Annotated in this window: 106 protein-coding genes and 4 pseudogenes (3 of these 110 only partly in view); 50 read left to right on the forward strand and 60 right to left on the reverse strand. The window is 67.2% G+C overall.

Annotated features, from left to right (window positions below):
• A protein-coding gene (locus AC1D1G_RS00550) for a hypothetical protein (protein ID WP_174233816.1) crosses the window boundary here: on the forward strand, positions 1–10 show its end. The gene continues 167 nt to the left of window position 1, outside the view; 10 of the gene's 177 nt are visible here — the last part of the coding sequence; its start codon lies off the left edge, out of view; it ends in the stop codon at positions 8–10.
• Here AC1D1G_RS00550 and AC1D1G_RS00555 read toward each other — a convergent pair.
• From AC1D1G_RS00555 to AC1D1G_RS00565, 3 genes and pseudogenes are all read right to left on the reverse strand, one after another.
• A protein-coding gene (locus AC1D1G_RS00555; protein ID WP_280783040.1) for a Mut7-C RNAse domain-containing protein crosses the window boundary here: on the reverse strand, positions 1–780 show its 5' portion. 3 nt of this gene lie to the left of the window's left edge; the window shows 780 of its 783 coding nt (coding positions 1–780); it begins with the start codon at positions 778–780; its stop codon lies beyond the left edge, outside the window. The two genes, AC1D1G_RS00550 and AC1D1G_RS00555, sit on opposite strands and share 13 nt — an antisense overlap.
• 61 nt (positions 781–841) lie before the next feature.
• Positions 842–1092 (reverse strand): annotated as a pseudogene (locus tag AC1D1G_RS00560) (bile acid:sodium symporter); the annotation flags it as partial.
• A complete protein-coding gene (locus tag AC1D1G_RS00565; protein ID WP_477950490.1) occupies positions 1089–2372 on the reverse strand; it encodes an MFS transporter in 1284 nt (427 codons plus the stop codon). The gene AC1D1G_RS00565 and the pseudogene AC1D1G_RS00560, both read right to left, overlap by 4 nt.
• 68 nt (positions 2373–2440) lie before the next feature.
• Between AC1D1G_RS00565 and AC1D1G_RS00570 the strand changes: the two genes are divergently transcribed.
• Positions 2441–3118, forward strand: a complete 678-nt coding sequence (locus AC1D1G_RS00570) for a FadR/GntR family transcriptional regulator (protein ID WP_283334673.1) — start codon at positions 2441–2443, stop codon at positions 3116–3118.
• Positions 3119–3150: 32 nt separating this feature from the next.
• Here AC1D1G_RS00570 and AC1D1G_RS00575 read toward each other — a convergent pair whose 3' ends face one another.
• On the reverse strand, positions 3151–4122 hold the full coding sequence (locus AC1D1G_RS00575; RefSeq protein ID WP_477950492.1) for a DUF1648 domain-containing protein: 972 nt from the start codon (positions 4120–4122) through the stop codon (positions 3151–3153).
• Between the two features lie 22 nt (positions 4123–4144).
• The gene (locus tag AC1D1G_RS00580; protein WP_280783036.1) at positions 4145–4546 is read right to left on the reverse strand and encodes an SdpI family protein; all 402 of its coding nucleotides are present in this window, start codon (positions 4544–4546) and stop codon (positions 4145–4147) included.
• A 115-nt stretch (positions 4547–4661) separates the two neighbouring features.
• On the opposite strand from AC1D1G_RS00580, the gene leuS reads away from it, so the two are divergent.
• From leuS to AC1D1G_RS00600, 4 genes are all read left to right on the forward strand, one after another.
• Positions 4662–7499: a leucine--tRNA ligase gene (gene leuS / locus AC1D1G_RS00585; protein ID WP_283352348.1), complete on the forward strand. Its 2838-nt coding sequence runs from the start codon at positions 4662–4664 to the stop codon at positions 7497–7499.
• Positions 7500–7564: 65 nt separating this feature from the next.
• Complete coding sequence (locus AC1D1G_RS00590; protein ID WP_477950495.1) at positions 7565–8014, forward strand: DUF5990 family protein; 450 nt, start codon at positions 7565–7567, stop codon at positions 8012–8014.
• Positions 8015–8138: 124 nt separating this feature from the next.
• Positions 8139–8648 (forward strand): DUF5994 family protein, encoded by a 510-nt coding sequence (locus AC1D1G_RS00595; RefSeq protein WP_477950497.1) that lies wholly within the window; start codon positions 8139–8141, stop codon positions 8646–8648.
• Positions 8645–9100, forward strand: coding sequence for a DUF5994 family protein (locus AC1D1G_RS00600; protein WP_283334668.1), 456 nt, complete (start codon positions 8645–8647; stop codon positions 9098–9100). Before AC1D1G_RS00595 ends, AC1D1G_RS00600 begins: the two co-directional genes overlap by 4 nt.
• 3 nt (positions 9101–9103) lie before the next feature.
• Here AC1D1G_RS00600 and AC1D1G_RS00605 read toward each other — a convergent pair whose 3' ends face one another.
• Together AC1D1G_RS00605 and AC1D1G_RS00610 are read right to left on the reverse strand one after the other, a co-directional pair.
• Positions 9104–10039 (reverse strand): DMT family transporter, encoded by a 936-nt coding sequence (locus AC1D1G_RS00605; protein ID WP_280783031.1) that lies wholly within the window; start codon positions 10037–10039, stop codon positions 9104–9106.
• A gap of 36 nt (positions 10040–10075) precedes the next feature.
• Entirely contained in the window at positions 10076–10705 is a 630-nt protein-coding gene (locus tag AC1D1G_RS00610) for a TetR/AcrR family transcriptional regulator (protein ID WP_005249163.1), read from the reverse strand.
• Positions 10706–10958: 253 nt separating this feature from the next.
• On the opposite strand from AC1D1G_RS00610, the gene AC1D1G_RS00615 reads away from it, so the two are divergent.
• From AC1D1G_RS00615 to AC1D1G_RS00645, 7 genes are all read left to right on the forward strand, one after another.
• A complete protein-coding gene (locus AC1D1G_RS00615) occupies positions 10959–11792 on the forward strand; it encodes an SDR family NAD(P)-dependent oxidoreductase (RefSeq protein ID WP_011596223.1) in 834 nt (277 codons plus the stop codon).
• Positions 11789–13861: an acetate--CoA ligase family protein gene (locus AC1D1G_RS00620; protein ID WP_477950500.1), complete on the forward strand. Its 2073-nt coding sequence runs from the start codon at positions 11789–11791 to the stop codon at positions 13859–13861. The genes AC1D1G_RS00615 and AC1D1G_RS00620 overlap by 4 nt, the downstream gene beginning before the upstream one ends.
• A gap of 20 nt (positions 13862–13881) precedes the next feature.
• Positions 13882–15081, forward strand: a complete 1200-nt coding sequence (locus tag AC1D1G_RS00625; RefSeq protein WP_283334666.1) for an acyl-CoA dehydrogenase family protein — start codon at positions 13882–13884, stop codon at positions 15079–15081.
• A gap of 4 nt (positions 15082–15085) precedes the next feature.
• Positions 15086–15814, forward strand: coding sequence for an enoyl-CoA hydratase/isomerase family protein (locus tag AC1D1G_RS00630; protein WP_477950502.1), 729 nt, complete (start codon positions 15086–15088; stop codon positions 15812–15814).
• Between the two features lie 74 nt (positions 15815–15888).
• Entirely contained in the window at positions 15889–17298 is a 1410-nt protein-coding gene (locus AC1D1G_RS00635) for an MFS transporter (protein WP_280783027.1), read from the forward strand.
• Between the two features lie 158 nt (positions 17299–17456).
• A complete protein-coding gene (locus AC1D1G_RS00640) occupies positions 17457–17831 on the forward strand; it encodes a nuclear transport factor 2 family protein (RefSeq protein WP_005262400.1) in 375 nt (124 codons plus the stop codon).
• A 68-nt stretch (positions 17832–17899) separates the two neighbouring features.
• Entirely contained in the window at positions 17900–18997 is a 1098-nt protein-coding gene (locus AC1D1G_RS00645; protein ID WP_477950505.1) for a DUF6777 domain-containing protein, read from the forward strand.
• A gap of 22 nt (positions 18998–19019) precedes the next feature.
• Here the strand turns inward: AC1D1G_RS00645 and AC1D1G_RS00650 are convergent, their stop codons facing one another.
• Complete coding sequence (locus AC1D1G_RS00650; protein ID WP_283334662.1) at positions 19020–19829, reverse strand: CPBP family intramembrane glutamic endopeptidase; 810 nt, start codon at positions 19827–19829, stop codon at positions 19020–19022.
• A 187-nt stretch (positions 19830–20016) separates the two neighbouring features.
• Here AC1D1G_RS00650 and AC1D1G_RS00655 point away from each other — a divergent pair, with 187 nt between their 5' ends.
• Positions 20017–21162: a TIGR03364 family FAD-dependent oxidoreductase gene (locus tag AC1D1G_RS00655; RefSeq protein WP_477950507.1), complete on the forward strand. Its 1146-nt coding sequence runs from the start codon at positions 20017–20019 to the stop codon at positions 21160–21162.
• Between the two features lie 41 nt (positions 21163–21203).
• Positions 21204–21905, forward strand: coding sequence for a phosphonatase-like hydrolase (locus AC1D1G_RS00660; protein ID WP_477950509.1), 702 nt, complete (start codon positions 21204–21206; stop codon positions 21903–21905).
• Between the two features lie 7 nt (positions 21906–21912).
• On the opposite strand, the gene AC1D1G_RS00665 is transcribed toward AC1D1G_RS00660, so the two are convergent.
• A complete protein-coding gene (locus AC1D1G_RS00665) occupies positions 21913–22668 on the reverse strand; it encodes a GntR family transcriptional regulator (protein WP_105423050.1) in 756 nt (251 codons plus the stop codon).
• Between the two features lie 121 nt (positions 22669–22789).
• Here AC1D1G_RS00665 and AC1D1G_RS00670 point away from each other — a divergent pair, with 121 nt between their 5' ends.
• Positions 22790–23815, forward strand: a complete 1026-nt coding sequence (locus tag AC1D1G_RS00670; RefSeq protein WP_477950511.1) for an alpha/beta fold hydrolase — start codon at positions 22790–22792, stop codon at positions 23813–23815.
• Here AC1D1G_RS00670 and AC1D1G_RS00675 read toward each other — a convergent pair.
• Genes AC1D1G_RS00675 through AC1D1G_RS00685 form a run of 3 tightly spaced genes read right to left on the reverse strand, consistent with a single transcriptional unit; the run spans position 23733 to position 25770 of the window.
• Entirely contained in the window at positions 23733–24062 is a 330-nt protein-coding gene (locus AC1D1G_RS00675; RefSeq protein WP_477950513.1) for an SCO6045 C-terminal-like domain-containing protein, read from the reverse strand. The two genes, AC1D1G_RS00670 and AC1D1G_RS00675, sit on opposite strands and share 83 nt — an antisense overlap.
• Positions 24059–24904: an MbnB/TglH/ChrH family RiPP precursor modification enzyme gene (locus AC1D1G_RS00680; protein WP_477950515.1), complete on the reverse strand. Its 846-nt coding sequence runs from the start codon at positions 24902–24904 to the stop codon at positions 24059–24061. The genes AC1D1G_RS00675 and AC1D1G_RS00680 overlap by 4 nt, the downstream gene beginning before the upstream one ends.
• Entirely contained in the window at positions 24901–25770 is an 870-nt protein-coding gene (locus tag AC1D1G_RS00685; protein ID WP_477950517.1) for a TIGR04222 domain-containing membrane protein, read from the reverse strand. The genes AC1D1G_RS00680 and AC1D1G_RS00685 overlap by 4 nt, the downstream gene beginning before the upstream one ends.
• Before the next feature lie 159 nt (positions 25771–25929).
• On the opposite strand from AC1D1G_RS00685, the gene AC1D1G_RS00690 reads away from it, so the two are divergent.
• Positions 25930–26580, forward strand: a complete 651-nt coding sequence (locus tag AC1D1G_RS00690; RefSeq protein ID WP_477950519.1) for a maleylpyruvate isomerase family mycothiol-dependent enzyme — start codon at positions 25930–25932, stop codon at positions 26578–26580.
• A gap of 3 nt (positions 26581–26583) precedes the next feature.
• Here AC1D1G_RS00690 and AC1D1G_RS00695 read toward each other — a convergent pair whose 3' ends face one another.
• From AC1D1G_RS00695 to AC1D1G_RS00715, 5 genes are all read right to left on the reverse strand, one after another.
• Complete coding sequence (locus tag AC1D1G_RS00695) at positions 26584–26925, reverse strand: hypothetical protein (protein ID WP_280783016.1); 342 nt, start codon at positions 26923–26925, stop codon at positions 26584–26586.
• A 153-nt stretch (positions 26926–27078) separates the two neighbouring features.
• Positions 27079–27747 (reverse strand): SDR family oxidoreductase, encoded by a 669-nt coding sequence (locus tag AC1D1G_RS00700; RefSeq protein ID WP_477950521.1) that lies wholly within the window; start codon positions 27745–27747, stop codon positions 27079–27081.
• Positions 27748–27802: 55 nt separating this feature from the next.
• Positions 27803–28207, reverse strand: coding sequence for a TIGR03668 family PPOX class F420-dependent oxidoreductase (locus AC1D1G_RS00705; protein WP_280783014.1), 405 nt, complete (start codon positions 28205–28207; stop codon positions 27803–27805).
• A complete protein-coding gene (locus AC1D1G_RS00710; RefSeq protein ID WP_064080315.1) occupies positions 28207–28788 on the reverse strand; it encodes a hypothetical protein in 582 nt (193 codons plus the stop codon). Before AC1D1G_RS00710 ends, AC1D1G_RS00705 begins: the two co-directional genes overlap by 1 nt.
• 47 nt (positions 28789–28835) lie before the next feature.
• Positions 28836–29456 carry a LysE/ArgO family amino acid transporter gene (locus AC1D1G_RS00715; protein WP_283352333.1) on the reverse strand — a complete coding sequence of 207 codons (621 nt, stop codon included), beginning with the start codon at positions 29454–29456 and terminating at the stop codon, positions 28836–28838.
• A 72-nt stretch (positions 29457–29528) separates the two neighbouring features.
• Between AC1D1G_RS00715 and AC1D1G_RS00720 the strand changes: the two genes are divergently transcribed.
• A complete protein-coding gene (locus AC1D1G_RS00720) occupies positions 29529–30404 on the forward strand; it encodes a LysR family transcriptional regulator ArgP (protein ID WP_283352332.1) in 876 nt (291 codons plus the stop codon).
• 45 nt (positions 30405–30449) lie between these two features.
• The gene (locus tag AC1D1G_RS00725) at positions 30450–31448 is read left to right on the forward strand and encodes a PHP domain-containing protein (RefSeq protein WP_477950667.1); all 999 of its coding nucleotides are present in this window, start codon (positions 30450–30452) and stop codon (positions 31446–31448) included.
• A 56-nt stretch (positions 31449–31504) separates the two neighbouring features.
• Here the strand turns inward: AC1D1G_RS00725 and AC1D1G_RS00730 are convergent, their stop codons facing one another.
• Both AC1D1G_RS00730 and thiG read right to left on the reverse strand, forming a co-directional pair.
• Entirely contained in the window at positions 31505–32314 is an 810-nt protein-coding gene (locus AC1D1G_RS00730; RefSeq protein ID WP_477950524.1) for an MBL fold metallo-hydrolase, read from the reverse strand.
• 41 nt (positions 32315–32355) lie between these two features.
• Positions 32356–33123, reverse strand: a complete 768-nt coding sequence (thiG, locus tag AC1D1G_RS00735) for a thiazole synthase (protein ID WP_105423032.1) — start codon at positions 33121–33123, stop codon at positions 32356–32358.
• 203 nt (positions 33124–33326) lie between these two features.
• Between thiG and AC1D1G_RS00740 the strand changes: the two genes are divergently transcribed.
• Positions 33327–33542, forward strand: coding sequence for a hypothetical protein (locus AC1D1G_RS00740; RefSeq protein ID WP_105423030.1), 216 nt, complete (start codon positions 33327–33329; stop codon positions 33540–33542).
• A gap of 14 nt (positions 33543–33556) precedes the next feature.
• Here the strand turns inward: AC1D1G_RS00740 and AC1D1G_RS00745 are convergent, their stop codons facing one another.
• The 4 genes from AC1D1G_RS00745 to AC1D1G_RS00760 form a co-directional block, all read right to left on the reverse strand.
• Positions 33557–35725 carry a serine/threonine-protein kinase gene (locus tag AC1D1G_RS00745; protein ID WP_477950669.1) on the reverse strand — a complete coding sequence of 723 codons (2169 nt, stop codon included), beginning with the start codon at positions 35723–35725 and terminating at the stop codon, positions 33557–33559.
• Between the two features lie 39 nt (positions 35726–35764).
• Positions 35765–36772 (reverse strand): glutamate ABC transporter substrate-binding protein, encoded by a 1008-nt coding sequence (locus tag AC1D1G_RS00750; protein WP_477950527.1) that lies wholly within the window; start codon positions 36770–36772, stop codon positions 35765–35767.
• Positions 36772–38118 carry a hypothetical protein gene (locus AC1D1G_RS00755; protein WP_477950529.1) on the reverse strand — a complete coding sequence of 449 codons (1347 nt, stop codon included), beginning with the start codon at positions 38116–38118 and terminating at the stop codon, positions 36772–36774. The genes AC1D1G_RS00750 and AC1D1G_RS00755 overlap by 1 nt, the downstream gene beginning before the upstream one ends.
• Positions 38119–38259: 141 nt before the next feature.
• On the reverse strand, positions 38260–39663 hold the full coding sequence (locus AC1D1G_RS00760; protein ID WP_477950671.1) for an amino acid permease: 1404 nt from the start codon (positions 39661–39663) through the stop codon (positions 38260–38262).
• A gap of 647 nt (positions 39664–40310) precedes the next feature.
• Between AC1D1G_RS00760 and AC1D1G_RS00765 the strand changes: the two genes are divergently transcribed.
• Both AC1D1G_RS00765 and pdxS read left to right on the forward strand, forming a co-directional pair.
• Positions 40311–41858 (forward strand): amino acid permease, encoded by a 1548-nt coding sequence (locus tag AC1D1G_RS00765; RefSeq protein WP_283334651.1) that lies wholly within the window; start codon positions 40311–40313, stop codon positions 41856–41858.
• Positions 41855–42745, forward strand: coding sequence for a pyridoxal 5'-phosphate synthase lyase subunit PdxS (pdxS, locus tag AC1D1G_RS00770; RefSeq protein WP_005249195.1), 891 nt, complete (start codon positions 41855–41857; stop codon positions 42743–42745). The genes AC1D1G_RS00765 and pdxS overlap by 4 nt, the downstream gene beginning before the upstream one ends.
• Before the next feature lie 78 nt (positions 42746–42823).
• Here pdxS and AC1D1G_RS00775 read toward each other — a convergent pair whose 3' ends face one another.
• The 4 genes from AC1D1G_RS00775 to AC1D1G_RS00790 are packed head-to-tail and all read right to left on the reverse strand — an operon-like array spanning position 42824 to position 47081.
• Positions 42824–43507, reverse strand: coding sequence for a phosphonatase-like hydrolase (locus AC1D1G_RS00775; RefSeq protein ID WP_477950532.1), 684 nt, complete (start codon positions 43505–43507; stop codon positions 42824–42826).
• A 44-nt stretch (positions 43508–43551) separates the two neighbouring features.
• Positions 43552–45258, reverse strand: a complete 1707-nt coding sequence (locus AC1D1G_RS00780) for a cobaltochelatase CobT-related protein (RefSeq protein ID WP_477950534.1) — start codon at positions 45256–45258, stop codon at positions 43552–43554.
• Positions 45259–45268: 10 nt separating this feature from the next.
• Complete coding sequence (locus AC1D1G_RS00785; protein WP_477950536.1) at positions 45269–46237, reverse strand: AAA family ATPase; 969 nt, start codon at positions 46235–46237, stop codon at positions 45269–45271.
• 10 nt (positions 46238–46247) lie between these two features.
• Entirely contained in the window at positions 46248–47081 is an 834-nt protein-coding gene (locus AC1D1G_RS00790) for an IclR family transcriptional regulator (RefSeq protein ID WP_052033030.1), read from the reverse strand.
• Positions 47082–47280: 199 nt separating this feature from the next.
• Between AC1D1G_RS00790 and xsc the strand changes: the two genes are divergently transcribed.
• Both xsc and AC1D1G_RS00800 read left to right on the forward strand, forming a co-directional pair.
• Positions 47281–49089, forward strand: coding sequence for a sulfoacetaldehyde acetyltransferase (xsc, locus tag AC1D1G_RS00795; protein WP_280779192.1), 1809 nt, complete (start codon positions 47281–47283; stop codon positions 49087–49089).
• A gap of 163 nt (positions 49090–49252) precedes the next feature.
• Positions 49253–50008: a TSUP family transporter gene (locus tag AC1D1G_RS00800; RefSeq protein WP_317570552.1), complete on the forward strand. Its 756-nt coding sequence runs from the start codon at positions 49253–49255 to the stop codon at positions 50006–50008.
• A 51-nt stretch (positions 50009–50059) separates the two neighbouring features.
• Here AC1D1G_RS00800 and AC1D1G_RS00805 read toward each other — a convergent pair whose 3' ends face one another.
• From AC1D1G_RS00805 to AC1D1G_RS00820, 4 genes are all read right to left on the reverse strand, one after another.
• Entirely contained in the window at positions 50060–51427 is a 1368-nt protein-coding gene (locus AC1D1G_RS00805; RefSeq protein ID WP_477950539.1) for an MFS transporter, read from the reverse strand.
• The gene (locus AC1D1G_RS00810; protein WP_477950541.1) at positions 51424–52695 is read right to left on the reverse strand and encodes a hydroxyacid-oxoacid transhydrogenase; all 1272 of its coding nucleotides are present in this window, start codon (positions 52693–52695) and stop codon (positions 51424–51426) included. Before AC1D1G_RS00810 ends, AC1D1G_RS00805 begins: the two co-directional genes overlap by 4 nt.
• 183 nt (positions 52696–52878) lie before the next feature.
• On the reverse strand, positions 52879–53661 hold the full coding sequence (locus AC1D1G_RS00815; RefSeq protein ID WP_283352322.1) for an IclR family transcriptional regulator: 783 nt from the start codon (positions 53659–53661) through the stop codon (positions 52879–52881).
• Positions 53662–53761: 100 nt separating this feature from the next.
• Complete coding sequence (locus AC1D1G_RS00820) at positions 53762–54943, reverse strand: PucR family transcriptional regulator (RefSeq protein ID WP_477950544.1); 1182 nt, start codon at positions 54941–54943, stop codon at positions 53762–53764.
• Positions 54944–55122: 179 nt separating this feature from the next.
• Here AC1D1G_RS00820 and AC1D1G_RS00825 point away from each other — a divergent pair, with 179 nt between their 5' ends.
• From AC1D1G_RS00825 to AC1D1G_RS00840, 4 genes and pseudogenes are all read left to right on the forward strand, one after another.
• On the forward strand, positions 55123–55380 hold the full coding sequence (locus tag AC1D1G_RS00825) for a DUF3311 domain-containing protein (RefSeq protein ID WP_283352320.1): 258 nt from the start codon (positions 55123–55125) through the stop codon (positions 55378–55380).
• Positions 55377–56873 carry a sodium:solute symporter family protein gene (locus tag AC1D1G_RS00830; protein WP_283352319.1) on the forward strand — a complete coding sequence of 499 codons (1497 nt, stop codon included), beginning with the start codon at positions 55377–55379 and terminating at the stop codon, positions 56871–56873. Before AC1D1G_RS00825 ends, AC1D1G_RS00830 begins: the two co-directional genes overlap by 4 nt.
• On the forward strand, positions 56873–58477 hold the full coding sequence (locus tag AC1D1G_RS00835; RefSeq protein WP_477950547.1) for an amidohydrolase: 1605 nt from the start codon (positions 56873–56875) through the stop codon (positions 58475–58477). The genes AC1D1G_RS00830 and AC1D1G_RS00835 overlap by 1 nt, the downstream gene beginning before the upstream one ends.
• Before the next feature lie 100 nt (positions 58478–58577).
• Positions 58578–58779, forward strand: a pseudogene (locus AC1D1G_RS00840) (ATP-dependent DNA ligase); the annotation flags it as partial.
• A 543-nt stretch (positions 58780–59322) separates the two neighbouring features.
• On the opposite strand, the gene AC1D1G_RS00845 reads toward AC1D1G_RS00840, so the two are convergent.
• Positions 59323–59499 carry a hypothetical protein gene (locus AC1D1G_RS00845; RefSeq protein WP_477950676.1) on the reverse strand — a complete coding sequence of 59 codons (177 nt, stop codon included), beginning with the start codon at positions 59497–59499 and terminating at the stop codon, positions 59323–59325.
• Positions 59500–59508: 9 nt separating this feature from the next.
• On the opposite strand from AC1D1G_RS00845, the gene AC1D1G_RS00850 reads away from it, so the two are divergent.
• The 4 genes from AC1D1G_RS00850 (at position 59509) to AC1D1G_RS00865 (ending at position 63316) form a co-directional block, all read left to right on the forward strand.
• On the forward strand, positions 59509–60006 hold the full coding sequence (locus AC1D1G_RS00850) for a hypothetical protein (protein WP_477950678.1): 498 nt from the start codon (positions 59509–59511) through the stop codon (positions 60004–60006).
• Positions 60007–60907: 901 nt separating this feature from the next.
• On the forward strand, positions 60908–61534 hold the full coding sequence (locus AC1D1G_RS00855; RefSeq protein ID WP_477950549.1) for a hypothetical protein: 627 nt from the start codon (positions 60908–60910) through the stop codon (positions 61532–61534).
• A gap of 237 nt (positions 61535–61771) precedes the next feature.
• Positions 61772–62434: a hypothetical protein gene (locus AC1D1G_RS00860; protein WP_477950551.1), complete on the forward strand. Its 663-nt coding sequence runs from the start codon at positions 61772–61774 to the stop codon at positions 62432–62434.
• Positions 62435–62611: 177 nt separating this feature from the next.
• On the forward strand, positions 62612–63316 hold the full coding sequence (locus AC1D1G_RS00865; RefSeq protein ID WP_280779208.1) for a hypothetical protein: 705 nt from the start codon (positions 62612–62614) through the stop codon (positions 63314–63316).
• Between the two features lie 139 nt (positions 63317–63455).
• Here AC1D1G_RS00865 and AC1D1G_RS00870 read toward each other — a convergent pair whose 3' ends face one another.
• The 4 genes from AC1D1G_RS00870 to AC1D1G_RS00885 form a co-directional block, all read right to left on the reverse strand.
• Positions 63456–63944: a RidA family protein gene (locus AC1D1G_RS00870; RefSeq protein ID WP_477950553.1), complete on the reverse strand. Its 489-nt coding sequence runs from the start codon at positions 63942–63944 to the stop codon at positions 63456–63458.
• Positions 63945–64014: 70 nt separating this feature from the next.
• A complete protein-coding gene (locus tag AC1D1G_RS00875; RefSeq protein ID WP_280779210.1) occupies positions 64015–65391 on the reverse strand; it encodes an FAD-binding oxidoreductase in 1377 nt (458 codons plus the stop codon).
• On the reverse strand, positions 65388–66974 hold the full coding sequence (locus AC1D1G_RS00880) for an N-acyl-D-amino-acid deacylase family protein (protein WP_477950555.1): 1587 nt from the start codon (positions 66972–66974) through the stop codon (positions 65388–65390). The genes AC1D1G_RS00875 and AC1D1G_RS00880 overlap by 4 nt, the downstream gene beginning before the upstream one ends.
• Positions 66975–66986: 12 nt before the next feature.
• Positions 66987–68360: a Na+/H+ antiporter NhaC family protein gene (locus AC1D1G_RS00885; RefSeq protein ID WP_280779212.1), complete on the reverse strand. Its 1374-nt coding sequence runs from the start codon at positions 68358–68360 to the stop codon at positions 66987–66989.
• A 131-nt stretch (positions 68361–68491) separates the two neighbouring features.
• On the opposite strand from AC1D1G_RS00885, the gene AC1D1G_RS00890 reads away from it, so the two are divergent.
• Positions 68492–69490: a LysR family transcriptional regulator gene (locus AC1D1G_RS00890; protein ID WP_348539588.1), complete on the forward strand. Its 999-nt coding sequence runs from the start codon at positions 68492–68494 to the stop codon at positions 69488–69490.
• A 132-nt stretch (positions 69491–69622) separates the two neighbouring features.
• Here AC1D1G_RS00890 and AC1D1G_RS00895 read toward each other — a convergent pair whose 3' ends face one another.
• The 3 genes from AC1D1G_RS00895 to AC1D1G_RS00905 all read right to left on the reverse strand — a co-directional run bounded on the left by AC1D1G_RS00895 (position 69623) and on the right by AC1D1G_RS00905 (position 72263).
• A complete protein-coding gene (locus AC1D1G_RS00895) occupies positions 69623–69934 on the reverse strand; it encodes a hypothetical protein (RefSeq protein ID WP_280779213.1) in 312 nt (103 codons plus the stop codon).
• A gap of 529 nt (positions 69935–70463) precedes the next feature.
• A complete protein-coding gene (locus AC1D1G_RS00900) occupies positions 70464–71063 on the reverse strand; it encodes a recombinase family protein (RefSeq protein ID WP_012687005.1) in 600 nt (199 codons plus the stop codon).
• 195 nt (positions 71064–71258) lie between these two features.
• Positions 71259–72263: a hypothetical protein gene (locus AC1D1G_RS00905; protein WP_280779214.1), complete on the reverse strand. Its 1005-nt coding sequence runs from the start codon at positions 72261–72263 to the stop codon at positions 71259–71261.
• A gap of 305 nt (positions 72264–72568) precedes the next feature.
• Here AC1D1G_RS00905 and AC1D1G_RS00910 point away from each other — a divergent pair, with 305 nt between their 5' ends.
• Together AC1D1G_RS00910 and AC1D1G_RS00915 are read left to right on the forward strand one after the other, a co-directional pair.
• Positions 72569–72916, forward strand: coding sequence for a hypothetical protein (locus AC1D1G_RS00910; RefSeq protein ID WP_477950559.1), 348 nt, complete (start codon positions 72569–72571; stop codon positions 72914–72916).
• Between the two features lie 125 nt (positions 72917–73041).
• The gene (locus AC1D1G_RS00915) at positions 73042–73368 is read left to right on the forward strand and encodes a hypothetical protein (RefSeq protein ID WP_280779216.1); all 327 of its coding nucleotides are present in this window, start codon (positions 73042–73044) and stop codon (positions 73366–73368) included.
• 120 nt (positions 73369–73488) lie between these two features.
• Here AC1D1G_RS00915 and AC1D1G_RS00920 read toward each other — a convergent pair whose 3' ends face one another.
• Positions 73489–74298 (reverse strand): hypothetical protein, encoded by an 810-nt coding sequence (locus AC1D1G_RS00920; protein WP_477950561.1) that lies wholly within the window; start codon positions 74296–74298, stop codon positions 73489–73491.
• Positions 74299–75321: 1023 nt separating this feature from the next.
• On the opposite strand from AC1D1G_RS00920, the pseudogene AC1D1G_RS00925 reads away from it, so the two are divergent.
• A pseudogene (locus AC1D1G_RS00925) lies at positions 75322–75897 on the forward strand (ATP-dependent DNA ligase); the annotation flags it as partial.
• A 321-nt stretch (positions 75898–76218) separates the two neighbouring features.
• On the opposite strand, the gene AC1D1G_RS00930 reads toward AC1D1G_RS00925, so the two are convergent.
• From AC1D1G_RS00930 to AC1D1G_RS00945, 4 genes are all read right to left on the reverse strand, one after another.
• Positions 76219–76971 (reverse strand): SOS response-associated peptidase, encoded by a 753-nt coding sequence (locus AC1D1G_RS00930; RefSeq protein WP_477950563.1) that lies wholly within the window; start codon positions 76969–76971, stop codon positions 76219–76221.
• Between the two features lie 52 nt (positions 76972–77023).
• Positions 77024–77371, reverse strand: a complete 348-nt coding sequence (locus AC1D1G_RS00935; RefSeq protein WP_477950673.1) for a histone-like nucleoid-structuring protein Lsr2 — start codon at positions 77369–77371, stop codon at positions 77024–77026.
• A gap of 398 nt (positions 77372–77769) precedes the next feature.
• On the reverse strand, positions 77770–77967 hold the full coding sequence (locus AC1D1G_RS00940; RefSeq protein ID WP_477950565.1) for a hypothetical protein: 198 nt from the start codon (positions 77965–77967) through the stop codon (positions 77770–77772).
• Between the two features lie 22 nt (positions 77968–77989).
• Positions 77990–78592 (reverse strand): hypothetical protein, encoded by a 603-nt coding sequence (locus tag AC1D1G_RS00945; protein WP_317571039.1) that lies wholly within the window; start codon positions 78590–78592, stop codon positions 77990–77992.
• A gap of 283 nt (positions 78593–78875) precedes the next feature.
• On the opposite strand from AC1D1G_RS00945, the pseudogene AC1D1G_RS00950 reads away from it, so the two are divergent.
• Positions 78876–79061, forward strand: a pseudogene (locus tag AC1D1G_RS00950) (MerR family transcriptional regulator); the annotation flags it as partial.
• A gap of 143 nt (positions 79062–79204) precedes the next feature.
• On the opposite strand, the gene AC1D1G_RS00955 reads toward AC1D1G_RS00950, so the two are convergent.
• From AC1D1G_RS00955 to ald, 4 genes are all read right to left on the reverse strand, one after another.
• Positions 79205–79795, reverse strand: a complete 591-nt coding sequence (locus tag AC1D1G_RS00955; RefSeq protein ID WP_477950567.1) for a dihydrofolate reductase family protein — start codon at positions 79793–79795, stop codon at positions 79205–79207.
• Between the two features lie 104 nt (positions 79796–79899).
• On the reverse strand, positions 79900–81027 hold the full coding sequence (locus tag AC1D1G_RS00960; RefSeq protein WP_477950569.1) for a hypothetical protein: 1128 nt from the start codon (positions 81025–81027) through the stop codon (positions 79900–79902).
• Positions 81028–81172: 145 nt separating this feature from the next.
• Complete coding sequence (gene pdxR / locus AC1D1G_RS00965) at positions 81173–82642, reverse strand: MocR-like pyridoxine biosynthesis transcription factor PdxR (protein WP_105418015.1); 1470 nt, start codon at positions 82640–82642, stop codon at positions 81173–81175.
• Positions 82643–82745: 103 nt separating this feature from the next.
• Positions 82746–83867, reverse strand: a complete 1122-nt coding sequence (ald, locus tag AC1D1G_RS00970; RefSeq protein WP_477950572.1) for an alanine dehydrogenase — start codon at positions 83865–83867, stop codon at positions 82746–82748.
• Positions 83868–84092: 225 nt separating this feature from the next.
• Between ald and AC1D1G_RS00975 the strand changes: the two genes are divergently transcribed.
• The 3 genes from AC1D1G_RS00975 to AC1D1G_RS00985 all read left to right on the forward strand — a co-directional run bounded on the left by AC1D1G_RS00975 (position 84093) and on the right by AC1D1G_RS00985 (position 87362).
• Entirely contained in the window at positions 84093–85463 is a 1371-nt protein-coding gene (locus AC1D1G_RS00975) for an aspartate aminotransferase family protein (protein WP_283334633.1), read from the forward strand.
• Between the two features lie 89 nt (positions 85464–85552).
• Positions 85553–86581 (forward strand): phosphotransacetylase, encoded by a 1029-nt coding sequence (locus AC1D1G_RS00980; RefSeq protein WP_477950574.1) that lies wholly within the window; start codon positions 85553–85555, stop codon positions 86579–86581.
• Between the two features lie 49 nt (positions 86582–86630).
• Complete coding sequence (locus AC1D1G_RS00985) at positions 86631–87362, forward strand: sulfite exporter TauE/SafE family protein (RefSeq protein WP_283352279.1); 732 nt, start codon at positions 86631–86633, stop codon at positions 87360–87362.
• Between the two features lie 7 nt (positions 87363–87369).
• Here the strand turns inward: AC1D1G_RS00985 and AC1D1G_RS00990 are convergent, their stop codons facing one another.
• A complete protein-coding gene (locus AC1D1G_RS00990) occupies positions 87370–88275 on the reverse strand; it encodes a LysR family transcriptional regulator (protein WP_477950576.1) in 906 nt (301 codons plus the stop codon).
• 101 nt (positions 88276–88376) lie between these two features.
• Between AC1D1G_RS00990 and AC1D1G_RS00995 the strand changes: the two genes are divergently transcribed.
• From AC1D1G_RS00995 to AC1D1G_RS01005, 3 genes are all read left to right on the forward strand, one after another.
• Positions 88377–89429: a YeiH family protein gene (locus AC1D1G_RS00995; RefSeq protein WP_477950578.1), complete on the forward strand. Its 1053-nt coding sequence runs from the start codon at positions 88377–88379 to the stop codon at positions 89427–89429.
• Positions 89430–89637: 208 nt separating this feature from the next.
• Entirely contained in the window at positions 89638–90600 is a 963-nt protein-coding gene (locus tag AC1D1G_RS01000; RefSeq protein ID WP_065492745.1) for an MBL fold metallo-hydrolase, read from the forward strand.
• A gap of 62 nt (positions 90601–90662) precedes the next feature.
• Entirely contained in the window at positions 90663–92327 is a 1665-nt protein-coding gene (locus tag AC1D1G_RS01005) for an FAD-dependent monooxygenase (RefSeq protein WP_477950581.1), read from the forward strand.
• Here the strand turns inward: AC1D1G_RS01005 and AC1D1G_RS01010 are convergent.
• Genes AC1D1G_RS01010 through AC1D1G_RS01030 form a run of 5 tightly spaced genes read right to left on the reverse strand, consistent with a single transcriptional unit; the run spans position 92269 to position 98129 of the window.
• Positions 92269–94347 carry a heavy metal translocating P-type ATPase gene (locus AC1D1G_RS01010; protein ID WP_477950583.1) on the reverse strand — a complete coding sequence of 693 codons (2079 nt, stop codon included), beginning with the start codon at positions 94345–94347 and terminating at the stop codon, positions 92269–92271. The two genes, AC1D1G_RS01005 and AC1D1G_RS01010, sit on opposite strands and share 59 nt — an antisense overlap.
• A 36-nt stretch (positions 94348–94383) precedes the next feature.
• A complete protein-coding gene (locus tag AC1D1G_RS01015; RefSeq protein ID WP_317571046.1) occupies positions 94384–94710 on the reverse strand; it encodes a metal-sensitive transcriptional regulator in 327 nt (108 codons plus the stop codon).
• The gene (locus tag AC1D1G_RS01020; RefSeq protein ID WP_477950585.1) at positions 94707–96977 is read right to left on the reverse strand and encodes a heavy metal translocating P-type ATPase; all 2271 of its coding nucleotides are present in this window, start codon (positions 96975–96977) and stop codon (positions 94707–94709) included. The genes AC1D1G_RS01015 and AC1D1G_RS01020 overlap by 4 nt, the downstream gene beginning before the upstream one ends.
• The gene (locus AC1D1G_RS01025; protein ID WP_477950587.1) at positions 96977–97867 is read right to left on the reverse strand and encodes a hypothetical protein; all 891 of its coding nucleotides are present in this window, start codon (positions 97865–97867) and stop codon (positions 96977–96979) included. The genes AC1D1G_RS01020 and AC1D1G_RS01025 overlap by 1 nt, the downstream gene beginning before the upstream one ends.
• Before the next feature lie 55 nt (positions 97868–97922).
• A complete protein-coding gene (locus tag AC1D1G_RS01030; RefSeq protein WP_105418026.1) occupies positions 97923–98129 on the reverse strand; it encodes a heavy-metal-associated domain-containing protein in 207 nt (68 codons plus the stop codon).
• A 175-nt stretch (positions 98130–98304) separates the two neighbouring features.
• Here AC1D1G_RS01030 and AC1D1G_RS01035 point away from each other — a divergent pair, with 175 nt between their 5' ends.
• Genes AC1D1G_RS01035 through ggh form a run of 3 tightly spaced genes read left to right on the forward strand, consistent with a single transcriptional unit; the run spans position 98305 to position 101936 of the window.
• On the forward strand, positions 98305–99732 hold the full coding sequence (locus AC1D1G_RS01035; RefSeq protein WP_477950589.1) for an amino acid permease: 1428 nt from the start codon (positions 98305–98307) through the stop codon (positions 99730–99732).
• Entirely contained in the window at positions 99725–100552 is an 828-nt protein-coding gene (locus AC1D1G_RS01040) for a class I SAM-dependent methyltransferase (RefSeq protein ID WP_477950591.1), read from the forward strand. Before AC1D1G_RS01035 ends, AC1D1G_RS01040 begins: the two co-directional genes overlap by 8 nt.
• A gap of 46 nt (positions 100553–100598) precedes the next feature.
• Positions 100599–101936 (forward strand): glucosylglycerate hydrolase, encoded by a 1338-nt coding sequence (gene ggh, locus AC1D1G_RS01045; protein WP_005249245.1) that lies wholly within the window; start codon positions 100599–100601, stop codon positions 101934–101936.
• 52 nt (positions 101937–101988) lie between these two features.
• Here the strand turns inward: ggh and AC1D1G_RS01050 are convergent, their stop codons facing one another.
• The 4 genes from AC1D1G_RS01050 to AC1D1G_RS01065 all read right to left on the reverse strand — a co-directional run bounded on the left by AC1D1G_RS01050 (position 101989) and on the right by AC1D1G_RS01065 (position 106642).
• Positions 101989–103677 (reverse strand): flavin monoamine oxidase family protein, encoded by a 1689-nt coding sequence (locus tag AC1D1G_RS01050; protein WP_477950593.1) that lies wholly within the window; start codon positions 103675–103677, stop codon positions 101989–101991.
• The gene (locus tag AC1D1G_RS01055) at positions 103674–104474 is read right to left on the reverse strand and encodes a carbon-nitrogen hydrolase family protein (RefSeq protein ID WP_477950595.1); all 801 of its coding nucleotides are present in this window, start codon (positions 104472–104474) and stop codon (positions 103674–103676) included. Before AC1D1G_RS01055 ends, AC1D1G_RS01050 begins: the two co-directional genes overlap by 4 nt.
• Positions 104471–105928, reverse strand: a complete 1458-nt coding sequence (locus AC1D1G_RS01060) for an amino acid permease (RefSeq protein ID WP_280779245.1) — start codon at positions 105926–105928, stop codon at positions 104471–104473. Before AC1D1G_RS01060 ends, AC1D1G_RS01055 begins: the two co-directional genes overlap by 4 nt.
• 93 nt (positions 105929–106021) lie before the next feature.
• A complete protein-coding gene (locus AC1D1G_RS01065; protein WP_005249249.1) occupies positions 106022–106642 on the reverse strand; it encodes a helix-turn-helix domain-containing protein in 621 nt (206 codons plus the stop codon).
• Between the two features lie 108 nt (positions 106643–106750).
• On the opposite strand from AC1D1G_RS01065, the gene speB reads away from it, so the two are divergent.
• The gene (speB, locus tag AC1D1G_RS01070; RefSeq protein WP_095868612.1) at positions 106751–107761 is read left to right on the forward strand and encodes an agmatinase; all 1011 of its coding nucleotides are present in this window, start codon (positions 106751–106753) and stop codon (positions 107759–107761) included.
• Between the two features lie 47 nt (positions 107762–107808).
• Positions 107809–108555 carry a glycoside hydrolase family 25 protein gene (locus AC1D1G_RS01075; protein WP_105418037.1) on the forward strand — a complete coding sequence of 249 codons (747 nt, stop codon included), beginning with the start codon at positions 107809–107811 and terminating at the stop codon, positions 108553–108555.
• 16 nt (positions 108556–108571) lie between these two features.
• On the opposite strand, the gene AC1D1G_RS01080 is transcribed toward AC1D1G_RS01075, so the two are convergent.
• Entirely contained in the window at positions 108572–109837 is a 1266-nt protein-coding gene (locus AC1D1G_RS01080; protein ID WP_477950598.1) for a hypothetical protein, read from the reverse strand.
• A gap of 106 nt (positions 109838–109943) precedes the next feature.
• Complete coding sequence (locus AC1D1G_RS01085) at positions 109944–110594, reverse strand: DUF1345 domain-containing protein (RefSeq protein WP_105418040.1); 651 nt, start codon at positions 110592–110594, stop codon at positions 109944–109946.
• Positions 110595–111055: 461 nt separating this feature from the next.
• On the opposite strand from AC1D1G_RS01085, the gene AC1D1G_RS01090 reads away from it, so the two are divergent.
• Positions 111056–112285, forward strand: a complete 1230-nt coding sequence (locus AC1D1G_RS01090) for a glycosyltransferase (protein ID WP_477950600.1) — start codon at positions 111056–111058, stop codon at positions 112283–112285.
• A gap of 4 nt (positions 112286–112289) precedes the next feature.
• Positions 112290–114165, forward strand: partial view of an RNA polymerase recycling motor ATPase HelR gene (helR, locus tag AC1D1G_RS01095; protein ID WP_477950602.1) — the 5' portion only. The gene runs 269 nt beyond the window's last position; 1876 of the gene's 2145 nt are visible here — the first part of the coding sequence; its start codon is at positions 112290–112292; its stop codon lies beyond the right edge, outside the window.

A 114165-nucleotide genomic window follows, 5' to 3' on the forward strand; every position in this document is an offset into this window, starting at 1 on the left:
CGCATCCTGAGAATCCACCTCGAGCGTCACCCCGACCTCCGACAGGCGTCGGCGCAGCTTCGGAAGATGGCTGCCCGGCCAGTACAGCTGCGCACAGTCCCGGCACCGACTGAACTCGTGTTCGTTGCCCGCGACGCCCGGTGGTGCCTCGGCGAGCGCCTCGGCACGGGGAACGGGCGCGAGAAGGCCGTTGCACCGCGCGCACCGCGTGAACGGTGAGATTCGCGACCGAAGGTCGAAGCGGTCCAGCACTTCCCGCAACTGCCTGCGTGGGTCCGTTTCGTGCAGGAACGCGCCGTGGGTGAGCGCCGACCTCTTGAGTAGGCCGGTGTCCCGGGTCAGGACGATGCGATGCTCGGACAGGGAGATGTCCACCAGTTCCGGGTCGGCGAAGTCGTTGCGGTAGCGGGTGTCGAATCCCAGCAGGCGGAGGTAGCGGGCGAGTCGGCCGAGATGCACGTCGAGCACGAACGTCGGGTCGCGCAGCGGTCGGGGACGCAGTTTCGTGACTCCGGTCAGCTCGAGTCGTTCGAACATCGGGTACACGGCGACCCGTTCGCCGCCGCGCAGCAGGTGCGCGAAATCGACCGACACTTCGTCGACGAGGATCAGATCCACCTCGGTGTGCGGGACGCCCAGCGCCTCGATCCGGTCCTTCACCGACGGGGTGCCGTCGAATTCGTGCTCGAACGTGTGCTTGCGCCGTACCGGCGGCAGAAAGTCGTTCAGCTCCTCGTAGAAGCGGAACTCGCAGTGACGAAGTGGCTCGGGCATCGGCATTTCACATCTCTCATGCCACAGTACTGGCCGACTCCTCGCGGCTGCGCCTCGAATACTTCTGGATCAGCGGGAAGAGCACGAACGTCGCGGCGAACACGACGGAATGCAGCCGCCAGTGCTTCAGTCCCTTCAGCGCCTCCTGCGGCGACAGCCGCGCGCCGTACAGCAGGAACAGGACGCCGATCGCGATCCGGGTGGCCCACTCGAGCACGGTCTGACCGGTCCCCGACACGGGAAAACACTCCCCAGGATCGCCACGGCGACGATGCCGAGGACGAACTCGTCGAGGTGGAACCGGCTGAGAAATTTCAAGCCGTCAAGGGTAGAACGGCGTGGTCACGACCCTTCGTGCGGACGCTCAGCACCGCGAGGACGCCGCACAGGACGGCGCCGATGATCGCCAGTTCGATGATGGCCACGTGCATGCCCTGGACGGTGATGGCGATGCCCGCGCAGATGGACGGCACGGCGAGACCGATGTAGCCGACGGTGAAGAACGCGGCGAGCGTCCCGCCCTGGGCGTCGGGGGCGTGCTCCGCGGCGGCGGCACCCACCGCGCGCATCGCTCCGGCGAACGAGAGTCCGTGCCCCACACCGACGATGACGGTCACGACGCACAGCAGGGTTTTGGACGGCACGAAGTCGACGACGAGCAACCCGATCATGCCTGCACCGACGGCACCGATGCCCAGGGTTCGGCAGAGCACGGTTCCGAGCCGGTTGGCCACGAGTTGCGCTGTCACCGAGCAGATCATGACCAGTGCGGCGGCACCGCCGGCGACCACGAGGTTGTCCACGCCGAGCAGGCCGATGATCCACGTCGGGACCACCGACTGGAACAGGCCGACGGCGCCCCACGCCAGTGCGACACCGAGGGAGGACAGCCAGAACACCTGGCGGATGGGTGCGGGGACGTGCGGGACCTGGAACAACTGGGTGGGGTGGGACTGCCCGCCGGTGGGTGCGGGGAGCAGCAGCACCATGATCAGCGCGGGCAGCAGCGCCAGCGCGAACAGCACGTACGGCAGGACCAGGGCGTGCGGGAGATACTGCGCGGCGGCCCCGCCGAACAGCGGGCCCAGCGACGCACCGAGCGCGGTGGTGAGGGTGGCGGCGAGACCTGCGCGGCGGAGGTTCCGGGCCGGTTCGTGCTCGATGAGGGCGGCGGACCCGGCGGCCGAACACGCACCGACGGCGATGCCCTGGGCGATTCGGCCGAAGAACAGCCAGATGGTCGAGTCGGCGAACGCGAGGACCACGGCGCCCAGCAGGCTGAAGGAGATGGCGGCCAGCAACACGAAACGGCGTCCGAGTGCGTCGGACAGCGGGCCGAAGAACAGCAGCGAGGGAAGCAGTCCGGCGACGTAGACGGCGAATATCAGCGTTTGGACCAGCGGAGTGAATCCGAACTCGTGGCGGTAGAGCGAGTACAGCGCCGTGGGGATGTTGGCGCCGAGGAGCAGCACGACGAGGAGGTAGTTCAGGCCGTGGAAGTGGCGGCTGGTGGTGCGGGCGGTGGAGGTCGGGACGGTGTCGGCGTGAGCGGTTGACGTGGACGTGTGGGGTCGCCTCCTCGGGCTGTCCGAATACATAGGACGTCCTACGTAGTTTAGGCGGGCCGGTCGTGAGTCGCGAGCCGGCGAGGTGTGAGGATGAGTACATGACAGTGGTTCGGCGCGAATCCGCGTATCAGCAGTCCCTGGACTGGATGCGTGGCCGGATCGCCCAGGGCGACTGGACGGTGGGCGAGCGCATCCCGACGGAACCCGAGCTGATGACGCTGCTCGGGGTCGGGCGCAACACCGTGCGCGAGGCCATCAAGACCCTGACGTCGACGGGCATCCTCGAGATCCGGCGCGGGTCCGGGACGTTCGTGCGGGCCCGCACCGACATCGGCGGGCTGCTCGGGCGGCAGGTCGCGGTCGCCGAGATGCTGAACGTCTTCGAGGTCCGGCGGGCGCTCGAGACGGAGGCCGTCCGGCTCGCGTGCGGTCGCCGCACCGACGACGACCTGCGGTCCCTGTCCGCGCTACTGGACGAGCGGCAGCGAACGACGGATCAGCCGTCCCGATTCGCGGACGCCGACCTCGCGTTCCACCTCGGGGTCGTGGAGGCCGCGCACAATCCGGTGCTGTCCGACCTGTTCGCCGGGATCCTCGAACCCACCCGCGCCACCTACGACTTCACCGAAGGCGTCCACCCCCCGTCGCTGACCACCGACGACCATCGCGCCGTCATCGACGCGATCGCCGCCCGCGACGAGGACGCCGCGGTCCGGGCCGCCCTCGGCTACCTCGACCGCGTGCTCGACGCGGTGCACCAGGCCTCCCGCCCGTGAGTGGTTAGCGAGTCCCTGCACTCCCGGGCCACTCACGGGTGGCGGAGCCGCCTGTCGGCGAACGTGTTGAGCGCACCGGCCAGCTCTTCGGCCCGTGCGCTGGTGACGGTCAGCCGGTCGCCGCACGCGGTCGTGACGATCACGGCGGGACCGGTCCTCGTCACGACGCCGTAGTTCCGTCGGCCCTTCACCTTGAGTCCCCAGCCGCCGAAGTCGTCGAACGGCTTGATCACGTCGACGCGGGCGCCCTCGATCTCGTCGACGCCGTACTGCAGGGCGGTCATGCCCATGTTCACCACCCGGATGCCGGACGGATCGACGATCACCCGGAAGCGGAGCAGGCTCACGATCAGCAGCCCGACGGGAAAGAACACCGCGAGCGGCCACCACCCGTCGACGAGCAGGCAGACGGCGACAGCGGGCGCGACACCGAGCAGCAGGAGCAGCACCAGCGAGCCGACGGTGCCGAAACCGACCGTGTCCGCGACCGTCGCCGGGTCGTCGGCGCGCGGCAACCGGGGGTCGGGAGGACTGGTGGCGGACACCCGGGGCCGATAGTCGCGCAGCAGGGCGGCGCCGAGCAGGCCGACAATCGCGCCGATCACGACGCCGACGCCGAGCGACCACAACGGAAGTTCGGTACTCGAGACGTCGGTGACATCGAGTTGGACGTAGAGCAGCACCACCTGCACGGTCAGGATCAGGCCGACCACGGACAGTCCGACGACGAGCATCGTGCGGCGCATCATCAGCATCGCCTGGGCCAGTGCGGCGATCGCGGCACATCCGCCACCGAACAGGACTGCCACCAGGGCAAAGGTCCAGGCACTGGACATCGGGGTGGAGAAGCCGTCGGGCGAGGTGGTGGTCCAGTGGGTGGCGATCTCCACCGGAAGCCGCGGTTCCCAGACCTTCGTCAGGATCACCCCGAACAGGGCGGCGACGACCGGCAGCAGGAGACCGAACACTGCGCCTGCGGGGTCGACGACGCGCGAGGACTTCAATGGACGGGCCGTCGGCAGCCGGTCAGGACGGCTGGCAGGCGCCCTTCAGCGAGCACGCACCGCAGGAACTGCCGCACCCGCCGGTGTCGGCGGCGGGCACCGCCGCGGCGGCACGGGCACCGAGCGATCCGCCCGTCGCCGCGGTGAGAGCGGCGGCCACGACGCTGACGAGGACGGCACCGATTCCGAAGACTCCGCCGATCAGGATTGCGGCGATTCCGCCGATGACGAGGAGCCCGGCCGCGGCGAGCAGGGTGGGCCCTGCGACCTTGTTGGCCAGCGCAAACGTCTGATCGTCGCGCATCGTCTCGGGGGTGCGGACACCCGCCCACCGGTTGCGCGGAAGGCGCTCGGCGAGGCCTGCAACGGCGACACCGGAGACAGCGACGGCGAGCACGAACAGCACGGCGGAGGCAATCAACACGAGACCAGGATACGGCGGACCCGGACGCGCAGGTGAGCCCGGGTGGGGTGAGGCTCTACCCTGGTTGACGGTATCCCCCTAATTCAGAATGTCAGCCAAGTAGATAGCGACCACAGTGACCGAGCACGTGCAGCCCGCCAACCCGTCCGACGCGACCCCGCAGCACCGCTACACCGCGGAGCTCGCCGGCCAGATCGAGCAGCGCTGGCAGGACCGGTGGAGCGAGGAGGGCACGTTCAACGCGCCCAACCCGGTCGGTCCCCTCGCCGGCGACGTTCCCGCGGACAAGTTGTTCGTGCAGGACATGTTCCCGTACCCGTCGGGGACGGGTCTGCACGTGGGTCACCCGCTCGGCTACATCGCCACCGACGTGTTCGCCCGCTATCACCGCATGCAGGGCCACAACGTGCTGCACACCCTCGGCTACGACGCGTTCGGTCTGCCTGCCGAGCAGTACGCGGTGCAGACGGGTACGCACCCGCGGACCACCACCGAGGCCAACATCGTCAACATGAAGCGGCAGCTGCGCCGCCTCGGGCTCGGCCACGACGAACGCCGCACATTCGCGACCACCGACACCGACTTCTACCACTGGACGCAGTGGATCTTCCTGCAGATCCACGACGCGTGGTTCGACAAGGAGGCGGGCAAGGCCCGGCGGATCTCGGAGCTCGAGGCCGAGTTCGTGTCGGGCGTGCGGTCGCTGGAGGACGGACGGGACTGGGCGTCGCTGTCCGTGTCCGAGAAGGAGGCCGTCCTCGACTCCTACCGCCTCGTCTACCACTCCGATTCGATGGTCAACTGGTGCCCCGGTCTGGGCACGGTGCTGGCGAACGAAGAGGTCACCGCGGACGGTCGCAGCGACCGCGGCAACTTCCCCGTGTTCCGTAAGCACCTGCAGCAGTGGATGATGCGCATCACCGCGTACTCGGACCGTCTGGTGGACGACCTGGAGTACCTGGACTGGCCCGAGAAGGTCAAGACCATGCAGCGCAACTGGATCGGGCGCTCGCACGGTGCGCAGGTGAAGTTCCAGGCGGACGGTCATGAGATCGAGGTGTTCACGACGCGTCCGGACACGCTGTTCGGCGCGACGTACGTGACGCTGGCGCCGGAACACGAACTGGTGGACGACATCGTTGCGGCCCAGTGGCCCGAGGGCGTCGATTCGCGCTGGACCGGCGGTGCCGCGACTCCCGCCGAAGCGGTTGCGGCGTACCGGAAGTCGATCGCGTCGAAGTCGGATCTCGAGCGTCAGGAGTACAAGGAGAAGACGGGTGTCTTCCTCGGCACCTACGCCGTGAACCCGGTGAACGGGCTCGAGCTGCCGGTGTTCATCGCCGACTACGTCCTCACCGGCTACGGCACGGGCGCCATCATGGCTGTCCCGGGTCACGACCACCGCGACTACGAGTTCGCGACCGAGTTCGGTCTCGACATCGTCGAGGTGATCTCCGGCGGCGACCTCACCAAGGACGCGTACACCGGCGACGGCACGATCGTGAACTCCGATTTCCTGAACGGGATGAGCGTCGCCGACGCCAAGAAGGCGATCACCGACCGTCTGGAAGCGGACGGCACCGGCAAGGGCACCATCCAGTACAAACTGCGCGACTGGCTGTTCGCCCGCCAGCGGTACTGGGGCGAGCCGTTCCCGATCGTGTACGACGCCGAGGGCAACGCGCACGCCCTGCCGGAATCGTCTCTGCCGGTGGAGCTCCCGGAGGTCGAGGACTACGCACCCGTGTCGTTCGATCCGGACGACGCGTCCTCGGAGCCCTCTCCCCCGCTGGCCAAGGCCGTCGACTGGGTCAACGTCGAACTCGACCTCGGTGACGGACTGCAGACGTACCGCCGCGACACCAACGTGATGCCGCAGTGGGCCGGCAGCTCCTGGTACCAGCTGCGGTACATCGATCCCACCAACCCGGACGTGTTCTGCGACAAGGAGAACGAGCGGTACTGGACGGGTCCGCGCCCGGAGCTCCACGGACCCAACGATCCCGGCGGCGTCGACCTGTACGTCGGCGGTGTCGAGCATGCGGTGCTGCACCTGCTGTACTCGCGGTTCTGGCACAAGGTGCTGTTCGACCTCGGCTACGTCACCTCGAGCGAGCCGTACCGCCGCCTGTACAACCAGGGCTACATCCAGGCGTACGCGTACACCGATGCGCGCGGCGTGTACGTACCCGCGGACGAGGTGGAGGAGAAGGACGGCAAGTTCTTCCACCAGGGCATCGAGGTCAACCGCGAGTACGGGAAGATGGGCAAGAGCCTCAAGAACTCCGTGTCGCCGGACGAGATCTGCGAGGAGTACGGCGCCGACACGCTCCGCGTGTACGAGATGTCGATGGGTCCGCTGGACACGTCCCGCCCGTGGGCGACCAAGGACGTCGTCGGTGCGCAGCGCTTCCTGCAGCGTGCGTGGCGTGTGGTCGTCGACGAGGAGTCCGGTGCAGTGCGCGTCACCGACGACGCCCCGACGGAGGACACGCTGCGCGCGCTGAACAAGGCGATCGCCGGTGTGAGCGAGGACTACACGGCGCTGCGCGACAACACGGCGGCAGCCAAGCTGATCGAGTACACCAACCACCTCACCAAGGCGTACCCCGGCGGTGCCCCCCGCTCGGTGGTGGAGCCGCTTGTGCTGATGCTGGCACCGCTGGCCCCGCACCTCGCGGAGGAGTTGTGGTCGCGGCTCGGGCACGAGAAGTCCCTGGCCCACGGACCGTTCCCGGTGGCCGAGGAGAAGTGGCTGGTGGAAGACACCGTCGAGTACCCGATCCAGGTCAACGGCAAGGTCCGCAGCCGCGTGACCGTCGCCGCCGACGCCCCGCGCGAGGAGATCGAGAAGATCGCGCTGGCCGACGACAAGATCGTGGCGCTCCTCGACGGCCAGGATCCCCGCAAGGTGATCGTCGTTCCCGGCAAGATGGTCAACATAGTGCGCTGACGCACCCGTGAGTACTTATTAACCACCGGCGGTTAACAAGTACTCACGGGTGGTTTGATACATGGGTGCAACTCGTGATCGAGGCAACCGACCTTCCCGGATCGGCGTGCCCGCCGGGAGCCAATTTCCCCGGCTACGACAACATCCACGTGGCGGTGCAACGCCGCGGTGCACACGACGACCTACTCGGTCTGCAGTCGGGAGACGCGACCGCGGCGCGCTGGGTTCTCGACTGCACGGCGACCCCGACGCCGACGGGTCTCGACATCACCGGACCGTACGTGCAGGGCCGGCCGGGCGCGCGGTTCGTCTACCTGTCGTGGGGGACGCTCGATGCCGACGGCCGATTCGACATGTTCCGCCGGGCGAAGTTGATGTGGGACGCGGTGGATCCGGCGACTGCGGACGCGGCGTCGGCTGCCGGTCGCATCACGGCGCGTCTCGGGCTCACCGACGCCCGGGGAAATCCGCTGTGCGCGGCGGTGCGTCCGCCGTTGGTCGAGTGGTCGGCGTAGCCGATCGCCGTACCCCCTGCGCGTAGGGTGAGGGTATCGGCGGCACTTCGTACGCGAACGCCCGAGATCGCGTCGCCGCCGACAGAGATATCGGCCGCTTTGCGGCCGAGGCGGGAGCGTCGTCATGACGCTACAACAGGATCGCAACTTTCCCGGTCGTCTTCACGGCGCCCATAGTCGTGGCGGCCCGGCGCAGTCGCCGCGGCTTCGGTTGAAGCCGGAGGCGCCCGGTGCCGGCACGGTGGACGGCGCCTGGTGGCCCCGGTCCCGTGACCTGACCGTGGAGATTGCGGATCTGGTTGCGCTGGTGGCGGTTCGGATGGGTGTGGTCGATCGAGTCGTGTACGACCTCAAGGCCTGGCTTCCTGCGCCGCGCCGGGTCATGGTCGCGGGACGATCGGTGCATCTCGACGGTTACGAGTACCAGCCGCTCAACACCCTGTACGTGAGCGGTCTGAAGCGGACGAGGTTGACGCTCCTGGTGGTGCCTCCCGAGGCCGATGCCCGCTATGCCGACTCGACGATGCATACGGCCGCCAACCCCAACAGTGCCCTGACCGCCGACGAGTTGCTGATGTCGGGCATCAGGGATGGCTTCGACCGCACTGCGAGCGCGAAGGGACGTGAACGATGACGCACGACGACAACATCACGCATTCCGGTCGTGGGCTGGGACTTTCTCGGCCGGCCGACGGTGGGCAGCCTTTCGACGCACCCACCCGGACCCCGAGGCTGCTCCTGCGCGCTCGCGGCGAGGTGTCGGAGGGCGTCGACGGGGCGTGGTGGCCCCGAACCACCAATCTGACCACCGAACTGCACGACCTGATCAGCGCGTTGACGGATCGAGTGGGAACGACCGAACGCGTCGCCTTCGATTGGAACTCGCTGAGCATCTCGCAACGCGGCATCGACCGGCGGGACGGCATCGAGGTGTCCGGCCCGGATCCGGATCAGCCGACCGACATCATGTACGTCTTCGGTACCGACGGACGTCGCCTCGACATCTTGATCGTCGGGCCCAATACCGACGCCGACAACGCTTTCGAGGCGATGAAGAGGGCTGTGGGTCTCGCTCCGGACCAGTAGTCGCTATCGACTCTCGGCGTCGTGGAGGGCCGGTGACCGATCGACGTGACGGGGACGCTTCTCCCGCATCCACGGCAGTGCTGCGGACGCGATCAGGACGACGGCCATTCCCGCCCACTGCACCGGCGACAGTTGCTCGCCCAGCAGAATCTGTGCGGCCAGCACCCCGACCACCGGTTCGAGCAGTCCGAGGAGGCTGACCGAGGCCGAGCCGAGCGCGCGCACCGCGATGAAGGAGCAGCCGATCCCGATGGGCATCAGCAGGAGCCCCTGGAACAGAATGGACCCCCACCCGCTGGGTGCGAACGTCCAGGACTGTCCGTCGACGACGGCGATCGTGCCGGTGGCGATTCCGGCGCCGAGTGACGCCAGTCCGCCGGCGGCGACGGGGCTGACCTGGTGCACCCATCGTTCCCCGACCACCAGATACACGGCGTACCCGGCGGCGCTGAGGAGGGCGAGTATCGCCCCGTTCAGGGCGACGGCGGAGCCGCCCGCGCCTGCGACGAGCGCGATGCCGCCGGACATCGCGAGGGCCAGCACCAACTGACCGCGGTGGATCCTGTTCCGGGTGAGCACCCAGACCAGTGCCATCACGAACAGTGGGTAGATGTGGACGATCACGACCGCGATCTGGGCACCGGTAACCCGCACTGCCGCAAAGAAACACAGAAGCTGGATTCCGAACAGTGGGCCGCAGACGACGCACAGCCCGACAGCGGACTTCCAGGTCACGCCCGTCAGTCTTCCGGTGGACCAGGCCAGGAGTAGCAGGAGTGCGGCACCGACGAGGCTGCGGAGGCAGACGAGGACGGCCGGCGACACTCCACCGGCGTAGCCGATCGCGGCGAACGTCGGGGTGAGTCCGTAGGCGACCGCGGAGGCCGCACCGCATCCCCAGGCGACGGCACTGCGGCCGCGGGTGGTGCTATCGCCCATGGACTCGAACGCGTCGAGCGGTCCGCGGTGGTCGGGTCACCATGTCCGCGGCGCGACGAGTTCGTCGTGAACGAACTGCACGAGAACCTCTTTCATGGCGGCGACGGTCATGTTCGGTGCGCCGGTGAGCACCTGGATGGCGGTCCCGTCGGTGAGCGCGGTCAGCCGCTGCGCGATGGTCTCCGGGTCGACGTCGGTGCGGAAGATCTCCTGGCGTTGTCCGCGCCGGACGATCTTGACGACGGTTTCGTGCCAGCGCGCGTAGTAGGTGTTGTGGAACGGGCGGAGTTCGGGTCGCAGCGTGGCCTCGGCCCAGAACTGCAGCCAGATGGACCACTCGTCGCGCAGCGGCCCGACGCGGGGCAACTGCATGTCGATCAGGCGGAGCAGCCGCTCGTGGGCGTTGTCGATCGCTTTGAGTTCGCGGCTCTGCCGGTCGAATGCGTTGTCGATGGCGTGGCGGAGGGCCGCCGTCAGGACGTCGCTCTTGCCGGGGAAGTAGTAGTGCACCGCTCCGGTGCTGGTGCCGACGACCTGTGCGATGTCGGAGATACGGACCGAGTGGTATCCGCGCTCGGCGATCAGCTGAGCCGCGGCGTCGAGTATCGCCGTTCGGCGCGCGTCCTCGGTGAGTTGAGCGGTCACTGTCCCTCCTTCGATAGTCATCTGACTGATCCATCAAATCATACGCCTAAAACTGACGCATCAGTCAGACGCCGCGCTGCTTGGGCGGAAGGGGCCGGAGTCGGACGTTCTCAGGCATAACCGCAGCTAAAATAGCCTCAACAAGCACGGGGAACATTCGGACGTCGCGTCAGTTTTCGGCAAACTCTTGACATCTGTGGGCTGCGTCACGGTATAACTGATGCATCAGTCAGACCCCCGGGTCGGAACGGCAGCGACGAGAGGCGAACGCTCGATGGAATGTGAGAACCCAGGTGGAGGCGCCGGGCAGGTGCTGCGCCCCGACGTCCATCGCGGGCGGGTGGCACTGATCACCGGTGGAGGCACCGGGATCGGACGCGCGATCGCACTGGACATGGCGAGGTGTGGAGCCGACGTCGTCATCAGCGGCCGCCGGTCCGAGCCCCTCGAAAAGACCGCCGCCGAGATCGAGGCGCTGGGCGCCCGGGTGCTCGCAGTGCCCGCCGACATTCGCGAGGAAGAGCAGGTGACCGACCTGGTCGACCGCGCGCTCGACACGTTCGGCCGGATCGACATCCTCGTCAACAACGCCGGCGGCCAGTTCGCGGCGCCGGCCGAGGACATCACCAGCAAGGGATGGCGCGCCGTGCACCGCCTCGCCGTCGACGCCACCTGGGCGGTCACCCGGGAGGTCGCCGTTCGCGCGATGATTCCGCAGCGGTCGGGATGCATCTTCTTCATGGCGTTCTCCCCGCGTCGCGGAATCGCATCGATGGTCCATGCCACCTCCGCCCGCGCCGCCCTCGAGAACCTCGCCTCCGGACTGTCGCTGGAGTGGAGCCGGTACGGAATCCGGTCGATCTGCATCGCCCCCGGCACCATCGCGACGGAGGGCATGGAGGGCAACTACACCGAAGAGGCCCGCGCGCAGTGGACGTCCGCGGTTCCGCTCGGTCGCCTGGGTACGGCCGAGGACGTCTCCGGAGTGGTCACATTCCTCGCCTCCCCCGCTGGCAGTTACGTCACCGGCACCACGCTGGTGATCGACGGCGGCGCCGACGCCTGGGGTACGGGCCATCCCGCTCCGAAGGTCGAGGAGACGCGATGAGCACGATCACCGACCGCGACCTCACGGCACTGTTCGACCCCCGGTCGGTCGCCGTCCTCGGTGCCAGCAACGACGAGACGAAGTACGGCAACTGGATCAGCGTTCAGGCCCTCCGCATGAAGGGCAGCCGGTCGGTCCACCTCGTCAACCGGCGCGGTGAGCGCATCCTGGGACACCCCTCGCTCCGCAGCCTGTCGGAACTCGACGAACGAGTCGATCTCGTCGTCATCACCGTTCCGGCACAGGGTTTCGAGGAGGCCGTGGACGACGCCCTCGCGGCGGGCGCCACCGCGATCGTCGGTGTCACCGCCGGTTTCGCCGAACTCGGTGCTGCCGGAAAGGCTGTGCAGGATCGGGTCGTGGAGCGGGTGCGGGCGGCCGGAGCCGTCCTGCTCGGGCCGAACTGCCTGGGTGTGCTGGACTCGAGCACCGCGCTGACGCTGGCCTCGAACCCGCTTCCGGCCGGACGGGTCGCGCTGCTCTCCCAGAGCGGCAACATGGCACTCGAACTCAGCCAATTCCTCGAGGCCCGCGGGCACGGGTTCTCCCGGTTCGCCTCGCTCGGGAACCAGGCAGACCTCGGCGCCGCCGACCTCATCCGCTCCTGCGTGGAGCACGATGACACCGATCTCATCGCCGTGTACTGCGAGGACTTCGGTGACGGGCGGGCGTTCGTCGACGCCGCCGCCCAGGCATCCCGGGCCGGGAAGCCGGTCTTATTGCTGACGGTGGGTGGCAGCGAGGCATCCATCCGCGGGGCACAGTCGCACACGGGATCGCTGACATCCGACAGCGCGGTCATCGACGCGGCCTGCCGGGCCGCCGGGGTGTACCGGGTATCGAGTCCACGGCAGTTGGCGGACGTGGCGGCCACACTCCTCGGGTACGGACCTGCGGAGGTGCACCGGGTCGGCGTCATCGCGGACGGCGGCGGGCACGCGGGTGTCGCATCCGACGTCGTCGAGGCAGCCGGACTCGCCGTGCCGGAGTTCACCGCCGACATCAGCAGCGCACTGCGCGCTCTGTTGCCGCCGTCCGCCGGGGTGACGAACCCAGTCGACCTCGCCGGCGCCGGGGAACAGGACATCACCTCGTTCGTCTCGGTCCTCGACACCATCCTGCAGAGTCCGGCCGTCGACTCCGTCCTGCTGACCGGATACTTCGGCGGCTACGGAAGTTACGGCGAGAACCTCGCGCGAGCGGAGGTCGACACCGCCCGTGCGATGGCCGAGACGGCGCGCACCCACGGCAAGCCGGTCGTCGTACACACGATGCATCCCGACAGCGCCGCGGCCCGGGTCCTGGCCGACAGCGGAGTCCCGGTCTTCCGGGCGGTGGAGGATGCCGCGGGTGCGCTCGGGGTCATCGCGGAAACCGCTGCGCCGCAGCATCCTGCGGGCGGGGAGAGTGAGCCGGCCGCGCCGGTCACCAGCGACGCGTACTGGGACGCCCGCGAACTCTTCCGCGGTGCGGGCGTCGAGTTCCCGGACGCGCAACTGGTGTGGACGTGCGCCGAGGCGGTGGCAGCGGCCGACACCGTGGGGTACCCCGTGGTCCTGAAGGCGATGGGGTTGCTGCACAAGTCCGACTCCGGCGGGGTGGCACTGGGTTTGGAAACCGCGCAGCAACTCACCGACGCGTTCACGCGGATGGACGACTCGCTCGCCGCGCCCGCCTACTGCGTGGAGAGCATGGCGGACCTCAGTGAGGGAGTCGAACTCATCGTGGGCGTCCAGACCGACCCGCGGTTCGGTCCCGTGGCGATGGTGGGTCTCGGCGGCATCTTCACCGAGGTCCTCGCCGACGTCGCCTTCGCGCTGGCGCCGGTCGATGCGGAGACCGCCCGTGGTCTGCTCGACAATCTGCGGGCGTCCGCTCTGCTCCGAGGGGTTCGCGGCAGGCCCCCGATCAACCTCGACGCGGCCGCGGACGCCATTGCCGCCGTCACGGCCGTGGCCACCGCGCACCCCGAGATCGCGGAACTCGAGATCAACCCGCTGTTCGTCACTCCGAAGCACGCCCTCGGACTCGACGCACGCATCGTCCTCAGCTCATCGAACATCAACTGACACAAGGAAGTTCTTTCATCATGGAATTCGCATACAGCCCCCGCCTCGCCGACCTCAAGGAGCGCGCACGCGCCCTGACCGACACGATCATGCAGTTCGAGGACGAGTGCGAAAGAAACAACGGAATTTCCGACGAATCCCACGCCACCATCAAGGCGGCCGTCCTCGCATCGGGTCTGCAGGCGATCAACACCCCCGTCGAGTACGGCGGTGCCGGACTGACGGTGCTCGAGCAGGCCGTCGTGCAGGACGAGCTCGGTAAGCTCACCAACGCGCTGTGGGACACGGTGTGGCGGCCCGCGAACCCGCTGACCCACGCGACCCCCGAACAGCGGGAGCGCTACCTGATTCCCGGTGCCCGGGGCGACCGTCGCGACGCCGTCGCGATCTCCGAGGCCAACGCGGGCTCGGACTTCTCCGCGGCGAGCACGACCGCGACACCCGACGGCAACGGCGGGTACATCATCAACGGCGAGAAGTGGTTCGTCACGGTCGGTGACGTCGCCGATTACCTCATCGTGCTGGCCAACGTCGAACCCGAGCACGCCGCAACGATCTTCCTGATCGACGTCGACACCCCGGGTGTGAAGATCAAGCACATCCCCCGCTACACGCACACCTTCGTCTACGAGCACCCCGAGTTCACGTTCGAGAATGTGCGCGTCGGAGCCGACGCCGTGCTCGGCGGCATCGGGCAGGGCCACGACCTCACCCGCGACTGGTTCACGGAGGAGCGGCTGATGATCGGCGCACGCACGATCGGTGCCGCCGAGCGGGCGCTGACCCTGGCCGTCGACTGGGCGCGGGAGCGGGTGCAGGGCGGCGAGCCGCTGATCAACCGTCAGCTGATCCAGGGCATGATCGCCGACTCCGTCGTGGACATCACCACCAACCGGGCGCTCACCCACCAGGTGGCGTGGGAATTCGACCAGGCCGATCCTGATGATGCCGACCTGCGAAAGACGCTGCATGCCAAGGCCGCGACCGTGAAGCTGGCCGCCTCCGAGGCGTCGAACCGGGTGGTCGACCGGGCCGTCCAGATCTTCGGTGGGCGCGGCTACATCCGCGACTACCCCGTCGAGCGGCTGTGGCGCGAACTGCGCGTCGACCGCATCTGGGAGGGCACGTCGGAGATCCAGCGCCTGGTCATCGCGAACGAGGCCAACAAGCGGGGTCTCGACAACCTGCTGTCCTTCCGCTACGAGGCCGGGGAGAAGTAGCACGATGTCGACCGAGAACGCCGGGACCGTCGATGTGCGCCGCGACGGCGACGTCGCCGTCGTCACCCTGAGGCGCGAACAGAAGCGGAACGCGCTGTCCACGCACATGGAAGCCGAACTGCTCAGCGCACTGGGGTCATCCGAGGTGAAGTCCAGCCGTGCGGTGGTCCTCACCGGGGGCGACTCGGTGTTCTCGGCCGGCGCGGACGTCACCGAACTGCGGGAGATGACGCCGGAGGCGATCGCCGAGTACTACCGGACCTCCGGGTCGGTGTACGAGGCGCTCGCGGCTCTCCCGCAACCCACCGTGTCCGCGATCACCGGCTACTGCCTCGGCGGCGGGCTCGAACTGGCTCTCGCCACCGACATCCGCGTCGCCGATCCGGCCGCGGTCTTCGGGTTCCCGGAGATCGGAATCGGGATCCTCCCCAGTTCCGGTGGGGTCACCCGCATCACCCGCATCGTCGGGGCGGGCCGTGCCCGCGACCTCGTCCTGCGCGGACGGCGCTTCGATCACACCGACGCCGAACGCTGGGGCGTCGTCAGTGAGATCGCCCCTCCCGCGGAGCACGTGAAGCAGGCGCTGAGCATCGCGCACGAACTCGCGGCGTATTCGCCACTGGCGCTGAGCATCACCAAGCAGGTGCTGGACGTCAGCGCCGACTCCCCGCATCATGCTTCGCTGCTGCTCGAGCAGCTCGCCTACTCGGCGCTGAACAAGACAACCCCTTAGCGGTACCGGCCGAGTGCGGCCGACTCGCCCGCCACCCCCAGGGTGACGGCACCAATCTACGTAGTGGAGACGACATGAGTTCCTTCGACGTGATGGACAGACCCGCCAAACGCGGGTTTCACACCAAGCTCCTGATCGCGTGCTGTGGCGGACCATTCCTGGACGGGTACGTCATGAGCATCATCGGCGTGGCCCTGCTCGGGGTGACCGAGCAACTTCACCCGACGACAGCCGAGGCAGGGTTGATCGGTGCCGCCTCGCTGATCGGTATCTTCTTCGGCGCCACAGTGTTCGGCTTCCTCACCGACCGGATCGGCCGGGAGAAGATGTACGCCCTCGACCTGGTGGTACTGGTCGTCGCGTGCGCGTTGTCGGTGTTCGTCCAATTGCCGTGGCAGCTCATCGTTCTGCGCTTCGTCATCGGCGCGGCCATCGGTGCCGACTACCCCATCGCCACCTCGCTGCTCACCGAGTTCACCCCCACCAAGAAGCGCGGCGCCATGGTCGGGATGTCGGCTGTCGCGTGGTCGGCGGGCGCGGTTTCCGCGTACGTGGTCGGTGCGCTCGTCGTCGGCATCTCCGGTGGCAACGACCATTGGCGCCTGCTCCTCGCGTCCAGTGCGGTGCTGGGTCTGATCGTGATCCTGGTGCGTCGCGGAATCCCGGAGTCGCCACGCTGGCTCCTGAAGAACGGCCGGGTGGCCGACGCCGAGGCCGTGGTCGAGAAGATCTACGGGGAGAAACTCGACCTGAGCAAGGTCACCGTCGAGGACACGGCGGACAAGCCGAAGGCCGACATCCGGATCTACTTCCGCGGCCAGTACCTGGCCCGGCTGATCATGTGCAGCGCTTTGTATCTGGCGGTCGTCACCCCGCTCTACGCGTTGCTGACCTTCCTGCCCACGATCCTGTCGGGCTTCTCGATCTCCGGTGACGGTTCCGCGGGGCTCATCGTCGAAACCGTCATCATCGGGCTCATCGTCGCCGGATCCATCCCCGCACTGTTCCTGGTCGAGAAGTGGGGCCGGCGTCCGATCGCAGTGGTCCCGCTGGCCCTGATGGTGATTCCGCTGGCAGGGCTGTGGTTGTGGGCGGACGGTCCCCTCTGGTTCATCGTCGCCGCCTTCTGCGCGTACGCGTTCATCTCCGGCGGTCCGAGCATCCTGGTGTGGATCTACCCCAACGAGCTCTTCCCCACCGAGTTCCGGGCGACTGCGGTGGGAATCGCCACCGCGGTGAGCCGGTTCGGCGCCGCGACGGGCACGTACCTGCTGCCGCTGAGCATCTCGGCGCTGGGAACCGGCACCACGATGCTCTTCGGTGCGGTGCTGACGGCGGTGGCGTTCGTGATCTGCTTCTTCATGTCTCCGGAGACGAAGGGGAAGTCGCTGGAAGAGGTGTCCTCCGTGTCCGCTGCCCCGGTAATGGGGACGAGCGCTCCCCGGCTGGAGAAGTTGGAGGAGGCGTCCGCGCCGCGAACCTGAGGATCGTTCCCTCCCGCCCCTGCCGGCTTCCGATGTCGGCAGGGGCGGGCCCCTGTGCGAACATGTCCCGCTGCCTGGGAGAAGGGGCTCCCCACCGGGCCGGTGCTGCGTTACTCTCACCACTAGAACACGTTCTATTCGACTGAGGAGTTCGCATCATGGCACCGTCCGCAGAAGACATCCGCAAGACCGTCGAGAGGTACATCGAGGCGGTGGCCACCGGGACCGCCGACGACGTCGTCGCACTGTACGCCGAGGGCGCCACCGTGGAGGATCCGGTGGGAACCGAGCCGCGAACCACGGTGGAATCGCTGCGGGAGTTCTACGGGGTGATCGAACCGCTGAAGCAGACCGGCGAGCTCCTGACGCTGAAGATCGCCGGCAACTCGGCCGCGTTTCACTTCTCCCTCGTCACCGACCTGGGTGAGCAGAAGCTCGAGATCGCGCCGATCGACGTCATGACGTTCGACGACGACGGCAAGATCACGTCCATGCGCGCATTTTGGTCGCAGGAAGACATGATCACGAGCTGACCGACGGCCGGGCCCGGCAACCACACCGCAATTCGGCCCGGCTGATCAGCGACTGTGCTTACCATGGCGTGGTGGCCACCGACGTCGCCGGGCAGGCCGCACGGCGTGCCCGACGCAGAGCAGTCGTTCGAGCCGGTACGCGCCCCGGGCGCGCACCGCGTAGCTGGCTGTCGGTCGCCGGGGCGCTGACCGCCACGGTGCTCGTGGCGTGCTCCTCGGGTTCCGGGGGCCACCCCGATCCGGTCGGCCTGGACCGGGCCACCGACAGCGGGCAGCTTCCGTGGACGGAAGTGCTGCTTCCACCGCAGACGCCGACGACGGTCCCGTTCGGTCCGCCGGGCACCGACCTGCCGAGCGAACCCCGCGCCGCCGGGATCCGGGTGATCGGCGACCGTGCCGGCCTCTACGGCGGAAGCCCCGACCGGGTGCTCTGCGACCGGCAACGCCTCGTCGACGACCTCGAGCAGGATCCCGCGATGCTGCAGGCCTGGTCGAGCGTGTTCCAGGTCGACGACGTGCGGAATTACGTCCGGACCCTGACACCTGTGCTGCTCCGTGCGGACACCCGCGTCACCAATCACGGCTTCGACGACGGGCATGCGAGCGCATTCCAGTCCGTCCTCGAGGCGGGGACCATCGTGTTGATCGACGACCACGGCGTCCCCCGCGTCCGATGTGTGCGCGGAAGCCCACTGCTCTCCCCGGTGGTGAACGAGAACGCGGACGTGCAGGGCGATCCGTGGCCGGGATTCCAACAGGACAGGTTGTACGTCGTGCAGCCCTCCAACCTGGCGATGACCGAAGTGACCGTGGTGGATCTGATGACCGGTGGACTGACGCCGATGCCGATCGGTTCCGGCCCGCAGCAGCCGGCGGAGCGCCCGAATCCGGTGGCACCCGTGGAAGCCCAGGCGCCGGTAGTGGATTCGCCGCCCGCGGTGGTGCAGCAAGCCGCTCCCCGTCCCGCGCCGGCTCCCGCCCCGGAAGCTGCGCCTCCGCCCGCTGCGGCTCCGCCACCGCCCCCACCGCCGCCACCTCCCCCGCCGCCCGCACCCGAACCGCCGGTGAACTACCCGCCTCCCCCCGCGCCGGCGCCCGCACCGCCGCAGCAGATTCAGGTGCAGATACCGGGTCTGCCACCCATCGTCATCCCCATTCCCAACTGAGGGTCGGACGCGGAGTACTCGGCTACAGGGTGACGAGCGCGGCGTTGATCACGATCGCCTGGGTGAAGAGCGTCCAGTCGTTGATGATGTGCGCGCCCGTCGAGACCCACAGGTTCTTGGTCCGGATGTAGGCGAGGGTGAGCACCAGCCGGGCCCCGCCGATCACGATGAAGGCCTGCGCGAAGTTCCAGTCGTAGGTTTGCAGGTGGGCGGCGCCGAACCACACCGCACTGAGGAGCCAGGCCAGGATGATTGCGGTCTTGCGGGACAGTTTCGCCTTGGCGAACAGGAAATACATCAGCGCGAGAAACGGGACGATGGTGAAGACTTCTTCGCCGACCAATTGGATCCCGGTTCCCACGTAGAACGCTGCCGTGTCGAGCGCACCGCCCTCGCCCGCACCGTCGATGGCCTCGTTGGACGCCACCCCGAACAGGGCGCGCACGATCAACGCCAGCACCGACGTGACAACGAGGTTGAGCACGGCGAAGCCGATCATCGTGAGGACGTCACGGCCGTGCACCTTCCGGAACAACGCTGTCCAGTGCTCGCGCGTCACCATCGCCAGCACGACGAGCGGGATGCCGACGAACAGGATGCGCGGAATCAGCGCAACGACGTTGTCGGTCTGCGGGATGAGGACCAAGGCCGCGAAGCCGACTGCGACCGAGGCCCACGCCAGGACCCACTGCCGCACCGACAGCGTGGTGGGCGTCCCGTTGTAGAAGGGGAAGTCGACGTCGTCACGGCGCTCGATCAGGGGACCGAAGCGGTCGTGGGACGACGCCGGTTCGTGGACGGGAACGGCTCTCGGGCCGGAACCACTACTCATCGATCAGCCCCTCTGCAGGTGGGTGGACTCGGGCGGCAATTTTCGCAGCAACCCCCGACCGCGACCACCCGACGCGCCCGCCGGGTCGCACAACGGACGGTTAACGGAAAGCAACTTATATATACCTGCGGCAAATTTCTTGTACTTGTATTGACATGTTGTCCTGGGCGGGTCCACAGTGAGTCGCATGACAACTCAACGACGCTACGACGTGGTGGTCGTCGGTGCCGGAATCGTCGGCCTCGCGCACGCGTATCACGCGCGCAACCGAGGCCTGTCCGTGGCGGTGATCGACCACGCCGACCGCGTTGCGGGCGCGTCCGTCCAGAACTTCGGCCACGCCTGCATCACCGCCCAGTCGGGCGTCGCCCGCGACTACGCCCGAGCGGGCCGGGAGCACTGGCTCGACCTGGCACGCAAGGCCGGGTTCTGGTCCGCCGAATCCGGAACATACTGTGTGGCACGACATGACGACGAGCTGGCAGTCATGACCGAGTTCGCGGCCGTACGCGGACCGGCCGAAGTGGAACTGCTGTCCCGAGACCGGATCCTCGGCGCGTTACCCATCGTCGGCGACCGCGTCGTCGGGGGCATGTACATGGCCGACGACCTCCAGGTGAACCCGCGGGAGGCGGCCCCCGCCATTGCGCAGTGGCTCGACGCGTCGGGTGTCGACTTCTTCTGGCGCACCGCCGCAACCGGATTCGAGACCGGCGTCGTTCATACCTCGCGGGGCGATCTGCAGGCGGCGACGGTGTTCGTCACCGTCAACTACGACATCGACCGCCTGTTCCCGGGGCCGGCCGAGCGCGGGGGGCTCCTGCGGTGCCGGCTCCACATGATGCGCGCGAGGCTTCCGTTGTCCGCGCCGTTGCCCGCACCGCTGTTCACGGGCTGGTCGCTCGTGCGGTACAGCGGTTTCGAGAATCTTCCCGCGACGGCGGCACTCGCGGCGAGGCTGCGTGACGAGTACCCCGACTACGCCGACCTCGACCTCCATCAGATGTACACACCGCAGCCCGACGGATCGATCCTGCTGGGCGACACCCACATCCGTGAGATCTCGGCGGAGCCGTTCCAGTCGGAGAAGGGGTTCGAGGCGCTGATCCGTGAGGCCGCCGCCCTCTTCGGCGTCTCGGACGTCACCGTCACCGAACGCTGGCAGGGTGTGTACAGCTCGGCACCCGATTCCGACTTCCTGATCGAGGAGCCGATCGACGGCGTGCACGTCGTCACCGTGACCACCGGGATCGGCATGACCACCAGCATGGGTCTGGCGAAGGACCGCATCGACTCCGTCTTCGGCCGCGACACCCTGCCCGTAATGGCATAGCAGCACAACCACATTCACCGAACACCGAGAGGAATCAGACAATGGGAACACGTCACCGGGACATCAGCCTCGTCGTCTTCGACATGGCAGGCACCACCGTGGAGGACAGCGGGCTGGTACAGCAGTCCTTCCTCGCCGCGGACGCGCATGCCGGACTGTCGAAGACCGACGAGGACCGGAGGCGGATGCTCGACTACGTCTCCGACACCATGGGCCAGTCCAAGATCGTCGTCTTCCGCCATCTCAGCGGCGGTAACGAGGAGCAGGCGCAGGCCGCGAACAAGGAATTCGAACGCTGCTACTCGCAACTCGTCGACGACGGGCGGTGCAGCGCGATCCCCGGCGCGGTGGAACTCTTCGGCTCCCTGCGGGAGCAGGGCATCAAGACGGCGCTCACCACCGGCTTCGCGCACGAGACGCAGGTGGCGATCATTCGCGCCCTCGGCTGGCAGGACGTCGCCGACGTCGTGTTGTGCCCCGGAGACGGTGTCCGCGGCCGCCCCTTCCCGGACCTGGCGCTGACCGCGTTGATGCGCACCGGTGCCCCGTCCGTGCAGTCCATGGTGGTGCTCGGCGACACCACGTCGGACGTCACCACCGGTCTCCGCGCCGGAGCCCTTGCCTCCGTGGGCGTGCTCACCGGCGCCCACGACGCCACCCAGCTGTCCGAGGCCGGGGCCACCCACGTTCTCGACAGCGTCGCGGACCTGCCCATTCTGCTCGCCGAACTGCGCAACACCTGATTTCCGATCAGGCTCCGTTGCCGTCGTCCGACGGAAGCCTGGGGTCGATGGTGCGGGCGTTCACGATGCTGAAGGCGACGAGGTCGGGGCGGTACCGATCGTCCGCGTACTCGAACGTGTCGCCGTTCTGATCCCGCGACGTCCGACGTTCCCGAAGCAACGGGCTGCCGGGGTCGATCCCGAGATTCTCGGCGTCGACCCCGGTCGCGGCGACGGCGTCGAGCACGTGCTCCATCGATTCGAAGCGGACGCCGCGGGAGGTGAGGTAATCGGTGATCGATCCGGTGTCGATGTCGAAATCGAACAGCAGGGAGCCGACGCGGTCGGTGAACGTGCTCCGCTCGATCATCGTCGGTTCGCCGTCCAGCAGCCGGACGCGGAGCACCTCGACGACGAAGTCGTCCGGGGCCGATCCCAATGCGCTGGCGGCAGGTTCGGACACCCGGCGACGTGAGATCTCGAGCGTGCGGCTGCCCGCCGCACGGCCGGTGCGGCGCGCCCACTGCGAGAAGGGGGTGAACGTGTCCAGGGTCTGCGTGATGTCGTGACTGCGCACCACGGCCGGTTTGCCCTGGGACAGCTGGATGAGCCCCTCGTTCTTCAACGTTGCCAGGGCCTGGCGCACGGGACCGCGCGACACCTCGAACTCCGCACACAGCATGCTCTCGCTGGGCAGCGACTCACCCACCGCGTACTGCCGCTGCATGATGCGCTGCCGGAGCTGGAGTGCGACGAACTCATGGCGGGAGCGTGCCTCCACCATTGCGCATCACTCCACTTCCCCGCCGGTCGACGGTCGCCACTGCGAGTCAGGTGCATTCTAATGGCGTCGTCGCTACGCTACAGTGCTGAAACACGTTCCAGCCGGTGGAGGGATGCGGAGCATGGCGTCGTCGACGGAGCGGGTGGTCACGGTCGACGGATTCCGTTGGCAGATTTCCGAACTGGGTGACGGGCCGCCCGTCGTCCTGTGCCACGGATTCCCGGGGCTCGGCTACAGCTACCGCCATCAGATGCGGGCTCTCGCGGCATCCGGGTACCGGGCGATCGCCCCGGACATGCCCGGCTACGGCGGCACCGACGTGCCCCGCGACATCGACGACTACACGAACGAGCGGGTGTCGGATGCGCTGATCGGCCTGCTCGACAGTCTCGGTCACGAGCGTGCGGTGTTCGTCGGCCACGACTTCGGCGCGCCGGTCGCCTGGACCGTCGCACTGCGTCACCGCGCACGCGTGTCCGGGCTGGTGCTACTGGCCGTCCCCTACGCGCCCGACCGGTTCCCGCTGCGACCGTCGGAGCTGTATGCGTCGATGGCGCGCAAGCACTTCCTGCACATCCACTACTTCCAGGAACCCGGTGTCGCCGACCGCGAACTCGACGCCGATCCCCGAGGATTCCTGCAGCGGCTGTTCTATGCGTTGTCGGGCGCCTACCGCTATCTGGACATCTGGCAGCACCCCTCGGAGGGCAACGGCTACCTGGACGTGCTGCCCGAAGCCCCACCCCTGCCGTGGTCGTGGCTGACGGAGGACGAGTTCGACCATTATGTGGAGGTCTTCACCCGGACGGGATTCACCGGCGGACTGAACTGGTACCGGGCGTACGACGCCAATTGGGAACGCTCCAGGGATCTCGCCGGAGCCGACATCGAGGTGCCGACGCTGTTCGTGGCCGGTGCGCACGATCCCGTCCTCACGATGAGTGGTGCGCAGGCCCTCGACCGGATGCGCGACACCGTCCCGGACTTGCGCGGACTCCATCTCGTCGAGGGAGCCGGGCACTTCGTCCAGCAGGAAAGACCGGAAGAGGTGAACGAGTTGCTGCTCACGTTCGTCGCGGGCGGTACAGGCGGCGACGACGGCGACTCGGCTCGGGCAGGTGACCGGTCGACTCGAGGTGCGCGGTGAACGCCACCGCGTCCGCGTGGGTGCTCACCTTCGGCCTGCCGTCGGCCCAGGCGGCGAACAGCGCGAAGAATCGGTCGCCGAGGGCCGCGCGGACGTGGGGAAGGCGACCGCCGACTTCCCCGGATCGCTTGCGGAGCAAGGCCTTCGACGCGGTGTCGAGCGCGTCGCGGTCGAATCCCGCGGGCAGCTCCCCCGCCGCGACGAGAGCCCGGACCAGTGCCGCCTGCCGCTCCGCCAGCCCCGTCACGGCAGACTCCACACCGCGTCCCCGGTGACCCGGTCGACGCCGGCCGCATCCGCGATCGCATCCAGCTCGGCGAACAACTCACGGGCGGGCAGGTAGTTCCCGTCGCGCTCGAGCATCATCGCGGGGGCACCCGCGGATGCCCACTGCCGGACCAGGTCCAGCACCTCGCCGGGCACCGGGTCGGTGTGGGTGTCGTGGTACGCGCCGTCCCGTTCGGATCCCCCGGCGACGTGGCCGTACGCCACACGTTCGAGGGGAAGCCGCCGGAGTTCCTTGCCGGCGTCGCGGCCGCGGTTGCGGGCGTTCGCGTAGACGTTGGCGACGTCCAGCAGCAGGTACACGCCGGTGCGTTCGACGAGTTCGGCCAGGAACTCGCCCTCGGAGTAGTCGTCGTCCGGCCAGTCGAACAGGGCCGCGATGTTCTCCACGGCCAGGGGCACCGGCAGGCACTCCTGCGTGCGCCGGATGTTGCGCACCAGCACGTCCAGGGCTTCCGCCGAGCGCGGCACCGGCAGCAGGTGCCCCGCCTCGATTCCGCCCGCCCGCACGAACGCGACGTGCTCGCTGACGAGCGGCGCACCGAGCGCGTCGGCGCACCGCGCGAGATGGTCGATCCGGCGCTGCTCGACACCGTCCGCGGCACCCAGCGACAGCGAGATGCCGTGCGGGACGACGGGAACGCCCAGCGACCGCAGTTCGTCCGGAACGCCGACTCCGCGCCGGCGGGCGGGCAGGGATTCGGCGATCACCTCGCAGAACCGCAGGCCGTCGAGCCGGTCGATGATCCCGCAGATCTCCGGCCGCCAGCCGATGCCGAGGCCCGGCTCGATCAGGGCGGTCATCCCCCGCACCCCCCACCGCCGCCGCAGCCTCCGCCGCCGCCGCCGCAGGAGCTGTCGCCTCCACCGCTGCTGCCGCCGTCCCCGCTGCCGCTGTCGGTGATACCGGCCGCGCTCGCGAACCCCGGGGAGAACAGGCCGACGGCCCCCATCCCGAAGAGTGCCGTCGACAGCGCGATCGGCGTCGGACCGTATGCGGTGAGCGACGGGCGCATCCGCGGCGACAGGTACGAGTGGTCGCGGCGCAGGCGCTGCAGTTCCGCCGTGCCCTGGGGCGTCCTGCGGCCGGTCCGGCGAACGAGCTCCCGCGCGGCCGAGAGCAGTACCACCGCGACCAGCAGGAAGCCGATCGGCTTGCCGCCGGCGAACCCGGAAACGAGGCGTGCGACGCCGAAGGCCACGACGACGAGGATCGGGAGGCTCGCGCGGCGGTTCCACGCCTTCTGTGCGGGACCCGTGAGCAGCCCCTGCGCGACCAGGGTGGACCGCAGGTGGTCGAGCGGGGCCTGCAACCGGCCCGGGAGCCGCAGGTTGCCGAGGGCGCTGCGCCCGGAGGCGAGTTCGTCGTAGACGGCCCGCGTGAACGATCCGAGGGCGTTGTCGGCGACTCCCCACGCCCGCAGGACCGTCCCGTCGGCGGAGATGAGGTCAGCTCCCCGCAGCAGCGTCAGGGATGCGGCGACGGCGCGATCGTCGCAGGTCAGCATCCCGGCCTGCACCGGATCGAGGCGGACACCGGCGGTCGGGGCGGATGCGGTGCCCCGGGACCGGAGGAACACCGCCAGCCCGACCACGAGCACGGCGGCGGCCACGTAGACCACCAGAAAGGTCTCGCTCGGTATCCCCCACGTAGCGGATTCGTTGTACATCACACACCACCCTTCAATCACGTTGTCCGACAGTCGATCTCAGTATCAGTACGATTGTCCGATTTGCACCCGCCGGATGCCGATCGTCACCGTTCCGTTATCGGGATCCTGGGGATTCGTCGTGAGGTGGCTGTGGGGGCATCGCCTAGCATCGTCAGCATGACGTCGCCGAGTGCCGCACTGTCGTATGCCGAACTGCTCGACACGGTTGCCGAATCGCACCGGACGGCGGAGGCGACGCTGGAGGGATTGACCGACGACCAGGCGCGGGAGCCGTCGTTGCTGCCGGGGTGGAGCCGGGGGCACGTCGTCACGCACCTCGCGAGGAATGCGGACGCGCTCAACCGGTTCGCGGTCGGGGTGATCACCGGCGAGGCCGCGCCCGAGATGTACCCGGGCGGTCCGGCCGCGCGGGCCGCGGCGATCGAGGAGGGGGCCGGGCGTCCGGCCGAACTACTGGTGGCCGACTTCCGCTTCGCGGGACGGCGGGTGCTCGAGTCGCTGCGGCGGATCACCGAAGATCTGTACGAGACGCCGGTGAACTGGCGTCAGCGGGTGCCTGTGCGGCAGGTGCCGGTGCTGCGGTGGCGTGAGCTCGAGATCCACCACGTCGACCTGGGGCTCGGCTACTCGGCGGCCGACTGGCCGGCGGCCTTCGTGGAGCACACGCTGGAATCGGAGCTGCCCGAGCTGGCGGCCAGGCATCCGGACGTCGGGGTGCCGGAACTTCCGCGCACCGAACTGCTGGCGTGGGTTATCGGGCGCCCCACGCGGGAGGGCTTGCCGCCCGTGCCCGCGTGGCCGTTCTGAGCGTCAGGCGTACTCGACGTTCTCGAACGTGTCGGCGTCGTCGAGCGCGTCCCAGATGATCGCGTAGCGCTTGTGGGTCATCTCGTCGGCATCGACGAGCAGGGCGTCGAACAACGACTTCGGGTTGTCCTGCCACGTCTGAACGAGGCCCGCGACCGCCTGCGGCGTGAACAGACCGGACCGCGCTGCCGCCTCGATCCACTCGTCGAAGTCGCCGCCGTGAATCCGCTCGACTGCTTCGCGATCGACCTCGCCGTCACCGAGATCGAGAGTGAACATCGTCGCGAAGACGTCGCCGTCGACGGCGACGACGGTGTCGCTGTACGTACGCTGGTCGGTGTTCATCGTGGGGATACCTCCTGGGAGTCAGCTCGTTGAACCTGACTCACGTTTGCGACCTCTGCTGATGAGAAGAACTGTAGGGCGACTAATTGTGAGCAGCTTAAAGCCTTTCTGTGAGATCAATCTGTGATCTATCTCACGCAGGTTTCTTCGCTGTCAGCGGACCCTCAGCACGATTTCTGTGGGGTGCGCATCACCAGGTGTCTCCACCGCGTTGCGCACGGCTTTTGCGACGGTCGACGGCTTCAGATACTTCTCCGGCCGGTACTCGTCGCCCTCGCCGGCCACGATGGTGCGCTGCATATCGGTGTCGATCCGGCCGGGGTGAATTGACGTGACGCGCAGTAACGGCTCCTCGAGGCGAAGTGCGTCACCGAACGCCCGCAGGGCGAATTTGCTCGCCGCATACGACGCCCAGCCGGCGTTCGCGCGGAGCCCGGCGCCCGAGTTGATCAGGACGACGTGCCCACCCGCGGCGCGGAGAGCGGGCAGCAGCAGCCGTGTCAGTTCGGCCACCGCGATGACGTTCGCCTCGAGCGTGTGCCGCCACTGGTCGACGGTCGACTCCGCGACGGTCGCGAGATCGGCGACGCCGGCGTTGTGGACGAGCACGTCGAGCCGCTCGATCGGGGCGCACGCCGCCGCCAGCGCGTCGTAGTCCGTCAGCTCGACCGGCCAGGGCGTGGCGCCCTGCAGTTCGTCGAGGATGTCGGTCAGCGACCCGGCCGACCGGGCGCCGAGCAGGAGGTCGTGGGACGGTGCGAGTTCGCGGGCGATGGCGGCTCCGAGGCCACGGCTCGCGCCGGTGATCAGGGCTGTGGGCATGCTGTCGAGGCTAACGCCCGTGAGTACTTATTAACGTCGGGCGGTTGACAAGTACTCACAGGGCACTCCAGTGGTGCCACGTCAGGTCGTGGATCGCGATCACCGGTCCGTCCGGGCGGCGGTCGACGTACTGCGGGTACTTCGCGGCAAGAACGTCGATCGCGGCGCCGCCCGCCGGGGAGTCGGGGGCGAGCACCTCGGCCCGACCGTCGACCCGCACCCACCACAGGTGGTCCCAATTCTCGTCGTAGTGGTCCACGAGCAGGGTGACCGCGGGGTTGGCCGCGATGTTCGTGAGGCGTCGCAAGGCCGTGGTGCGCTTCGGTTTGTGGTCGACGCAGGAGTAGATCGTGTCGGAGTCGAGTGCGAAGACGAGCGGGACGAGGTGTGGCACCCCGTCCGCCCCGACCGTGGCGAGCCGCGCGATGCGGGCGGCCGCGAATCGCGCGACGACGTCCATCACGGTTCCATCAGGTAGTCGCCGCTCACCGGTTCCGGGAGGGCGGGAATGCCCAACGGGCGCTTGAAGTATGCCCACGGGAACCACAACGTCCCGACCTTCTGCCAGCCGTCGGCCTCGAGTTTCTGGCGGCTCGCCGGCGCCGACACGCGGGTGTGCTCCCACTGTTCCTCGGACTTGCGAACGGTGTGGAACAGGGTGCCGAATCCGACGGAGTGCCAGCCGTACGAGCCGGCGTGGTTGAGGATGCGCATCTCGTTGAACGCGGTGAGCGGGGTGAGCCGGCGGGTCCGGCCGTCCGGGTCCGTGTCGGGGGCGTCGCCGATCCGTTTGCCGAAACGTTGTTGCGCCGCCTGCCGCGACATGCCGAGTGCGGCGCCGACCGTGTCCCAGCTGTGCCCGGCAGAGCGCGCGGCGGCGATCGCGGAGACCAGCAGTTCGTCGACCGACTCCCGCGCCTGCGAGGTGAGCCGGACGAGCGCCAGGTAGGCGGCGGGGTCGTGGTCCAGGCCCGGGTCGATCTCGGGGTCCGCCTTGGCGATCGCGTCCGACAGCAATTGGGTGAGCGCGGCGTCCGGCATGTGTCAAGTATTGGTTGACACGAGTCGCCTTGTCAACCAAATGTTGACTAGGTGGTGACGAGGGTGATGCCGAGGGTGAGCATCAGCGCGGCGATCCCGGCGTCGAGCACGCGCCACGCGCCGGGGCGGGCGAACACCCGGTGCAGGAACTGGGCGCCGTAGCCGAGCGCGAGGAACCAGACGACGCTCGAGGTGGCGGCACCGAGACCGAACAGCCATCGGCCCGACTCGCCCTGGTTGTTGGCCACCGAGCCGAGCATCAGCACCGTGTCGAGGTACACGTGCGGGTTGAGCCATGTGAGTGCGAGGCAGGTGAGGATCGACGTCGCGAGGGTCGCCGACCCTATTTCCTGCGTGGCGTCGAGCGTTCCGGGGCGGAGGGCGCGGCGAGCGGCGAGCACCGCGTAGGAGACGAGGAATGCCGCACCCGCCCAGCGGATCAGGGTGATGGCAGCCGGAGCGTGCGCGAGTACGGCGCCGATCCCGCTGATCCCGACCGCAATGAGCACGGCGTCCGATACCGCGCACAGCACGACCACCGGCAGGACGTGCCTGCGCGCGATCCCCTGTCGCAGGACGAACGCGTTCTGCGCGCCGATCGCGACGATCAGCGACAGGCCGGTACCGAAGCCGGCGGCCGCCGTGAGCAGGGCAGGGGTGAAGTGCATGAGAACCACGCTACGAACCCCGCGATCATCAATCCAGCTAATTATCCTTCATTGCCATTAGCATCGCTTCATATGGATCTGGACCTTGCTTCGCTTCGCACGTTCGCGGCCGTGATCGACGAAGGCACCTTCGACGCCGCGGCCCGGGTACTGCACATCACGCCGTCCGCGGTGAGCCAGCGGATCAAGGTACTCGAGCAGCAGGTCGGGCGCGTCCTGGTGCAGCGGGCCAAGCCGGTCCGGGCCACCGAGTCCGGACACGTCGTGCTCACGCTCGCCCGCCAGATGGCCCACCTCGAGCGCGAGGCCATGTCGTCCCTCAACCCCGAGGAGGCGACGACGAGCACGCTGTCGCTGGTCGTCAACGCGGATTCGCTGTCCACGTGGATGATTCCGGCCCTCGCCCGCCTGGCGCCGGAGCATCGGGCGCTGTTCGATCTGCATCGGGAAGACGAATTCCACTCGACCACCCTGCTGAAGGAGGGCACGGTGATGGCCGCGGTGACGTCCGTCCCGGAGGCGGTGCAGGGCTGCACCGTCGAGAAGCTGGGGTCGATGCGGTACCGCGCGCTCTGCAGCCGCGACTACGCCGACCGCTGGCTCCCCGACGGTCCGACGGCGGACGCCCTCGCGGTGGCACCGATGCTCGACTTCGATCGCAAGGACGAACTGCAGGCCCGGTTCCTGCGCGGGTTCACGCGGCGCCGGCTCCAACCGCCGCGGCACTTCGTTCCCGGGTCTTCGGCGTTCTCCGACGCCGTCCGCCACGGACTGGGCTGGGGACTGCTGCCGGAATTACACACCGGCGACGACCACGGGCTCGTCGAACTCGACCCGTCCCGCCCGGTCGACGTCCCGCTGTACTGGCAGCGGTGGAAGCTGGATTCGCCGATCCTCGCGGCGCTCACCACCGCGGTCCGGGACGGGGCGCGCGAAGCGTTGCGGTGACGTCGGGGTGGGCGCAACACTGGAGGCATGGACGCCGACAGCCCGATGGACCCGGTGCAGGCCCTGCGAGAGACAGCGTTCTGGCTCGAACGGTCGCGTGCGGAGACGCACCGCGTGAAGGCGTACCGGCGTGCCGCCGACGTGGTGGCCGAACTGTCCGAGGAGCAACGGGACGTCCGCCGGCGCACCGACAGCTGGAAGGATCTGCCGGGCATCGGACCCAAGACGGCGACCGTGATCCGTGAGTCGCTCGACGGTGTGCCCGTCTATCTCGCGGAACTACGGGAGAACGCGGAGCCGATCGGCGGCGGCGCGCTGCGGGAGGCGCTGAAAGGCGACCTGCACACGCACTCGGACTGGTCGGACGGCGGCAGCCCCATCGACGAGATGATGCGCAGCGCGGCCGCTCTGGGTCACGAATACTGCGCTCTGACAGACCATTCCCCGCGTCTGACGGTCGCGAACGGGCTGTCGGCGGAGCGGCTGCGTTCTCAGCTGGAGGTGATCGCCGCGCTGAACGAGGAACTGGCACCGTTCCGCATCCTCACCGGCATCGAGGTCGACATCCTCGACGACGGTTCACTCGACCAGGATCCGGATCTGCTCGACGAACTCGACATCGTCGTCGCCAGCGTGCACTCCAAGTTGCGGGCGGAGCGCGGGGCGATGACCCGCCGGATGGTCCGGGCGGTGGAGAATCCGCTGGTGGACGTGCTGGGACACTGCACCGGCCGCCTCGTCGAAGGCGGGCGCGGGACCAGGCCGGAGTCGACGTTCGACGCGGAGCAGGTGTTCACCGCCTGCCGCGACCACGGCACGGCCGTCGAGATCAACAGCCGTCCCGAACGCCGCGACCCGCCGAGCCGTCTCATCGATCTGGCCATCGACGTGGGGTGCCTGTTCTCGATCGACACCGACGCGCACGCCCCCGGGCAACTCGCCTGGCAGGGGTACGGGTGCGAGCGGGCCATGCGGTGCGGCGTCGAGGCCGACCGCGTCGTGAACACGTGGTCCGCCGACGACCTGCTGGAATGGGCAAAGTAGCGCTCGTGCGTGGTTGACGAGTGCAGGGACTCGTCAACCACGCACGGGCCGAAGGCCTAGCCCCGCTCTCCGGCCAGTTCCTCGAACAGTGTCGGGTCGTGGGCGGAGAAGACGCGCACCCGCGGCGCCACCTGATTGTTCAGTTCCCGGAGCCGGCGATGATTGCCGCGGATCTTCGAACGATCCACCGCGATCGGCTCTTCCATCACCCGCAGAGCGCGACCCTCGGTTCCCGGCGACACCTGTCCGGGGGCGGCGACGGTGCTGCGGTGGTAGAACGCGTCGCCCGCGTGTAGCAGCCAGCCCTTCACTCCGGTGTCGACGGCCACCGCCGCGTGACCGCGGGTGTGGCCGGGCATCGGGACGAGCACGATGCGGTCGGCGGCACCGGCGATCGGGTAGGTGTCGGAGAACCCGAGCACGGATTCGCCCGGCCCCGAATAGGTGTGCAGCGTGGGTTCGGGGGTGAGCTGGGCGGGACCGTAGCGGACCTTCTCCCGGAACGACGAACGTCCTTCTGACGCCGTTCGTTCCGCGGCGGTGGTGTGCAGGGTGGCGTTCGGGAAGTCGGCGACGCCGCCGATGTGGTCGAAGTCGAGATGGGTCGCGACGATGTGGGTCACGTCCGCAGGATTCAGGCCCAGCTTCTCGAGCCGGCGGACCGCCGTCTCCGACTCCCGGAACCGGGCGCCCATCAGGTGCGCGTACCGGCCGACGCGTCCGGTGGGATCGGCGACGTCCGCCAGCCCGAAGCCGGAGTCGACCAGCACAATGCCCGCGTCGGTTTCACACGCCAGCACATGGCACACCAACCGCCCGATGAGCGCCGAGGAGAACGAGCCGCAATTGAGGTGGTGTACCCGCATGGGGGCTCACGCTAGCCGAGTCGGTGTTCGCGGGGCGCCGATTACACCGCGACCGGTGACGACGCCTGCGCCCAGAACCGTTTCGGTATCCGTCCGGCATTCCGGGCGAGGTGCCCGGCCGTGACCGCTGCGGCCATCGCCGCGGCCATCAGCGGAGGGTCCGACGCCCTCGTCACCGCCGTGGCGAGCAGTACGGCGTCGCAGCCGAGTTCCATTGCCAGTGCTGCGTCGCTCGCGGTGCCGATCCCGGCGTCGAGAATGACCGGGACGTCGGTGCGCGCGACGATCATCTCGATGTTGCGGGGGTTCGAGATACCGAGCCCGGTGCCGATCGGCGACCCGAGTGGCATCACGGCGGCGCACCCGGCGTCGACCAGGCGCTGCGCGAGCACGGGGTCGTCGTTGGTGTACGGCAGCACGACGAATCCGTCGTCCACGAGTTGTTCTGCGGCCGCCACGAGTTCGATCCCGTCGGGCAGGAGCGTGCGTTCGTCGGCGATCACTTCGAGCTTGACCCAGTTGGTGCCCAGGGCCTCACGGGCCAGGCGCGCGGTCAGCACCGCCTCCGTGGCGCCCCGGCAGCCGGCTGTGTTCGGCAACAACGCGATACCCAGTCGATCCAGCAGTTCGAGCAGCCCGGTTCTCCCTGCGGCGTCCACTCGGCGCATCGCCACCGTCGTCAGTTCGGTGCCCGAGGCGACGAGTGCCTCTTCCAGTACCGAGAGGTTGGCCGCACCGCCTGTGCCCATGAGGAGGCGGGACGAGAAGTCCCGGCCCGCGATCGTGAGTGCGTCGGTGTGGATGCGCATGGGTACCTCCGGTCGAGATTTCGGCGAGCACTCGAACCCTACGACCGAATCGTCTCCGACGTCAGAACCACTTGTGCGCTACGTCATAGGTCCAGATTGGACCCCTGTCTCGTTGTCTATCTGGATCTTCTGGACCCGTACCAGACGGCCCAGAGTTGTCGGTGCGAGGAGCCGAACGCCACGTCGTCACGATCGGAGTAGAGATGAACACCATGGTCGCGCGCAGAAACCGCACCGCGAGGTCGAGGGAGGAGGAGCGCCTGGCAACGGAACTGGAGGACGCCCGCCGCCGCATCATCGAACTCATGGGCCAGCTGGCCGAAACGGTCCGCAGCCGTGATGCTTTGAGCGACCGCATGCAGGTGATGGCGTGGAATGCCCGGTGGGGACGCGAGCACACCGGATTCGGGGTGCGGTGACCCGAGTCCGGGAGTCACAGCCACGTGGTCGGGCGGATCAGGTTGGCGAGATCCACCAGGGTGTACCGATGCCTGCGCTCGGGGGCCTTGCGGGCGAGGGCCCGGAGCGCCGACTCCGCCCCGGTGCGCAGACCGCGTTCGGTGAACGGCACGCTGAGGATCCGCGTCGTCTCGGGAATGCCGCCGGCGTGCAGCCAGTCGACGGCCACGCCGAGGACGAGCACCCGGGTCTGGAGTGCGCGGCGCTCGTCGTGGGCGAGCAGTTCGACTCGCCGGGCGGCCTCCTGCAGATCCCGTTCGCTCACCTCGGCGAGCGGCCGATCGTGGACGAGCATCAGCACACTCGTCAACCGGGCCTCGGCATAGTGCCGGGATGTCGGTGGCACCTCGTCGAGGGCCTCCACCGCGGCCGCCCGGTCGTCGCGGTGCTCCAGTTGCCGCGACAGCCCGAACGCCGCACTCACCGCGCCGTGATCCGTGCGCCACACTGTGCAGTAGTACTTTTCGGCGGTCCGCCGCCACCGCCCGATGTCCTCACCAGAGCGGTATTCGCACCACATCTCGGCCGTCGCCGCGAGGGCGAGCTTCGGGGYCTCCTCGCCCGGTAGCGCGGTCAGGACGGAATCGAACCGGGTGAACGCCGCCTCGAAGTCGCCGCCCACCAGCGCACACAGTCCGGTGTGCCAGTCGACGCGCCACGTGTCCTCACGCTGGTGGTCGAGGGATTCGAGAATGGTGGCGGCATCACGGGGCTGCCCCAGGTCGAGGTGCGCGCGTACCTCGGCGAGCGGGATCTCGATGCTCGTGGACGCCACGCCGTCGTCCGCCGACTCCTTCGCCCTGCGCAGTGAATCGAGGAGCTCCCTCGGTCGGCTGTGGACGACGGAGAGCAACGGGGCGGCCGGGTCGTCCGGGTCCACCAACGGAATCGGTAGTGCTCGAACGATACTCATCGCACTGATCCGCTCGTCCCGGCGGTGCCCGTCGACGTAGACGTCGGTGCGGCTGATCGTGAGGTCGGTCCCGAACGTCGTGCGCTGCGGGCTGAACCGGTGGGACAACCCCGGCTGCGGGTGGCCGGTCTGCTGGGCCCGCACCTCGCGCAGGACACCCTCGAGCTGCGTCGACATCTCCTCGGCCGACGCGAACCGGCGGGCCGGATCGGGGTGGATGGCCCGGAGCAGCAGCCGGTGGTAGAACTCGTACTCCGCCAGCAGCGGCGCCTCCTCGGGTGTCGGCAGGCCGTCGACGTAACAGCCGCCGACGGTGGGCATGTCGAGGGTCAGCACGGCCAGCGTCCGCCCGACGGTGTAGATGTCGGAGGCGACGGTCGGACCGGTGGTGGCGATCTCGGGGGCTTGGTAACCCTGTGTGCCGTAGATGTATCCGTGATCCCCGATCCTGGCGACCGCGCCCATGTCGATGAGCTTGAGCTGGTCGTAGTCGTCGCCGATCATGATGTTCTCGGGCTTGAGGTCGTTGTACACCAACCCCATCGAGTGCAGGTATCCGAGCGCGGGCGTGACCTCGAGGAGGTAGCGGATGGCGTGCTCCACCGGCAGCATCGGCTTCGGTTCGTCGGGCCCGGCCTCCTCCTTCAGTTCGGTGAGCAGGTCGCGCAGCGTTCTGCCCCGGACGTACTCCATGACGATGTAGCCGATGGGATTGCCGTCCATCCCGGGGTGTTCGACGAAGTTGTAGATCTTGACGATGCTCGGATGCGTGACCTCGGCGAGGAACCGGCGCTCGGCGAGAGCAATCTCCTGGGCCACGGGGTCGCCCGAGTGCAGCAGGCCCYTGAGGACCACCCAGCGGTCGCTGACATTGTGGTCGAGCGCGAGGTAGATCCAGCCGACGCCGCCGTGGGCGAGGCACCCCAGGACCTCGTACTGGCCCGCGACGAGTTCGCCCGCCTCGAGTTGCGGGGCGAACGAGAAGACGGTGCCGCAGTGGGTGCACACCCCCTCCGTGTCTCCCGGCCGCGCGGCGGTGGAACGTCCGACGGGGCGTTTGCATCGGTCGCAGTAGCGTTTGTGCTCCGCCAGAACGGGATTGGTCAGGAGCATCGACAGGTCGGAGGTGTGGACGGCGTCCGGCACCGTGCGTGAGGAGGGGACGTCGTCATCGTCGTCGTCCGCGAACGGATCGAATCGCACACCCCTGGTGGATTGCGGGTCGTCCATCGGTGTTCGCCTGGTTTCGTCGCTCACGTCGGTGTCACCTCAGTCCCGGTAGGTGGGGGCGGGTGGTCCGGCGGTAGGGCCGAGAACCGTCAGCCAGTTGTCGTAGAGCCTCGTCCAGGTTCCGTCCGCACGCATCCGATCCAGCGTGCCGTTCACGAAGCGCACCAGATCCTCGTTGGTCTTGTTGACCCCGATGCCGTACGGCTCCGATTCGAGCGGCGGGCCGACGATCTCCAGGTTCGGGTCCTGGGCGGCGAGCCCGGCGAGGATGGAGTCGTCGGTGCTCGCGGCGTCGGCCTGCCGTTGCTGGAGGACCACGAGGCAGTCGTCCCAGTCGGGTACCGCCACTATCGTGGCCTCGGGCTGCACGCGGCGAACGGTGTCCAGTGAGGTGGTGTCGCCGGCGGTGCAGACGCGCTTGCCCGCCAGATCCTCCGGGCCGGAGATGCCGGAGCCTTTCGGCACCAGCAGACGTTGATAGGCCTGGAAGTACACGGTGGAGAAGGCGACACGCTCGGACCGTTCGCACGTGATCGACGTGCTCTTGACCACGAGATCCACGTCCTCGTTCTGGAGGGCGTCGAAACGGTCGCCGGACGTGAGCAGGCGGAATTCGACCCGGGAGGGGTCACCGAACAGGTCCCGCGCCATCTCTCCCGCGACGTCGACGTCGAATCCCATCAGCATCCCGGTGGTCGGATCCCGGAAACTGAAGAGGTTGGTGTTCTGATCGATTCCGACGATCAGCCGGCCGCGGGCGGTGATCTCGGCCAGGGAGCTTCCCGGCGCCCGGACGTCCGGTGCGGCGGGGCGGAGACTCGCGAGGGCACCGCAGGAGTCGGGTGCGGGTGGCTCCTCGGGCACGTCGCCGGTGGGCAGAAGGATCTCGGCCCCACTCGTCAACGGCACCTGTGCGTAGTCGCCGCTGACGGTGGGCGTGAGGGGTTGCGGGGTGGCGCATCCGGCGGCGAGGACGGCGACCGCGGCAGCGGAGAGGAGGAGGGCGCGTTGGCGCGTCCGCCGTCTCGGTCGAATCACCCGCGTCATCAGTGGTACTCGTTCAGTCTGGGCCAGATCCCCCCACCGACGGCGAACCCGCAGAGGACGCCGATCACCATGCTACCCACCGCGAGCAGCGACAACGAGCGATATGCGTCGGCCATCCCGTCGAGTTCCTCGCTGCGGAATCGGTCGATGCCGTCCTGCAACGACTGGTCGAGCGCCGCGAACGTGGCAGGGGACGCCGAGTCCGCCGGGCCGATCGCGATGGCCTTCGCACCCGGGTAGTCCCCCACGTCGAGCTTCTCCTGCAGCATGGTGTGCGCGCGCCGCCAGTCGCCGAGTGCGGTGACGGCGGCGTCGATCGGCGGTGTCGTCGCCGGACCGTGTTCGCCGTCCTGCAGCCCCCCGAGGATGTCGGCGAGTTCGGCCGACCGCCGGGCGTAGTCGACCTCGGACTGTTCGTCGGAGCCGCGCTGCAGCAGCGCGAGGGTCTCGTCCGCCCGGGCCTGCTGGGCGAGGATCCGCGCCTGGGTGATCGTGCCGAGTGGTTGCGCCCCTTCGGTTCTCGCCCGGTCCGTGGCCGCGGTGGAGACCAGGGTGGCGGCGGCCAGCCAGATCAGGAGGGTGGCGGCGAGGAGGGAGGCGAGGACGAGGCCGGGATTGACGCGGCGTTTGCTCTTGCGCGCCAGGTACACCTGCGCGAGGACGAGCGCGACGAGCAGGGCGACGGCGACGGCGGATGCGGCTCTCGGGAGCCGCGCGGTGAGGACCTGGGTGTCGGCGACGGTCCTCGACTGCTCCGAGTAGAGGCTCTCGGCTGCGGGCAGGATCGTGTCCTGCATCATCGTGGAGGCGTCGCTGAGATAGGCGACGCCGACCGGGTTGCCCGACCGATTGTTGGCGCGGGCCGTGGCGATCAGGCTGGTGTAGTCGGCGAGGTCCCGCGATATTTCGGACAGCAGCGCGAGGGCCGCGGCGTCTGTCGAGGCGACGCCGTTCGACGCGGTGACCAGCGCGTTCGATGCGTCCCCGATCGCCTGGTTGTACCGATTGCGGACGGCGATCGGCTCGACACCGCCCGAGATGAAGGATGTGGCGGCCGCGGCGTCGGCGATGGACAGCGAACTGTAGAGCCGTTCGGCCGCGTAGGTGAGGGGTTCGGTGTGCGTTCGCAGGGTCTCGATGCGCTGTTGCCGGGCACCGATCGCCGCCGACGTGATCGCCCCGGTCGCCAGCGCGGCGGTCACGAGGGCGATCCCCAGCACGGACAGTCGTCCCGGGGTCGAGACGAGGAATTCCCGCCACGGCCGGCTCCGGGATTCGGGCTCGACGAGCAGGGACTCGTCCAGCGAGTGTTCTTCGGTGACGGCGTCGTCTCCGCGGTGGAACACGGTGCCCTCCTCCGCCGAGGTCTTCTGCAAGTGTGCCCCGATTCCCGGCGGGTCGTGCCGGAAAAGCCGATGTCGCATCGGACGCACAGAGAAGGACAGGGACCGCTGGTGCGGTCCCTGTCCTTCGGTACGGCGGGTGCGTCAGGGCTGCTCGCGGGTGACGACTCCGACGAGTTGTTCCGCGTCGGATCCGTCGGCGGGCGAGGCCGCGGGCGGTGTGACGGTGTCGAGGCGTTCGGCGTTGGTCCGGCTGCGTCGGCGGAACTCGTACCCGATCAGGATGATGGCGAGAGTCACCACACTCAGCCAGAACTGCGAACGGGTGGTGGGGAGCACGGCCATGGCGGCGATCACGGCTCCCATCAGGGCGATGGTCGCGTAGCTGAGCCAGGGGAACAGCCACATCTTCAGGCTGAGGGCCTCGGGATCTCGCGCCTCCAGCTTCTTGCGGAGCGCGACCTGGGAGATCGCGATCATGAGGTACACGAAGAGCGCCACGGCGCCGTACGAGTTGACCAGGAACGAGAACACGAGATCCGGGGAGACGAACGCCGCGATCACCGACGCGTAGCCGATCACCGTTCCGGCGAGGATCGCGCGCCGGGGCACGCCGCCGCCGGACAGGCGGGTGAACATGTGCGGGGCGTCGCCGTTGCGGGTGAGCGCGAAGAGCATCCGCGAGGAGGTGTACAGCGCGGAGTTCAGGCAGGACAGCACCGCGGTGAGGATGACGACGTTCATGATCGTGGCGACACCGGGAATGTGCAGGGCGGAGAGGGCTGCCGCGTAGGGGCTGACGCCGACGGCCTCCGTGCTCCACGGCACCACCGCGACGACCACGAAGATGGAACCGACGTAGAAGGTGATGATCCGGACCACGATGGAACGCATCGCCCGGGCGACCGCTTTCTTGGGTTCCGCGGACTCGGCGGCCGCGATGGTCACGATCTCGGCGCCGGTGAAGAAGGCCACGCAGGGGACGACCGCGGCGAGCACCGCGCCCCAGCCGAGCGGAGCGAATCCGCCGTGGCTGACGAGATTCGCCACTCCGGGGGTCGCGTCCGGCCACAGTCCGGTTATCCATAGTGCGCCCAATCCGAGGAAGAGGACGATCGCGATCACCTTGATCGACGAGAACCAGTATTCGAATTCGCCGAACGACCGCGCTGACACGAGATTGGTGCAGGTCAGGATGACGAGCAGGCCGAGGCTGAGGATCCACAGCGGCGCGGACGGGAGGTAGAGCTGGAGTATTCGGCCGCCGGCGATGGCTTCGACGGCGACGACGATGACGAAGAAGTACCAGTACATCCAGCCGACGGAGAAGCCGGCGCGATTGCCGAGCGCTTCCCTGGCGTACACGTAGAACGATCCGACCACCGGCCGGGCCACCGCCATCTCGGCCAGCATCCGCATGATCAGGAGTGTGATGACCCCCGCGATGAGAAACGACACGATCGCCGCCGGGCCTGCGCTCTCGATGACGACGCCGCTGCCGACGAACAATCCGGCACCGATCACGCCGCCCAGGGCGATGAGGTTCATGTGCCGTTTCTTCAGGCCCTTTCCGAGGCCGGAGTCCTGGGATTGGACCGGGGGTGGTGTTGAAGTCACGTTTTCCTCCACTGTGCGCTGACCGGAATCGTCAGGTCGCCATCGCGATCCGGGGCCGGATCGTCGGGCGGTTGGAACGGAGAACAGTGCCGGCGGAGATACGGGAGACGATCCACCGCGAACTGAACTGTTGATGTGATGCACAACACTGTATGGAGGGTCCGGTGGGCAGCACAGTGCCAGTTCGACGGCACGTCTGAGGACCAGTTCGTTACCACTGGTCACAGGGTAAGGGTGTTGCACGGCCTCGTGGATGAGCGCCGGCGCCGGGGGATCCAGATGTGCCGGGAACCCGTGCCGCCGGGCCGTGTGAACACGCACCTCCCGGTGGCGATCGCTGTCCGCCCAGTTCAGGGGCGTTCTCGGTCGGTGGTTCCGCGGTCGAACTGGTCCCATCGCTTGCGAGGCAACTGGCTCTGGGCGAGTTCTGGCACCAGTCGTAGTGTGAGGTGAACACTGGAATAAGTGATGTGGATCACACATACGATTGGGTCGCTGAACCGGTGGGTGCCCGCATCGACGTACGACCGACGAGGTCGTGTCGGTCGAGGATCCCGGCAGCGCCTTCTGGAGGAAATGTGGACAGTACCGTTCCCGGACACACCGACAGTTCAGGTCTCGGCAAGGGCCTGAAACGCAGGCACATGAACCTCATCGCCCTGGGCGGGGTGATCGGCGCCGGTCTCTTCGTGGGCAGCGGTGTCGTCATCGGCGGGGCCGGCCCCGGCGCGATCATCTCCTTCCTCATCGCCGGCATCATCACGTTGCTGATCATGCGGATGCTCGCGGAGATGGCGGTGGCCCGGCCGGTGGTCGGATCGTTCTACGTCTACGCCCGCCAGGCCCTGGGGCGTCGCGCCGGGTTCGCGACGGGGTGGATGTACTGGTACTTCTTCGTGATCGTGGTCGCCGTCGAGGCGATCGCCGGTGGCCGGATCCTGCAGCTCTGGCTGCCGATGATCCCGCTGTGGCTCCTCAGCCTGGGGCTGATGCTCCTGCTCACGGCCACCAACATGGTGTCCGCCCGCTCCTACGGCGAGTTCGAGTACTGGTTCTCGTCGATCAAGGTCGTGGCGATCGTTCTGTTTCTCGGGATGGGCGCCCTCTGGATCACCGGACTGTGGCCCGATTCGACGCCCGGGCTCGGCAACCTCGTGAACCACGGCGGCTTCACCCCGCTCGGCTGGGGCGCGGTGCTCGCCGCGGTCGTCCCCTGCGTCGCCTTCTACACCGGAGCCGAGATCGTGACGATCGCGGCCGCCGAGTCGGAGGAGCCGAAGCGTGCTGTCGCCCACGCCATGCGGTCGATCGTGGTGCGGATCGTGACGTTCTACGTCGGTTCGATTCTCGTGGTCGTCACGATCCAGCCGTGGAACACCGAGAGCGTCGGGGTGAGTCCGTACGCCGCGGTGCTCGAGGTCCTCGGAATTCCCGGTGTCGCGACGATCATGAACTTCATCGTCCTCACCGCAGTTCTCTCCTGCCTGAACTCGGCGCTGTACACCACGTCCCGAATGCTGTTCGCGCTCACCCGCAACGGCGACGCCCCGAAGTTCTTCACGACGCTGTCCCGCAACGGCGTGCCCCGTCGTGCGATCCTGCTCGGCACCACCGTCGGATACGTCTCCGTCGCCTGCACCTACGTGTGGGGCGACGTCGTCTTCGGCTTCCTCGTCAACTCGTACGGCGCTGTCGCGCTCTTCGTCTACCTCCTCATAGCCATCTCGCAGGTGGTGCTCCGGCGTCGACTCGAGCGCGAAGACCCGGCCGCACTGCAACTGCGGATGTGGTTGTTCCCGTGGCTGAGCTACGCCACCATCGCCCTGATGGCCACCGTCATCCTCGCGATGGCGTTCCTGCCGACCACCCGCTCCCAGTTCCTCATGAGCGGTCTGACGTTGATCGTCATCCTGATCAGCTACGAGGTGCGGAAGTTGCTCGGCAAGGGCGGTCGCGACGACGAATCACTATCCGGTGCTCCCCCGATCGGTTCCGCGGACGAGTCGGTAGCGGAGGCCGAGAAGCGCATCGAGTCCGTGGAGACGCTCGGCGGCTCGGACATCGAACTGCTGGCGGCTGCGCAACAGAAGCCGCATACCCATCGTCATCAGAGGAGACAGTCGTGAACAGTTCCGCCGTCGGTACGGCGCGCGTCAAGCGTGGCATGGCCGAGATGTTGAAGGGCGGGGTCATCATGGACGTCGTCACCCCCGATCAGGCGAAGATCGCCGAGGACGCCGGTGCGGTCGCGGTGATGGCGCTCGAGCGGGTGCCCGCGGACATCCGGGCGCAGGGTGGGGTGTCCCGGATGAGTGATCCGGACATGATCGACGGCATCATCTCCGCGGTGTCGATCCCGGTGATGGCCAAGGCCCGGATCGGGCACTTCGTGGAGGCGCAGATCCTGCAGTCCCTSGGGGTCGACTAYGTCGACGAGTCGGAGGTGCTGACCCCGGCCGACTACGCCAATCACATCGACAAGTGGCAGTTCACCGTCCCGTTCGTGTGTGGTGCCACCAATCTGGGTGAGGCGCTGCGGCGGATCACCGAGGGTGCGGCGATGATCCGGTCCAAGGGTGAGGCCGGTACCGGTGACGTGTCGAACGCGACCACGCACATGCGGACGATCGGTGGGGAGATCCGCCGGTTGACCTCGCTGAGYGAGGACGAGCTGTATGTGGCGGCGAAGGAGTTGCAGGCCCCGTACGATCTGGTCGTCGAGGTCGCCAAGGCCGGGAAGTTGCCGGTCACGATGTTCACCGCCGGTGGCATCGCCACCCCGGCGGATGCGGCGATGATGATGCAGCTCGGTGCGGAGGGTGTGTTCGTCGGGTCGGGGATCTTCAAGTCSGGTAACCCGGCGGAGCGGGCCGCGGCGATCGTGAAGGCGACCACGTTCTTCGACGAYCCGGACGTGCTGGCGAAGGTCTCCCGTGGGCTGGGTGAGGCGATGGTCGGGATCAACGTCGACGACATCCCCGTCCCGCACCGGCTCGCCGAACGCGGCTGGTGACGTAGGTAATCCCGCTCTTCCGGAACCACTGTGGGCCGGTTCCGCTGTCGTGCAGCAGAACCGGCCCACAGTCGTCGTTCAGCCCAGCAGTTCGGGGATCTTCGCCGCGCTCTCCAGGATGTGCGTGTGGGGCTCCGGACGCAGCGTCGCAGCGTCGTGCGCGCCGGTCAGAACACCCACCACGTACCGCGCCCCGGCGTTCGTCCCCGCCCGGAGGTCGTTCGGGGTGTCACCACCCACCAGCACCTCGTCGACGCTCTGTACTCCGGCGATCTCCATGGCGCGGAAGATGAGATAGGGCGACGGTCTGCTCATCCGCACCTGGTCGCTCGTGATCACACCGTCGATGTCCCGCCCGATCTCCCACCCGACCTGCTCCAGTAGCGGTTCCGCGATCTGGCGTGAATAGCCGGTCTGGAGAACGATCTTGATGCCGTTCTGCCGCAACGCACCGAAGGCGTCGTGAACCCCGGGCAGTGCGGTGGGCGGTGTATTCCGGTACGCAGCCAGAAGCATTGCGGTGAAATCGGATTCGACGGAATCCAGAACATTCTTCCCGGCCGGCACGCCGCTCTCCCGCAGCAGTCCCTCGATGGCCTGCCGCTTGCCCGTGCCCTTCCACCGGTCGAACCGATCGTCCGGAATCGGCTCGCCGAGGTGCTTCTCGACGGTGTCGCGCAACGCGACGTACACGGCGCCGCCTTCGTCGACGCTCGTTCCGGCAATGTCCAAGGTGACCAGGGAAACCCCGTGTGCGGTCATGGGTGTGACTCCTTCACTGTTGCGCCACTGGCAGGTGCTGGCTGTCAGTGGCCGATCATCGACAGCACGTCGGCAATGACGTCGCTGTTGGTACCGCGCGTCAGATCGAGTGTCCGGCAGCGGTCGTAGTACGGGCTCAGATCCAGCCCGACTCCCAGTCCRTACACCTCGACGGCCCGCTCGTCCTCGTGTCGCTCGACCACGTCCTGTAGGTGGTGGTCCAGGTAGAACTCGTCGTTGGCCAGGGCGGTGGCGCCGTCCAGTGGGCTTCCGTCCGAGATCACGAACAGGAGCCTCCGGCCCTGGGGGTCCCGCATCCGGGAGCACGCCCAGTCGACGGCCTCACCGTCGACGCCCTCTTTGAACAGGTCGTTCTTCAGCAGCCCCGCGATCGCGGGACGGGCTCGGCGCCAGGTAGTCTCGGCGTCCTTGAACACCAGCTGCCGGACCTCGTTGAGGCGTCCCGGGTTGCGCGGACGGCCGGACCGGAGCCAGTCTCGGCGGGCCCGTCCCCCGTTCCAAGCGGCGGTCGTGAAACCCAGGATCTCGCACCGGGCATCGGCCAGTTCGAGTGCCCGGGCGAACACGTCGACCAGGACCGCAACCGGTTCGCCGAACTCCTTCATCGAACCCGAGCAGTCGATGAGGAAGGTCACCGTCGTGTCGGTGTGCGGCTCGGTGCGTTCGGCCCGGAAGAGTCTGCGCTCGGTGGGCGAGGTGACCAGCTGGGCGAGCCGGCGACCGTCGAGGTACCCCTCTTCCCGGCCGCCTTCCCATCCGTCGGGGACCGGTTCCGCGAGCAGCGCCTTCAGCTGCCGTCCGAGTCTCCGGACGTTGAGATGCTGCGTGTCGATGATGACGTCGAGTCGCCGGCGGTAGTCCTGGAGCAACTCGGGCCGGACGAGGGACGCGATCTGCCGGGTCTCGTCGTAGGCGCGGGTGAACACCCGGTATCGGTCTCCGCCCTCCCCCAGTGCGCGACTGCGTCCCGACACCGCGGTCGTGAAGGTCTCGTCGTCGTCGGGGTCGAAGTCGAACAGGAGGGAGAACGCCGCCCGGCCGTCGCTCCCGTCGTCGGCCGAGACGTCCGTATCGGCGGGTGACTCCAGGTGACGGCCGATCAGCTCGGCGACGTCCTGCGCGTGGACCCCGAAGTCGTTTTGCGAGAAACGGGTTCGACGCAGCCACGGGAGGTGGTCGCCGAGAACGGAGGCAAGAGCGAACCGCGTCGATTCGATCAGGTCCTCGGTGGCCTCGGGTATCGGCTCGGCGGTGATCCGGGCCCGGCACATCTGCGTCACCGTGAACAGCAGCATCCCGTGCACGGTCTCGGTCAGCCCGGACGCCACGTAGTCCTGTGACCACTGCGTGAAGCGGTGGGAGAGGTTGGCGCGCACGCCACCCCACGCGTCGGCGGCCAGCGACTCGACGCGGAACTGTTCCAGGATCTCGAAGATCAGCCGACCCGCCGTGGCGTCCGGGCACAGGCTGCGATGCAGGACGGGGTCGGTGTGGAGGAGGCGCGACGCCATGCCGTCCGCCGCACCGCGGAAGGACGCGAAGTCGGCGCCGTCGAAGGACGGGTGCAGATGTGGGGCGGGCATCGGCACGCGCCGATGTCCGCGGTGGAGTTCCGGTCCGCGAAAGTGCAACCCACCCTGGCCCGCGAGGGCACGGATCGTGCCGGCACAGAGTTCGTGCACCTCCTGCTGATGGCGGACCGACACGGGGCGCACAGGCAGTTCTGTCATGACCGCCCGCTCAGGCCGTGCTCGTCGCGAGCATCGCCGTCCGCTCCAGTTCCGAGTCGAAGCATCGCTGGAAGTACTCGGCGACGACGGGGCGCTCGGCCTCGTCGCACTTGTTGACGAACGACAATCGGAATGCCAGCGCCGGGTCGTGGAAGATCTCGATGTTCTCGGCCCAGGTGATCACCGTGCGCGGCGACATCAGCGTCGACAGGTCGCCGACCCGAAAACCGCTCCGGGTCAGGTTGGCCACGGCCACCATCGACCCGATCAGCTCCCGGCTCAGTGACGGCACCCGCGCGGACACGATCTCGATTTCCTGTTCCGCGGGGAGGTGATCGAGCGTCGCGACGATGTTCCAGCGATCGATCTGCGCGTGATTGAGCCGCTGCACACCGTGATACAGCCCGTTGAGATTGCCCAGGCCGACGGTGTTGGCGGTGGCGAACAACCGGAAGGCCGGATGCGGAGTCAGGACCCTGTTCTGGTCGAGCAGGGTGAGTTTCCCGTCGCGTTCGAGGAGACGCTGGATGACGAACATGACATCGGGGCGGCCGGCGTCGTATTCGTCGAGGATGAGGGCGACGGGTCGCTGCAATGCCCAGGGCAGGATGCCTTCCTGGAATTCGGTGACCTGCTTGCCGTCTCGCAGCACCACCGCGTCCCGGCCTATCAGGTCCAGCCGGCTGAGATGTCCGTCTAGGTTGACCCGCACACACGGCCAGTTGAGCCGCGCCGCGACCTGTTCGATGTGTGTGGACTTGCCGGTACCGTGCAGACCCTGCACCATCACCCGGCGGTTGCGGTCGAACCCGGCGAGCAGGGCCGTGGTCACCGCGTGATCGAACCGGTACGCGGGGTCGACGTCGGGGACGTGGTCGGCGGGTTCGCGGAAGGCGCGCACCGTCAGGTCGGTGTCGAGTCCGAACAGCTCGCGTGCGGACAGCACGTGGCTGGGTGTCGCAGTGGTCATTTCGGGCATGCGCCCTCCTTCAGTTCAGGTCTGGCGAACCGTCGTCCGTGACCTCGTTCTCGATCTCACCGATGGCGTCGGCCGCCCGCCGCAACGCGGGCAGAAGCTTGAGCGCCTTGTCGGGGGTGAGTCGCATGACCGGGGCCTGGACTGCGATGCAGAGGTTGGAATTGCCTGTGGCACAGGGGACGAGTACCGCAGCGCACACGAGGCCGGGAAGGAACTCTTCGTCGTCGATGGCGTAACCGTCGCGGCGGACCTGTTTGAGTTCGGTCTCGATCAGCTCGACGTCGGTGACCGTCTTGTTGGTGTACCTCTCGAGCGGCATCCGCCCGAGAAGTCGCCGGCGCTGGGCGGGGCTGAGCTGCGACAGGATCATCTTGCCGCTGGCCGAGCAGTGCGCGGGCACCCGCGATCCCGCATGGAGTGTAAAGCGAAGGGGCTCGGAGGTTTCCACGCGGTCGAGATACACCACTTCGCTACCCGACAGGGTGGTCACGTTGCAGCTTTCGCCGAGTTCCGCGACGAGGTTCCGGAGGATGGCGTGTCGTGCGCCGTGGTGGGTGTCGTTGAGCAGCAGATTTTCGGCGAAGCGTCGCAGGCGCACGCCGGTGCCGTAGTGCCTGCCGTTGTTCTGCCGGGTGAGGAGTCCGGCGCCCTCGAGTTGCTGGAGCATGCGGTGCAGGGTCGGCTTGGCCATGCCCGTCTCTTCGACGAGCCCCTGCAACGTGAACAGCTGGTCCTTGGACGCGATCATCTCGAGCAGTGCGAACAGGCGGAGCGTCGGTGTGTCTCCGGGTAGCTCCGTAGTCGGGTGTCCGTTCGACTCGTCGATCCGGTGAATCTCACCCACGGTTCCTCCTTGGCCGAAACGGCGACGCATTCGCATCGTGTATCGAAAAATCATACATCCCGTTCCAGTTTTAGGAACATTCATTGACGAAGTGTGTGACGTGGCCTACTGTCGTTGCAGATCACAAAATCACGAACGAAACGTTCCGATTTTTGACATTCTCTGCCGGTTCCGGCGCGCCCTTGAAGGAGGATCACACATGAGCAAGAAGAAGAACGGTGCCGATCGCACCGCTGTCTCCGGTGTACAGAAGATGACACCGTCGGAGGCGTTCGTCGAGACGATGGTCGCCAACGGCGTCACCGACATGTTCGGCATCATGGGATCCGCCTTCATGGATGCGATGGACATCTTCGCTCCCGCCGGGATTCGACTCGTCCCGGTCGTGCACGAGCAGGGCGCGGGACACATGGCCGACGGGTATGCCCGGGTCAGCGGGCGGCACGGCATGGTGATCGGGCAGAACGGTCCGGGTATCAGCAACTGCGTCACCGCGATCGCCGCCGCGTTCTGGGCGCACAGCCCCGTCGTCATCGTCACTCCCGAGGCCGGCACCATGGGAACGGGCCTGGGCGGCTTCCAGGAAGCCAACCAGCTGCCGATGTTCCAGGAGTTCACGAAGTACCAGGGGCACGTCAACAACCCGAAGCGCATGGCCGAGTTCACGGGCCGCTGCTTCGACCGCGCGATGTCCGAGATGGGCCCGACGCAGCTCAACATTCCGCGCGACTACTTCTACGGTGAGATCGAGACGGAGATCCCGCAGCCCACCCGCCTCGACCGCGGTCCCGGTGGCGAGACGAGCCTGAACGAGGCGGCTGAACTGCTGGCGCAGGCCGAGTTCCCGGTCATCGTGTCCGGCGGCGGCGTGGTGATGGCCGACGGTGTCGAGGAGTGCAAGGCACTCGCCGAGCGTCTCGGCGCCCCCGTCGTCAACAGCTACCTGCACAACGACTCGTTCCCCGCCAGCCACCCGCTGTGGACCGGACCGCTCGGCTACCAGGGGTCCAAGGCCGCGATGAAGCTGATCAGCCAGGCGGACGTGGTGCTAGCCCTCGGCACCCGCCTCGGCCCCTTCGGGACTCTCCCGCAGCACGGCATGGACTACTGGCCGAAGAATGCCAAGATCATCCAGATCGACGCCGACCACAAGATGCTCGGTCTGGTCAAGAAGATCTCCGTCGGGATCTGCGGTGACGCGAAGGCCGCTGCCGTCGCGCTCACCGAGCGGCTCGAGGGCAAGTCCCTCGTCTGCGACGGCAATCGTGCGGCACGCGGCGAGAAGATCGACGCCGAGAAGGCCGCGTGGGAGACGGAACTCGACGAATGGACGCACGAGCGCGATGCGTTCAGCCTCGACATGATCGCCGAACAGGAAGGCGAGGAAGGCAACTGGCTGCACCCGCGTCAGGTGCTGCGCGAGCTGGAGAAGGCGATGCCGGAAGACGTGATGGTGTCCACGGACATCGGCAACATCAACTCCGTCGCCAACAGCTACCTCCGGTTCGAGAAGCCGCGCAGCTTCCTCGCCCCGATGAGCTTCGGTAACTGCGGTTACGCGCTGCCGACCATCATCGGCGCGAAGGCGGCGGCACCGGAACGGCCCGCCATCGCCTACGCAGGCGACGGCGCATGGGGGATGAGCCTGGGCGAGATCATGACGGCTGTCCGGCACGACATCCCGGTCACCGCCGTCGTCTTCCACAACCGGCAGTGGGGTGCGGAGAAGAAGAACCAGGTCGACTTCTACAACCGCCGCTTCGTCGCGGGTGAGCTCGAGAGCGAGTCCTTCGCCGGGATTGCACAGGCGATGGGCGCCGAGGGCATCGTGGTGGACAAGCTCGAAGAGGTCGGTCCCGCACTGCAGCGCGCGGTCGCCGCCCAGATGAACGAGGGCAAGACGACGGTCATCGAGATCATGTGCACCCGCGAACTCGGCGACCCCTTCCGCCGCGACGCGCTGTCGAAGCCGGTTCGCCTGCTCGACAAGTACAAGGACTACGTGTAGTCCGCTCCCTGCGAGCACGTGGCCCCCGGCGCAGACGCSGGGGGCCACGTCCCGTGCCGTGCTGGTACCGACGATTTGCCGTCGTCTGGACCTGTCGCTTCGACGCCGCGACCCCCACACTTCTGACGGAGACAAACGGCGAACGAAAGCGGTGCAACAGGGTATGGCGGCAACGGTGTGGGATCTGTCGTTGCCCGCCCTCCTCTTCGCGCTCGGCGTCGTGGTGGCCGGCGGAGTCGTCCGCGGTTTCGGAGGGTTCGGTGGCGCGATGGTGTGGGTCGCGGGACTCGTCGTCCTGCTCCCGCCGACGTCGGTGATCCCCACCGTGTTCGTCCTCGAGGTCGTCGCGAGCGCTGCGATGCTGCCCCAGGTGTGGCGTCAGGTGCACTGGAAGTCGTTGCGCTGGTTGTTCGCCGGCACCCTGATCGGAATGCCGCTGGGGATGTGGGCCCTCACGCAACTGTCCGGCGACCTGGTGCGCGTCCTGCTGGGCGTCGCGATCATCGGCTCCGCCGTCGCCATGGCCGCCGTCCCCGACCGGCAGTCGCTGCCCGGCCCGGGGTTGACCACTGTGACGGGGGTGGCGTCCGGTCTCCTCAATGGCGGCTTCGCGCTCGGCGGTCCGCCCGCCGTCCTGATGTACTTCTCCGCGTCCACCCACGTGGCGGCCGGGCGCGCCTCGCTCGTCGTGTTCTTCCTCGTCATCGATGCGTTCGGCGCCGCGGGGTCGGCCGCCGGTGGTCTCCTCACCGTGCCCGTCCTCGCACAGATCGCCCTGTTCACGCCGCTCTGCATGTTCGGCGCCGCCGCGGGGAAATGGCTGTTCGACCGCACCACCGCCCAGCAGGTCCGTCAACGCGTGCTGTGGCTACTCGGCTTCCTCGGCGCCGCCGTCCTCGTGCAGGTGGCGTTGCGGTAGCCCGAGGCCCCGCTCTCGGTAGACCGAGGCGGGGCCACAGCAGCTTTGGTATCAGGTCGGGGATATTTGCGACATGGCGGCGTTGTCAGGGTATGAACTGCCGTCCTGGTCCTCCGTGTAGATGTCCCGGCCGCGGATTGCGAGCGTGCACAGCGTGCTGACCGCGCCCACCGCAACGATGTATCCCATGATCAGTGAGAGTCCTCCGCTCGCCGAGCCGAGGAGGGATGCGAGCACGAGTGGCGTCAGACCGGATGCGACGATTCCCGACAGCTGGTAGACGACGGAGATTCCGCTGTAGCGGACTCGGGTGGGGAAGAGTTCCGCGAACAGCGAGGACTCGGGGGCGTAGACGATCGGATAGAGGACGCCGAGGACCAGCACGATCGTGATGACGATGACAGCGGTGTCTCCGGTGCCGATGAGCACGAAAGCGGGATAGGCTGCAGCCGTGAGAATCACGCTGCCCGCCGCGAACACGTGTCTGCGGTCGTACCGGTCGGCGACCTTTCCGAAGACGGGAATGAAGACGATCATGGTCGCGGCCGCCGCCATCACTGCCAGAAGCAGGGTTTGACGGCTGAGGTGCAGCGTGCCGGTGCCGTAGGCGATCGCAAATACCGCCCACGTATTGAAGGCCACACCCTCGGCCCATCGACTGCCCATTCCCAGCACCATGTTTCGCCGTGACTGCGGGCTCTTGATCAGTTCCAGGGCAGGCACGGTGGCCTTCTCCTCCACCGTCTCGAGCTTGCGGAAGGCCGGGGTCTCCATGACCTTGAGGCGGATGAACAGGCCGACCGCCACCAGGATCGCGCTGAGCATGAAGGCGATCCGCCAACCCCAGTCCAGGAAGGCGGCCTCGGACAGGGTCGAGTTGAGTGCCGCGAAGACACCCGTGCCCAACATCAGGCCGATTGCGAGACCGATCTGCGGCAGGCTTCCGTAGAACCCGCGCTTGCCGCGGGGTGCGTATTCGACGGCCATCAGGACTGCCCCACCCCATTCGCCGCCGATTGCGACTCCTTGTGCGAGCCGGAGCACCACCAGCAGAATCGGCGCGGCGATTCCGATCGTCGCGTACGTGGGGACCAGTCCGATCAGGCAGGTCGCCACACCCATGATCATCATGGTCGCGACCAGGGTCTTCTTCCGGCCGATGCGGTCGCCGATGTGACCGAAGATCAGACCGCCGAACGGCCGGGCCATGAATCCGATCGCGAACGTGGCGAACGCGAGCAATGTACCGACGATCGGATCAGAACTGGGGAAGAACAGCTTGTCGAACACCAGGCCGGCGGCGATGCCGTAGAGGAAGAAGTCGTACCACTCCACTGTCGTTCCGACGATGCTCGAGGCTACGACGGTACGGATCTCGGACTTCGACGGTTCCTGGTCGGTGTCTCGCGGAGAAGTCACAACGACTCCCGGAATATGTGTGTGAGGGCGTTCCTCGTCACTGGTCGGGGCACGACCGCCAGCTGACGCGTCTGCTTCATCGTGCCATCCACCAGCGTCGCCAGGTGCTCTTCCCCGTAGCCGAAGCTTCGCAATCCCGAGGGCATTTCGATGTCGGCCATCAGCTCGCTCAGTACGTGCGCGAGCGCGTCCGCTCCATCGGTGGCCGTGAACGTCCGGCCGGAGAGGAGCTCGGCGGCCCGCAGGTGCCTGCCGGGGTCGCTCGGGTAGGTCCATCGGAAAACTGCCGCGGCAGTGGCGGATACGGCCTGCCCGTGCGGCACCATGGGCATTCGAGGATAGCCCTCGGCCTGGTAGTTCTCGACGGCGCCGGCGACCGGGTACGCATTGGCGTGGGGCAGGTGGGTGCCAGCGTTGCCGAACCCTGTTCCGGCGGAGGTCGAGGCCAGCGCCATCTGGTAACGAGCTTCCAGGTCCCGTCCGTTCATCACCGCGCGTCGCAGGTACTTCCCCACCAACGACAGGGCCTGCTCGCACCAGGTGTCACTGATGGGGTTGGAACCGCAGAAGGCGGGGCGCTTCATCGGGTCTTCGGGCGCAGGTTTGGCGTCGAACCGGACGCTGGTGTAGCTCTCGAGCGCGTGAGAGAGTACATCCATTCCGCTCGCAGCGGTGACCTGCGAGGGCAGCGTGACGGTGGTCAGGGGATCGACTATTGCGAGCGTCGGTCGCAACTTGGGATGACTGACCCCGGCCTTCAAGTGCAGGCCGAGGAAGTCGATGACGCAGATCGTCGTCGATTCCGATCCGGTGCCCGCGGTGGTCGGTATGGCAATCAGGGGTTTGAGGGGAAGCCACGGCGCCTTACCTCCGCCGATGGGCGGAGTCACGTACTCGAGCAGTTCCCCGGGGTGAGTGGTGAGTAGGTTGACAGCCTTCGCGGTGTCGATCGCGGAACCTCCGCCGACTGCGATGTAGGAGTCCCACTCCCGTTCACGGGCGAAAGAGACGGCCTCCTCGATGCTCTGATCCGTGGGTTCCACTGCGACGCTGTCGAATACGTCCGACTTGATTCCTGCGGCGATCAGCTGATCGCGAATGCGGTCGGGGATCCCGGTGTCTCGAACGCCCGGGTCGGTGATCACCAAACAGGATTCCGATCCCAGTGCGGACAGTTCGGCGCCGACCTCGTCCAGAGCGCCGATGCCGAATTTCAATTGGGGTGCCGCCCAGGTGAAGACGCTCTCGTTCTCGTTCGATCGGTACATCGTTGAGACTCCTTCGCTGTCACAATGTAGGGATAGTCCCCACACTGTGAACCGACGATAGGCCAGCGACGTGGATATGTGAAGTGCCTCACAAGAAGAATTCGAGGGATCCAGCACACAGCGGATCGCGACGCCACGGAACGGCGGCCGCGCCAAACACCCGGGCCGTGGGAGAGCCTCGGGTCAGTGAGACATCGCCCGGTTGACCGGGACGAATTGGGATACTTCCTTCGCCGCCTGGACAATGCGGTCTCCGAGCGTCCGTACCCTCGACTTGGGCATTCGGACGGTGGGGACCTGAATCACCAGCGCAGCCTGCGCGTACCCGTCCGCGTCCAGAATAGGTGCGCCTACGCAACGCACACCCTCGACGTTCTCCTGCTCGTCGATGCTGTACCCGCGGACCCGGATCTCCCGGAGTTGCTCCGAGAGTTCACGGGGAGTACTCAAGCTGTGCGGAGTGACCTTGGCGAGCGTGGCGGGAAGCGACTTGACGTACGTCTCGGCGTGTGGCGAGAACGCCAGAATCGCCTTGCCCGAAGCCGTCGTGTACAGGGGAAACCGGGCGCCCGTGTGCTGCTCGAACCGCAACGGGAGCGTCGACTGCACCCGCATCATCACCACCGATTCCGGCCCCTGACGGATGGAAAGGTTCACGGATTCCTGGGTCTCGGAATTGAGCTGCTCCAGGATGGGAAGCGCCTTGTCCATGCCGAACCCGCGCTGGGCGGCCTGGCCGAGCAGTACCGTTCCACTGCCGAGGTAGTAGCTGTCGGACATCGGATTCCGCGCTACGAGACCCTCGGCGATCAGGGCCCGGATGAGTCTGTTGGCCGTACCGGACGACAACTGGAGTTCTGCCGCGATAGCACTGCCGGTGAGTTCGTCGGGTGAAGATGCGAGCAACTTGAGCACGGCCAGCGCACGTCCGACGGATTGTGTGCCCGCAGGCAGTTCTTCGCTCACCACGCAATCCCATCTTCGTCCGACCTGCCGGCGAGTCGATGTTACCCGCTCGGCCGATGACCGAGGCGCAGATCTTGTCGCAGTTGGGGCCGGTAGACCGCTATTCCCCCGCGGTGTCGGAGGGCGTGTCGCCCGAATCGCTCTGGAACAGACTCAGACTCGACACCGAGCGCTGCAGGCCGTCGAGGGTCCGGGGATCCCAGCCGGTCAGCTGTTGCCAGCGGTCGAGCCGGTAGGTGATCGAGTTCGCATGCAGGTGGATGTCCCGCCCGGCCGCGCTGATGGAGAATTCGTTGCGGGCGAAGGCCAGTACCGCCTCGACGAGGTGCGGATGGTCCGCGGCGACGGCGACACCCGGCTCCAGCAGCGTGGCGAGCTCGTCGCGATGGTCGGCCAGGGTGGCGGCAACCCATTCGTCGGCGAAACGGACCACCTCGCCGGTAGGCGAGGCCAGATGCAGGACGCGGCGCGCGTCCGTGATGCTCATCGCCGCGCCGGCCAGGCCGGGGCGGCCCAGTCCGACTCCGACCGTTGTCCCCGGGTGGCCGAGCCGGACCTCGCGGATGATGTCGTCGACCGGTGCGCGCTGGCTCAGGGCGATGATGACGGTGCCGTGCCCGCTGCATTGAGTGGTGCCCGGGATCGTGTCCAGGGTGCGTTGCAGCCGTTCGAGCTGCGCTTCCGACCACTCCTCCGCGGCGACGCACACCGCTTGGAACTCGTGCTGCGGTGTGAAACCCAGCGCCTCTGCCAGCTCGCGCACATCACGGTGGTCGCCGTCGACCGACCTCGCGAGGGCCTCGAAGAACCGGTATCGCACCCCCGCGCGGATGGCCTGTTCGCTTCGGGTCGCGTCGGTGTGTCCGACGGCGACCGCGCTGGTGGCGGTGTGGACGAGATCCCACATCATGCCGCCCGCGCGCAGCAGGTCGGTTGTCGGCTCGGCGGCGGTGGCCACCATCGTGTTCCACAATTCGCGGGTCGCGATGTGGTACGTCTCGATGACGTCGGACAGTGGCAAACCCTGCATGGCCCGGCGCCTGCCGAGCTGACGCGAACGCTCGAGGACGTCGTCGGCGAGAGGCTCGCTCTCCGCGAGGGCGCGCAACGTCGCCGCGAGCTGCCGACTGATGTATCCGCGTTGCTCGTCGATCGGTACGGCGGCGTACGACTGCAACTCGGCGCGGATCTGACCCACCGCTCGGTCGGTTACCGATTCGATCTCCTCCGAGACCTGCCGGCACAGCCGTTGGATCGTGTCTTCATCCACGGACTCGGGCACCCTCTCCCTCGGTTTCCGCACTCCCGTGAAATTCACGAACCGCCTCGACGTTTTCCGGGATTCGCCCATGGCCCGAGGGGAGTGATTCAAACCACACTAGTGCCAGAGTGCACGTCGACCGGCACCGGACCCAACCCGCGACGCCGGTGGACGCAGTCGGAATAGGAGACAAAACAATCATGTCCAACGAGGCAAAAAGCGCCTTACTCGCGATAGGTGTCCCGTTCGCCGGGGTCCTGGGCGGCATCGTCGCCCTGTCCGGATCCACGGCCACGGTCTTCGGAGTCCCCATCCTGTTCGCGTGGTTGTTCCTGTGGATGCCGCTCACCTCGCTGTGCCTCCATCTCGCCTGGAAGCTATTCGACCGCAAGGACTTCGAAGCTGCCGAGCACGCCGAATCGGCCGCTGCGAGCGCTGGGATGGGAGACCAGTCATGACCGCGGCCTTCTTCACCCTCGTGCTCGCCCTCGCCCTCGGGGCAGGCGTGCTGTCGCGGCGCGGCAGCAAGAAGGAGATCTCCGACTACCTGGTGGGTGGCCGGTCGTTCGGTCCGCTGCTGGTCTTCATCCTGGGAGCGGGCGAGGCGTACAGCATCGGCACCCTGATCGGGTTCCCCGGCGGCGTGTACGCGCACGGGGCGAGCTACGGCGTCTGGTTCATCGGGTACATCCTGCTGGCCTACCCGATCGGATACTTCTTCGCGCCCTACCTCTGGCGCGCGGGTAAGAGATACGGCGCCATGACCCTGCCCGATGTGGCCGGACGCCACTTCCGGTCGCGTGGGCTGGAATTGACCATCGCCATCGCTTCGGTCGTATTCCTCATCCCGTGGGGCCAGCTTCAGCTCGCCGGACTGCAGATCGCGCTGACCGGTCTGGGTATCTCCATCGACCCCACCGTCGCGGTATTCGCAGGCGCGGCCCTCGCGCTGCTGTTCCTCATGTTGTCCGGGGTGCGCGCCCCCGCGTTCGTGTCCTACGTCAAGGACACCGCCCTGTTGCTCGGCGCCGTCCTGATCGGACTGGCGGCAGTGATCGAGACCGGTGGCACCGAGAAACTGTTCGCCGCGGCGGCAGCCAGTGGTGGCGGCTCGGCCTCACACTCCACGGTCACCGGGTCGTCACTGACCTTCGTCCTGACGACGATCGTGTTCCAATCGGTCGGGTTCTTCATCTTCCCGATCATCGTGCAGGCCGTGCTCGCGGCGAAGTCCGAGGCGACGATCAAGCGGGTCGCCAAGTTCAATCCGCTGTACATGCTCATGTACCCGTTCCTCGTCGCCGCCGCCTTCGGGGCGATCACGCTGCTGCCGACGAAGCTCGAGGGCACGGAATCCGACCAGGTGCTCCTGCAGTTGTCGCGACAACTGCTGCCCGACTGGCTGACCGGTGTCGTCGCAGGCGGCGCGGCTCTCTGCGCGATCGTGGTCCTGTGCGGGGCGGCCCTCGGAATCGGCGCGATCGTGTCGCGCAACATCATTCCCGGGATCCCGGAATCCCGCCAACGGGTCTGGGTGCGTGGAGTCGTCGTGGCGTACCTCGGGATCTCGCTCCTGCTCACCCTCGCGACACCTCAGCTCCTGCTCACCCTGGTCAACACGGCGTACTACGGCGTCACCCAGGCCGCGGTGGTCTTCGCGACGATGGTCTTCGGATGGAAGCTGCGACCCGCCGCCCTCGCCATGGGCGTGGTGCTCGGCGACGTCGTGGTGCTGTGGCTGTATCTCGACAAGCACGGCCCGGTGTCCGTGTGGCTCGCCGAGCACGGTGTCAATCTCGGCGCGGCCGCCCTGGTGCTCAACATCCTCTTCGTGGTGTCGACGCGGGTGTTCTGGCCACCCACCGATCCCGTCCGCGGCCTTCGCGCCGACGGCCGAACGTCCGGCACCTCCGCGGGATCCGTGGCCGCACGCAGCGAAGTGGGTGCCTGATGTCCAGGACACTGCTCACCGCCGATTCCATTCACACGCAGGACCCGTCGTCGCCGACTGTCGAAGCGCTGGTCATCGACGGAGCCGATGTGATCGCCACCGGCACCAGGAAGGACATGGCCGACCGCGCCGGAATCGGCGCCCGCCGCCTCGACCTGCCCGGCGCCACGGTGATCCCGGGTCTCATCGAATCGCACATCCACCCCACCTACGCCGGCCTCACCGACGGCTGGGCGGACTGCCGGACACCACCGTGCCGGTCGATCGCCGACATCCAGCAGGCGTTGCGTGCCGCGGCCACCAGCAGCGGATGGATCAGGGGGTGGGGTTACGACGACACCCAGATCGCCGAGGGGCGGCATCCGACCCGGACGGATCTCGACGCCGTCAGCACCGATCGCCCGGTCATCGTCCTGCACATCTGCGGGCACTTCGCCGTCGCCAACACCGCCGCACTCGCGGCCGCAGGCATCGACGAATCCACGGTGCCGGTGGACGACCCGCTCTTCCCCCGCGGGGCCGACGGCCGTCTGACCGGGATGGCGTGGGAAATCGATGCGGTGGCAAGGCTCACCGCGGCGGTTCCCGCGCTGACCGAGCAGGAGGTCAACGGCGCCCTGCTTCGCAGCCTGCTGTCGGCGCGGTCGCGGGGCATCACCACCATCCACGATCTCGGGGTGGGTCTCTCGGCCGGCGAGCAGGAGCTGACCGCCTACCGCTCACTGGACGCGTCGGGTGAGCTACCGGTGCACGTCGTCGGGTTCCTGCGCGGTGACATGGCGCTCGAGGCCCTCGACGACCGCGGAGTCACGTTCGAGCACACACCCGGGGCCGGCGCACGCTTCCGGCTGGCCGGCGCGAAGTTCTGGGCCGACGGATCGATCCAGGGGCTGTCCGCCGCCCTCCGCACGCCGTACGCGTGCGACCCCAGCCATCACGGCGACCTGCTCTACCCTCAGGCGCAGCTCGACGAGATGATCCTGCGGGTGCATCGTGCGGGCGGTCAGGTCGCCGTGCACGCCAACGGCGACGCGGCGGTCGGTGCCGCGATCACCTCGCTGCGGAGGGCGCAAGCCACCGACGGCCGGGTGGGACGGCACCGCATCGAACACTGCCAGGTGAGCGCGCCCAGCGACCTGGCCGCGATCCGGGAAGCCGAACTCGGGGTGAGTTTCTTCGTCAACCACGTCTTCTACTGGGGCGACCGCCACCGCGACCGGTTCCTCGGTGCCGAGCGCGCCGCCGAGATGGATCCCCTCGCCTGCGCCGACGAACTGGGGCTGCGATTCGGACTGCATTCGGACTGCCCGATCACCCCGATGGACCCGCTCGCGACCATCAGGACCGCGGTCACCAGGATGACGAGGGGCGGCACCGTGCTCGGCGGGAACCAGCGGATCGGAGTGGATCGCGCGATCCGGGCCATGACCATCGACAGCGCGTACCTGGTGCACGACGAGACCCGTGTCGGCACCTTGACGGCGGGCCGCCGTGCGGACCTGGTGGCGCTCGACGGCAGCCTCGGGGATCTCGCGGACGGCACCACCGAAATCCCCCGTCCCACAATGGTCATGATCGACGGAGAGTCGGCGGACATGCGCTAGACGAACGTAAGTGCCTCAGTTAAAACGGAATCCGTCCTCGCCGATCAGGCGAGGGCGGATTCCGGCTACCGGCGGTAACTCGGGTGAGCTCCCGGAGGCAATGGGCGGCGGCTGGGCGGCGGAAATGAAGTACGACGGGTGCCGCCTCGTGGCTGCGGTCGGCGGCGGCGAGCCGCCGGTGTTGTGGACCCGCAACCTCAACGTCGTCACCTCCTCGTACCCGGAGGTGGCCGAAGACCCTGCGCCCGACTACGGCCCTGCGACGGCAGGTGCCGGTGACCTACCTTCCTTTCGGCGTTCTTTACCGGACTACGGGCTACTCCCCATCGCCTGCCTCGATGACGCGAGATACCAAGCGCCGATTGCAACCTGATCGAGGGCGTCGCGTAGTAGCAACTATCGCAATGTGTGCGTTCGTCGACGCGAGTCGAAACCGGACGAGCACACCGTCGGCGCCGAGGGTGATCCGGTGCAGCATCGACCGTCCTAGCCGTCGTAGAACGGCGATTCCAGACCTGTTTCGAGGATTGAGGGGCGGTCTGCGCTCACCCAATTACCGACTCGACAATGACCCGGTTAGCGCCCCGGCAATGAGAATCTCACCGGACGGTGCTATCGGGTTCCTACTGGTCAGTGAGTTTCAGTCAGGGCCCGGCTTTCGGGACGTGCCGGTCAGCGTTCGTCTTTCGGACGTTCGCGATCGACGTCGTCGATGTTCGATCTGTGCTGTTCATCGGTTAGCACATGCAAGTATCGATGCCACGTCTGGAAAGCGAATCAACTTTGGTTACGTTGGCGATCCACCGCCTGGGTGGACTGCCCACCTAGTGTGGAGCGCCCGGATCTTACGACTGGTCGGCGAATCCATCTCGGACAAAGAACTTGAGCGCGAACTGGAACGTGAGGAGCAAGAACAACGCGACAAACGGGCTCAACGCCCACCGGGTCGCCGCGATGTACCGGAGTTCCGGAAACGACCGGACGCTTTCCTGACAACGGAGGACGATGATCCAGTCCTCCATGAGCCGACGTTGTCCATCCCGTTCAGAACAAACAACGGGCTCGACCTCCAATTCACCCGAGTGAAGGTCTACGAGAACGGGGTGGGCTTTGATCTGGTCGCCCGAGAACCGGACCCCGACCCCACCGCCGGTATCCCGTTCGACACAGAAACCATCAATCTTGGTTTCAGGATCAGGCCGGACAAGGCCCACAAGACCAGAATTCGACTGGTCGTTGCTGTCTCACCCTCTCGTGGTGAACACGGCGCTTATGGGGGCACGGTGTTGTCCAACTCGTTCAAACCGGACGACTTCCCTGACGATCCGAACGAGCCATGGCTCTACGGGGGTGGAGACTCTCGCGGTCGTGTTCACGAGCTGGGTGTCATCGAGACGAGGGCGCATTACTTCCTCAGCCCGGTGCCCACCACAGGCACAATCCACGTCACGGTGGCTTACCCCGAGTTCGGACTGAAGATGATGAGCATTGAGTTCGATGCAGCTAGTTTCCGCATACCTGGCCGGTAGCCGATCCGCTTACGGAACGAGGGCGGACTGCCGTCGGCGTGCGCTGGGACGCCACTTCGTCCCGGTGCGGGTTCCGCTTCCGGACGGCGATGATCGCTGCCCCACGTGCTCGGCGCAGGCCTCGCCCGATGGCCGAACCGGTAACGGCACGCGGTGAAAGACGAGTAGTCACACCTGGATAGCCCGCACGGTGAGCAGGAGTCCGGACTCCACACCTTCGTCGTAGCTGATTCTTAGCTGGTGGCCATTAGGTGCGGTTGCTATGTACACCTGCTCGCTGCGTTCGAGGTTCGGTCTACGCATCTCTTCGCGAAACGGGCCGTCATTCAGACTTACGCTCCGTCGGTCAATCTCCGCGCTGACACCGGACCGTTCCAGCAAGGCCTCTCGAGTGGCGTGTGATGCCGTACGCACCATGACAGTTCCCGAGGAGTCCGGGAAGCTCGGGTGCCATTCGCAGGAGACGACATCGTCGTCGTCGGAAAGATGTAGTCCCAGCTCGGACGCTAACGGGAGAGCGGAGTCGCAAGGGTCGTTATGAAACACCCGGGAAACGGTGAACATACCCGTGATGAGGAGAGCAACCACTACTACCCCACATCCGAGCCATAACCACCCGCTGCGGACCTGCGGGCCCCGAGTCTTCAACCGATCGCGCATCCACCACAGCGTACGGACAGTCAAGATCCGGAAAAGACAATGAATCGGGCCGAGACCTCAAGAGTGGCCGAGACTTCGTTGAGTGCGGCGACCGTGGCGACTGACTTGGACGGGAATCGATCGCCGACAGCAAGCCGATGGTGGATCCCTGAGCGGATGCGACGGTCGACAGTTGGGCTTCACCTGCCGGAATCATGGCACCCTTCCTGATGGAGCGGATAACGGGAGACAGGAGCCGACGATGCGACGACTCAGTGGACAGGTCCACAGCGAAAACAGCAACTTCTTACTGTTCGACGACGTTTTCGCAGCCCAAGCATCGACGATCGACGGGACCGCGGGTTTCCTGCAGCCTGGCCAAGGCGTGTTGGCTATCACCACCGAAGTCAGATGGGGACCCGTACAGGTGACGGTGGAGGTACATGATGGTCCGCCGACCGACACACCATCGCCTCAGGATTGGGACAGAACAGCGGAGACCAGCTATCACACCAACAACGGCTCCCAGCGGATCCTCGACGGAGACTTCGGATCGGACCTGGGCGAGCTCGACGAAGTTCTCACTGAGCCAGGACCGGCTACGGTTTTCGTGCGCGCCTTCGGCTGGGTAGCCGATACTACGTCCGGCCACCCCGAGCGGTACTTACTCCAGATCTGGACACGAAAGGCAGAGAAGGAACCCTCCCGCGAACAGGCCGACTACGCAGCCGACTACACAGGCCCGAGCGGTGAGAACCGAACCGGCCTCCCGCCGCAACCAGGTAGCACCTTCGGCTCAAGCGAACAGACCAACAACGCAGGCCGGTCCGGGAAGTACATCCATGTGCAGTACGGCCATCCATCTACGGCACCTATTGAGGATGAGTGACCAGTCACCGATCGTCATCCGGCTTCCGATGGGCGGTCCGCTGACAGCGAGCGCTGCGACACTATGGCCATGACGTCTGATCTTGCGGTCAACCTCCTGGACACGTTCCCCGGCCGCATGTTGATCGATTGGTGGGGAGAGTGGCGCGCACTGCACCCAGAGTTCTCCTCCGCTGGGCAGTACGCCGACTCGATCGACACCGAGGACTACTCGGGCCGCGTAGCGATGGTCCTTCACATGTATCTGTACGGCAGCGACTTCCAAGATGTCATCGACCTCGACACCGCCGACCCCGACATCGTGGAGATGAGCGAGGCCGTCGCAGCCGCACTCTCCTCACCGAGCAGGGAAACGCTGCTCTCCCCACAAAGTCATCACGGCAACCTCACCGAGTTCCGCACACTAACCGTCGCTAACCGCCACCGACCCAGCGCTTTACCGGACGGCGCTTTCTGGACGGCGACGAAGTTTGCTTGCGGAAACGATGCCTGGCTGCTCCACGGCGAACACGATGCAGAGCGCAGTCCCCTGCGCTACGACGTTCATTTCGATCCCGCCAGGGCGCGGATCGCGCGGGTCGATTCGGCGCCCGCATGGGAGGCGCTGCTGAAGGCGCATCCCCGCGAGCGTGAGGGGACGGTGTTTCCCGATTGGCCGTCGATCGCCCAGGAGTGGGACGCGGTCCACGTATCGCTCAGTGGACTGCTCTGCGCCGAGCCGCTGATATCGCAAGTGCCCTACACCGGAGAAGATCCCAGCGGATATACCCACTGCCAGTCCGGCGCCTACGTCGGCGTCGCCGAATGGGCCGTTCCGAGCACAGCCTGGCTTCGTCCGTCAGCCCATATGAGGGTCGAGCCAACTGCCCTTGCAGGAGGGCAAGCGATCGATGACCGGTGAGCGATCCGCATACGGAACGAGGGCGGACTGCCGCCGGCCCGCGCTCGAACACCACTCGTCTCGGTGCAGGTTCGGCTTGGGGAATCGCAAAATGGCCGGCCCGTGGACTGGGATGATTGTGAAATGAGAACCCGCGGAACCGTGCGAAGTTGGGACCGCCAATCGAGGTCGGGCGTAGTGGATTCGTCCCAGACCCCGGGTGGCTGTTGGCTGCCCTCTGCCGCAATCGAGAGCGAAGATGCCTTCGAACTCAATGTCGGCGATCTGATCGACTTCGAGTGGAAACAATCCGACGCAGAAGCGCCGAAAGACTGGCGGTACCAGGCGACACAGGCGTGGCCTCAACCACAGGTTCCGCGAAAGCCTAAGTGGCTACTCAACCTCAATGCCGACGATGCCACCGACGCACCTCGTCACTTCGTCGAGGCGTGCCATGCAGTCGGTCGGGACACTCAGTGCTTTACCGAGTTCAACAAGTACAGCTCACTCATTTGGACAATCGAAGACACCACGGACGAGATCCCGGCATGGACGATCGGGCTCAATGCCGTCGAGACCCGGGCCAACGGTCCGGACATTCCAAGCGGATTCGGTTTCGGTCTCCCATACGAGACGGACGTCGCGACGGCGACCTCCGTGATTGCCGAGGCAGTCCAGGACTGGCTCTCGGGATACGAGTTCGTTCTGTGGCCCGTGTCGAGCCGGAGCCCCTTGCTGCTTTTCGCACCTGAAGTCCGGGATGGGAACGCCGTCTGGATCGACCGCGCTGCCGGCTCCGTCACTTGCCTGATCGGTGAGCTCTGCGCGTGGCGTGCCTCAGCTCAGGTGACACAGTCGTATAGCAGAGGTGCGCCGTCGAACGCCTGTCGGAGTACCGGATGACGATCCGCTTTCGGGACGAGCGCCTGACCCTTCCGGTGCGCGCTGGGCGTCGATCTCGTCCCGGTGCAGGTTCCGCTATCGGAAGTGCTTCGAACGGAACTTTCGCGAACCATCCAGGCTCGCTCAGGGAGGCTAGTGCTCAGGACTCGCCGTCGAGCTCGAAAATGAACTCGACCTCGACGGCGGAGCCGCGGGGGAGTTCGGCGACACCGACCGCGGAGCGAGCATGCCTGCCGGCGTCGCCGAAGACCTCGATCAGAAGGTCGGAGGCTCCATTGATGACTTGGGGTTGCTGTGAGAATCCGTCTGCGGAGGCGACGAATCCTACGACCTTGACTACCTTCGCGATGCGGTCGAGACCGACGAGAGCATTGACGGCCGCCAGTCCGTTGACGGCGCAGAGGCGAGCGGCCGCGGCTGCCTCGTCGACCGTGACGTCCTTGCCGAGTTTGCYGGTGACGGTCGCGCGACCGTCAACCAGTGGGAGTTGGCCAGAGGTGCACACGTAGCGTCCGCTTCGGGTGGCGGGAAGGTAGGCCGCGGCGGGGATCGCCACCGGCGGGAGTTCGATGCCCAGATTTGCGAGCTGTTCGCTCCATCGGCCGGTGTGGACAGGGGTGTTCGACATGTGTGAGGTCACCTTGTGCAGTCGTGGCGCTGCAAAGCGTTCGCAGCGCGGCGGATTGTGTGTTCTGTGTTCAGCGGATGGGCAGGATGTGGGGGTTGAGCAGCCCGGCCGGGTCGATCGCGGCGCGAATCGCTTTCATCAGGTTGATGTCCTCTGGCGATCGTCCGAGTGCGAGCCAGGGGGCCTTAGCGCGGCCGACGCCGTGTTCGGCACTGATGCTTCCGCCGTGCTGTGTCACGTGGCGGAGGACGAAATCGGTCACGCGCTCACGCTCAGTTTCCTTGACGTCGAGCAGGTTGACGTGCAGGTTGCCGTCGCCGACATGGCCGAAGCAGATCGCCCGGACGTCCGGGAAGTTCGCCGCCAGAGCGGGGGTCAAGGTGGTGAGGAACTGCTCGACCTCACGGAGGGGAGTCGAGAGGTCGAGCTTGACCGGCGGGGTGGAGGACTCGGCGCTGATGGATTCGGTGTGGCTCTCTCGGTATCGCCACAGCTTGGGTGCGGGCCCTTCCTCGACTGCGGCGTCGAGCACCGATTCGCCGGCCTGCTCGAGGACGTCGAGGAGCAGGGCCTGGGTGTCACGCTGACCCGACACCTCGGCCAGGAGCAGGAACGGCGAGTCGACATCCAGCGGGGCGCGCAGATCGTGGTGGCGACGGACCAGGTCGACACCGGGCCGTGTCATCAACTCGGCGGCTTCGAGGGTCAGTCCCGCCCGCTCGAGGCGGTCGACGAGCTGCAGTGCGTCCGAGACGGTGGTCACGGCCACGAGAGAGACCTGTGTCCGTGGTGCGGGGACGACGAGCCGCATCAGGACGCGGGTGATCACGGCGAGGGTTCCCTCGGCGCCGGCCAGCAGGCCGGGGAGGTCGTAGCCGACGTTGTCCTTGACCAGTTCCTTCCAGCGGGTCACGACGCGCCCGTCGGACAGAACTGCCTCGATCCCGAGGAGTTGCCTTCGGGTGTTTCCGTTCTTGATCATCCGGATTCCGCCGGCGTTGGTGGAGACGATTCCGCCGAGGGTGGCCGAATCACGGGAGGCGAGATCGACACCCAGGTCCAGGCCGTGTTGCCGTGCTGCCTCCTGTGCTTGTGCCACGGTCACGCCGGCACCGGCGGCGAGGGTGCGATCGACGACATCCACCCGCTCGATCGTGGTGAGCCGCCGGGTACTCAGGACGATCTCGCCGTCCATCGGAATGGAACCTCCGACGAGGCCGGTGTTCCCGCCCTGGGGGACGACCCGGAGTCCGTGTCGGTGGCAGGCGGTGAGGACGGCGGACACCTCCGCCGTCGAGCCCGGGCGGACCACCGCTTCGGTGTGTCCGCTCCAGTGCCCGGTCCAGTCGGTGACGTACCCGGCCGTGACGTCCGGATCGGTGAGAACGTTGGCCGGGCCGACGATCTCGGCCAGCTCGCTGACGATGGACAGGGTCGTGGAGGTCATGCGGGTTTCCTTTTTTCTACGAGCCGTCCGGCGTGGCGTCCGGTGAATTCACCGTCGAGAATGGCTGGAGTGCCGTTGACGAGGACGGATCGAACACCCTGTGCCAACTGCCACGGATCGGTGAACGTGGAGGTGTCGGTGACGGCGTCGGGATCGAGTACCGCCACATCGGCGATCGCACCGGGACGGAGGACGCCGCGGTCGCCGACTCCGATCCGGGAGGCGGGCAGCGAGGTCATCTTCCGGATCGCCTCCTCGATGGTCAGGACCTCGCCCTCGCGGACGTAGCGGTGCAGCACCCGCGCGAAGGTTCCGAAACTGCGGGGGTGGGGACGGCCCTCGCCTGATGCGGCGAGCATCCAGCCGTCGCTGGCGACCGACACCCAGGGATGGGCGAGAACGGTGCACACATCGTCGTCGCTCATCGCGTGATTGATCATGGGGACCGCGCCCTTGTTCGCGGCCAGCAGGTCGAGGGCTGCCTCCGCCGCGTCGGTGCCGCGGTCCTGCCCGATCTTGGAGATCGACCATCCGATGTAGCGGTCGAAGTCGCCGGGGAGAAGGTCGGCGATGACGACGCCGTCAGGGTCGACGTCCCGGCCGAACCGGGCCCGCAGGGCCTCGGCGAGGCGGATGCGTTGCTTCGGGTCTGCGAGGTGTTCGAGCAGTGCACCCCGTCCCCCGTCGAGGGCCCATTGCGGCAGCCGCGTGGCCAGATCGGTGCTGGAGGCGGTGTAGGGGTAGACATCGGTGGTGACATCGACGCCGCGGTCGCGCGCCGCGTCGATCACGTCGAGCGCGTGGCGAACCGATCCCCAGTTCTCCTGTCCCATCGCCTTCAGGTGGGAGATCTCGAGCCGGGCGCCGGCCTGCTCGGCGACGGTGATCGCTTCTTCCACCGCCGCAACGAGTTCCGATGTCTCGTTGCGCACGTGGGTGGAGTAGAGCAGGTCGGCAGCGGCCGCCGCCCGGACCAGGGTGACGAGTTCGCTGGTGTCGGCGAACAGTCCCGGCATGTAGATCAGGCCGGTGGAGAAGCCGACGACACCCGGCTGCTGGGCCGAGTCGGTGATGATCGCACACATCTCGTCGAGTTCGGCCGGTGTCGGCGGGCGGTCGTCCTCACCCATCACCGCGACACGCAGGGGGTTGTGGCCGAGTTGGAGGCCCACGTTGACGGCGGGCTTCGCGGACATCACCTCGGCACCGAATCCGGCCGCGTCCGACCAGTTCCAGCTCAAGGGGATCTCGCCTCGGAATCCGATGGAACGCCGTGCCTGCTCCTGGTTTCGGATCGGGAAAGGTGAGTGTCCGCAGTTTCCGGTGATGATCGTGGTAACGCCCTGGGCGAGCTGGGTCGGTGCCGCCGGGTCGAGGGGGACGCTGAAGTCGGCGTGGGAGTGCAGGTCGATGAATCCCGGTGTCACGACGCATCCGGTGGCGTCGATGACGGTCCGAGCCGGGTAGGTGCCTGCGCCGATTTCGACGATTTTGTCGGAGACCACGGCGAGGTCGGCTCGGCGTGCCGGCGCCCCGGTGCCGTCGATGACGAGTCCGCCGCTGATGACGATGTCGTAGGACATGTTCGTTGCTTCCTATCGGGTCTCGATGAACATGATGATCGTGTACATGACGCTCGCCGGGATCAGCAGGGCCCATCCGGTGATCAGCATGTTCTTGAGGCTGAACGATCGGGACAGACCCATCGCGCCCATCATGTTCGCGTTCGGGAACGGACCGTATGTATCGGCCTTCGAGGCCCACAGCAGCACGATGACCCAGGAGCTCACACTGACACCGATCGTTGCGGCCATGTCTCCGAAGATCTGGTTCAGCAGGACGACCTCGGCCGCGGCGGCGCCGGGAACACCGACCCAGCCGAACAGTGCGATCGCAATGGCGAACGGGAACGGGCCCAGGTTCTGGAACGAGTCTCCGTAGGAGGCGACAACGATGCTGAACGGGTCGATGAGGTCGATCGTCACGAACATCACGGCGAGCAACCAGAACAGCAGGAAGATGTGGATCAGTGCGCCCGCGCCCCGGTAGATGGCCTTGCCGGTCTCCTCCGCTGTCAGTCCGCCGGCGAGGCCGGTGAGGATGGCGATGACGGGTAGGGCGAGCAGGGGGAAGGTGATTCCGGCCGAGGTGACGGCCGCGTACACGATGGAGGTGAGCAGTCCCACCATGAACACTGCGGTGGCGCGACGTTGGTGCGGTGCGTCCTCTTCGTCGAGGCCCAGGTCGTGTTCGTTGTAGAAGTCGTCGCCATGGCAGGTCCGGCGCTGCATCCACGGCACAACGACCAGGCCCATCACCAGCGACAGAATCGCCAGTGGACCGCCGCCGACCAGCAGGTACTGCAGGTAGCCGACCTCCGCGGCGCTCATGATGGCAACGTTGGACCCGGCGAACGGGGCGATCGCCAACCCGGCGCAGCCTCCGATGAAGATCATCGACGCCGTCGCCGACCGGGTGAAGCCCTTCTTCGCGGCCATCGGCAGCAGCAGCGGTGCGGCGACCGCGAGAGCTCCGGCGAGGGTGCCGAGCGCGGCCACGAGGATCAGGCACGAGACCATCGTGCCCAGGATGAACGCGAGCTGACTCTTGTCACCGGCCACTCTCATGACCGACCGCACGATCTGACCGGCCACCCCGGTCACGCGCATGACCTCGGCGAGGCCGGCTCCGAGCATGATGATCAGACCGATCATCGTCACCTGATCGCCGATCGATTCACCGAGAATGTCGGCGGCCCCGGTGGGCGCGGGGAGCAGGATCAGCATCGCCGACGCAACGGACACCACGGTCGCGACCATGACGTCCATGCCGAAAATCGCCAGGGCGCCGTAGATGCCGATCGGGAGCAGGCCCCACAGGGTCGCTCCGTCGACGACTATGCCGAGTACAAGCGACAGGACAAGACTTCCTATCGCGACGGTGTTCAGTATTCGCTGCTTCGTACACATACCTGTCGATGCTGACGAGTCAGCCGGGGGGAGCTGCTCGTCCCTCTGCTCTGGCGCGCTGAGCGGTTTTGTCACGTCGAACCCTCGGATCGGTCAGTGGGGGCTGATGGCCACCCACGTGTGGTGGGAGAGTGACTGGCGTCACTGGTAATTACTTGGCGTCAAGCCTTGCCGCTGGCGGGTCGTCCTGTCCAAGTCCTATAGTCGATCCTCCAATCTCATCTCGATATAATCGCTGGATGAACCTGCAACGCGCCCACTATTTTGTTACCGTGGCGAAACAAATGAGCTTTACTCGGGCGGCCGAGGAGCTCCATGTTGCGCAGTCGGCGTTGAGTCGTCAGGTCAAGCTGTTCGAGCACGAACTCGGAGTGGAACTGCTCGATCGCGCCGGGCCGCGGTTCGCCCTCACCGCCGCCGGCGAGGTCGCCGTCGCCGAGACCGAGGTGCTGCTCACGCTCGTGGAGCGATCGGTCGGCAGGATCCGCGCGGCCGCCGCGGGGTCAGGCGGCGAACTCCGGATCGCACACACTCGTTCGTGGGCGGGCGGGAACATCGCCCGCGCGGTCGAGCGGTTCCGGGTTCGGTATCCGGGCACCACGATCATCGAGCACCGCGGCTTCACCGCCAGGAACATCGAACTCGCGGCCGCCGGCGACATCGACGTGGCCATCGTCCGGCCACCGATCTACGAATCAGGTTTGGCAGTAAAAATTTTGGACCAGGAGGCGTTGCTCGTCGCGGTACCGGCAGAGCACCGGTTCACCGCGGGCAGCCGGATTGACCCGGCAGAACTCGCGGATGAACCCGTGGTCTTCTGGCCACGGATCAACGGTCCCGGCATGCACGACGCCATCGTGCGGCAACTGTGGCCACATCGGCCGCCGAACGTGGTCCGCTACGAAGCTGATGACGAGCAGGTTCTGCACGCCGTCGCGGCCGGCGTCGGTATCGCACCGATGCCGGCCGGCCGCGCCACCGCCTTCCGCGTGCCCGGTGTCGAACTGCGGGAGGTCGCAGGGGAACCCCGGTACCTGGAGGTGGCCGCCGCCTACCGTTCCGACAATCCCAACATCGCGCTGCGGCAGTTCCTCGAAGTCGCCGAAGAAATGGATTTGCCCACCGGCTGAGTGCGCGAGCATCGCCACCAACACCTCCATCCTGGAGACGACCGCGCCCATCGGAAACAATCGTCACGTGGTGGATCAGGCGTGTGATGTGGGAAGTTCGTGTCCGATAGAGGATCGATGAGCGATCGTCGACTAGGTGCCAGGGGTTGGGTCAACCAGGATTAACGTTCCCGGACTCGACGTCAGGCCCAAGTCATGGAGTTCGGCGATGACCGCGTAGCGGCCGGGAGTAAAGTCCTCGATATCGCGCGTAGCGATATCGACCCGCAGAGATATTCGATCGCCGGGTTCAATGTCGGGCAGCGTCGGTGCTTGTGAGAACAACGACAGCCCCGGCTTCATCGGCTCGCCCTCTTCATCGAGCACCCAACCGTGGACGGTCATGTGGTCCCCTGCATAGTTCACCCACATCCTGTCTCCGGCATTCACCAGGTCGATCGACACTCCGGGGAGCGCACCCGCCTTGCAGGTGAACTCGCCGGGCCAGCGCAACTCCAGACCAACGCGGCGGGCCGCCCGGCAACGATGCACTCGGATCGGACCCGGGTGCGTGCTAACCCTCCAGGCACCAGCTGAATCGCTGAGGAACACCAGTGTCCACGCTTCCGAGACCTGCCCGTGCGGTGCGGCGAAGACCTCCCTCGATCCTGCGCCATCGTCCCGGCTTGGGACGAGCCGACGCCACCCGTGGCGTGGAAGATCGAGTACCTCGTCTGGAGAGCGCATCTCGACGCGACGGTCACCGATGAGATCCCACAGTGACGACCCCGAACCCCCCAAGACAGCCGGGTCTACTTCAATCGGCCCGACTTGGACCAAATCGAGGTCAGGACCGGAGCCGGAATCCGCACTCATCACAGAATCCTGTCGCACGCAGACTTCTCATGGAGCCGATTTTCGGGTTCGCATCTCCGTATGCGGAACGCCCGCCAGAGTGGCCGGGCCGGCGGACGTTCCCAATGTGCGGGAATCGCTAGGCACTGGCTTCCGAGTAGCCGTCGCGATGAGGTCGGCGGGCGCGTTTGATCGCCCGGTACACCGTCGACCGGCCCACCGAGAACAGATCGGCCAGTTCCGCGGTCGAGTATTCGCCTGTCCCGTGCAGCTCGACGAGGTGCCCTTCCTGACGCGGATTGAGCTTCGGCTTCTTGCCCTTGAGGTGTCCTTTCGCCTTCGCGATCCGCATCCCCTCCCTCGTTCGTGCCCGAATCAGGTCGCCCTCGAACTCGGCGACCATTGCCAGGACGTTGAATAGCAGGCGCCCGACCGGGTCGGTGGGATCGTGCAACGAGGCCCCGATCTGCAGGCACGCGTGCCGAGCTGTCAGCTCGTCGACGATGTCTCGGGCATCCGGTAACGAACGGGCCAGCCGGTCCAACTTGGTCACTACGAGGGTGTCCGTGTTTCGGCAGGCTGCAAGCGCGTTCTGCAGTCCGGGCCGCAGGCGATTGGTTCCGGTCAAGCCGTGATCGACGTAGATCCGGTCCGGTGACACCCCGAGCGCAAGCAGAGCGTGCTGCTGCGCGGTTAGGTCTTGCTGATCGGTGGATACACGTGCATATCCGATGTACATCGCTGAAATCCCATCTCTCGGACGCACAACGCTGGCGGCGTGGTGCTTGGGAATCAACGGTCAAACATCGTCGACGAGTGCGACTAGAACCGCTCCCGATGGCTACTGCTGTGGTGCATGCCGCTGGCGCATGGATAACCGGAGAGAAGCTGCGTCGTCGTTCATTGAGTTTTGGTTCCGACACCAACTCGAGGGTCACTTCGTGCGGCCTCGTCCGGGTGGATCGATCTTCCGTTGCCGGTCGACCGGCTCTTCGGGGTGCAAGGACCTCTGGAGGAGACGAATCGCCTCGTCGTCGAGGTCGAGATTGATGCCGCCGGCCGCCCAGTCCCAGTCTGGTGTCGACCAAACATAATGGAGCGGACCCCAATTCGGCGTCCACCCGTCTTCGCTGCGCGGACGCCGAGACAGCAATGTGTCGCGATTGAAGGCGTCGAATGCTCCCGTCTCGGGGTCCCGGAAGGGAAAACTGTCGGGCGTGAAGTCCACCGGGACTCGGGTACCGATCGGCGACGCAGTGACCGCCTCAGAGAACCAGGCCGCGTGTTCGCGCTGCACCGTGAGGTGCTGGTCCTTCAGCCTCCGTTGATACTCCTCCGGCGTATAGACCGGTCCGTCCCAGCCGAAAAGCCCGTCGTCGAAGTCCTCGCCGACGACGAGATCGACGAACTGCGCCCCTTGTCCGGCATGCTCGGAGCGGTAGCCGAGCATCTGTCCGGATGCGGTATCGACCCAGATCCGCAACGGGTAAGGCTTGTGGGGCGGTGGTGCCAGCTCGACCGTCCAGCACTCTCGGTCGGCGAACTCGGTTTCTTCCACCGGACCGGTGGGGGTGGTGAAGTCATCGCCGGACCAGTCGGCGGCGCTACGCCGTTGCAGCAAGAACTGGTTCGACCCCAGATAGTGGACACGATCTGGTGGGCCGGTTCGAGGTCGTTCGGAATCGGCGGTGAAGTCCCACGCCTGGATACCGTCGGTGACGAAGGTCAATCTTCCGTCGCCGCGCTCGACGCGGAGCCGGTTGCCATGCCGCCACACCCGGCAACCGTCGCCGGTGACAACGAGCATCGGACTCGGCCCGCTCGACGCCCCTGCGAAGCCTTCGGTGTACCCGTCCGGGCGCACTTCCCGGATGGTGCCGCGAATGGGCAGTTCAGGGCCGGCGGTGAGTGCTTTCAGAACCTCGATCCATGCCGTCATGCGGTGAGCGTAAGCCAGGTCTCCCCGGTCGGGACCACCTTCGGCGAGTCCGACCACGGACGAAGACGTTCACCCGTTCCTGCGAAAGTCGGACCCGATTGGCGATCGATGTACGGGACGCGCGCACAGTTGCCCGTAGCTAAGTCTTGCCCGTTCATACTCGAACGATGTCGCAGTTCAGCTGGATCGACTATCCCGTCTCCCCGGAACTGGGTGCAATCGCGCACGGGCCGCTCCTGCTCTCCGACTCGAACGGCTACCGCGTCGGACTTCGATACCTCATCGCGTACCGAAAGGTCATGGATATGGCGTTGACCGTCTCCGCTTCGGGATTGAAGTCGGCGGAGCTTGCCTCCCAGTTCCGCGCCATCCAGGGGCCTGGCGGTCTGGCTTCGATTGCAGAGCCCGAGGCCGAGTTCAGTGCATGGGTGGTATCGCCTGATCTGAACATCTACACAGAGCGGTCGAGCCAGAATCCACACACCGAGGAAGGGCGCTACGTCCGCGAGTTCTCCTATGTCATCAATGGACGCCCGACGGGCACCTCCCTCGAAATCGAGTACCGGTGGCCCGCCATCGGGCTCGACCGCACACGCGTCGTCTTGGAAATCCCCGCAGCTCGTGCTCTCGACGAAGCGATAGTGCCGATCTGATCCGCGCCTCCGCCTTCGGCGAGAAGTGCGATCACCGACGGGTATGTCGGAGAATCGCTGGCCGGTTGGGGATCCGTTTTCGGAACAGGTCACCTGCGGGGTTACGCAGCTGCCACCATGATCAGATGTACGAGTCGACGTTCGAGCTTGTCGACCGGTTCGCGGCCGCCCTGCCACGATCGGAGGAGCTTGCACAACCGGTGGACTCGATCGTCCAGCAGTTGACCGCGCGGGTCGCACGGCTCGGGCGCATCGCACAGAGGATTGAGGCCAACTCCAGCAACGACACGCACGAAGTCCTCCAGAGTGTGCGCGCTGAGCTCAAGGCCACCGAAGCAGAGCTCCTCCACTGGCGAGTTGTCCTCGCGCGGCTCACCGGCAGCGAAGTGCCGGCCGATCCAGAACCCGTTCCCAAGGGAGAGTGGGTCGCCGAAACACCGCACGACGAGTGAGGCGTCCGGTGACGGATCCGCTTATGGAACGAGGGCGGACTGCCGCCGGCATGCGTTGGGACGCCACCTCGTCCCGGTACAGGTTCCGCTTGCGGACGGGTCGGGCTCGGCAATCGGCGGTTATTGCCCGTACGGGCGCGGCGGTAAGGGATTTATATGGTCGCTGTCCCAGGTGACCTTGCGGGAGCTGCTGGTGTCGATCACTTCCAGATCGGGGTGTGCTGGCAGTGCCAGGGCGCACGCAGTGGACGAGCCGATGTAGGTCGACATGAGGTCGATGTCGGAGGCGACGCACCATGCCCGATCTTGGGGCCACCACAGATTCGGCCCCACCCGCCCAAGGTGCGTACGGCATCGCGCACGGTGCCGTGCAGCAGGTAGTTGTCTCGGAAGGGGATGTGGACGCGCGGACCGGGATGGGGAAGGTTCATGCCGTGACCGGCGCGGCCTTCCCAGAAGCCGAAACCAGCAATCATCCGGAGTGGTGATGTGTTGCACGAGAGCATCGGCCAGGGCGGCGAACTGATCTTCCGGCATGTCCCCTTCGTCGGGTTCTTGATTCCAGACGATTCCGCTGCCGTCACCCACACCGTGATGCACGCCGGCCTGCAGCAACGAGCCCCACTCGACAGTCTGGTGGATCACGCCGCCGGTATGAACGGCAACTTCGGCCCATCGCACCGGGACTCGCTCGCCGGTGTCGGGGTCGATCCGGGCGGCGGGATGCAGTACGCGCGAATACAGGGTAAAGATTGGCGGCACCAGGGACCCGACCGTGTACTCGAACCGCGGCAATGTCTGCGCGATCCAGTCGCCGTGCGAGGTGTCCTCGAGAACGTCGTCGACCCGCCACACCAACGATTCAGAGTTCGGATCGACATGTCGATTCATGTGCTGAGGATCGCCTGGGCTGGGAATGCCGTCGTTCACAAATCCGACATTGCCACACCTTGTCTCTCCGGGATCCGCTATCGGCACAGCACTGTGGCGCCCGTTGCGGCAGTCGGAGCCACGATCGATCGAATCCGGCAAATATCGGCGGCTTGCACACCGAACCCGTACGGGCTCGGTGTGGCGTATGACCGAGAATCCCGGAACTCGCGCGGGTTTGACAACTGGCGACACGGTGATGCTCCACGCTCAAGGGGTCTCGAAGTTCAAAATCCTCAGCATCGATGAGGACGGCCATGCACTCATCGAGTCCCTATCCATAACCCAGGAAAATATGCGTTCAGCGTCGCGGTGAAGTTTCTCGTCCCGGCGAAGTCCTGATCGTCTCTGTCACAGGGACGATCTACTCTGACAACCGCGACGAGCAACAGGTCGCCACTCACTGCCCAGACCGGTGATCATCACGGTCCTGATCTACGGTGTTCCGCGGATTGGCAGGTGTGGCGGCCTGTTTCTCTTTGCGATCTGCGGGTGAACCCGCCATCACTCGGCCTGCACCTACGGGCCCCACTCGATTGGGTAGCTGTACCGATCCGCCTCCGGCGGGCGATACACAGCGCAGGAGGTGCGCTTCCATTCAACAGAGCCCGTTCCGACCAAGGAGTTCGCCATGTTGGACCTGGGATTCTTCTACGCTTTCCCTCAGCTCCTCGACGCGTGGGTGGCACTAGGCAACGCGATCCAGTGGTGGCAGTCGCTTCCATTCAACTAACCCCGGAGGCGATGACGTGATTCCGATCCCCCGTAACCGCGAGCGATGCGTAGTTGTCGGGGCCAACTTCAACGTGTGGAGGACGCCATGGACGACCTGAGTCTTTGGGGCATTCCCGAGTGGGCGCAGCCCGCCTTCTATGCGATCGCCAACGGTCTGGCACAGATCGCGTACTGGTGGTTCAGCGTCACGTGAGCAGCGTGAACATACGCTTGACGAATCGGCTGGTCTTCCGCATACCGGAACCGTAAGGGTCGCCCGAGCTGCGCAAGTGGGCGCACAATCGGCCCATGCGGCTGATTGCGCCGATGTTGGCCACCCCGGGTGAACCCCCGGAGCAAATGGGGGGCTGGGCGGCGGAAATGAAGTACGACGGGTGCCGCGTGGTGGCTGCGGTCGGCGGCGGCGAGCCGCCGGTGTTGTGGACCCGCAACCTCAACGTCGTCACCTCCTCGTACCCGGAGGTGGCCGAGGCGTTGACCGAAGCATTCGGCGGTCGCGGCCGGATCGTGTTCGACGGCGAGATCGTGGCCCTATCCAAGGGTCGGCTGTCGTTCGCGCGCTTGCAGAAGCGGATGAACACCCTGCGCCCGACCACGGCCGTGCGGCGGCAGGTGCCGGTCACCTATCTTCCGTTCGACGTCCTCTCTGCCGACGGTAGTGATCTGATGGCGGCGCCGTATCTGGAGCGCCGTGCCGCTCTCACCGACCTCGGTCACGAGCTGCACGGGGTCGGCGTGCCCGTGCAGATCTTGCCGCATTGGGTTGGAGTGGACGGTGCCGTCATTCTGGAGGCCGCTAAGAATTCCGGGATGGAGGGCGCGGTTTTCAAACGGGTGGGGTCGCCCTATCTACCGGGTCAGCGCGGAGACCTCGATCCGGGGTCGGTCACCCGGGATTCGCTGTGACGGAACGTATCCGATCAAAGGGAAGCCGCTGTCGCCTTCCCCGGTGACAGCGGCTTCGTTTCCTTTTCGGGAACGCTACGCACTGTAGGTCTTACCCGGCCAGCGGGACGGTGACGCCATATCGCCTCTCGGCAAGTGGTCGCTCGTAGCGCCTTTTCTGGTGTGGTACCCGGGGTATGTCCGCCACCGTCAGGCTGTTCAACAGCGGACCATCGGGTGGTATTCCGAACCGGTGTGTCCGCCGGCTGTGCGTGGTGCTTGCGCGGGTCGCACCAGTGGTCAGTGGGCGTCCTCGAGAGTGATCGGCTTCAGCAGGTCTTCACCGTTGTTGCGGACGTTGTTGACGGCCTTGGACACCGGGTAGGTCTCGAGGCTGCCCGGTACCGGCGGTGCCATCAAGGATCGGGTGTGGTCGACGTCGGTGTTGGTCGGGTCGAGCCAGTCCGCCCAGTTCTCCGGGGCGACGCTCATCGGCATCCGATCGTGGATATGTCCCACATCGTCGGTCGAGTTGGTTGTGATCACGCAAAATGTGATCAGCCAGGCGTCCGGATCGTTGTCGGGGACGTCGGGGTTGCGCCAGAAGTCGAAGATGCCGGCCAACGGGAGAATGTCGCTCTCGGCCGGGTGGATGTAGTACGGCTGCTTGAGGGGTTTCCCGGACTTGCCGACCTCGTGGGTCGGGAACCACTCGTAGAACCCGGACACCGGGACGATCCCGCGCCGCGACTTGAAACACTGCCTGTAGGCGGGCTTTTCATGCACGGTCTCGGCGCGGGCGTTGATCATGCGTGAGCCGATCTTCGGATCTTTGGCCCAGAACGGTGTCAGGCCCCATTTGAGGTTGCGGAGCTGTCGTTGGGGTTGCTCGTCGTCGGTGTCTTTCGGTACCCGCGCGATCACAACCGGGGAGGTCTTCGTGGGCGCCACGTTGTAGTCCGGCGCCATCTCCGGGTCGGCCCGTTCAGGGGCGACMTCGAAGGTATCGAGCAGCGTTCCCCGGCTCGTCGTCGAGGCGTAACGACCACACATACCGATAGCCTGCCACGATCGACCACCGCGACGGGGAAGGCGCTGCGCATGTTYAGTGGGCGTCGTGGAAAGCCTGCTCGATCKCGGTGGGGATACGTCCACGAGAGGACAGTTCGTAGCCCTGCTCGAGTGCCCAGRCGCGGATCTTCGTCGTTTCGCCCGACGGCCGTCTCTCGGCRGTGGGGTTGACCGKTCGGTCCGAGCGGTGCTTGCGGCCGCCGACGCGGGTGGAGTGCGCGATGTAGTACTCGAAGGTCTCTCGGAGTTCCTTCGCGTGCTCGTCCTTCAGGTCGATCACGTACTCGACGCCGTCGWCTGCATAGTGGATGCTCTCGCCGTCCTCACCAAAGGTGGTGCCGTCGATGTCGTCGACCATCTSAACTACAACCTTGCGTGCCACAGATGTCACTCCTCAGCTCTCCAGTACGGACCAGATAACAGTACTGGCAGTATCAGTAATTTCGTGAGGTCCAGCGGGGACKGTGGGYRCCCGTGGGAYTRCGAGAGCTGTGGCAGCTCGATCAGGTGACGCGGGAGTTCGACACTTCACCGCTTCACTGTCTCCGCTCTCACCCGCGGCGTTGCGCAGCGGCGACGTCGCGTGGTGGATCTCGGGATAGGCCGAGGGTGCGGTAGCGGTGTGCTCGTCCTCCGATGACGTCGCTCCGCAGGCGCACGATCCGCTGCGGGGCTGGAAGTCGTGCAATTGGGCCTGGAGGGCGGCGCGGGCCCGTTGGACACGGGATTTCATGCCGAACAACGAGATTCCCGCCTGCCGGACCTCCGGAATCCTGTCCGTCAGCGGAAGATCGTCCACACCGCGGCGGCGGCGAGTGCCACCACGACCACGCACATCACGACCGTGAGGAAGTGTTCGTTGTCCGCGAGGAGTTGCTGCATGACGGAGTGTGCGGTTTCGGCGCCGGTCGGAGCGAATCCACGAGCACCGATAACGGGATCGCGGACACGCACAACTCGGCGCCGATCGATGCGCACCGGGCCCCAACGGGTGAGGAGGCTAGTGCGCCTTGGCCGTCCCCTTCCTGCGTGCGGTTGTGTCCGGTCGTGCTTTCTGTGCGGATTGGTCGCGGGACTCCCCCGCCGAATCACTGGGTGTCGTGACCCGACGTTTGCGCAGTCTGTGCGGCTTCGCCTGTTGTTCTTCTTCGACCGTGGGAGACGAACGTCCGTCCTCGTCTTTTCCGTGCTCCGATATCTCGTCAACGGTGGAATCCTCGGGGTCCCGCGGGTGGGCGTGCCCGCGCCGACCGATCCTCTTCACCCCCGCGACCAGATGTCCGCCGCCGGCCACGACGTGCGCACCGCCCGACCGGAGGCGGTCGCGGAACGAATCGACGTGCCCACTGCTGGCCTCAGCCGTGGCGGCCGCCGTGTCGAGTAGCTCGTCCCGAACCGAATCGCCCAGTTCCCCAATCTCCGGAGACGAGGCCAGAAACTCGGATCCCTGTACGAGCAGATCCTCAGGCCCCTTGGGGGACCGCCCGCCCGCACCAGCGATCTTCACGGCCATCCTCAACTGGTGTGTGCGCCCCAGTAGATATCCGGCGCCGACCGCCGCGGCAACTTCAACTTTGGTTTTGGTCTTTCCTATTTTCATCATCGAACCCACCTGCTGTGTGTCGTCGCCACGCACTGCGTCGGGCGTCGGGAGCATGTGGAACATGGCGCGCCGGTGCGCGCGAGGCGTATACCGTGACTACCCCGTGTGCCCGGTCCCCAATCGCACGTGGCGGGCGCTCCGGTGCGCTGCCCGAGCGTGAGGCGGACTTATCCCGTTGACTACGCGAAGCTCATGCCGGCCGGATCCCGACCAGACGGCGCACCGCCGCGAGTCCCGCGGGCGTTCCTGGCCAGTGCTTGTCGACTGCCGCCGGTCCCGCGCGGAGGAGTACGGGCTGATCACTCCCCTCCGTACCGGCGCGGGCACCCGCCGGTACGGCGACCACGAACTGGCCCGGCTCGAACGCGTCGCCGAACTCATCGATGCCGGAGTCAACGTCGTCGGCATCGGCCTCGTCCTCGACCGCGAACACCGGACCGGCGAACTCGAACGCGACAACCGGCGCCTGGACGGAAGCCGGCGACCAGTGATCTCGAGTTGAACTTGCCGCAGGTGAGGTGATGGGGCGGATCGGCGTCGGCTGCCCGACCAGGGACAGCGATGCGCAAACGCAGCCTGAGACCCGATCTTGTGTCACCGTTCGCAGTCCGCTCAGATCGGTCGACGGCGCACCCGATAGCGCAGGTGAAGCACCCGGTTGCCCTGAATCACCTCGTCGGGATCCTCCAACAGGTGCTGTGCGTGGACCGACCCGAAGTAGCGCTTGCCGGCCCCGAACACGACGGGTACGACGTCCATGCGCACCTCGTCGATCAGGCCTGCGGCAAGCACCTGGCCACCGACGTCGCCGGCGGCGACCTCGACGATGCGGTCACCCGCGAGCTCCTGCGCCTTGGCCACGGCTGCCTCGATGCCGTCGACGAAGTGAAACGGCGCCTCGGGGTCCCAGCCCTCGGGCTCCGGCCGGTGCGTCACGACGACCACGTGGTCGATCCCGCTCGGAGGCTTTCCGTCCCAGCCGTCCGTCAGGTCGAAGACGTGGCGGCCGACGAGTGTCGCCCCGATCTGGTCCCAGTACGACCGGGTGTAGTCGTAGGACGTCTGCGACACCTTCAGCTCGCCGCTTTCGTCCAACGGGACGTCACCGCTGGTCAACCAGTCGAACAGCGGTCCGGGCTGGTCGTGCTCGTCCGCGATGAAGCCGTCCACCGACACCGAGCTGTACATGACCACCTTGCCCATGGGGCTCTCCTCTACGTAGGGGTGCCCCAAATTTAGCGTGTCGCGTGCGGATTCCCGCCGGCATCGCGTTCGCGGATCCGCCTGCGGCTCAAGGACAGCAGTCCTCAGCGGTGAGTTTCGCCGACCCAGGAAGGATGTCTTCCACTGGTGTCGCACACCCAGGTCCGGGAATCGTCACTGTCGAGGTTGACGGTGTCGGTGAGCCAGTAGGTGTCGTCGGGCGCCCATCCCGCGATGACACTCGCGGTGCCGGTGCCGGTGCCGGTGCCGGTGCCGGCGTCGACGGCGATCGCGGTGCCCGCCGCGGCGAGGTATCCCGCCACGGTGAGATGGACGCCCTCGTACCGTTCGGAGAGCCGCGGCCAGTCGGGAATGACCCATCGTCCCGATCGTCCGGTGGTGCGGTACCAATCGTGTCGTTTCTGCGCGGTGACCTCGACGGAGAACTGTCTACACAGTTCTGCCCACGCCTGCGCACCGTCGACCTCGTACACGCGAGCGCCGGCGGGGATGTTCATTCGTCGCGTGATGGCGCGCTCCCATCCCATGCTGTCCTCGACGAACCACAAACCGGCCGGGGCCCCGTCGAACAGCCGCCGGGACGAACACCGTGTGGGTGGAGTCGACCACCACCAGCCGGACCAGTTCGCCGACGGATCCGCCGGACGATCGCGTTCTGCTCGCACTTCCTCCGCGGCAGTCCGATCACGGTAGTCACGCAACAGTTCTGTGGTAGTCGAGTCAACGGGATCCGTATCGTCCTCACTCCAGCCCACCGACCACTGATCGGTCGCAGCGGGCGTCGTCCACCACTGCGCGTGCGGGGATCGTGCGATGTGCTCGGCGACCCGTCGAAGCTCACGGCGCACCGGCTCGGTATCGACGAGGATGTCTTCACCGTCCGGGTCCTGCCAGTAGCGCGCCGCGTCCACCGCGTCGGCGAGGGCCGAACGGAGTGCAACCGCTGTCACCTCGGGAAGCGGCACCTGGGACAGGCGATGCGCCACATCGTCTGCAGTGAGGACGGTCCGCCGAGCCTCTTCAGCGCCGGGCCCGAACAGCACGCGTGCGCCTTCGCGACCGGACTCGAGGTGATACGACGCCAGAAATACGGCGTGATCGAACGAGTCACTGCGGAACTCGGAGTGCAGAGTTCGTTCGGCGTCCCTCGCGTAGGCGAGCAGCATCCGACGCCCACGTGGGCTGGCCAACAAGGATTCTGCTGTAGTCATGTGCTGACCACCCTAGAGTCCCCGAGCCGACGCGCCTCCAATATGTTCTGACCACGGGCCGTGGGCCACTGCGGCTGCGAGGAAGCCGGCCGAACAGGCCGCCGTCTGGGCGGCAGGATGCGCGCAGGCGCGGGTGTTATCGGGTCTACCTGCCAAAGCGGAAACTCGCCTGGCACGCCTGGCCGAGGAGCGCGATCCCTTCTTCGATGGAACGCAGCGGGATCGCGCCGTAGCCGATGCGGAAGTGGTTGCGGGGCGGGACCGGCTGCGTGAAGAAGATGTCGCCCCGTTCGATGAGCACACCGCGGGCTTCCGCCTCGCGCACGAGTACCCGGCAGTCGAGGTTCTCCGGGCCGGTCATCCACAAGCTGACGCCACCGGGCGGATAGGGTTCCTGCGGCCACGGGAGATACTTGTCGACGGCCGCACACAGCCGCTCCCATTTGTGTTTCATCTGGGTGCGGTGATGGCGCAGCGCGCGGTGGTACTCCCCGCTGTCGATGAGCATGGCCAGGGCCCGTTGTTGGTGACCCGGTGGATGACGGAGCACGTACCGCCGGGCCTTCCGCAGTTCGCGCACCAGGTCCGCAGGTCCGACGAGGTAGCCCAGACGCAGACCGGGGGCCAGGAACTTCGAGAACGTGCCGAGGTACACGGCGTCGCCGCTGGAATCGAGCGCCTTCAGCGCCGGGCTGGGGCTGCCGTGGTAGCGGAACTCGCTGTCGTAGTCGTCCTCCACGATCACGGTGCCGGACTCCGCGGCGAGCTGCAGCAGACGCTGACGACGGTCGATGCCGAGCGTCGCGTTGGTCGGATGGTGATGGCTCGGTGTCAGATACATCAGGTCCGTGCCGCGGAGAGTCTCCGGCGGGCGCAGGCCGCGATCGTCGACGTCGATGCCGTACACCTGGGCGCCGGTGCGCAGGAAGATGTGTCGCGCATCGAGATAGCCGGGGTTTTCGATGGCAACCCGATCCTCGGGTCCGAGTAGCACCCGGCCGACGAGGTCCAGCCCCTGCTGGGAACCGACCGTCACCAGAACTTCGTCCGCACTCGCCTCGATGCCGCGCGAGGGCAGCAGATGCTGGCGGATCATGTCGATCAGCATCGGGTCGTCCGCACCGACGCTGTCCTGGAGGCTCGCGTAGGCGTGGGGTTGGTACAGCGCGTCGCGGAGACAACGCACCCACGCGCGGGCGGGGAAACTGCGGATGTCGATCTGCCCGGCCAGAAACGGGTAAGGATAGCTGTGCCAGTCGACGTTCTTCTCGATGTGCGGGACGTCGGCGTCGGGGTAACTCCGGATGCGGGACGACCAGTCGATGCGCGGGATGGTCGCGCGGGCGTCCGTTGCGAGCGTCTCGATCATGTCGGGATTGACGAACATGCCCGAGCGCTGGTGGCTTTGAACGAGTCCCTCGGCGATCAGTTCCTGATACGCCAGGTTGATCGTGTTCCGGGAGATCGCGAGATCGACCGCGAGTTCCCGCGAACTCGGAAGGCGGTGGCGTGGATCGAACAGTCCGTTGGCGATGCCGTGTTCGATCGCCCGTCGAACCTGGCGGTAGAGCGGTTCGGCGGAATTGCGGTCGACCTCGATCAGTGTTCTCGGCACGCATCGCCTCCTGTGGATCCAAGAGTGGCCAGAGGTAGGCCGACCCGGCACGCCGAGAAGTTCTCGAACGAGCACTTCTCAGTATGCCGGGCCGGCGGCGAAATCAAACCAGGTTGAGCGCGTCGTCGACGCTGACCGACTCGATCCCGAGTGCCTCACCGACGGCATCGTTCGTCAGGCGCCCGGCGACGGTGCTGACACCGGCCCGGAGTGCGGCATTCTCCCTGGCCGCGCGGGCGAGGCCCTTCTCGGCGATCTGCAGGGTGTACGGCAAGGTCACGTTGGTGAGTGCGTACGTCGACGTGTGGGGCACCGCTCCCGGCATGTTCGCCACGCAGTAGAACATCGAGTCGTGAACCTTGAACGTGGGCTCCGCGTGGGTGGTGGGACGCGAATCCTCGAAGCAACCACCCTGGTCGATCGCGATGTCGACGAGAACGCTGCCCGGCTTCATCCGCGAGACCAGCGAGTTCGAGATGATCTTCGGTGCCTTGGCGCCCGGGACGAGCACGGCACCGATGACGAGGTCGGCCTGCATGACCTCCTGCTCGATCGAGTAGGCGTTCGCGGCGAGGGTGCGGATCCGGCCCTGGTACATCCGGTCGGCGGCGCGCAGCTTGTCGACGTTCTTGTCGAACAGGACGACGTCGGCCCAGGTGCCTGCGGCGACGGCGACGGCGTTCATACCCGACACGCCCGCACCGATCACGACGACGCGAGCCGGCAACACACCGGATACGCCGCCGATCAGTACGCCTCGGCCACCCTCCGGTCGCATGAGTGCCTGCGCGCCGACGAGCGGTGCGAGCCGGCCGGCGACCTCACTCATCGGGAACAGCAGGGGCAGGGAACCGTCGGGAAGCTGAACGGTCTCGTACGCAACGGAATTGGTGCCGGCGGCGAGCAGTGCCCGGGTGCACTCTTCACCCGCAGCGAGGTGCAGGTAGGTGAACAACGTGAGGTCCGAACGCATCCGGTGGTATTCCTCGGCGATGGGCTCCTTGACCTTGAGCAGCAGTTCCGCGCTCTGCCACACCGCGTCGGCGGAGTCGAGGATCTTCGCGCCGGCGGCACCGTAGGCGTCGTCACCGATCGACGAGCCCTCCCCCGCACCGCGTTCCACGAACACGTCGTGCCCGTGGGCGACCATTTCGTGGACACCGGCGGGAGTGGCCGCCACCCGGTACTCGTGGTTCTTGACTTCCTTGGGGATACCGATCCTCATCTGAGACCTCCGTTAGCTGGGGCTGTTCGCCGCTCCGACCACACGTCGTGGTGCCCGAGCGATTCGATACCGAAGTCTGGATCACTCTGGCATGGGACCAGAAGGACCAGTTGAGCGCCGTCTACGGGGACCAGACTGGACCCATCGAATACCGCTCTTCTGGCCCTGACCTGCGGTCTGCCCCGTCGGTATGTTGTGGATCACAGCCATTCGACAACGAAGGAGATGGTCGTGGACGTCACCGAATTGCGAGCACGGGCCCGCCGGCACCTCGGACCTCATTTCACCCGTAAGGACACCTGGGAAAGCGACTTTCCGGTGTTCGTTCGTGGCGAGGGAAGCTATCTGATCGACACCGAGGGGGACCGTTTCCTCGACGGTCTGGCAGGCCTGTTCTGCGTGAACATCGGTCACGGCCGCGACGACATCGCCAAGGCGGCGAGCGAGCAGATCGGGACGCTGGCGTACGCCTCCAACTGGGGCAGCGCCCACATTCCCGCGATCGAGGCGTCCGCGCTCATCGCCGACCTGGCGCCCGGTGATCTCGGGACGACCTTCTTCGTCAACTCGGGTTCGGAGGCCGTGGAGACGGCCGTCAAGTTCGCCCGGCAGTACCACCGCAGCCAGGGCAACCCGCAGCGCACCAAGATCATCAGCCGCGAGATGGCCTACCACGGAACCACTCTCGGCGCGCTCTCGGTAACTCAGCTGCCCAAGATCAAAGACCCGTTCGGACCGCTGCTGCCCGGGGTACGCTCCGTGCCCAACACCCTCGGTTACCTCGGCGACTGCGGCCCGGCAAACGAGCTCGACTGCATCGCCGCGATCGAAGCCGTCATCGAGGAAGAGGGCGCCGAGACCATCGCCGCCGTGTTCGCCGAGCCGGTTCAGAACGGGCGCGGCGCCCTCGTCCCGCCGGACGGATACTGGGCCGCGCTGCGCGCGCTGTGCGACAAGCACGGGATCCTGCTGGTCTCCGACGAGGTGATCTGCTCGTTCGGCCGCCTCGGACACTGGTTCGGGCACGGGCTGACCGGTGTGGTTCCCGACATGATCACGTTCGCGAAAGGTTCCACGTCCGGATACGCCCCGCTCGGCGGCCTGATCGTGCGTGAGCAGCTGGTTCGCGAGCTCTACGACTCGCCCAAGGGCGGCGTGTTCACACACGGCGCGACGTGGGGCGGACACCCAGTGTCTACGGCGGTGGCGGTCGCGAACATCACCGCGATGCGCGACGAGAACGTGCTGGGCAACGTCTCCGCGCGCGGACCGAAGTTGAAGTCGGCACTCGACTCGCTGATGAGCTCGCACCGCTGCGTCAAGGACGTGCGCGGCACCGGATTCTTCTACGCGATCGAATTGATGGCCGACAGCGACAGCGGCCGCGAGTTCACCGAGCAGGAATCGCTGACGGTGTTGCGCAAGGTACTGCCGGAGGCGTTCGCCCGCACCAAGGTGATTCTCCGCGGCGACGACCGTGGTGCCACGATGCTGATGATCTCACCGCCCCTCGTGGCCGACGACGAGGTGCTCTCGGAACTGCTCCACGGCATCGACAGCATGCTCACCGACATCGAAAAGGCAATCCAGCCGTAGGGAACGATACGTTCCCCGAGTTCCAGCGGGTGGCGGTCGTCGAGATCGACGACCGCCACCTTTCTTCGTAGTGATGGGAGAGCGAGGCCATGGCCCCGGGCGTCACCGCTGTACCACCCACCGACGCTGCACGACTGAATGATTCGTCGCTGATCGACCACTGGGTCGCCACCCTGCGTGGGGAGGGCCGCGTCGTCGGTCTCGCCGACGGAGAAGACGAGCGCGCGATCCGCGCGGCCCACCATCTGCACCACAAATGTGTCGTCTCCCCGCGGCTGTTCGGGCGGCGGGACGCCATCCGGCGCATCGCCGAGGCCGCGGGTATCCCGCTGGCCGAGGAACTCGTCGTCGACCTCGACGAGGCGGCCGCCGACYCCGCGATCCGGGACGCCGTCGAATCGGGATTCGCCAGGTACCCCGACCGGATCGAGTCGGCGCTGTCCGACCCGGTGTGCCTCGCCGCGGGGGCACTGCGCGCCGGAGTGGTCGACGCCTGCGTCGCGGGCGCGAGCAGGCCGACGTCCGATGTGCTGCGGGCCGGGCTGCGCATCGTCGGTCTCGCGCCGGGTTCGAGCATCCTGTCGAGCTCGTTTCTGATGTTGCTGTCGGACGGAAGGCAGTTGACGTTCTCCGACTGCGCCGTCGTACCCGACCCCACGGTCGAGGAACTGGTCGACATCGCGCTGGCCGCCAGCGCCACCCACTTCCAGCTCACCGAGCAGACTCCGATCGCGGCGATGCTGTCGTTCAGCACCCAGGGCAGCGCCAGCCACCCGCGAGTGGAGAAGGTCCGCGAGGCCGCGGAACTGGTGCGTGTCCGGGACCCGCAGTTGCACGTGGACGGTGACCTGCAATTCGATGCCGCGCTGGTCGCCGAGATCGGCGCGTCCAAGGCGCCCGGTTCACGGGTCGCCGGCCGGGCGAACGTGTTGGTCTTCCCCAATCTCGATGCCGGCAACATCGGGTACAAAATTGCTCAGCGGCTCGGCGGTGCAATAGCCTTGGGTCCCATCCTGCAAGGCTTGGCCGCACCGTGGAACGACCTGTCCCGAGGATGCACCGGCAGCGACATCGAACTGATGGCTCTGGTGAGCGCAGTCCAATCTTTGGCCACCTGAACATCAGACCTGCACGGGAACGTGCCACCGGATCGGGAAGGGAGTCGCGATGACGATGCTCCTCATCGGTGCCCTGTGCATCGGCATCGCGTCGGTCATCGGCGGCGCCACCGGGTTCGGGACGGCACTGATCGCGACGCCGGTGATGCTGATGGTTGGATTCGCCGTTCCCGAAGTGGTATTCGTCAATCTGGTGGCGGGCCTGATCACGCGGATCGGCGCCGCGTACCAGTTGCGAGAACACATCACTTGGGGACGGGTGGCGCTGCTCGGTGGTGGCAGTCTGCCCGGCGCCTGGCTGGGCGCGGTCACCCTCGGTCTGCTGCCGGAGCAGTATCTGAAGCCCGCAGCGGGAGTTGTGGTGATGCTGTGCGGGCTCGCGATGGCGTTCCCCAACCGGGCGGAAGTCACGCGTGCGCCGTCCACGACTGCGCACCTCCTCACCGGTTCCGTGGGTGGCTACCTCGGAACGACGACATCGCTCAACGGACCGCCACCGGTCCTGTTGTTGATGCGCGCGCGGTTGCCACCGATGGCTTTCATCGCCGATCTCGCAGGCTATTTCATCGTCGCGAACGTGATGGCGCTCGCTGTCCTGTGGTTACACGACGAAATCACGGAATCGATGTTCTGGCCGCGACTCCCGGTCTTCGTCGCCGCCGCGCTGATCGGCAACGTCACCGGGCTCGCGATCGCCCGACGACTCCCGCCGGGGGTGTTCCGTTCCGCGGTCATCGTGCTGGTGATCGCCGCCGGTGCGGCGACCTGCATTCTCGGGTGACAGCCGCTCACGGCTCGGCACCGACCCGGCGGACCAGACGCACCAGTTCGCCTGCGGGACCGTCGAGCTGACGCGCGCCCCGCCACACGGCGCGCAGCACCCTGTCGAGCTCGAGACCGTCGACGTCGATCACTTTCAGCTCTCCGGCGCCGACCTGCTCCGCCACTGCGAGGGTGCTCATCACCGCGGGACCGACCCCGGCCAGCACGCTGGTGCGAATCGCGGCGGCGCTGCCCAGCTCGAGAAGCGGTGCCGCCCGGTCGTATTCCTGCAATGCCACGTCGAGGGTGGTTCGCGTGCCGGATCCCGGCTCGCGGACCAGGAGCGGTGTCAGCGCCAACTCGGCGACGGTCAGCGCCTTCCGTCGCCGGGCCCACGGGTGGGTGGGGTGAACGACGACGACCAGGCGGTCACGCGCGACCGTGAGACTCTTCAACGGTCGCGGCACCGTCGGCGATTCGACGAACCCGACGTCGCAGATCCTGCTGTTGATCCGCTCGAACACCTGAGTCGAGTTGTGCACCTGCAGGTGAATGGTCACGTCGGAGTGCAAACGGCGAAACTGCCCCAGCCACCCCGGCATCAGGTGTTCCGCGACAGTCATGCTGGCACCCACCGTCAACTCGGCGGCGCGTTCCGCGCGCAGTCCCTCGGCCACGTCGAGCAGCCGGCGAGTGTCGGAGAGCACCCGGCGTGCCCAGTGCGCGATCACGGTACCTTGCGGTGTCAGTATCGAGCCCGTCGGGCTGCGCTGCAGCAGTGTCATGCCGAACTGGCGCTCGAGTTGCTTGATGGCGCGACTCGCATTCGGCTGCGCCATTCCGGCGATTCTGGCGGCAGCGCTGAGGCTTCCGTGGTCGTCGACGCCCACGAGCAACTCGAGAACGGGGAACTCGGGCCATCTGCGGGACATGCATCGAGTATATGACCCCGGCGCAAGACATATCACGATGATATGTGTTCATGTCGAGATGACGGCTACCGGAGACGGCCGCGGTGACGGACCGTGGATCCATGAGTAGTCAACTGAGCGAGAAGTCCGAGGAACAGCGCGTCGAGAGCCCGGCAACGCTGCCGCGACTGCAGACCGCCACGGCCACTCTCCTGCCGGGTCTGGCGCTGTGCGCCGTCGCCACCGCCGTCGCCATGGGTGTCGGCCGGTTCCTTCCGACGGTGAGCCCGCTGCTCATCGCCATCGTGCTCGGCGCCGTTCTGTCGAACATCGTGCATTTGCCCGAACGCCTGCGCCCGGGACTGCAGTTCTCTGCCAAGAAACTGTTGCGGGTGGGCATCGCCCTCCTCGGACTCCAATTGATGCTGAGCGACATCCTCGGACTGGGCTGGGGCGTCATCGTCGTGGTCGTCTCGATCGTCTGTCTCGGCATCGTGGGAACGATGTTCGCGGGCAAGCTGCTCGGCCTCAGCTGGACCCAGCGACTGCTCATCGCGTGCGGATTCTCGATCTGCGGTGCGGCCGCGGTGGCAGCGGTGGACGGTGTCGTCGACGCCGACGAGGAAGAGGTGATCACCGCGGTCGCGCTCGTCGTCATCTTCGGCACGCTCATGATCCCCGCGATCCCGCTGCTGTCGCGGGCGCTGGGACTCTCCGACACCGACGCCGGCCTGTGGGCGGGCGGCTCCATCCACGAGGTCGCCCAGGTGGTCGCCGCGGGCGGCGCGATCGGCGGTGCCGCCCTCGGCGTCGCCGCGGTCGTCAAACTCGCCCGCGTCCTCATGCTCGCCCCGGTCATGGCCGTCCTCAGCGTGCGCCAGCGCAAGCTCGCCGGCACCGACGCCGACGTGAAGCGGCCGCCGCTCGTCCCGCTCTTCGTCCTCGCCTTCCTCGCCTGCGTCGGCCTGCGGTCGTCCGGCCTGTTGCCCGCGGGCCTGCTCGCAGAGGCCAAGATCGTGCAGACCGCCCTCCTCACCGCCGCGATGTTCGCCCTCGGCGCCGGCGTCCAGATCGCCACGATCAAGAAGGTCGGCGCACGCCCCTTCGTCCTCGCAGGCATCTCCACCGTCTGGGTGGCGTCGATCGCCCTGGTCGGGGTGCTGCTCGCGGGGTGATGCCGCTACCCACCCCGTCGCCCCCACTTCCCCCGTCGCCCCCGTCGCGACGAACGGGACGCTCGTTGCGTCAGATCGAACGAGCGTCCCGTTCGCTCGCCGGGGGCCGTCGTTCAGGAACCAAATTTTGATCAAGGCTTTCATTATTTTGTGATCCGGGTTACTGTGGCCACCATCAATCAAACCTTTGATTAGTTAGGTGGATCGCATGAGCCCCACAAGCTTCGCTTCGTCGGCCGACCTCGGTGAAAAGGAGCAGACCCTCGAGGTCCTCGCCGACGGCGTGTACGCCCTCACCGCCGAGGGGGATCCGAACATCGGCGCCATCGAGGGCGAGGACTTCGTCGTCTGCTTCGAGGCGCTCGCCACCCCGGTGGCCGCGCAGGACTGGTTGCGCAAGTTGCGCGAGCACACCGACAAGCCGGTCCGGTACCTGGTGCTCTCGCACTACCACGCCGTCCGCGTGCTCGGTGCGTCCGCGTTCGACGCCGAGACCATCGTCTCGCATGAGACCACCCGTGCCCTCATCGAGGAGCGTGGAAAGGAAGACTGGGCAAGCGAATTCGGCCGAATGCCGCGCCTGGCCAAGGCGGCCGACTCGGTGCCCGGACTGACGTGGCCCACCCTGACGTTCGCCGACAAGCTCACCATCGACCTCGGCGGCGGACGCGGCGACCTCGTGCTCCAGCACTTCGGACGCGGGCACACCGAGGGCGACATCACCGCGTGGCTGCCGAAACAGAAGATTCTGTTCGCCGGCGACCTCGTGGAGGCGCAAGCCGCGCTCTACACCGGCGACGCCTTCCACCGCGACTGGTCCACCGGCACCCTCGATGCGATCAAGGCGCTCGGCGCGGAGGTCCTGATCGGCGGACGCGGCGCCGTCTCCCACGGGCGGGACGCCGTCGACGCCGCCATCGAGCAGACCCGCCACTTCATCGAGGTCATGCTGGCCGAGGTCGGGGCGGTGCAGCAGCGCGGGGGCACCCTGAAGGAAGCGTTCGAAGCCACCCACGCCGCACTGAACGAGCAGTACGGGCACTGGCCGATCTTCGAACACTGCCTCCCCTTCGACGTCTCCCGCGTGTGGGACGAGCTGTCGGGCATCGAACGGCCCGTCATCTGGACCGCCGAGCGTGACCGCGAGGTCTGGGACCAGTTGCAGGGCTGACGTCCGTCACCGTTTCACAGGGCTGACATCCGTCACCGTTTCACACTGACAAGGCGAGGATCATGGGAAGACGACACACCCGCGGCGGCACGGTCACCGTCGTGGGCAACGGCCCGGTGGGGCAGACGACGGCGTTGCTGTTGGCGCGCTGGGGAATACCGGTGACTTTGCTCGACGCGCGGGCCGAGCGTGACCCGATCGGATCGAAAGCCATCTGCCAGCAGCGGGACGTCCTCGAGGTGTGGGACGCGATCGGCGTCGGCAGGCAGCTGGCCGACGAGGGCGTGACGTGGGGGTGCGCCCGCACCTTCCACCGCGACCACGAACTGTTCGCGCAGACGTTCGTCGACCGCGGCATCTCGTCGTTCCCGCCGTTCGTCAACATCTCCCAGGCGCGAACCGAGGAACTGCTCGACGAGCGGATCGCGGCCACGTCGTCGATCGACGTTCGGTGGGGATACGAGGCCACGTCCGTGGATCAGGACGAGACCGGCGTGACCATCACCTGCCGCACCGGCTCTGGCGAGGAGACCGTCACGTCGGACTATGCGGTGGTGGCCGTAGGGTCGCGGGGCAGCGCGATCCGGCGGCAGCTGGGTGTCACGTTCGACGGTCGTTCGTTCGACGACAAGTTCCTGATCTGCGACGTCGCCGCCGACATTCCGGGCTGGGCCGACGAGCGCCGCTTCTACTTCGACCCGGAGTGGAACCCGGGCAGGCAGGTGCTCATCCACCCGTGCCCGGACTCGACGTTCCGCATCGACTGGCAGGTGCCCGGCGAGTACGACCTCGAGGCCGAGGAGAAGTCGGGTGCGCTGGACGCGCGGATCCGGAAGATCATCGGCGACACCGACTACCGGATCGTGTGGAAATCGGTGTACCGCTTCCACTCCCGGGTCGCGAACCGGATGCGCGTCGACCGGGTGCTGCTCGCCGGCGACGCCGCGCACATCGTGTCGCCGTTCGGGGCGCGCGGCCTGAATTCCGGTGTCGCCGACGCCGAGAACGCGGCGTGGAAGCTCGCATTCGTCCTGCGGGGCTGGGCCGACGAGTCGCTGCTCGAGACGTACCACACCGAGCGGCACGCGGCGGCCGTCGAAAACATCGCGGTCACCACGGCGACGATGGATTTCCTCGTCCCGCAGTCCGAGGACCAGCACCGGCACCGGTGCGACGTGCTCACTGCGGCGGTCACCGACCCGCAGGCGCGGGCACACGTCGACAGCGGTCGTCTCGCCGAGCCGTTCTGGTACGTCGGATCACCCTTGACCACAACCGATCCGGAACGACCCTTCGCCGGGCGCCCCGAGCGTGGCTGCACCCCGGCCGCCGCGCCGGGAATCCTCGTGCCCGACACCCCGGTGACGCTGCGCGGCGGTGCCGGCAGCCGGCTCCGCGACATCGCCCGGCACGGCATCCTGCTTCTCGCGGGTGACGGCGTGGACGTCGACGCGATCCGCAGCGCGGCACTCGCAGCGGTGCACACGCCGATCCGCCTCGTCCGGCTGTCGGAGATCGACGGAACCGGCGTCCTCACCGCCGCCTTGGACGCGAAGCCCGGCGAGGTGTGGGTCATCCGCCCCGACGCCTACATCGCGGCGGTCACCGACACGGTCGACGGGCTGGTGTCCGCGCTGCACCGAATCACCGAACCCCTCGTCACCGTGCTCACTTCCGTGCCAGCCGTTCCGGATCCAGATCGAGTCGGCGCAGCAGTTGCGCGTTGAGGGCGACGACGATGGTGGAGACGGACATCAGGATCGCGGCGGCCGCGGGTGAGATCGCGACCCCGGCGAACGCGAGGGCCCCGGCGGCCAGGGGGACGGCGATGACGTTGTATCCGGTGGCCCACACCAGGTTCTGCCACATCTTGCGGTAGCTCGCCTGCGACAGATCGATGATCGAGAGGACGGCGCGGGGGTCGTCGGCGGCGAGGACGACACCGGCCGATTCGATGGCGACGTCCGTGCCGGCGCCGATCGCGACGCCCACGTCGGCGCGGGCGAGTGCGGGCGCGTCGTTGACACCGTCGCCGACCATCGCCACCCGGTGACCGCGGGCTTGGAGTGCGGCGACCTCGGCGTCCTTGTTCTCCGGCAGCACGTCGGCGAACGCTTCGTCGATGCCGAGATCGGCGGCGACGGCGTCGGCCACCTGACGGGCGTCTCCGGTGATCATCGCGACCTTCACACCGCGCGCGTGCAGGGCGTCGATCGCCTGCCGAGACTCCTCGCGGACCGCGTCCTCGAGCGCCACCGCGCCGAGCACCCGCCCGTCGCGGACCACGTGGAGGACGGAGGCGCCGCGTTCGACCCACCGTGTCGTCTGCGCGGCAACGTCACCGGGGACCGTCACGTTCAGTTCGGTGAGCATCGCCGGTCCGCCGACGGCCACTTCCACGCCTCCGACGTTCGCGCGCACCCCGCGTCCGGGCAGTGACCGGAAGTCGGACGCGGTGCGCCGCTCGTCCGCGGGCACGTTCGACGCCGCCTCGGCGACGATGGCCCGCGCGACCGGGTGCTCGCTGTCGGCCTCCACGGCGCCGGCGATCGCGAGCAGTTCGGTCTCGGTGACACCCGCGGTGGTGACCACCCCGGTGACGGCGTGCCTGCCCTGGGTCAGGGTGCCGGTCTTGTCGAACAGGACGACGTCGACGTTGCGCATGCGTTCGAGGGCCAACCGGTCCTTCACCAGGACACCGGCCTTCGCGGCGCGTTCGGTGGAAATGGCGATCACGAGGGGTATCGCCAGGCCGAGCGCGTGCGGGCAGGCGATCACCAGAACGGTGACGGTCCGCACCACGGCCTCGTCCACGTTGCCGAGCAGCGACCACACCACGAACGTGAGAAGCCCTGCGATCGAGGCGAAGTAGAACAGGAACGCCGCGGCGCGGTCGGCGAGGGCCTGGGCCCGGGACGAGGACGACTGCGCGTCGGCGACCAGCCGCTGGATTCCGGCGAGGGCGGTGTCCTCCCCCACCGCGCCCACCTGGATCCGCAGCGCGCTGTCGGTGGCGACGGTGCCGGCGACCACGGTGTCGCCGACCGACCGTGGGACGGGATTGGATTCGCCGGTGATCATCGATTCGTCGACCTCCGCGCGGCCGTCCTCGACGGTGCCGTCGGCCGGGATGCGGCCACCGGCCCGCACCAGCACGAGGTCGCCGGTGGCGAGTTCGGAGACGGACACTTCGGTGACGCCGTCGTCGGTGACCCTGTCGGCGGTGTCCGGCAGCAGCGCGGCGAGCGCGTCGAGGGCGCCGGACGCCGAACCCAGCGCCCGCATCTCCAGCCAGTGTCCGAGGAGCATGATGACGATGAGAAGCGCCAGCTCCCACCAGAAGTCGAGGTTGAACCCGCCGATCTGCAGGGTCGTCACCCACGACGCGAGGAATGCGACCGTGATCGCCATGCCGATCAGCAGCATCATGCCGGGCCGCCGCGACTTCAGCTCACCCCACGCGCCGGTGAGGAACGGTGCGCCGCCGTAGAAGAAGATCGCGGTGCCGACCACCGGCGGAATCCACGACGCACCCGGGAAGTCGGGGACGGTATAGCCGAGGAGGTCGGCGAACATGTGGCTGAACACCACCACCGGCACCGACAGCGCGAGACTGATCCAGAATTTCTGCCGGAACACCTCACCGTGCGCCCCGTGACCGGCATGCCGATCCGCGTGCTCACCATGTGCGTCGTGCCCGGTGTCCCGGACCTGTTCCACTTCCTGCTGCTGATGATCGTGAGACATGCCTGCTCCCTCGGAAGCTGCTCTCGTGGTCTGGTTTCAGGAACGCACCAGTCGTGCGATGGCGTCGGTGGCTTCCTTGATCTTCGCGTCGGCCTCGGTGCCGCCCGTTACGGCGGCGTCGACGACGCAGTGGCTGATGTGGTCTTCGAGCAGACCCAGCGCCACGGCCTGCAACGCCTTGGTCATCGCGGAGACCTGGGTGAGGATGTCGATGCAGTACTTCTCGTCCTCGACCATCCGCTGCAGACCCCGCGCCTGGCCCTCGATGCGACGCAGGCGCTTGAGGTAGTCGTCCTTGGCGCTGATGTATCCATGGCCGGTTGTGTGGTCGTCCGCGTGGTCGGTGGTCGGTTGCTCGGTCATGAGTGTTCCCCTCGGGTGGGAGTGGTCAGGGGCTGGAAGCGGCGCAGTCGCAGGCTGTTGCTCACGACGAACACCGATGAGAATGCCATGGCGGCACCGGCCAGCATGGGGTTGAGCAGGCCCGCCGCCGCCAGCGGCAACGCCGCGACGTTGTAGGCGAAGGCCCAGAACAGGTTGCCCTTGATCGTGCTCAACGTCCTGCGCGACAACCGGATCGCGTCGGCCGCGGCCCGGAGGTCGCCGCGCACCAGCGTGAGGTCGCTGGCCTCGATGGCCACGTCCGTGCCGGTTCCCATGGCGAGACCGAGGTCGGCCTGCGCGAGGGCGGCGGCGTCGTTGACCCCGTCGCCCACCATCGCGACCACCTTGCCCTCGGCCTGCAGACGCTTGATCACGTCGACCTTGTCCTGGGGCAGTACCTCCGCGACGACTTCGCCGATGCCGACCTGGGCGGCGATCGCCCGGGCCGCGGAAGTGTTGTCGCCGGTGAGCATGATCGGGGTGAGACCCAGTTCGCGGAACTGCGACACTGCCTCGCGCGACGTCGGCTTCACGGTGTCGGCGACCACGAGCACGCCGCGCGCCTGGCCGTCCCAGCCGATCCCGACGGCGGTCTTGCCCTCCGACTCGGCCGCGTCGACGACGCGCTGGAGTTCCGTGGTGAGCTGCAGCGACCAGTCGCGGAGCAGTTTCGCGCGGCCGATGACCACCGCGTGTCCGTCGATCAGGCCCTGGACGCCGAGTCCGGCGATGTTGGTGAACTGTTCGACTTCGGGGAGCGTCGTCAGCCGCTCCTTCGCGCCGCGGGTGATCGCCCGCGCGATGGGATGCTCGGACGCGTCCTCGAGCGCGCCGGCGAACCGGAGAACCTGCTCCTCGTCCTGGCCGTCCGCGGCGACCACGTCGTGCAGCGACATCGTGCCGGTGGTGACGGTGCCGGTCTTGTCGACCACCACGGTGTCGACTCGCCGCGTCGATTCCAGAACTTCCGGTCCCTTGATCAGGATGCCCAGCTGGGCCCCGCGTCCCGTGCCCACCATGAGAGCGGTCGGGGTGGCGAGTCCGAGCGCACACGGGCACGCGATGATCAGGACGGCGACGGCTGCGGTGAACGCGGCGGCGATCGAACCGCCGGTCCCGATCCAGAAACCGAGGGTCGCGACCGACAACGCGATCACGATCGGGACGAAGATGCCGGAGATCCGGTCGGCCAGGCGTTGCACCTCGGCCTTGCCGGTCTGCGCGTCCTCGACCATCCACGCCATCTGCGCGAGCTGGGTGTCGGCGCCGATCCGGCTGGCGCGAACCACGATTCGGCCGCCGACGTTGACCGTCGCACCCGCCACCTCGGAGTCCGGCGACACCTCGACCGGCACGGATTCACCGGTCAGCATCGACGCATCCACCGCCGACGAACCTTCGACGACGACGCCGTCGGTGGCGATCTTCTCACCGGGACGGACCACGAAGAGGTCGCCGACGTCGAGTTGGTCGATGCCGATCAGCTGTTCGGTGCCGTCACGCAGCACCGACACTTCCTTGGCGCCCAGTTCGAGCAACGCCCGCAGTGCCGCTCCCGCCCGCCGTTTGGCGCGGGCCTCGAAGTAACGGCCGGCGAGGATGAACGTGGTGACACCGGCCGCGGCCTCCAGATAGATGTTGCCGGTGCCGTCGACCCGCGCGATCGTGAGCTCGAACGGGTGCGTCATCCCCGGCATGCCGGCGGTGCCCCAGAACAGTGCGTACAGCGACCAGCCGAACGCGGCCAGCGTGCCCATCGACACCAGGGTGTCCATGGTCGCGGTGCCGTGCCGCAGGTTCGTCCAGGCGGCCTTGTGGAACGGCCACGCACCCCAGACCACGACCGGGGCCGCGAGGGTGAGCGAGAGCCACTGCCAGTTCGTGAACTGCAGCGCCGGGACCATCGCCATCGCGATGACGGGGACCGTCAGCACCGCCGACACGAGCAGCCGCTGCCGCAGTTCCGCCGCCGGGTCCTCTTCCTCCGGGACCGGGGGCTTCACCTCGGGCAGTCGCGCCGTGTACCCGGCCTGCTCCACCGTGGCGACGAGGTCTTCGGGCGAGACGTCCGCGGCGTCGTAATGGACGCGGGCCTTCTCCGTCGCGTAGTTGACGGTCGCGGTGACGCCGTCGAGTTTGTTCAGCTTGCGCTCGATGCGGTTGGCGCACGACGCACAGGTCATCCCGCCGATGGCCAGTTCGATCTGGGAATCGGGTGGTGCCGCAATGTCGGTCCCGCGGGTCATCACTTCTCCTCCGGTCCGGCAGTGGCGGTGAACTCCGCGGTGTGGACGGCGCCGGCGTGCTGGAAGTCCAGGAACAGCCGGTAATCGCCCGCGCTGGGTGCGGTCACGGCGAAGTCGATCCCCGGGCCCGCCGCGGTGACGCCGTCGCCGGGATGTCCGTCCGGGTGCACGTGCAGGTATCCGAGGTCGGTGGTGCGCAACGCCACCAGGTGACCGTATGCGCCGAGGTAGGGCTGCAGATCGGTGACCGGCTGTCCGTCGCGGCTCACCGAGAGGGTCACGTTCGACGTCTCTCCCGGTCGCAGCGCGCCGCCGAGGGCGACGGTGTACCCGTCCACGGTGGCGGTCGGTGCCGGAGCCGGCAGTTCCTGCGGGTCGTACGTGCCCGCGACGCGCAGGTCCGTGCCCAGGGTGACGCCTTCGCCGCCTGCCGGGGTGAAGTCCGCGAACACGCGGTAGTCGCCGCCGCGGGTGAGGTCGAGGGGGACGCTCCACGTTCCGGCCGCGTCGAGCGTCGGGTGYACGTGCTGGAATCCGGCGAGGTCCCGGCGGACGACGATCAGGTGCAGCAGTTTCTCGTGCTCGACGGTGTAGTCCGTCACGGGTACCCCCGAGGGGTTCGTGATCCGGAACTGCACCGGGACCGCGGCACCGGCGGTGACCTGGTCGGATGCGAGTTCGAGGGTGTAGCCGTCCGCAGTGGGCGTCAGTCCGCCCGGGGTCGGGTCGGCGGCGGCGTCGTGGCCTCCCGCTCCGTGTCCGTCGTCCTCGGCCGTGTGCGCGGCGGGCTCGGCGACGTCCGGGCCGGCCACCGACCCGAGAGCGAGCGCGGCGCCGAAGATCACGACGAGGCCGACGGTGAATCCGGCGAACTTGCCGGTTGCATTCATGATGGGGCTCCTGTGGTGGAGGTGCCGGCTCAGCCGGTGTGTTCGAGTGCCCGGCTCAGCCGGCGACTGAATACCCGGCTTCTTCGACGGCACCCGCGACGTCGCTCGGATCGAGGTCGGTGGTGCTGTCGATGACGACCTTGCCGGTGGTCAGATCGACGTTCACGTTGGTGACGCCGGGGAGTGCGCTGATCTCCTCGGTGACCGAGGACACGCAGTGGTTGCAGGTCATGCCGGTGACGGTGACGCTCGAGGTGCTCACGGGTCTGCCTCTCTTCGGGGGGTCGATGTCGTCTCTGAGAACTACCATACCCCCCTACCGTATTCCCGCAAGGGTGACGGCGGCCACCGAGTACCGTGTTCCTCGCCCACGCGGGCCCCGAAAGGTGATTGAGTGAGATACCGCATCTCACCCCACTGGGAAACGGAGCCCGGCAATGTCGATGGACAAGTTGCGCACCCAAATGCTGCGCCGCAAACCCCTCACCGAGGTCGACGAGGACACTCCGCCCGACGAGCGTCTGACCAAATCGCTCGGCCTGTGGCAACTCACCGCGATCGGCGTCGGCGGCATCATCGGCGCAGGCGTCTTCTCACTCGCCGGCTCGGTCGCGCATTCCGTCACCGGTCCGGCCGTGCTGATCTCCTTCCTGATCGCCGGTGTCGCCAGTGCCGCGGCCGCACTGTGCTACGCCGAGTTCGCCGGAATGATCCCCAAGGCCGGATCGGCCTACACCTACGGTTACGTGGCGCTCGGCGAGATCGTGGGCTGGTTCATCGGCTGGGACCTGCTGCTCGAATACATCGCGGTGGCGGCCGTCGTCGCCATCGGCGTGTCCGGCTACTTCCGGTTTCTCCTCGAACAGATCGGCATCAGCCTGCCCGACTGGATGATGGGCGCGCTGGGCACCGGTGACGGGCACGTGTTCGACGTCTTCGCAGCCCTGTTCTGCCTAGGCACCGCATGGGTGCTCTCGCGCGGAATCCGCAGTGTCGGTCGATTCGAGACGATCGCGGTGGCGGTCAAGGTCGCGTTGGTCGTCCTCATCATCGCGCTGGGCGTCTTCCACATCGACAGCGCCAACTACACGCCCTACTTCCCGTTCGGCACCGCCGCCGTCTTCACCGGCGCGGCCACCGTGTTCTTCGCGGTGTTCGGATACGACGCGATGAGCACGGCCGCCGAGGAGTCGAAGGACGCCACCAAGCACCTGCCGAAAGCGATCCTGTACTCCCTCGGCATCGCGATGACCCTGTACGTCCTGGTCACCCTGGTGCTGACCGGAATGCAGAAGTACACCGAGATCAGCCCCGAGAGCGGGTTCTCCACCGCGTTCGAATCGGTCGGCATGCCCGGGGTCGCGAACATCATCGCGGTCGGGGCCATCGTCGGCATCATCACCGTCGTGCTCACCTTCATGCTCGGCGTGACCCGCGTCTGGTACGCGATGAGCCGGGACGGCCTGCTCCCGGAATGGTTCGCGAAGACGCACCCGGTCCGCAAGGTGCCGACGCGGGTCACCTGGATCGTGGGCGTCGGTTCGGCACTGCTGGCCGGGTTCTTCCCCATCAACACTGTCGCGGAACTCACCAACATCGGGATCCTGTCGGCGTTCATCGTCGTCTGCATCGCGGTCGCGGTGCTCCGGCGCACCCGCCCCGAGGTCCCCCGCACGTTCACGCTTCCGTTCATGCCGGTCATCGCGATCATCGGCGTCGTGTTCTCCGGCTGGCTCATCCTCTCGCTGCCGTGGGAAACCTGGCTGCGGTTCGGGATCTGGCTGATCCTCGGCCTGATCGTGTACTTCTTCTACTCCCGCAAGCACTCCAAGCTCGAAGAGGCAGAGCCGGTGCCGCGTGGCTGACGAAAACCGGGAACGGGTGGACGCGACCGCCCTGACCGGCGTTCCCGCGACGATGATGTGGACCCTCCGCAACCGTGCCGTCGAGGCGTCGAGTCCGGGCGGAACGTTGGTCGACCCGCTCGCCGTGAGGCTCTACGAGACCCTCGACTATCCGTACGAAAACTTCGGGAAACCGAGCCAATCCCACGCCCTGCGCGCTCGGGCCTTCGACGACGAGATACGGGCGTTTCTCGCCGACCACCCCGGCGGAACGGTCGTCGCCCTCGGTGAAGGATTGCAGACCAGCTACTGGCGGATCGGCGACCCCGACGTCCGGTGGGTGTCGATCGACCTGCCCGAGGTGGTCGCGCTGCGCAGGCAACTGCTGCCGGACGAGCCGCACGTCACCACACTCGCCGTGTCCGCGCTGGACCGCTCGTGGATGGACCACGTCGACACCGGCCGGGTCGTGTTCGTCTCGGCGGAGGGCCTGCTGATGTATCTGCCCGCCGACGAGTCGCTGTCCCTGATCGGCGACTGCGCCCGGCGTTTCCCCGGCGGTCGGATGATGTTCGATTCGATACCGAAATGGTTGAGCCGCAAGACGCAGAAGGGACTGCGAATTCACGGCGACTACACCGTCCCGCCGATGCCGTTCCACCTCTCCGCCGGCGACGCGGCGGACCTGCCCGGACAGGTGCCGGACCTCGCGTTCACCCGCGAGGTGACGCTGCCCCTCGGCCGGGGCCTGTGGGGGTCGACCCTGCTCCGCAGGCTGTCGGACCTGCGGCCGCTGCGCAACTCGCGTCCGACGCTGACCCTGTGCGGATTCGCGGGCTGAACCCGTCCGACGAGCGATGTGGGCCGACCCGCAGCAGAATGGTGCAATGGCGGACCGCGGATTCACCCCCACACAGCTCGCGGCTCGTGCCGCGTACCTGCTTCGCGGCAACGACCTCGGCACGATGACGAGTGCCGCGCCGCGCCTGTACCCGCACATGTGGAGTTGGGACGCGGCGTTCGTCGCGGTCGGCTTGGCGCCCCTGAGCGTGGAGCGGGCCGTCGTCGAACTCGACACCCTGCTGTCGGCGCAGTGGAAGAACGGGATGATCCCGCACATCGTTTTCGCGAACGGCGTCGACGGGTACTTCCCCGGCCCCGGGAGGTGGGAGTGCGGGACCCTCGCGGCGCACGCGCCGAGCGGCACGCAGACGTCGGGGATCACCCAGCCGCCCGTGCACGCCATCGCGGTGCAGCGCATCCTCGACCACTCGCGCAGGCACGGTCGCAGCACCCGCGCCGTCGCCGAGGAGTTCCTCGACCGGCGCTGGCCCGACCTCGTGCGCTGGCACCGCTGGCTGGCCAACGCCCGCGACCTCGACGGCAACGGCCGGATCGCGCTGTACCACGGCTGGGAGTCCGGCATGGACAACTCGCCGCGCTGGGACCACTCGTACGCCAACGTCGTGGCCGGGGTGATGCCCACGTATCTGCGCGAGGATCTGTCCCACGTCGCCGACACCGGACAGCGGCCGTCCAACGGCGAATACGACCGCTACCTGTGGCTGCTCGAGGAAATGAAGACCGTCCGCTACGACGACGCGGAACTGGCCACCGCCATGAGCTTCGCGGTGGAGGACGTGTTCGTCAGTGCCGTGTTCTCGATGGCGTGCGAGGTGCTCGCGACCATCGGCGAGGAACACTCGATGCCGAACTCCGACGTCCGGGAACTGCACGGGTGGGCGGCCCGGTTCCGGCAGGGCGTCCTCACCACCACCGACCAACGGTCCGGGGCGGCACGCGATTTCGATCTGCGCAGCGGCCGGTGGATTTCCACCGAAACCCTCGCCATGTTCTCGCCCCTGCTGTGCGGCGGCCTGAGCCGGGACGCCGAACGCGCCCTGCTCCGCACGTTCGAGGGACCGAAATTCTGCGGCCACCCCGACCTCCGGTACGCCGTGCCGCCGTCGACGTCGCCGGTGTCGGGCGACTTCCGGCCGCGCGAGTACTGGCGCGGTCCGGTGTGGCCGGTGATGACGTGGCTGTTCTCGTGGGCGTTCGCCCGGCGCGGGTGGGCAGAGCGCGCCCACCTGCTGCGGTCCGAGGGGCTGCGGCAGGCGAGCGACGGCAGCTTCGCCGAATACTACGAACCGTTCACCGGTCAGCCCCTCGGCAGCATGCAGCAGTCGTGGACGGCCGCCGCGGTCCTGGACTGGTTGGGCTGACGCCCCCGTGAGTACTTATTAACCGCGGGACGTTAATAAGTACTCACAGGCGCTAGTCGCACAAGCGGATCGGACCGAGTTCGGCGTACCGATCGCCGGGGCCGGGGTTGTCGGCCGGGGCGGCGCCGCCCAGATGGTGCATCACGCCCCAGACGGCGTTGAGTGCGGTCTGCACGGCGCCCTCCGCCCAGCCCGCGGTCCACGAGATGTCGTCGCCGGCCAGGAAGATGCCGCGGTGTCGCGGGTGGAGTTCGTCCTGGACGAAATGGCTGAACAGCCGTTCCTGGTACCGGTAGTGGCCGGGGAGGTTCGCCTTGAACGCACCCATGAAGTCGCGTTCGGTCTCCCAGGACAGCGTGACCGGGGTCGAGATGATGTGACTGCGGAAGTCGACTCCCGGGTAGATCTCCTCGAGCGACTTGATCATGAGGTTCATCCGCTCCGTCGCGTCGAGCGGAAGCAGCTTGAGCGAATCGTCGGACCACGTGTAGGACAGGCAGATCAGGCCGGGCTTGTCGTCACCGTGGTCGAGGAGGTAGGTGCCGCGGCTCATCCGGTCTGTCAGGGTCATGCTGACGAGGTCGCGGCCGGTGACCGGATCCTTGTCCTTCCAGAACGGGCGATCCACGAGGGCGAACACCTTCGTCGACCCCATGTAGTGGGTGCGTTCGATGGCGGTCCAGTGGTCGATCGGGAACAGGTCGTCGTCGCAGTGAATGTTGTTGAGCAGCATCCAGCTCTGCGCCGTGAAGACCGCGGCGGGGTACGTGCGGATTTCCCCGGACGAGTCGGTGACCGTCACCTGGTGCGGTGCGGTCCTTCGGACCTCGGTGACGCGGGGACGGGTGCTTCCGCCGTTCAGCGCGCGCACCGACGTGCCGTCCGGCCAGTGCGCCATCCCCGCCGGGGTGTCGGTCCACAGGCGCAGGGGCAGTTGCTGCGACCCGCCGACGATGCCGCGGTGGTGGTCGTCGGCGGCGGTGATCACGACGCGCAGGATCTCGAGGATCGAGTTGGGGAAGTCGGTGTCCCACCCACCCGTTCCGAAACCGACCTGCCCGAACACTTCCCGATGCCGGAACGACGCGAAGTGCTTCGACGAGGCGAGGAAGCCGTAGAACGTCTGATCGTCCAGCCGGACCACCAGGTCGTTCCAGATGCGCTTGAGTTCGGCGGTGTCACGGTCGCGGATCGCCTGCTGGAGCGGAATCAGCTCGGCGTGGTCCTCGAGCGTGCGCTGCCACGCATCCGAGACCTCCCGGAACACGGGTGGCAGGTCGTCGAGGTGCTGCGCGTAGTAGCTTTCGCCCTTGAGGTCGATGACCGTGCTGGGGGTGCTGTCGGCGAGCGGGTTCGGGAACGCCTCGGTCCGCAGTCCCATGGCGTCGAGGTAGTGGAACAGGGTGGTCGACGACGGTGGGAACCGCATCGCACCCATCTCGGCCACCACGTCCGGGTGCCCGTCGAACGGATGCGACCGCATCCGGCCACCGATCTGATCGGCCTCGTAGACAATCGGTTTCAGGCCGAGTGTCATCAGCTCGTACGCGGTGACCATCCCCGACAGTCCGCCGCCGATGACTGCCACCTCGGTGCCGTGGCGATCGGTGGGCACCGCGCCGAGACCCGAGCGGTGCGTGACGTAGTCGTCGTAGGCGAACGGGAAGTCGGGGCCGAACATGGTGAGCGGCCGGGGATCGGTGTCCGCGGCGGTGCTGTCCGGAGTGACGGGGATCGTCATGAAGTCTTCTCCTGCATGAAGGGGTAGAGGTCGACGCGTCGATCGTCGAGATGGGTGTTCTCACGGCGGGATCGGCGGAGGACGTCGAGTTCGAGGTCGACGATGGCCAGCTCTTCGTGGCGGCCGGTGCGGGCGAGTTCGGTGCCGTCGGGCGCGATCGCGCAGCTGGATCCGCAGTAGTCGAGGTCGGCTTCGGTGCCGCACCGGTTGACGTACGTGACGAACAGCTGACTCTCGTAGGCCCGGGTGGGGACGACGCTCTCCGCGATGAATTCGTACGGGCTCATCAGGCCGGTGGGGACGACGAGCCACTGGGTTCCCCGGTCGGCATGTGCGCGAACGGCTTCCGGAAACTCGACGTCGTAGCAGATCAGGAGTCCGCACCGGATTCCGGCGTGGTCGAACTGGACCACCAGTTCGTCGCCGGCGGCGAAGTGCGACCGGTCGAGCTCACCGAACAGGTGGGTCTTGCGGTAGTTGGCGAGCGACGTCCCGGACGGGTCGAACACCTGCACGCTGTTGTAGACGACGCCCCCATCCGCCTCGGGGTATCCGTAGACGACGGCGATCCCGGACTCGCGTGCGATCTCCGCGATCCGCGCCGCGATCGGTCCGTCGGCGGGTTCGGCCCGCTCCGCGATCAGGGATCCGATGTTGTAGCCGGTGGCCGCCATCTCCGGGCAGACCAGGACGGACGCCCCGGCTGCCGCCGCCGTCTGCGCGGCCGACGCGATGGCGGCGAGGTTCGCCGCGACGTCGAAGGACAGTTCGGGACCTTGGAACAGCGCTGCCCTCATGGTGCCGGCACCCTTTCCGGGCTGTTGCGGAGTTCGGACTTGCGGACGCCGTACGCGAAGTAGATCGCGAGCCCGACTGCCATCCACAGCGCGAACGCCACCCACGTCGAGACGCCCAAGCCGAACAGCAGCAGCGCGCAGAACACGACGCCGAGAACCGGCATCAGCGGGAACAGCGGGGTCCGGAAGCTGCGGTGCAGGTCGGGATGGCGCCGGCGCAGGATGATCACGGCGATGTTGACGAGCATGAACGCGAACAGCGAGCCGATGCTCGTCGCGTCGGCCAGTTCGCCCAGCGGCACGAAGCCGGCGAGCGCGGAGACGACACCGCCGACGACCACGATGTTGACGACGGGCACCCGGGTGCGCGGGTTGACGCGGGAGAAGACCCGCGGAACGAGACCGTCGAGCGACATCGCGTACAGGATCCGGGTCTGCCCGTACATCACGGCGAGGACGACGCTGGCGATGGCGATCACCGCGCCCGCGGACAGGAGGATGGCGGGCCAGGTGCTGGTGGTCGCGGCATTGAGGATGGTCGCGAGTGCGGCGCCCTCACCCGCGATGTCCTGCCAGGGCATCGCGCCGACGGCGGCGATCGCGACCAGGCAGTAGAGGATCGTGACGATCAGGAGCGAGAGGATGATCGCGCGGGGAAGGTCGCGTTTCGCGTTCTTCGCCTCGTCGCCTGCGGTCGACGCGGCGTCGAAGCCGATGTAGGCGAAGAACACCTGGGACGCCGCGGCCGTCACGCCGGCCGCGCCGAGGGGGATGAACGGTGCGAAGTTTCCGGCGCGGAACGCGGTGAACGCGACCGCGCAGAAGAACACGAGCACGAGGATCTTGAGGGCGACCATGACCGTGTTCACCAGGGCGCTCTCGGACGCTCCCCGGGTCAGCAGTGCCACCGCGACGAGCACGATGACGATGGCGGGTACGTTCACGATGCCGCCCGCGCCCGGTGATTCGCTGATCGCGGCGGGTAGTGCGATGCCGAACATGCCGTGGAGTAGTTCGTTGATGTACTCGCCCCAGCCGACGGCGACGGCCGCGACCGAGACGCCGTATTCAAGCATCAGGCACCAGCCGCAGATCCACGCGAAGAGTTCGCCCATCGTCGCGTAGGTGTACGAGTAGGAGCTACCGGAGACGGGGATGCTGCCTGCGAGTTCCGCGTAGGAGAGGGCGGAGAAGAGGGCGGTGAACGCCGCGAGCACGAAGGCGAGGACGACGGCGGGGCCGGCCTTGGGTGTCGCCTCGCCGAGGATGACGAAGATGCCCGTTCCCAGCGACGCACCGATGCTCAGTGCGGTGAGGTGCACCAGGCCCATCGACCGCTTGAGGCCGTGACCGGGTTCCTGGTCGTTGCGCGCCACGATCGCGTCGACCGATTTGCGGGCGCGGAGTGCGCCGGCCAGTCCCGGCGGGCGCGGAGAAATCTTGGTGATGTCCAACGTTGAGCTCCTGAGCGGTGGAGTGATGTGGACAACAATGAACGGGCGAGCCGTGACTGTCAACACATGTTTCCTAAACCGCTTGACGGTTTCCTAGCGGGAGGTGGGCCGGACGTCGTCCGGTAGTGCGGGGGCCAGAATCCACAGGACGGTCGCCGTGTCGTCGCCGAGCGCGCGGAAGCTGTGTGGCAACTGGGGCGAGAAGGTGAACGCGTCCCCGGTCGCGAGCGACACGTCCTCCCCGGCCCCCGGACCGTTGAAGGAAATGCAGATCCGGCCGGAGACGACGTAGACGAAGGCGACGTCGACCGGCAGTTCGTACGTTTCCGAGCCGCTCCCGCCGCCGGGCTCGATCCGGCTCAGGAGCGACTGGATGCGGCGCTCGCCGAACGGTGTCAGCAGGAACTCGGCCATCCGCTCCCCGCCGAAACTGATCGGCGGGTAGTTGTCGGCGCGTACCACCTCACCTGCGGCGGAGCTCTCGAACAGCGACCCGACGGGAATGTTCAGGGCGGCGCAGATCCGCACCAGCGTGGCGACGGAGGCGCTCGCGTGGTCCCGTTCGATCTTCGACAGGTAGCCCTTGGTGATGCCGCAGCTCGCGGCCAGGTCGTCGAGGGTGAGGCGCTGGGCCTGCCGGGCGGCCTTGAGCCGGGGGCCGATCCGGGGCGCGTCGACGCCCGACGCACCTTCGGTTGCGAGCTCGTTCGCCATGCATCGATCCTTCGTTGTGTCTCGTATAGGAAACAGGTGTTGACAAGAATGCGTTCCAAGGAAACGATACGACGACGCCACGTCTCCGGCACACACCGAAGGATTCCGATGAGTACAGATGACATAAAGGGCCCCGTCGACGCCACCCGCACGCCGCGCTACGCCGAACCCAGCACATTCGCTCGCCTCCCCCGGCTCGACGAGGTGTCCCGCGCCGACGTCACCGTGATGGGCGTCCCGTTCGACTCCGGCGTGAGCTACCGTCCCGGCGCACGCTTCGGTCCCGGCCACATCCGCGCCGCATCGAAGCTGCTGCGTCCGTACAACCCCGCACTCGACGTGCACCCCTTCGCGGCGCAGCAGGTCGCCGACTTCGGCGACATCGGCGTCAACCCGTTCGACATCCAGGAGGCCCTGGCCACCGTCGACGGCGCCGTCACCGACCTGCGCAAGGACGGCTCGACCGTGCTGACGCTCGGCGGCGACCACACCATCGCCCTGCCGATCCTGCGTTCCCTCGCCCGCGACCACGGTCCCATCGCCGTGCTGCACTTCGACGCGCACCTCGACACGTGGGACACCTACTTCGGCGCCCCCTACACGCACGGCACCCCGTTCCGGCGGGCCAGCGAGGAGGGGCTCATCGACCTCGAGCGTTCGCAGCACATCGGCATCCGCGGCCCGCTCTACAGCAAGAAGGACCTCGAGGACGACGCCGTCCTCGGATTCCAGGTCATCCGCTCCGACGACTACGAGGTGGACGGCGTCGCCAGCATCGTCGAACGGATGCGTCGACGGCTCGACGGCGGACCGGTCTATGTGTCCGTGGACATCGACGTCCTCGATCCCGCGCACGCGCCGGGCACCGGAACACCCGAGGCCGGCGGCATGACGTCCCGCGAGTTGCTGAACACGCTGCGCGGACTCGTCGGCCTGAATGTGGTCGGCGCCGACATCGTGGAGGTCGCGCCCGCATACGACCACGCCGAGATCACCGGCATCGCGGCAGCGCACGTCGCGTACGAGTTGCTGTCGGTGCTCGCGATCAACGCGTCGTCCGCCCCGGGACGGGCTGCGCGCGGCGAGACGCTCCGGCAGGCGGCGTACGTGACGAAGTGACGTCCGTTGCCACGTGCGGGCAGCGGGAAGACGTTACCCTCGGGCGCATGGCTATCGGGGTGAAGGTCCGAAGGTTCTCCAAGATCGCACCACTACTGCTCGCCGGTGCGCTCGCGGCCGCAGTGCCGGGGCACGCTGCCGCCGAACCTGTCAGAGGTCCGGACGTGGCCTCGTGGCAACACCCGGGCGGGTCACCGATCGACTGGTTCGCCGTCCGCAACGCCGGCCACGACTTCGCGATGGTCAAGGCCACCGAGAGTCTCAATTACGTCAATCCGTTCTTCGTCCAGGACTGCCTCGCCATGCGGGTGGCCGGCGTCTCCCGGGGCGCGTACCACTACGCCGACCCCACCCAGTCGCCGGAGGCGCAGGCCGCGTTCTACTCGACGGTGGTGCTGGGCATCAACGGTCCGGGTGACATGCCTCCGGTCCTCGACATCGAGCATTCCGGTGGGCTGCCGCCCGCCGCCCTGATCGACTGGACGCACCGCTACCTCAACACGGTCCAATCGCTCACCGGACGTCAGCCGATCATCTACACGTACCCGAACTTCTGGCGGACGGCGATGGCGAACACCAACGAGTTCGCCGGATACCCGCTGTGGATCGCCGACTACAACGGTCAGAACACGCCCGGCCCCCTCCCCGGCGGCTGGAGCAACTGGACGTTCTGGCAGTACACCAGCACCGGTCGTATCGCCGGCGTCAACGGCGACGTCGACCTCAACGTCTACAGCGGGGCGCAGGGTGACTTCGCGCGGTACTCCAACAGCGCATCCCCATTCGGCAGCTGACGCCTGACGGGCGCGATCAATCCCGGCACGCCGGGTTTCCGGGGAACGCCGGGACGCCGACTCGGCAGCCGACGTCGGTGACGGCGTTCAGCCGCTCGACCGGCTCCCGGATCTCGAGCGCCGGCACGAGGCCGTCGGTGAGGAGTGCATTCTTGGTCGTCGGCGTCGTGGCGCGCTCATCCAGGGTTCCGCGCACCCGTGCGAAGTTGACGAGTTCGTCGTACACCATCGACAGGGCCGCCTCGGTGGTCCGGTCTTCCGGGTGCAGCCCGGCGAAGTCCACGCCCGTCTCGTATTCGTGGCGGACGGCGTGCGGACCCTGGTCGCAGGTGGGCTGGTTCAGATCGATCCGGAAGTCCGGCCCTGCCGGACCCGGCGGCGTGATCGTGCCGGCGTCGGTGCAGACATGGTGCGAGATGCGGTCACCGAGTGCGTGAATGTAGATGCCGGTCCTCGCATTCCAGGAATTCTCGCCGATCCAGGAGTCGAATTGTGACGACAGGACCGTGTCGGAGATGACCTGCTGCCCCGTCATGTTGGTGAACGGGATGGCGGCGGGCGTCTCCAGGCTGTACGTGCCGTTGATCTGCACGGGATCGGCATCGCCGTAACACGTTGCGCCGGTGGCGTAGTCGCCGTTTTCCGAGGGGTTCGTGAAACCTCCCGTGCACAACGGTGCGCCACTTCCCGGCCCGGCCAGGGCCCAATTCCGCAGGTGCGTGAGCATGATCTCGTGCCGAGGATCGTCGACATCCGGTTGCAGGCCGTTGGGCAGGGGATCCACCGGTCCGCGCAGCGTGGGCAGGAAGTGGAAGAGGAACCCGCCGGTGGCGAAGTGGGTGCGCACCAGGCCGCTGATGTCCTTGGTGGTCAATGCGTCGGCGTCCGGGACGAGCCGGCCGAAGATGTCGCGTGGGGCGAATGTGCCGAGGTCGGTCGCTTCGTCGTACGCCGCGATCCAGTAGGCGTCCCGCTCGGAGAAGCCGACGGTGCGGGCGATGATGTACGTCGAGTCCGAATGCACGAGACTCCGTCCGCCGAGTGGGCGGCGCAACGTGAAGCCATAGCGGAGGAACGCCTCGGCGCCGCAGATCGGCGAGTTGGGATCGTCGAGTAGACATTCGGGTGGCAGCGGAGCGCAGTTGTGCGGTGGGGCACCGTCCTCGGTGTAGCAAATATCCTCGGCGAATCCGTACACCGGTGGTGGTGACACGATGAATGCCGCGGCGGTAAGCGTCAGCGCCACGATGGTTCCACCGACTCTTCGAGTGAATCTTCTCATCGAGGTGCACCTTTCGGTGTGGCCGAGTAGATCAACATTAACACCGGGGACCAGGCAAGATGCTCGGTTCTCGCAGGCGCCGAAATCAGTACGAGAACCCCAGTCTTCACCTGGTGAGGATCCCGGCAACCAGGTTGATCGTCGTCGCGAGGATGACTGCACCGAAAACGTAGGACAACAGGCAGTGCCGGAGCGCGACCGCCCGAATCTCCGGGCTCGAGACGTCGGTATCGGATACCTGGTAGGTCATCCCGAGGTTGTAACTGAAGTAGAAGAAGTCGCGAAACGCGGGCGGGGCGGTGGAATTGAAATCTATACCACCCGTTGACTTTTCGGGACCAGATCCCTCGTAGTACAGAAAGGCGTATCGGGCCGCGTACATCAGATGCAGGGAAGCCCACGCCAGGAATACCCCGATCAGAGCCACGGCGGCGTGCGCGGTTCCCGCCGAGGATCCGCCGGCCACCTGCAGTGCGACGATTCCTCCGAGACCTCCCGAAGCCGCTGTCACCACGACCAATTCGTCGACTATCGGACGAAAATCCTCGCGTCCCACGTTGCGGCGAGTCGCCGCCGCATCCATCGGCCACAACACCGCCCAACCGGATACGACGAACACGGCGGCAGCGGCGGCGATGCCGACGAGAGCCCCCAACGCGGCTGTGATCACCAGGCCGCCGATGAAGCCCGCCGCGACTCCGACCACCACCGCGGCGGCCACTCTCGGGATGGCGGAGGTCGGGAGAGGTACGTGCAATGCCTATGCCTCTTGCAGGAGGCGTCGAGGCCGGTGCGGCATCACCCGTGACGGGATCGGGTGAGCCGTCACCACCGGCGCTCCCCACGCCGGGTGGCGACGTTCAGGTCGTCGCACGAGTGCGGAGTCATGTGCGACCTCCTGAGTGTCGACACGGGGCGCCCGCGAGGGCAGACGGCAGGCCAGGGCGTACCAGCGACGTATTCCGAGCAGTCTATCCCGCCCACCGCTGTGATCGGACGGCGTTACCGTGATCGGTGAGCTCGATTGTGGGCGAACGCATTCGATCCACGACGCGCCGACGATGCCTGGGGATTGCCCGAATCGGACGAGGAAGTGGAGAGGAGTACCAACCCCTTTCCACTTTCAATTTATAGCGCACCCCGGGGCTTGCGGCAAGGCCCGGGTCGTGCCGCAGAATTACCGGCCGAAGCCAGAACCTGCAGAAATAGGAGTCGCGAGTGCGTGTGTTGTTGTCGACGTATGGGTCGCGTGGGGACGTCGAACCGTTGGTGGGACTCGTGGTGCAGTTGCAGGCACTCGGCGCGGAGGTGCGGGTGTGCGCGCCGCCGGACGAGGACTTCGCACAGCGGCTGGCCGGGGTCGGTGTGTCGATGGTGCCCGTCGGCCGGTCGGCGCGCGCGCTGACGACTGCGGCGCCGTCGGCGGCGGACCTGCCCCGGCGCGCGACCGAGTTGATCGCCGGCCAGTTCGACGCGGTCACCGCGGCGGCCGAGGGATGTGACGCGTTGGTGGCGACCGGCGTCATGCCGGCCGCTGCCGGTGCACTGTCGGTGGCCGAGAAGCTGGGCATCCGCCCCGTGTCCGTGACGTTCCAGCAGCTGACCCTGCCGTCGCCGCATCGCCCGCCGCTCGCGTATCCGGGCCGGGCGTTCCCGCCGGACGTGACGGACAACCGGGCGCTGTGGGATCTGGACGCTCAGAGCATCGATGCACTGTTCGGGGAGGCGCTCGACACCAACCGGGCGTCGATCGGCCTGCCCCCGGTGGGCAACGTTCGCGACTACGTCATCGGCGACCGGCCGTGGCTGGCGACGGACCCGACCCTGGATCCGTGGCAGGAGACGCCGGACCTCGACGTCGTACAGACCGGTGCGTGGATCCTGCCCGACGACCGCCCACTCCCGCCCGACGTGGTGGCGTTCCTGGACGCAGGCACACCACCGGTGTTCGTGGGCTTCGGCAGCATGCCCTTGCACGCGGCGACGGACGCCGCCGAGGTGGCCATCGAGGCGGTCCGCGCGCAGGGCCGCCGCGTACTCGTCGGGCGCGGTTGGGCCGACCTGGCCCTGATCGACGACGTGGACGACTGCTTCGCCGTCGGCGAGGTCAACCAGCAGGCACTGTTCCGGCGCGTGGCCGCTGTCGTGCATCACGGCGGCGCCGGGACTACGACGACGGCCACCCGGGCCGGCGCGCCTCAGGTGGTGGTGCCGCAGGCGGTGGATCAGCCGTACTGGGCCGGCCGGGTGGCCGACTTGGGCATCGGCGCGGCGCACGACGGTCCGGTTCCGGCCGTCGAGTCACTGTCGGCCGCGCTCACGGCGGCCCTGACCCCCGAGACCGGAGCACGCGCGGCCGCCGTGGCGGGCACGATCCGCACCGACGGTGCGGCGGTCGCCGCGACGTTGCTGCTCGACACGATCGCCCGCACCTCAGATCGGAGCTGATGACATGAAAAATCTGACTACCAGCGCGTTCGACCTTCCCGACCACCTCGCACCCAAGGCCGACCCGGCGCTTATCGCCGACGACGAGCTGCACTTCGCGGCCATCGCGGAAAGCCTCGAGCAGTCGATCGCCGACCTCGACCACCGCATCGACACCGAGCGCAAGGCACCCCGCCGATTGGGCCAGGAGGCGATGGAGCGGGACATGATGGTCCACCGGCTGAACGCCGAGCTGCGTGCCTTGCGCCGCTACGGTTTGGACCTGTGCCTCGGGCACTTCGTCAGTGCAGACAACCCCGAGCCCGTGTACGTGGGACGACTCGGCCTCATGGACCGTGCGGGCAATCAGCTGCTCGTCGACTGGCGCTCCCCCGTGGCCGAGCCGTTCTTCGGTGCGACCCACGGCAATCCGATGGGTCTGGAACGCCGCCGCAGGTACCGCTGGACCCGCGGCCGGGTCAGCGACTACTGGGACGAGGTGTTCACCCCGGACGGGTTCGCAGGCAACGCCGCGCTCGACGACCAGTCCGCGTTCATCGCCAGCCTGGGCAGCAACCGGTCGGCCCGGATGCGGGACGTGCTCGGCACCATCCAGGCCGACCAGGACGCCATCATCCGCGCGGGATCCCGTGGCGCCCTCGTCGTCGACGGCGGGCCGGGTACGGGCAAGACCGTCGTCGCGTTGCACCGCGCCGCGTATCTCCTCTACTCCGACCCCCGACTCCGTCACGGCGTGCTGTTCGTCGGTCCGCACGAGCCCTACCTGGCCTACGTCGCCGATGTCCTGCCCAGCCTCGGAGAGGAGGGCGTGCAGCTCTGCACCCTGCGGGAGCTCGTCGCCGAGGGTGCCACCGCGACGGTCGAGACCGACCGGGATGTGGCCCGCCTGAAGTCGTCCGCGGATCTGGTGAAGGCCATCGACGCGGCGGTCGCGTTCTACGAGGAGCCGCCGACCGACGGTATGACGGTCGCGACCGAGTGGTCCGACATCTGGCTGAGCGCCGACGACTGGGCCGAGGCGTTCGAAGCGCCGGAACCCGGTACTCCGCACAACGAGGCGCGCGAGCAGATCTGGGAGCTGCTGCTCACGATCCTGATCGGCAAGTACGACGGTGACGTTCCGGCCGCCCAGCTCCGGAAGTCGTTGCAGCAGAACGACGAACTACGCACGACCCTCGACAACGCGTGGACCCTGATCGAGGCGGCCGACCTCGTCGCCGACCTGTGGTCGGTGCCCGCCTACCTGCGCAAGTGCGCGCCCTGGCTCAGCCCCGACGACGTTCGGAAGCTGCAACGCCCGGACGCCCAGCGCTGGACGGTGTCCGACCTGCCGCTCCTCGACGCAGCACGGCAGCGGCTCGGCGACCCGGAGGAATCACGACGCCGGCGTCGCCACCAGGCCGCCGTCGCCGCCGAACGCGAGCAGAGGTCCAAGGTCATCGACGACCTGATCGCGTCCGATGCCTACGACGACGGTGAAAGTTTGATGACACAACTGCGGCAGAAGGACCTGCAGGAGATGCTGGTCGACGAAGCCGCGCTGTCCGGCACCGACCCCGACCTGCTCGACCGCACGTTCGCACACGTCGTCGTGGACGAAGCGCAGGAACTGACGGACGCCGAGTGGCAGATGTTGTTGCTGCGCTGCCCGTCCCGGAGCTTCACCATCGTCGGCGACCGCGCCCAGGCCAGGCACGGGTTCGCGGAGTCGTGGCAGGAACGGCTCGAGAGGGTCGGGCTCGACCGGATCGAACTGGCCTCTCTGACCGTCAATTACCGGACACCGAAAGAGGTCATGGCCGAAGCCGAACCGGTCATCCGCGCCGTGCTCCCGGACGCCAACGTGCCGACCTCCATCCGCAGCAACGACATCCCCGTCG

Source organism: Rhodococcus sp. P3_B8 (assembly GCF_056402775.1).

Coding starts and splice junctions, on each gene's coding strand:
- AC1D1G_RS00650 (WP_283334662.1), bottom strand. CDS start 19,829: ATGAGTAGTGGTTCCGGCCCGAGAGCCGTTCCCGTCCACGAACCGGCG.
- AC1D1G_RS01005 (WP_477950581.1), top strand. CDS start 90,663: ATGGGAAGACGACACACCCGCGGCGGCACGGTCACCGTCGTGGGCAAC.
- AC1D1G_RS00945 (WP_317571039.1), bottom strand. CDS start 78,592: ATGATGAAAATAGGAAAGACCAAAACCAAAGTTGAAGTTGCCGCGGCG.
- AC1D1G_RS00720 (WP_283352332.1), top strand. CDS start 29,529: ATGGATCTGGACCTTGCTTCGCTTCGCACGTTCGCGGCCGTGATCGAC.
- AC1D1G_RS00880 (WP_477950555.1), bottom strand. CDS start 66,974: ATGTCCTACGACATCGTCATCAGCGGCGGACTCGTCATCGACGGCACC.
- AC1D1G_RS00605 (WP_280783031.1), bottom strand. CDS start 10,039: ATGGGCGATAGCACCACCCGCGGCCGCAGTGCCGTCGCCTGGGGATGC.
- AC1D1G_RS00830 (WP_283352319.1), top strand. CDS start 55,377: ATGACCGCGGCCTTCTTCACCCTCGTGCTCGCCCTCGCCCTCGGGGCA.
- AC1D1G_RS01010 (WP_477950583.1), bottom strand. CDS start 94,347: ATGTCTCACGATCATCAGCAGCAGGAAGTGGAACAGGTCCGGGACACC.
- AC1D1G_RS00915 (WP_280779216.1), top strand. CDS start 73,042: ATGTACGAGTCGACGTTCGAGCTTGTCGACCGGTTCGCGGCCGCCCTG.
- speB (WP_095868612.1), top strand. CDS start 106,751: ATGAGTACAGATGACATAAAGGGCCCCGTCGACGCCACCCGCACGCCG.
- AC1D1G_RS00725 (WP_477950667.1), top strand. CDS start 30,450: ATGGACCCGGTGCAGGCCCTGCGAGAGACAGCGTTCTGGCTCGAACGG.
- AC1D1G_RS00960 (WP_477950569.1), bottom strand. CDS start 81,027: ATGACTACAGCAGAATCCTTGTTGGCCAGCCCACGTGGGCGTCGGATG.
- AC1D1G_RS00700 (WP_477950521.1), bottom strand. CDS start 27,747: ATGCCCACAGCCCTGATCACCGGCGCGAGCCGTGGCCTCGGAGCCGCC.
- xsc (WP_280779192.1), top strand. CDS start 47,281: ATGAGCAAGAAGAAGAACGGTGCCGATCGCACCGCTGTCTCCGGTGTA.
- AC1D1G_RS00600 (WP_283334668.1), top strand. CDS start 8,645: ATGACGCACGACGACAACATCACGCATTCCGGTCGTGGGCTGGGACTT.
- AC1D1G_RS00885 (WP_280779212.1), bottom strand. CDS start 68,360: ATGTGTACGAAGCAGCGAATACTGAACACCGTCGCGATAGGAAGTCTT.
- AC1D1G_RS00690 (WP_477950519.1), top strand. CDS start 25,930: ATGACGTCGCCGAGTGCCGCACTGTCGTATGCCGAACTGCTCGACACG.
- AC1D1G_RS00810 (WP_477950541.1), bottom strand. CDS start 52,695: ATGTACCGATCGAACGAGAACGAGAGCGTCTTCACCTGGGCGGCACCC.
- AC1D1G_RS00710 (WP_064080315.1), bottom strand. CDS start 28,788: ATGCCGGACGCCGCGCTCACCCAATTGCTGTCGGACGCGATCGCCAAG.
- AC1D1G_RS00825 (WP_283352320.1), top strand. CDS start 55,123: ATGTCCAACGAGGCAAAAAGCGCCTTACTCGCGATAGGTGTCCCGTTC.
- AC1D1G_RS00660 (WP_477950509.1), top strand. CDS start 21,204: ATGGGAACACGTCACCGGGACATCAGCCTCGTCGTCTTCGACATGGCA.
- AC1D1G_RS00620 (WP_477950500.1), top strand. CDS start 11,789: ATGAGCACGATCACCGACCGCGACCTCACGGCACTGTTCGACCCCCGG.
- AC1D1G_RS00990 (WP_477950576.1), bottom strand. CDS start 88,275: ATGTCCCGCAGATGGCCCGAGTTCCCCGTTCTCGAGTTGCTCGTGGGC.
- AC1D1G_RS00975 (WP_283334633.1), top strand. CDS start 84,093: ATGGTCGTGGACGTCACCGAATTGCGAGCACGGGCCCGCCGGCACCTC.
- AC1D1G_RS00595 (WP_477950497.1), top strand. CDS start 8,139: ATGACGCTACAACAGGATCGCAACTTTCCCGGTCGTCTTCACGGCGCC.
- AC1D1G_RS00640 (WP_005262400.1), top strand. CDS start 17,457: ATGGCACCGTCCGCAGAAGACATCCGCAAGACCGTCGAGAGGTACATC.
- AC1D1G_RS00910 (WP_477950559.1), top strand. CDS start 72,569: ATGGCGTTGACCGTCTCCGCTTCGGGATTGAAGTCGGCGGAGCTTGCC.
- AC1D1G_RS00610 (WP_005249163.1), bottom strand. CDS start 10,705: ATGACTATCGAAGGAGGGACAGTGACCGCTCAACTCACCGAGGACGCG.
- thiG (WP_105423032.1), bottom strand. CDS start 33,123: ATGCGCATCCACACCGACGCACTCACGATCGCGGGCCGGGACTTCTCG.
- AC1D1G_RS00845 (WP_477950676.1), bottom strand. CDS start 59,499: ATGGAGGACTGGATCATCGTCCTCCGTTGTCAGGAAAGCGTCCGGTCG.
- AC1D1G_RS00730 (WP_477950524.1), bottom strand. CDS start 32,314: ATGCGGGTACACCACCTCAATTGCGGCTCGTTCTCCTCGGCGCTCATC.
- AC1D1G_RS00785 (WP_477950536.1), bottom strand. CDS start 46,237: ATGCCCGAAATGACCACTGCGACACCCAGCCACGTGCTGTCCGCACGC.
- AC1D1G_RS00835 (WP_477950547.1), top strand. CDS start 56,873: ATGTCCAGGACACTGCTCACCGCCGATTCCATTCACACGCAGGACCCG.
- AC1D1G_RS00630 (WP_477950502.1), top strand. CDS start 15,086: ATGTCGACCGAGAACGCCGGGACCGTCGATGTGCGCCGCGACGGCGAC.
- AC1D1G_RS00775 (WP_477950532.1), bottom strand. CDS start 43,507: ATGACCGCACACGGGGTTTCCCTGGTCACCTTGGACATTGCCGGAACG.
- AC1D1G_RS00855 (WP_477950549.1), top strand. CDS start 60,908: ATGCGACGACTCAGTGGACAGGTCCACAGCGAAAACAGCAACTTCTTA.
- AC1D1G_RS00685 (WP_477950517.1), bottom strand. CDS start 25,770: ATGTACAACGAATCCGCTACGTGGGGGATACCGAGCGAGACCTTTCTG.
- AC1D1G_RS00995 (WP_477950578.1), top strand. CDS start 88,377: ATGAGTAGTCAACTGAGCGAGAAGTCCGAGGAACAGCGCGTCGAGAGC.
- AC1D1G_RS00565 (WP_477950490.1), bottom strand. CDS start 2,372: ATGTATTCGGACAGCCCGAGGAGGCGACCCCACACGTCCACGTCAACC.
- AC1D1G_RS00900 (WP_012687005.1), bottom strand. CDS start 71,063: ATGTACATCGGATATGCACGTGTATCCACCGATCAGCAAGACCTAACC.
- AC1D1G_RS00860 (WP_477950551.1), top strand. CDS start 61,772: ATGTATCTGTACGGCAGCGACTTCCAAGATGTCATCGACCTCGACACC.
- AC1D1G_RS00635 (WP_280783027.1), top strand. CDS start 15,889: ATGAGTTCCTTCGACGTGATGGACAGACCCGCCAAACGCGGGTTTCAC.
- AC1D1G_RS00750 (WP_477950527.1), bottom strand. CDS start 36,772: ATGACGCGGGTGATTCGACCGAGACGGCGGACGCGCCAACGCGCCCTC.
- AC1D1G_RS01075 (WP_105418037.1), top strand. CDS start 107,809: ATGGCTATCGGGGTGAAGGTCCGAAGGTTCTCCAAGATCGCACCACTA.
- AC1D1G_RS00695 (WP_280783016.1), bottom strand. CDS start 26,925: ATGAACACCGACCAGCGTACGTACAGCGACACCGTCGTCGCCGTCGAC.
- ggh (WP_005249245.1), top strand. CDS start 100,599: ATGGCGGACCGCGGATTCACCCCCACACAGCTCGCGGCTCGTGCCGCG.
- AC1D1G_RS00985 (WP_283352279.1), top strand. CDS start 86,631: ATGACGATGCTCCTCATCGGTGCCCTGTGCATCGGCATCGCGTCGGTC.
- ald (WP_477950572.1), bottom strand. CDS start 83,867: ATGAGGATCGGTATCCCCAAGGAAGTCAAGAACCACGAGTACCGGGTG.
- AC1D1G_RS00665 (WP_105423050.1), bottom strand. CDS start 22,668: ATGGTGGAGGCACGCTCCCGCCATGAGTTCGTCGCACTCCAGCTCCGG.
- AC1D1G_RS00760 (WP_477950671.1), bottom strand. CDS start 39,663: ATGAACCTCATCGCCCTGGGCGGCGTGATCGGTGCCGGATTGTTCGTC.
- AC1D1G_RS00875 (WP_280779210.1), bottom strand. CDS start 65,391: ATGACCTCCACGACCCTGTCCATCGTCAGCGAGCTGGCCGAGATCGTC.
- AC1D1G_RS00570 (WP_283334673.1), top strand. CDS start 2,441: ATGACAGTGGTTCGGCGCGAATCCGCGTATCAGCAGTCCCTGGACTGG.
- AC1D1G_RS01015 (WP_317571046.1), bottom strand. CDS start 94,710: ATGACCGAGCAACCGACCACCGACCACGCGGACGACCACACAACCGGC.
- AC1D1G_RS00955 (WP_477950567.1), bottom strand. CDS start 79,795: ATGGGCAAGGTGGTCATGTACAGCTCGGTGTCGGTGGACGGCTTCATC.
- AC1D1G_RS00680 (WP_477950515.1), bottom strand. CDS start 24,904: ATGACCGCCCTGATCGAGCCGGGCCTCGGCATCGGCTGGCGGCCGGAG.
- AC1D1G_RS01020 (WP_477950585.1), bottom strand. CDS start 96,977: ATGACCCGCGGGACCGACATTGCGGCACCACCCGATTCCCAGATCGAA.
- AC1D1G_RS00905 (WP_280779214.1), bottom strand. CDS start 72,263: ATGACGGCATGGATCGAGGTTCTGAAAGCACTCACCGCCGGCCCTGAA.
- AC1D1G_RS00705 (WP_280783014.1), bottom strand. CDS start 28,207: ATGGACGTCGTCGCGCGATTCGCGGCCGCCCGCATCGCGCGGCTCGCC.
- AC1D1G_RS01000 (WP_065492745.1), top strand. CDS start 89,638: ATGAGCCCCACAAGCTTCGCTTCGTCGGCCGACCTCGGTGAAAAGGAG.
- AC1D1G_RS01055 (WP_477950595.1), bottom strand. CDS start 104,474: ATGAGGGCAGCGCTGTTCCAAGGTCCCGAACTGTCCTTCGACGTCGCG.
- AC1D1G_RS00740 (WP_105423030.1), top strand. CDS start 33,327: ATGAACACCATGGTCGCGCGCAGAAACCGCACCGCGAGGTCGAGGGAG.
- AC1D1G_RS00670 (WP_477950511.1), top strand. CDS start 22,790: ATGGCGTCGTCGACGGAGCGGGTGGTCACGGTCGACGGATTCCGTTGG.
- AC1D1G_RS00655 (WP_477950507.1), top strand. CDS start 20,017: ATGACAACTCAACGACGCTACGACGTGGTGGTCGTCGGTGCCGGAATC.
- AC1D1G_RS01050 (WP_477950593.1), bottom strand. CDS start 103,677: ATGACGATCCCCGTCACTCCGGACAGCACCGCCGCGGACACCGATCCC.
- AC1D1G_RS00625 (WP_283334666.1), top strand. CDS start 13,882: ATGGAATTCGCATACAGCCCCCGCCTCGCCGACCTCAAGGAGCGCGCA.
- AC1D1G_RS01065 (WP_005249249.1), bottom strand. CDS start 106,642: ATGGCGAACGAGCTCGCAACCGAAGGTGCGTCGGGCGTCGACGCGCCC.
- AC1D1G_RS00715 (WP_283352333.1), bottom strand. CDS start 29,456: ATGCACTTCACCCCTGCCCTGCTCACGGCGGCCGCCGGCTTCGGTACC.
- AC1D1G_RS00615 (WP_011596223.1), top strand. CDS start 10,959: ATGGAATGTGAGAACCCAGGTGGAGGCGCCGGGCAGGTGCTGCGCCCC.
- AC1D1G_RS00800 (WP_317570552.1), top strand. CDS start 49,253: ATGGCGGCAACGGTGTGGGATCTGTCGTTGCCCGCCCTCCTCTTCGCG.
- AC1D1G_RS01035 (WP_477950589.1), top strand. CDS start 98,305: ATGTCGATGGACAAGTTGCGCACCCAAATGCTGCGCCGCAAACCCCTC.
- AC1D1G_RS01080 (WP_477950598.1), bottom strand. CDS start 109,837: ATGAGAAGATTCACTCGAAGAGTCGGTGGAACCATCGTGGCGCTGACG.